Origin of the sequence: Neobacillus terrae (assembly GCF_011393025.1) — a bacterium.
Taxonomy (GTDB): Bacteria; Bacillota; Bacilli; order Bacillales; family Cytobacillaceae; genus Neobacillus_A; species Neobacillus_A terrae.
In genome coordinates this window covers 1-115,343 of sequence record NZ_JAAOEO010000004.1, presented here as the reverse complement: position 1 = coordinate 115,343, position 115,343 = coordinate 1, and the positions used below count along the sequence as shown (strand labels likewise).

General features: G+C 39.4%; 127 protein-coding genes, 1 pseudogene, 2 riboswitches and 1 other annotated feature (1 of these 131 running past the window's edge). Of the genes and pseudogenes, 103 read left to right on the top strand and 25 right to left on the bottom strand.

Features of this window, described 5'->3' with window-relative positions; all coding sequences use genetic code 11:
- The 4 genes from mtnN to sigK form a co-directional block, all read left to right on the top strand.
- Positions 1-346 carry the 3' portion of a 5'-methylthioadenosine/S-adenosylhomocysteine nucleosidase gene (gene mtnN, locus G8761_RS07245; protein WP_166025119.1) on the top strand. It extends 350 nt beyond the left edge of the window, so only the last 346 of its 696 coding nucleotides appear in the window; its start codon lies off the left edge, out of view; its stop codon occupies positions 344-346.
- Positions 347-711: 365 nt separating this feature from the next.
- On the top strand, positions 712-972 hold the full coding sequence (locus G8761_RS07240; RefSeq protein WP_166025117.1) for a YrhC family protein: 261 nt from the start codon (positions 712-714) through the stop codon (positions 970-972).
- 525 nt (positions 973-1,497) lie between these two features.
- Positions 1,498-1,638, top strand: a complete 141-nt coding sequence (locus G8761_RS07235; RefSeq protein ID WP_166025116.1) for a YrzI family small protein — start codon at positions 1,498-1,500, stop codon at positions 1,636-1,638.
- Positions 1,639-2,273: 635 nt separating this feature from the next.
- Positions 2,274-2,990: an RNA polymerase sporulation sigma factor SigK gene (gene sigK, locus G8761_RS07230; protein ID WP_166025114.1), complete on the top strand. Its 717-nt coding sequence runs from the start codon at positions 2,274-2,276 to the stop codon at positions 2,988-2,990.
- A 317-nt stretch (positions 2,991-3,307) separates the two neighbouring features.
- On the opposite strand, the gene G8761_RS07225 is transcribed toward sigK, so the two are convergent.
- Together G8761_RS07225 and G8761_RS07220 are read right to left on the bottom strand one after the other, a co-directional pair.
- On the bottom strand, positions 3,308-4,294 hold the full coding sequence (locus G8761_RS07225; protein WP_166025112.1) for a F510_1955 family glycosylhydrolase: 987 nt from the start codon (positions 4,292-4,294) through the stop codon (positions 3,308-3,310).
- A 27-nt stretch (positions 4,295-4,321) separates the two neighbouring features.
- Positions 4,322-5,001 (bottom strand): annotated as a pseudogene (locus G8761_RS07220) (response regulator transcription factor).
- A 172-nt stretch (positions 5,002-5,173) separates the two neighbouring features.
- On the opposite strand from G8761_RS07220, the gene G8761_RS07215 reads away from it, so the two are divergent.
- Together G8761_RS07215 and G8761_RS07210 are read left to right on the top strand one after the other, a co-directional pair.
- The gene (locus G8761_RS07215; protein ID WP_166025110.1) at positions 5,174-5,335 is read left to right on the top strand and encodes a hypothetical protein; all 162 of its coding nucleotides are present in this window, start codon (positions 5,174-5,176) and stop codon (positions 5,333-5,335) included.
- Between the two features lie 153 nt (positions 5,336-5,488).
- Complete coding sequence (locus G8761_RS07210) at positions 5,489-7,270, top strand: M3 family oligoendopeptidase (RefSeq protein WP_166025108.1); 1,782 nt, start codon at positions 5,489-5,491, stop codon at positions 7,268-7,270.
- 77 nt (positions 7,271-7,347) lie between these two features.
- Here G8761_RS07210 and pssA read toward each other — a convergent pair whose 3' ends face one another.
- Positions 7,348-7,887, bottom strand: a complete 540-nt coding sequence (gene pssA / locus G8761_RS07205) for a CDP-diacylglycerol--serine O-phosphatidyltransferase (RefSeq protein ID WP_166025106.1) — start codon at positions 7,885-7,887, stop codon at positions 7,348-7,350.
- 327 nt (positions 7,888-8,214) lie between these two features.
- On the opposite strand from pssA, the gene G8761_RS07200 reads away from it, so the two are divergent.
- A complete protein-coding gene (locus G8761_RS07200; RefSeq protein ID WP_166025103.1) occupies positions 8,215-9,000 on the top strand; it encodes a phosphatidylserine decarboxylase in 786 nt (261 codons plus the stop codon).
- A gap of 432 nt (positions 9,001-9,432) precedes the next feature.
- Here the strand turns inward: G8761_RS07200 and sda are convergent, their stop codons facing one another.
- Positions 9,433-9,573: a sporulation histidine kinase inhibitor Sda gene (sda, locus tag G8761_RS07195; protein WP_166025101.1), complete on the bottom strand. Its 141-nt coding sequence runs from the start codon at positions 9,571-9,573 to the stop codon at positions 9,433-9,435.
- A 420-nt stretch (positions 9,574-9,993) separates the two neighbouring features.
- Here sda and G8761_RS07190 point away from each other — a divergent pair, with 420 nt between their 5' ends.
- Genes G8761_RS07190 through G8761_RS07155 form a run of 8 tightly spaced genes read left to right on the top strand, consistent with a single transcriptional unit; the run spans position 9,994 to position 15,086 of the window.
- Positions 9,994-10,509: a YqeG family HAD IIIA-type phosphatase gene (locus G8761_RS07190; protein ID WP_166025099.1), complete on the top strand. Its 516-nt coding sequence runs from the start codon at positions 9,994-9,996 to the stop codon at positions 10,507-10,509.
- A 3-nt stretch (positions 10,510-10,512) separates the two neighbouring features.
- Positions 10,513-11,619: a ribosome biogenesis GTPase YqeH gene (gene yqeH / locus G8761_RS07185; RefSeq protein WP_166025097.1), complete on the top strand. Its 1,107-nt coding sequence runs from the start codon at positions 10,513-10,515 to the stop codon at positions 11,617-11,619.
- Positions 11,620-11,673: 54 nt separating this feature from the next.
- Positions 11,674-12,513, top strand: coding sequence for a shikimate dehydrogenase (gene aroE / locus G8761_RS07180; protein ID WP_166025095.1), 840 nt, complete (start codon positions 11,674-11,676; stop codon positions 12,511-12,513).
- Positions 12,507-12,800, top strand: coding sequence for a ribosome assembly RNA-binding protein YhbY (gene yhbY, locus G8761_RS07175; RefSeq protein ID WP_166025093.1), 294 nt, complete (start codon positions 12,507-12,509; stop codon positions 12,798-12,800). The genes aroE and yhbY overlap by 7 nt, the downstream gene beginning before the upstream one ends.
- 22 nt (positions 12,801-12,822) lie before the next feature.
- Positions 12,823-13,392 (top strand): nicotinate-nucleotide adenylyltransferase, encoded by a 570-nt coding sequence (locus G8761_RS07170; RefSeq protein WP_166025091.1) that lies wholly within the window; start codon positions 12,823-12,825, stop codon positions 13,390-13,392.
- A complete protein-coding gene (yqeK, locus tag G8761_RS07165) occupies positions 13,382-13,975 on the top strand; it encodes a bis(5'-nucleosyl)-tetraphosphatase (symmetrical) YqeK (RefSeq protein WP_166025090.1) in 594 nt (197 codons plus the stop codon). The genes G8761_RS07170 and yqeK overlap by 11 nt, the downstream gene beginning before the upstream one ends.
- An 11-nt stretch (positions 13,976-13,986) precedes the next feature.
- On the top strand, positions 13,987-14,343 hold the full coding sequence (gene rsfS, locus G8761_RS07160) for a ribosome silencing factor (protein WP_166025088.1): 357 nt from the start codon (positions 13,987-13,989) through the stop codon (positions 14,341-14,343).
- Complete coding sequence (locus G8761_RS07155; protein ID WP_166025086.1) at positions 14,340-15,086, top strand: class I SAM-dependent DNA methyltransferase; 747 nt, start codon at positions 14,340-14,342, stop codon at positions 15,084-15,086. The genes rsfS and G8761_RS07155 overlap by 4 nt, the downstream gene beginning before the upstream one ends.
- Positions 15,087-15,295: 209 nt before the next feature.
- Here G8761_RS07155 and comER read toward each other — a convergent pair whose 3' ends face one another.
- On the bottom strand, positions 15,296-16,120 hold the full coding sequence (gene comER, locus G8761_RS07150) for a late competence protein ComER (protein ID WP_166025084.1): 825 nt from the start codon (positions 16,118-16,120) through the stop codon (positions 15,296-15,298).
- 86 nt (positions 16,121-16,206) lie between these two features.
- Between comER and G8761_RS07145 the strand changes: the two genes are divergently transcribed.
- The 3 genes from G8761_RS07145 (at position 16,207) to G8761_RS07135 (ending at position 19,835) form a co-directional block, all read left to right on the top strand.
- On the top strand, positions 16,207-16,872 hold the full coding sequence (locus tag G8761_RS07145) for a helix-hairpin-helix domain-containing protein (protein ID WP_166025082.1): 666 nt from the start codon (positions 16,207-16,209) through the stop codon (positions 16,870-16,872).
- A gap of 88 nt (positions 16,873-16,960) precedes the next feature.
- Positions 16,961-17,422 (top strand): ComE operon protein 2, encoded by a 462-nt coding sequence (locus G8761_RS07140; protein ID WP_166025080.1) that lies wholly within the window; start codon positions 16,961-16,963, stop codon positions 17,420-17,422.
- An 85-nt stretch (positions 17,423-17,507) separates the two neighbouring features.
- Entirely contained in the window at positions 17,508-19,835 is a 2,328-nt protein-coding gene (locus G8761_RS07135; RefSeq protein ID WP_166025078.1) for a DNA internalization-related competence protein ComEC/Rec2, read from the top strand.
- Positions 19,836-19,920: 85 nt separating this feature from the next.
- On the opposite strand, the gene G8761_RS07130 is transcribed toward G8761_RS07135, so the two are convergent.
- Positions 19,921-20,055 (bottom strand): YqzM family protein, encoded by a 135-nt coding sequence (locus tag G8761_RS07130; protein WP_027319982.1) that lies wholly within the window; start codon positions 20,053-20,055, stop codon positions 19,921-19,923.
- Between the two features lie 367 nt (positions 20,056-20,422).
- Here G8761_RS07130 and holA point away from each other — a divergent pair, with 367 nt between their 5' ends.
- Positions 20,423-21,439, top strand: a complete 1,017-nt coding sequence (gene holA / locus G8761_RS07125) for a DNA polymerase III subunit delta (protein ID WP_166025076.1) — start codon at positions 20,423-20,425, stop codon at positions 21,437-21,439.
- A 421-nt stretch (positions 21,440-21,860) separates the two neighbouring features.
- On the opposite strand, the gene rpsT is transcribed toward holA, so the two are convergent.
- The gene (gene rpsT, locus G8761_RS07120) at positions 21,861-22,121 is read right to left on the bottom strand and encodes a 30S ribosomal protein S20 (protein ID WP_166025074.1); all 261 of its coding nucleotides are present in this window, start codon (positions 22,119-22,121) and stop codon (positions 21,861-21,863) included.
- A gap of 231 nt (positions 22,122-22,352) precedes the next feature.
- On the opposite strand from rpsT, the gene gpr reads away from it, so the two are divergent.
- The 15 genes from gpr to deoC all read left to right on the top strand — a co-directional run bounded on the left by gpr (position 22,353) and on the right by deoC (position 38,572).
- Positions 22,353-23,477, top strand: coding sequence for a GPR endopeptidase (gene gpr, locus G8761_RS07115; protein WP_166025072.1), 1,125 nt, complete (start codon positions 22,353-22,355; stop codon positions 23,475-23,477).
- Between the two features lie 194 nt (positions 23,478-23,671).
- Positions 23,672-23,800, top strand: coding sequence for a hypothetical protein (locus G8761_RS27615; protein ID WP_275940686.1), 129 nt, complete (start codon positions 23,672-23,674; stop codon positions 23,798-23,800).
- Positions 23,801-23,923: 123 nt separating this feature from the next.
- Positions 23,924-25,132, top strand: coding sequence for a stage II sporulation protein P (spoIIP, locus tag G8761_RS07110; protein ID WP_166025070.1), 1,209 nt, complete (start codon positions 23,924-23,926; stop codon positions 25,130-25,132).
- A 15-nt stretch (positions 25,133-25,147) separates the two neighbouring features.
- Positions 25,148-25,480 carry a DUF3679 domain-containing protein gene (locus tag G8761_RS07105; RefSeq protein WP_166025068.1) on the top strand — a complete coding sequence of 111 codons (333 nt, stop codon included), beginning with the start codon at positions 25,148-25,150 and terminating at the stop codon, positions 25,478-25,480.
- A 187-nt stretch (positions 25,481-25,667) separates the two neighbouring features.
- Positions 25,668-27,503, top strand: a complete 1,836-nt coding sequence (lepA, locus tag G8761_RS07100; protein ID WP_166025066.1) for a translation elongation factor 4 — start codon at positions 25,668-25,670, stop codon at positions 27,501-27,503.
- A 262-nt stretch (positions 27,504-27,765) separates the two neighbouring features.
- Positions 27,766-28,908, top strand: coding sequence for a radical SAM family heme chaperone HemW (gene hemW / locus G8761_RS07095; RefSeq protein WP_166025064.1), 1,143 nt, complete (start codon positions 27,766-27,768; stop codon positions 28,906-28,908).
- A 240-nt stretch (positions 28,909-29,148) separates the two neighbouring features.
- Positions 29,149-30,183: a heat-inducible transcriptional repressor HrcA gene (gene hrcA, locus G8761_RS07090; protein ID WP_166025519.1), complete on the top strand. Its 1,035-nt coding sequence runs from the start codon at positions 29,149-29,151 to the stop codon at positions 30,181-30,183.
- A gap of 155 nt (positions 30,184-30,338) precedes the next feature.
- A complete protein-coding gene (gene grpE / locus G8761_RS07085) occupies positions 30,339-30,941 on the top strand; it encodes a nucleotide exchange factor GrpE (RefSeq protein WP_243449931.1) in 603 nt (200 codons plus the stop codon).
- 34 nt (positions 30,942-30,975) lie between these two features.
- Entirely contained in the window at positions 30,976-32,811 is a 1,836-nt protein-coding gene (gene dnaK / locus G8761_RS07080; RefSeq protein WP_166025060.1) for a molecular chaperone DnaK, read from the top strand.
- A gap of 207 nt (positions 32,812-33,018) precedes the next feature.
- Positions 33,019-34,155: a molecular chaperone DnaJ gene (dnaJ, locus tag G8761_RS07075; RefSeq protein WP_166025058.1), complete on the top strand. Its 1,137-nt coding sequence runs from the start codon at positions 33,019-33,021 to the stop codon at positions 34,153-34,155.
- Between the two features lie 21 nt (positions 34,156-34,176).
- Positions 34,177-35,118 carry a 50S ribosomal protein L11 methyltransferase gene (prmA, locus tag G8761_RS07070; protein WP_166025055.1) on the top strand — a complete coding sequence of 314 codons (942 nt, stop codon included), beginning with the start codon at positions 34,177-34,179 and terminating at the stop codon, positions 35,116-35,118.
- Between the two features lie 135 nt (positions 35,119-35,253).
- Positions 35,254-36,003: a 16S rRNA (uracil(1498)-N(3))-methyltransferase gene (locus G8761_RS07065; protein WP_166025053.1), complete on the top strand. Its 750-nt coding sequence runs from the start codon at positions 35,254-35,256 to the stop codon at positions 36,001-36,003.
- A gap of 6 nt (positions 36,004-36,009) precedes the next feature.
- Positions 36,010-37,362, top strand: coding sequence for a tRNA (N(6)-L-threonylcarbamoyladenosine(37)-C(2))-methylthiotransferase MtaB (mtaB, locus tag G8761_RS07060; RefSeq protein ID WP_166025052.1), 1,353 nt, complete (start codon positions 36,010-36,012; stop codon positions 37,360-37,362).
- A 342-nt stretch (positions 37,363-37,704) separates the two neighbouring features.
- Positions 37,705-37,851, top strand: coding sequence for a hypothetical protein (locus tag G8761_RS07055; RefSeq protein ID WP_166025051.1), 147 nt, complete (start codon positions 37,705-37,707; stop codon positions 37,849-37,851).
- Positions 37,852-37,900: 49 nt separating this feature from the next.
- Entirely contained in the window at positions 37,901-38,572 is a 672-nt protein-coding gene (gene deoC, locus G8761_RS07050; protein WP_166025050.1) for a deoxyribose-phosphate aldolase, read from the top strand.
- A 261-nt stretch (positions 38,573-38,833) separates the two neighbouring features.
- On the opposite strand, the gene G8761_RS07045 is transcribed toward deoC, so the two are convergent.
- Positions 38,834-39,751, bottom strand: a complete 918-nt coding sequence (locus G8761_RS07045; protein ID WP_166025049.1) for a Na/Pi symporter — start codon at positions 39,749-39,751, stop codon at positions 38,834-38,836.
- 222 nt (positions 39,752-39,973) lie between these two features.
- Between G8761_RS07045 and rpsU the strand changes: the two genes are divergently transcribed.
- The 26 genes from rpsU to G8761_RS06915 all read left to right on the top strand — a co-directional run bounded on the left by rpsU (position 39,974) and on the right by G8761_RS06915 (position 63,382).
- Positions 39,974-40,147, top strand: coding sequence for a 30S ribosomal protein S21 (rpsU, locus tag G8761_RS07040; RefSeq protein WP_007087607.1), 174 nt, complete (start codon positions 39,974-39,976; stop codon positions 40,145-40,147).
- Between the two features lie 16 nt (positions 40,148-40,163).
- Positions 40,164-40,607, top strand: a complete 444-nt coding sequence (locus tag G8761_RS07035) for a GatB/YqeY domain-containing protein (protein WP_166025048.1) — start codon at positions 40,164-40,166, stop codon at positions 40,605-40,607.
- Between the two features lie 179 nt (positions 40,608-40,786).
- Complete coding sequence (locus G8761_RS07030) at positions 40,787-41,440, top strand: NfeD family protein (RefSeq protein ID WP_166025046.1); 654 nt, start codon at positions 40,787-40,789, stop codon at positions 41,438-41,440.
- An 11-nt stretch (positions 41,441-41,451) separates the two neighbouring features.
- Positions 41,452-42,438, top strand: coding sequence for a flotillin-like protein FloA (gene floA / locus G8761_RS07025; RefSeq protein WP_166025044.1), 987 nt, complete (start codon positions 41,452-41,454; stop codon positions 42,436-42,438).
- Between the two features lie 98 nt (positions 42,439-42,536).
- Positions 42,537-42,911, top strand: coding sequence for a hypothetical protein (locus G8761_RS07020; RefSeq protein ID WP_166025042.1), 375 nt, complete (start codon positions 42,537-42,539; stop codon positions 42,909-42,911).
- A gap of 84 nt (positions 42,912-42,995) precedes the next feature.
- The gene (yqfC, locus tag G8761_RS07015) at positions 42,996-43,295 is read left to right on the top strand and encodes a sporulation protein YqfC (protein ID WP_166025040.1); all 300 of its coding nucleotides are present in this window, start codon (positions 42,996-42,998) and stop codon (positions 43,293-43,295) included.
- Positions 43,292-44,494 carry a sporulation protein YqfD gene (yqfD, locus tag G8761_RS07010; RefSeq protein WP_166025038.1) on the top strand — a complete coding sequence of 401 codons (1,203 nt, stop codon included), beginning with the start codon at positions 43,292-43,294 and terminating at the stop codon, positions 44,492-44,494. Before yqfC ends, yqfD begins: the two co-directional genes overlap by 4 nt.
- Positions 44,487-45,446, top strand: coding sequence for a PhoH family protein (locus G8761_RS07005; RefSeq protein ID WP_166025036.1), 960 nt, complete (start codon positions 44,487-44,489; stop codon positions 45,444-45,446). Before yqfD ends, G8761_RS07005 begins: the two co-directional genes overlap by 8 nt.
- Positions 45,447-45,603: 157 nt before the next feature.
- Positions 45,604-47,778, top strand: a complete 2,175-nt coding sequence (locus G8761_RS07000; protein ID WP_166025034.1) for an HDIG domain-containing metalloprotein — start codon at positions 45,604-45,606, stop codon at positions 47,776-47,778.
- Complete coding sequence (gene ybeY / locus G8761_RS06995; protein WP_166025032.1) at positions 47,775-48,245, top strand: rRNA maturation RNase YbeY; 471 nt, start codon at positions 47,775-47,777, stop codon at positions 48,243-48,245. Before G8761_RS07000 ends, ybeY begins: the two co-directional genes overlap by 4 nt.
- Positions 48,229-48,618 (top strand): diacylglycerol kinase family protein, encoded by a 390-nt coding sequence (locus G8761_RS06990; RefSeq protein WP_166025030.1) that lies wholly within the window; start codon positions 48,229-48,231, stop codon positions 48,616-48,618. Before ybeY ends, G8761_RS06990 begins: the two co-directional genes overlap by 17 nt.
- A 196-nt stretch (positions 48,619-48,814) precedes the next feature.
- A complete protein-coding gene (locus tag G8761_RS06985; protein WP_166025028.1) occupies positions 48,815-49,216 on the top strand; it encodes a cytidine deaminase in 402 nt (133 codons plus the stop codon).
- Positions 49,206-50,129, top strand: a complete 924-nt coding sequence (era, locus tag G8761_RS06980) for a GTPase Era (protein WP_420800232.1) — start codon at positions 49,206-49,208, stop codon at positions 50,127-50,129. The genes G8761_RS06985 and era overlap by 11 nt, the downstream gene beginning before the upstream one ends.
- Before the next feature lie 157 nt (positions 50,130-50,286).
- Positions 50,287-50,430: a YqzL family protein gene (locus G8761_RS06975; RefSeq protein WP_081679945.1), complete on the top strand. Its 144-nt coding sequence runs from the start codon at positions 50,287-50,289 to the stop codon at positions 50,428-50,430.
- A gap of 32 nt (positions 50,431-50,462) precedes the next feature.
- Entirely contained in the window at positions 50,463-51,215 is a 753-nt protein-coding gene (recO, locus tag G8761_RS06970; protein WP_166025026.1) for a DNA repair protein RecO, read from the top strand.
- Between the two features lie 82 nt (positions 51,216-51,297).
- Positions 51,298-51,467: a binding site (T-box leader), on the top strand.
- Between the two features lie 65 nt (positions 51,468-51,532).
- Positions 51,533-52,915 carry a glycine--tRNA ligase gene (locus G8761_RS06965; protein ID WP_166025024.1) on the top strand — a complete coding sequence of 461 codons (1,383 nt, stop codon included), beginning with the start codon at positions 51,533-51,535 and terminating at the stop codon, positions 52,913-52,915.
- 217 nt (positions 52,916-53,132) lie between these two features.
- A complete protein-coding gene (gene ccpN / locus G8761_RS06960; protein ID WP_338000920.1) occupies positions 53,133-53,768 on the top strand; it encodes a transcriptional regulator CcpN in 636 nt (211 codons plus the stop codon).
- Positions 53,769-53,799: 31 nt separating this feature from the next.
- Complete coding sequence (locus tag G8761_RS06955; RefSeq protein WP_207789141.1) at positions 53,800-54,603, top strand: pyruvate, water dikinase regulatory protein; 804 nt, start codon at positions 53,800-53,802, stop codon at positions 54,601-54,603.
- 351 nt (positions 54,604-54,954) lie between these two features.
- Complete coding sequence (locus G8761_RS06950) at positions 54,955-55,404, top strand: YaiI/YqxD family protein (protein ID WP_420800231.1); 450 nt, start codon at positions 54,955-54,957, stop codon at positions 55,402-55,404.
- A gap of 36 nt (positions 55,405-55,440) precedes the next feature.
- Positions 55,441-57,246 carry a DNA primase gene (gene dnaG / locus G8761_RS06945; protein ID WP_166025023.1) on the top strand — a complete coding sequence of 602 codons (1,806 nt, stop codon included), beginning with the start codon at positions 55,441-55,443 and terminating at the stop codon, positions 57,244-57,246.
- A 41-nt stretch (positions 57,247-57,287) separates the two neighbouring features.
- On the top strand, positions 57,288-58,418 hold the full coding sequence (gene rpoD, locus G8761_RS06940; RefSeq protein WP_166025021.1) for an RNA polymerase sigma factor RpoD: 1,131 nt from the start codon (positions 57,288-57,290) through the stop codon (positions 58,416-58,418).
- A 474-nt stretch (positions 58,419-58,892) separates the two neighbouring features.
- Complete coding sequence (locus G8761_RS06935) at positions 58,893-59,411, top strand: hypothetical protein (protein ID WP_166025019.1); 519 nt, start codon at positions 58,893-58,895, stop codon at positions 59,409-59,411.
- 101 nt (positions 59,412-59,512) lie between these two features.
- A complete protein-coding gene (locus tag G8761_RS06930) occupies positions 59,513-60,652 on the top strand; it encodes an acyl-CoA dehydrogenase family protein (RefSeq protein ID WP_166025017.1) in 1,140 nt (379 codons plus the stop codon).
- Positions 60,653-60,873: 221 nt separating this feature from the next.
- Positions 60,874-61,233 (top strand): cytochrome c550, encoded by a 360-nt coding sequence (gene cccA / locus G8761_RS06925; protein WP_166025015.1) that lies wholly within the window; start codon positions 60,874-60,876, stop codon positions 61,231-61,233.
- A gap of 325 nt (positions 61,234-61,558) precedes the next feature.
- Positions 61,559-62,263 (top strand): tRNA (adenine(22)-N(1))-methyltransferase, encoded by a 705-nt coding sequence (locus G8761_RS06920; protein ID WP_166025013.1) that lies wholly within the window; start codon positions 61,559-61,561, stop codon positions 62,261-62,263.
- 3 nt (positions 62,264-62,266) lie between these two features.
- Positions 62,267-63,382, top strand: a complete 1,116-nt coding sequence (locus G8761_RS06915) for a Nif3-like dinuclear metal center hexameric protein (RefSeq protein WP_166025011.1) — start codon at positions 62,267-62,269, stop codon at positions 63,380-63,382.
- A gap of 88 nt (positions 63,383-63,470) precedes the next feature.
- On the opposite strand, the gene G8761_RS06910 is transcribed toward G8761_RS06915, so the two are convergent.
- Positions 63,471-64,424 carry a 4-hydroxy-3-methylbut-2-enyl diphosphate reductase gene (locus tag G8761_RS06910; RefSeq protein ID WP_166025008.1) on the bottom strand — a complete coding sequence of 318 codons (954 nt, stop codon included), beginning with the start codon at positions 64,422-64,424 and terminating at the stop codon, positions 63,471-63,473.
- 163 nt (positions 64,425-64,587) lie between these two features.
- Positions 64,588-65,280 (bottom strand): VrrA/YqfQ family protein, encoded by a 693-nt coding sequence (vrrA, locus tag G8761_RS06905; protein WP_243449930.1) that lies wholly within the window; start codon positions 65,278-65,280, stop codon positions 64,588-64,590.
- Between the two features lie 301 nt (positions 65,281-65,581).
- Between vrrA and G8761_RS06900 the strand changes: the two genes are divergently transcribed.
- Both G8761_RS06900 and G8761_RS06895 read left to right on the top strand, forming a co-directional pair.
- Positions 65,582-66,898: a DEAD/DEAH box helicase gene (locus G8761_RS06900; RefSeq protein ID WP_166025006.1), complete on the top strand. Its 1,317-nt coding sequence runs from the start codon at positions 65,582-65,584 to the stop codon at positions 66,896-66,898.
- Between the two features lie 26 nt (positions 66,899-66,924).
- Positions 66,925-67,818: a deoxyribonuclease IV gene (locus tag G8761_RS06895; RefSeq protein WP_166025004.1), complete on the top strand. Its 894-nt coding sequence runs from the start codon at positions 66,925-66,927 to the stop codon at positions 67,816-67,818.
- Between the two features lie 49 nt (positions 67,819-67,867).
- Here the strand turns inward: G8761_RS06895 and G8761_RS06890 are convergent, their stop codons facing one another.
- Positions 67,868-68,122 carry a DUF2624 domain-containing protein gene (locus G8761_RS06890; protein ID WP_166025002.1) on the bottom strand — a complete coding sequence of 85 codons (255 nt, stop codon included), beginning with the start codon at positions 68,120-68,122 and terminating at the stop codon, positions 67,868-67,870.
- A 171-nt stretch (positions 68,123-68,293) separates the two neighbouring features.
- Here G8761_RS06890 and G8761_RS06885 point away from each other — a divergent pair, with 171 nt between their 5' ends.
- Genes G8761_RS06885 through zur form a run of 3 tightly spaced genes read left to right on the top strand, consistent with a single transcriptional unit; the run spans position 68,294 to position 70,347 of the window.
- Positions 68,294-69,079 carry a metal ABC transporter ATP-binding protein gene (locus G8761_RS06885; RefSeq protein WP_166025000.1) on the top strand — a complete coding sequence of 262 codons (786 nt, stop codon included), beginning with the start codon at positions 68,294-68,296 and terminating at the stop codon, positions 69,077-69,079.
- Complete coding sequence (locus G8761_RS06880) at positions 69,076-69,918, top strand: metal ABC transporter permease (protein WP_166024998.1); 843 nt, start codon at positions 69,076-69,078, stop codon at positions 69,916-69,918. The genes G8761_RS06885 and G8761_RS06880 overlap by 4 nt, the downstream gene beginning before the upstream one ends.
- A gap of 15 nt (positions 69,919-69,933) precedes the next feature.
- Positions 69,934-70,347, top strand: a complete 414-nt coding sequence (gene zur / locus G8761_RS06875; RefSeq protein WP_166024996.1) for a zinc uptake transcriptional repressor Zur — start codon at positions 69,934-69,936, stop codon at positions 70,345-70,347.
- 521 nt (positions 70,348-70,868) lie between these two features.
- Here the strand turns inward: zur and G8761_RS06870 are convergent.
- On the bottom strand, positions 70,869-71,453 hold the full coding sequence (locus tag G8761_RS06870) for a hypothetical protein (RefSeq protein ID WP_166024994.1): 585 nt from the start codon (positions 71,451-71,453) through the stop codon (positions 70,869-70,871).
- 183 nt (positions 71,454-71,636) lie between these two features.
- Here G8761_RS06870 and G8761_RS06865 point away from each other — a divergent pair, with 183 nt between their 5' ends.
- The gene (locus G8761_RS06865) at positions 71,637-72,002 is read left to right on the top strand and encodes a hypothetical protein (protein WP_166024993.1); all 366 of its coding nucleotides are present in this window, start codon (positions 71,637-71,639) and stop codon (positions 72,000-72,002) included.
- Positions 72,003-72,061: 59 nt separating this feature from the next.
- Here the strand turns inward: G8761_RS06865 and ispG are convergent, their stop codons facing one another.
- From ispG to G8761_RS06850, 3 genes are all read right to left on the bottom strand, one after another.
- Positions 72,062-73,171 (bottom strand): flavodoxin-dependent (E)-4-hydroxy-3-methylbut-2-enyl-diphosphate synthase, encoded by a 1,110-nt coding sequence (ispG, locus tag G8761_RS06860; protein ID WP_338000924.1) that lies wholly within the window; start codon positions 73,169-73,171, stop codon positions 72,062-72,064.
- A 124-nt stretch (positions 73,172-73,295) separates the two neighbouring features.
- On the bottom strand, positions 73,296-73,634 hold the full coding sequence (locus G8761_RS06855; protein WP_166024989.1) for a hypothetical protein: 339 nt from the start codon (positions 73,632-73,634) through the stop codon (positions 73,296-73,298).
- An 87-nt stretch (positions 73,635-73,721) separates the two neighbouring features.
- Positions 73,722-74,495: a DUF1189 domain-containing protein gene (locus G8761_RS06850; RefSeq protein WP_166024987.1), complete on the bottom strand. Its 774-nt coding sequence runs from the start codon at positions 74,493-74,495 to the stop codon at positions 73,722-73,724.
- 155 nt (positions 74,496-74,650) lie between these two features.
- On the opposite strand from G8761_RS06850, the gene G8761_RS06845 reads away from it, so the two are divergent.
- Positions 74,651-75,133, top strand: coding sequence for a DUF456 domain-containing protein (locus G8761_RS06845; RefSeq protein ID WP_166024985.1), 483 nt, complete (start codon positions 74,651-74,653; stop codon positions 75,131-75,133).
- Positions 75,134-75,392: 259 nt separating this feature from the next.
- Here the strand turns inward: G8761_RS06845 and G8761_RS06840 are convergent, their stop codons facing one another.
- Complete coding sequence (locus G8761_RS06840; protein WP_166024984.1) at positions 75,393-76,085, bottom strand: Crp/Fnr family transcriptional regulator; 693 nt, start codon at positions 76,083-76,085, stop codon at positions 75,393-75,395.
- A gap of 357 nt (positions 76,086-76,442) precedes the next feature.
- Here G8761_RS06840 and G8761_RS06835 point away from each other — a divergent pair, with 357 nt between their 5' ends.
- The 9 genes from G8761_RS06835 (at position 76,443) to phoU (ending at position 85,981) form a co-directional block, all read left to right on the top strand.
- Positions 76,443-77,051, top strand: coding sequence for a superoxide dismutase (locus tag G8761_RS06835; RefSeq protein WP_166024982.1), 609 nt, complete (start codon positions 76,443-76,445; stop codon positions 77,049-77,051).
- 141 nt (positions 77,052-77,192) lie between these two features.
- Positions 77,193-78,410: an MFS transporter gene (locus G8761_RS06830; protein ID WP_166024980.1), complete on the top strand. Its 1,218-nt coding sequence runs from the start codon at positions 77,193-77,195 to the stop codon at positions 78,408-78,410.
- Between the two features lie 102 nt (positions 78,411-78,512).
- The gene (locus G8761_RS06825; RefSeq protein WP_166024978.1) at positions 78,513-80,678 is read left to right on the top strand and encodes a peptidoglycan D,D-transpeptidase FtsI family protein; all 2,166 of its coding nucleotides are present in this window, start codon (positions 78,513-78,515) and stop codon (positions 80,676-80,678) included.
- Between the two features lie 227 nt (positions 80,679-80,905).
- Entirely contained in the window at positions 80,906-81,814 is a 909-nt protein-coding gene (locus G8761_RS06820) for a phosphate ABC transporter substrate-binding protein (protein ID WP_166024976.1), read from the top strand.
- A 76-nt stretch (positions 81,815-81,890) separates the two neighbouring features.
- Positions 81,891-82,811 (top strand): phosphate ABC transporter permease subunit PstC, encoded by a 921-nt coding sequence (gene pstC, locus G8761_RS06815; RefSeq protein ID WP_166024973.1) that lies wholly within the window; start codon positions 81,891-81,893, stop codon positions 82,809-82,811.
- Positions 82,811-83,698: a phosphate ABC transporter permease PstA gene (pstA, locus tag G8761_RS06810; protein ID WP_166024971.1), complete on the top strand. Its 888-nt coding sequence runs from the start codon at positions 82,811-82,813 to the stop codon at positions 83,696-83,698. The genes pstC and pstA overlap by 1 nt, the downstream gene beginning before the upstream one ends.
- A gap of 16 nt (positions 83,699-83,714) precedes the next feature.
- A complete protein-coding gene (gene pstB, locus G8761_RS06805; protein WP_166024969.1) occupies positions 83,715-84,518 on the top strand; it encodes a phosphate ABC transporter ATP-binding protein PstB in 804 nt (267 codons plus the stop codon).
- Between the two features lie 12 nt (positions 84,519-84,530).
- Positions 84,531-85,304 carry a phosphate ABC transporter ATP-binding protein PstB gene (gene pstB / locus G8761_RS06800; protein ID WP_166024967.1) on the top strand — a complete coding sequence of 258 codons (774 nt, stop codon included), beginning with the start codon at positions 84,531-84,533 and terminating at the stop codon, positions 85,302-85,304.
- A 17-nt stretch (positions 85,305-85,321) separates the two neighbouring features.
- On the top strand, positions 85,322-85,981 hold the full coding sequence (gene phoU / locus G8761_RS06795; RefSeq protein WP_166024965.1) for a phosphate signaling complex protein PhoU: 660 nt from the start codon (positions 85,322-85,324) through the stop codon (positions 85,979-85,981).
- Positions 85,982-86,116: 135 nt separating this feature from the next.
- Here the strand turns inward: phoU and G8761_RS06790 are convergent, their stop codons facing one another.
- Both G8761_RS06790 and G8761_RS06785 read right to left on the bottom strand, forming a co-directional pair.
- Positions 86,117-86,593 carry an endolytic transglycosylase MltG gene (locus G8761_RS06790; RefSeq protein WP_166024962.1) on the bottom strand — a complete coding sequence of 159 codons (477 nt, stop codon included), beginning with the start codon at positions 86,591-86,593 and terminating at the stop codon, positions 86,117-86,119.
- Entirely contained in the window at positions 86,586-86,981 is a 396-nt protein-coding gene (locus tag G8761_RS06785) for a hypothetical protein (protein WP_166024960.1), read from the bottom strand. Before G8761_RS06785 ends, G8761_RS06790 begins: the two co-directional genes overlap by 8 nt.
- Before the next feature lie 326 nt (positions 86,982-87,307).
- Between G8761_RS06785 and G8761_RS06780 the strand changes: the two genes are divergently transcribed.
- The 7 genes from G8761_RS06780 to G8761_RS06750 all read left to right on the top strand — a co-directional run bounded on the left by G8761_RS06780 (position 87,308) and on the right by G8761_RS06750 (position 92,722).
- Positions 87,308-87,943, top strand: a complete 636-nt coding sequence (locus tag G8761_RS06780) for a hypothetical protein (protein WP_166024958.1) — start codon at positions 87,308-87,310, stop codon at positions 87,941-87,943.
- Between the two features lie 55 nt (positions 87,944-87,998).
- On the top strand, positions 87,999-88,148 hold the full coding sequence (gene rpmG / locus G8761_RS06775; RefSeq protein ID WP_081679947.1) for a 50S ribosomal protein L33: 150 nt from the start codon (positions 87,999-88,001) through the stop codon (positions 88,146-88,148).
- Between the two features lie 58 nt (positions 88,149-88,206).
- Entirely contained in the window at positions 88,207-88,773 is a 567-nt protein-coding gene (locus tag G8761_RS06770; protein WP_166024957.1) for a 5-formyltetrahydrofolate cyclo-ligase, read from the top strand.
- Positions 88,770-89,552 (top strand): DUF92 domain-containing protein, encoded by a 783-nt coding sequence (locus tag G8761_RS06765; RefSeq protein ID WP_166024955.1) that lies wholly within the window; start codon positions 88,770-88,772, stop codon positions 89,550-89,552. Before G8761_RS06770 ends, G8761_RS06765 begins: the two co-directional genes overlap by 4 nt.
- Before the next feature lie 25 nt (positions 89,553-89,577).
- Positions 89,578-90,528, top strand: coding sequence for an L-lactate dehydrogenase (locus G8761_RS06760; protein ID WP_166024952.1), 951 nt, complete (start codon positions 89,578-89,580; stop codon positions 90,526-90,528).
- Positions 90,529-90,623: 95 nt separating this feature from the next.
- Positions 90,624-90,821, top strand: coding sequence for a hypothetical protein (locus tag G8761_RS06755; RefSeq protein WP_166024950.1), 198 nt, complete (start codon positions 90,624-90,626; stop codon positions 90,819-90,821).
- A gap of 338 nt (positions 90,822-91,159) precedes the next feature.
- A complete protein-coding gene (locus G8761_RS06750) occupies positions 91,160-92,722 on the top strand; it encodes a rhomboid family protein (protein WP_166024948.1) in 1,563 nt (520 codons plus the stop codon).
- On the opposite strand, the gene G8761_RS06745 is transcribed toward G8761_RS06750, so the two are convergent.
- Positions 92,685-93,551, bottom strand: a complete 867-nt coding sequence (locus G8761_RS06745) for a hypothetical protein (protein WP_166024946.1) — start codon at positions 93,549-93,551, stop codon at positions 92,685-92,687. The genes G8761_RS06750 and G8761_RS06745 overlap by 38 nt on opposite strands.
- A gap of 192 nt (positions 93,552-93,743) precedes the next feature.
- On the opposite strand from G8761_RS06745, the gene G8761_RS06740 reads away from it, so the two are divergent.
- From G8761_RS06740 to G8761_RS06720, 5 genes are all read left to right on the top strand, one after another.
- Positions 93,744-93,947, top strand: a complete 204-nt coding sequence (locus G8761_RS06740) for a YqgQ family protein (RefSeq protein ID WP_166024944.1) — start codon at positions 93,744-93,746, stop codon at positions 93,945-93,947.
- Positions 93,948-93,967: 20 nt separating this feature from the next.
- Entirely contained in the window at positions 93,968-94,948 is a 981-nt protein-coding gene (locus G8761_RS06735) for an ROK family glucokinase (RefSeq protein ID WP_166024942.1), read from the top strand.
- Between the two features lie 566 nt (positions 94,949-95,514).
- Positions 95,515-96,723 (top strand): M14 family zinc carboxypeptidase, encoded by a 1,209-nt coding sequence (locus G8761_RS06730; RefSeq protein ID WP_166024940.1) that lies wholly within the window; start codon positions 95,515-95,517, stop codon positions 96,721-96,723.
- A gap of 220 nt (positions 96,724-96,943) precedes the next feature.
- Entirely contained in the window at positions 96,944-98,083 is a 1,140-nt protein-coding gene (locus G8761_RS06725) for a YqgU-like beta propeller domain-containing protein (protein ID WP_166024938.1), read from the top strand.
- Positions 98,084-98,300: 217 nt separating this feature from the next.
- Positions 98,301-98,615, top strand: coding sequence for an MTH1187 family thiamine-binding protein (locus tag G8761_RS06720; RefSeq protein ID WP_166024936.1), 315 nt, complete (start codon positions 98,301-98,303; stop codon positions 98,613-98,615).
- 45 nt (positions 98,616-98,660) lie between these two features.
- Here the strand turns inward: G8761_RS06720 and G8761_RS06715 are convergent, their stop codons facing one another.
- Complete coding sequence (locus G8761_RS06715) at positions 98,661-98,837, bottom strand: DUF2759 domain-containing protein (protein WP_166024934.1); 177 nt, start codon at positions 98,835-98,837, stop codon at positions 98,661-98,663.
- Positions 98,838-98,947: 110 nt separating this feature from the next.
- The gene (locus G8761_RS06710) at positions 98,948-99,427 is read right to left on the bottom strand and encodes a hypothetical protein (protein WP_166024932.1); all 480 of its coding nucleotides are present in this window, start codon (positions 99,425-99,427) and stop codon (positions 98,948-98,950) included.
- An 81-nt stretch (positions 99,428-99,508) separates the two neighbouring features.
- Between G8761_RS06710 and G8761_RS06705 the strand changes: the two genes are divergently transcribed.
- A complete protein-coding gene (locus G8761_RS06705) occupies positions 99,509-100,144 on the top strand; it encodes an MBL fold metallo-hydrolase (protein ID WP_166024930.1) in 636 nt (211 codons plus the stop codon).
- A gap of 84 nt (positions 100,145-100,228) precedes the next feature.
- Entirely contained in the window at positions 100,229-101,338 is a 1,110-nt protein-coding gene (locus G8761_RS06700) for a class I SAM-dependent methyltransferase (protein ID WP_166024929.1), read from the top strand.
- A gap of 24 nt (positions 101,339-101,362) precedes the next feature.
- On the opposite strand, the gene G8761_RS06695 is transcribed toward G8761_RS06700, so the two are convergent.
- The gene (locus G8761_RS06695) at positions 101,363-101,617 is read right to left on the bottom strand and encodes a DUF2626 domain-containing protein (protein WP_027320059.1); all 255 of its coding nucleotides are present in this window, start codon (positions 101,615-101,617) and stop codon (positions 101,363-101,365) included.
- Positions 101,618-101,700: 83 nt separating this feature from the next.
- A complete protein-coding gene (locus G8761_RS06690; RefSeq protein WP_166024927.1) occupies positions 101,701-102,405 on the bottom strand; it encodes a helix-turn-helix transcriptional regulator in 705 nt (234 codons plus the stop codon).
- Positions 102,406-102,620: 215 nt separating this feature from the next.
- Here G8761_RS06690 and G8761_RS06685 point away from each other — a divergent pair, with 215 nt between their 5' ends.
- The 10 genes from G8761_RS06685 to G8761_RS06640 all read left to right on the top strand — a co-directional run bounded on the left by G8761_RS06685 (position 102,621) and on the right by G8761_RS06640 (position 108,067).
- Positions 102,621-102,974 (top strand): Spx/MgsR family RNA polymerase-binding regulatory protein, encoded by a 354-nt coding sequence (locus G8761_RS06685; protein WP_166024925.1) that lies wholly within the window; start codon positions 102,621-102,623, stop codon positions 102,972-102,974.
- Positions 102,975-103,139: 165 nt separating this feature from the next.
- Positions 103,140-103,610: a CBS domain-containing protein gene (locus G8761_RS06680; RefSeq protein ID WP_166024923.1), complete on the top strand. Its 471-nt coding sequence runs from the start codon at positions 103,140-103,142 to the stop codon at positions 103,608-103,610.
- Between the two features lie 248 nt (positions 103,611-103,858).
- Positions 103,859-104,914 carry a competence type IV pilus ATPase ComGA gene (gene comGA, locus G8761_RS06675; RefSeq protein ID WP_166024921.1) on the top strand — a complete coding sequence of 352 codons (1,056 nt, stop codon included), beginning with the start codon at positions 103,859-103,861 and terminating at the stop codon, positions 104,912-104,914.
- Positions 104,895-105,932: a competence type IV pilus assembly protein ComGB gene (gene comGB / locus G8761_RS06670; protein WP_243449929.1), complete on the top strand. Its 1,038-nt coding sequence runs from the start codon at positions 104,895-104,897 to the stop codon at positions 105,930-105,932. The genes comGA and comGB overlap by 20 nt, the downstream gene beginning before the upstream one ends.
- Positions 105,933-105,948: 16 nt before the next feature.
- On the top strand, positions 105,949-106,254 hold the full coding sequence (comGC, locus tag G8761_RS06665) for a competence type IV pilus major pilin ComGC (RefSeq protein ID WP_166024917.1): 306 nt from the start codon (positions 105,949-105,951) through the stop codon (positions 106,252-106,254).
- Positions 106,238-106,702, top strand: coding sequence for a competence type IV pilus minor pilin ComGD (comGD, locus tag G8761_RS06660; protein WP_166024915.1), 465 nt, complete (start codon positions 106,238-106,240; stop codon positions 106,700-106,702). The genes comGC and comGD overlap by 17 nt, the downstream gene beginning before the upstream one ends.
- A gap of 10 nt (positions 106,703-106,712) precedes the next feature.
- Complete coding sequence (locus G8761_RS06655) at positions 106,713-107,009, top strand: hypothetical protein (RefSeq protein ID WP_166024913.1); 297 nt, start codon at positions 106,713-106,715, stop codon at positions 107,007-107,009.
- Entirely contained in the window at positions 106,966-107,427 is a 462-nt protein-coding gene (comGF, locus tag G8761_RS06650; protein WP_243449928.1) for a competence type IV pilus minor pilin ComGF, read from the top strand. Before G8761_RS06655 ends, comGF begins: the two co-directional genes overlap by 44 nt.
- 1 nt (position 107,428) lies before the next feature.
- A complete protein-coding gene (gene comGG / locus G8761_RS06645) occupies positions 107,429-107,809 on the top strand; it encodes a competence type IV pilus minor pilin ComGG (protein WP_166024911.1) in 381 nt (126 codons plus the stop codon).
- Positions 107,810-107,881: 72 nt separating this feature from the next.
- Positions 107,882-108,067 carry a YqzE family protein gene (locus G8761_RS06640; protein ID WP_166024909.1) on the top strand — a complete coding sequence of 62 codons (186 nt, stop codon included), beginning with the start codon at positions 107,882-107,884 and terminating at the stop codon, positions 108,065-108,067.
- Positions 108,068-108,274: 207 nt separating this feature from the next.
- On the opposite strand, the gene G8761_RS06635 is transcribed toward G8761_RS06640, so the two are convergent.
- A complete protein-coding gene (locus tag G8761_RS06635; RefSeq protein WP_166024907.1) occupies positions 108,275-109,063 on the bottom strand; it encodes a YqhG family protein in 789 nt (262 codons plus the stop codon).
- Positions 109,041-110,729, bottom strand: a complete 1,689-nt coding sequence (locus G8761_RS06630) for a DEAD/DEAH box helicase (protein ID WP_166024905.1) — start codon at positions 110,727-110,729, stop codon at positions 109,041-109,043. Before G8761_RS06630 ends, G8761_RS06635 begins: the two co-directional genes overlap by 23 nt.
- A gap of 159 nt (positions 110,730-110,888) precedes the next feature.
- Positions 110,889-110,976: riboswitch (glycine riboswitch) on the top strand.
- Between the two features lie 3 nt (positions 110,977-110,979).
- Positions 110,980-111,060, top strand: a riboswitch (glycine riboswitch).
- Positions 111,061-111,222: 162 nt separating this feature from the next.
- On the opposite strand from G8761_RS06630, the gene gcvT reads away from it, so the two are divergent.
- From gcvT to gcvPB, 3 genes are read left to right on the top strand one after another with little or no spacing between them, the layout of a single operon-like run.
- On the top strand, positions 111,223-112,329 hold the full coding sequence (gene gcvT / locus G8761_RS06625) for a glycine cleavage system aminomethyltransferase GcvT (RefSeq protein WP_166024903.1): 1,107 nt from the start codon (positions 111,223-111,225) through the stop codon (positions 112,327-112,329).
- 18 nt (positions 112,330-112,347) lie between these two features.
- Positions 112,348-113,694: an aminomethyl-transferring glycine dehydrogenase subunit GcvPA gene (gene gcvPA, locus G8761_RS06620; protein ID WP_166024901.1), complete on the top strand. Its 1,347-nt coding sequence runs from the start codon at positions 112,348-112,350 to the stop codon at positions 113,692-113,694.
- Positions 113,687-115,147, top strand: coding sequence for an aminomethyl-transferring glycine dehydrogenase subunit GcvPB (gene gcvPB, locus G8761_RS06615; protein ID WP_166024899.1), 1,461 nt, complete (start codon positions 113,687-113,689; stop codon positions 115,145-115,147). Before gcvPA ends, gcvPB begins: the two co-directional genes overlap by 8 nt.
- Positions 115,148-115,343 lie beyond the last annotated feature (196 nt).

Here is a 115,343-nt window from a genome sequence, read left to right as displayed (position 1 = left end):
TGCATTTTTGGCAGACAGCAGACTTGTAGGGATTGCAGAAGATGCAGCAAAGGAAATTGAGGATATTCAGATTGTAAAAGGCCTTATTGCTACAGGAGATTCTTTTATGCAGGATCCTGTAAGAGTTGACTTTGTAAGAACCAAGTTTGAAGACCTTCAGGCTGTTGAGATGGAAGCTGCAGCAATAGCTCAGGTTGCCCATCAATTCCAGGTGCCGTTTGTTATCATTCGTTCATTGTCTGATATAGCCGGTAAGGAATCCAATGTATCTTTTGATCAATACCTAGAAAAAGCAGCAGTTAATTCTGCGACCCTTGTAATGAAGATGGTATCTAAGCTGGTTTAATTACTGGAAATAAATGAGAAATTTTGAAAGCCCGCCTTTTAAGGTGGGCTTATTCTTTTGGTCACAAGTAAAGTATCAGGCTGATTTCCTTGAAAGAGTCAATTGCTACAGCTGTCATCCAGTTATTGGGCAAGATCCCTCACTCTTATAGGCTATTTACCATATCAAATGGTTAAAGTTTTCTTTGTTACTTCGTTCAGCTATTTTGATTGAAGCGAGCGCTTGAAGCGCAAATCATACGCAGATAAGCCTCTTTTTGGTGCAGATTCTAATGGCTAAACAATTTACTAATATTTACATTCACGAAAAACACCTATTTTATGTTAAAGTTGATTAGTAGATTTAAAGAAAAGTAGGTGATTTGAGTGAAAAACCAGGCAAAAGCCCTTTTTGATAAAATGACCGATTTTAAACGATTTGCGACTACTTTGTTAGCTATTGGCTCGTTTCTTTATCTCGGCCTAATTATTCCTTCGGCTGTTAAATCCGATAGAAGTTTAAATATAATCATACTCTCTTCATTAGTATTTTTAACTCTTTCTGTTTTCTTTTTTATTCAATCCAGTATTTGCCGAGAGAGGCTTCTGGAGATGGAAGAAGCAGACGAATATTTGACACGCAAATAACGTCTTTCAGCGAGGCGTTATTTTTTTATGGAAATAAATTAGAAAAAAGGTTTACAATCATCAGGTAAGTGGATATAATTACCATAGTTAGTGAAAAATTCCGCTTAGGAGGTCGCAATGATGAAAAAGTCAGTCGTCTGGTTATATAAAACAACAACAACTGAATATTTCTTTTACAAGCATTCGACCCAAAAGGAATGGATCGCATAACAGTCAATGACTAAAACGAATCTATCCATGCCGCAGGGAGAATTGCGCCCTGTGGTGTTTTTATGCCTAAAAACAAGATTCCGCAGGGGGATAATTCCCTGCGGTTTTTTGGCTAGGCAGAATTTATATATTTAAATTCTGAACCCACGACGGACAGGACAAGGAAGGCTTCGTGAGCTGCATCTGAAGGAAAGCAACACTTTTTCCGAGGATGTGCCGATTTGAGCGTGTTAAGAGCAGCTACGGCTCTTCCTTCACCAAAGCCCTCCGGCAGTGCCAAGTTTTCTAATGGATTAAAAAAGGAGGTGGAAAACCATGACATTAAACATTTTATTTCTGACAATCACCATTAAAAAAAGGGTGATGAACCTTGAAGAAATTCAAAAAGAAGAATTTATCGAAAAGCTTTGCGATGAACTTCGTGACCGCAGATTTTCTATGCACCGTCCTCTATAAGCTAGGGGGAAAATTCTAATTGAAAGGTGGTTTTTACAATGATTTTTCATATTCAAAATCGCAGAGCAAGCTTATGGGTGATGAAGGACACCACCTAACGGAAAATAATAATTGGAGGGTGACCTATGTATTTGCAGATCTTATTTTTAACCCTTTTTCTCACTAAAAAGAAAAGGAATTAGGTTTAACAAAATGTTCACATTCTATTCTGATAGGTACCGTGATAATATGATAAATTCATTATAGGTACAGAACTATCTAAAGGGGTGTGTAACATGTTTTTGATAGTAATGGCTTTTGTAATTACTGGTACTATTGGCTGTGTGATTTCTGCAGAAGTAACTGCAGCGGATGAAATATAGTATATAATTTTTATAAAAAGCATTAGCTTGAAGAGTGTATTTTTCCCCAAAGGTTAGATTTAACCTTTAACTTTTGGGAGTCACCTCCGAGCTGGTGCTTTTTTATGATTATAGCGGCCATTCAAGCCCAAGAAATTGCTGCAAGACTTGATTTATGATTCTTTTGGAATTTTTTACATAAAAATATCGCAACTCGGACAGACACATTCCATTGTCACTTTTCATAGGAATTAGTTATAGGCTATAGTCCATATGAAGTCGGGGGTGAAGTTCATGTCCGGAATTTTGGCGGCACTTGGTTATTTAGTTAAAGAGTTTTTATTCCTTGTTTCATATGTTAAAAACAATGCCTTTCCCCAGCCGTTGTCAGCAGCAGAAGAGCGGAAATACTTACGTTTAATGGCTGAAGGTGATCCGCATGCACGTAATATGCTGATTGAGCATAACTTGCGCCTGGTGGCTCACATTGTTAAAAAATTTGAAAATACCGGGGAGGATTCCGAGGACTTAATTTCGATTGGTACAATCGGATTAATCAAAGCCATTGAAAGTTATTCGGAAGGAAAGGGCACTAAGCTTGCAACGTATGCTGCACGCTGTATCGAAAATGAAATCCTTATGCACTTAAGAGCTCTCAAGAAGACTAAGAAAGATGTTTCCCTCCATGACCCTATTGGCCAGGATAAAGAAGGTAATGAAATTTCACTTATTGATGTCTTAAAGTCAGAGTCAGAGGATGTCATTGATACAATTCAGCTTAATATGGAGCTAGAAAAAATTAAACAGTATATAGACGTACTAGATGACCGGGAGAAGGAAGTAATAATAGGAAGATTTGGTCTTGACCTTCAAAAAGAAAAAACACAGAGGGAAATAGCTAAAGAATTGGGGATTTCAAGGAGTTATGTATCAAGAATTGAAAAAAGGGCTCTGATGAAAATGTTTCATGAATTCTATCGGGCAGAAAAAGAAAAACGTAAAAACCGCTAAGAATGAGAAAAAAGGCAGCTTACACGGCTGCCTTTTTACATATATTATCTGGCTCCAGCTCACAGCGAGTCTTCATCCTTGGAAACGCCTCCTGGGTATCTTGTATCAGTATGGCCTTTAGGTGATACCTGGTGCTAAACTCACCCGAAATCTCTGCATCCTGAAGCTTTCCGGCGGTCTGAACAGATGGTTTTTAGAGCTAGAGTTCATCCCACTTCCCCTGCGTGAAGTTAACTTCGAAATGTTCTGCTACAAGAGAAGATTATTAACATGAAGTTTCTCGGGCAATTGCTTCGCTGAATGGTGCCTGAGCTTTTCTATGGGGAAACAGTGTTTTGTCCATTTTGGAGGAGAGCGGTCCAGTTCATTCCACCATCTCGTGTTTCATAGACATCATTATTATAAGTAGAGAAAGCCATCCTTTGTGGATTCTTTAAATCTGCTGCAAGATAAGTTATAGGGTTATTATAATCAAGGAAAGGAATTTTAACTTCCGTTTCTTTTGCCGTCTTTGTATCCAGCTGCTTTAACTGGACTGTATTATTTCCTACACTGCAATAGTAGAGCCTGTCACCTGAAAATGTTAGTGCAGTTACCATTTCGGGACTTGTTATTGCCTTCATGGTGTTTCCGCTATCCGCAGTATAAAAAATACCGTTTCTGGTTGCCATCGCCATTGTATCACCCTTTTCTGGATGAACGGCAATCATTCCAAACGAATCGGCAGTAAATCCGGTAAGCTTGCTTTTTTCCCAGGACTTCCCCAGATCCTTAGAGTAATATATACCGGCATCGATTTTACTGTTTGGCTGTTCATTTATTATATAGACTTCATTTCCGGAATAACTGGCTGATAAAAAGTGAAAGTCACTTTCACCATAAAACGCCAGTTTTTTTAATGTTTTCCCCTTATCAGTACTTTGAATAAGTCCTAAAGGATTTTTAAGGCCTGAACCTTTTTGCGGATGGCCAGATGCGAGAAAACCATCCTTTACAGCTTGAAATCCCATATAATCGTTATTGTTACTGCTTGTTTCAAACCACTCTGTTCCATTGAACATTTTTAAACCATTATGGGTTGCTATATAAAGAGAGTCGTCGTTTCCCGGATACCCCAGCCCATGAAGGTGGCTTAGATTTAACTTTTTGCTTTTTATAATGGAGAATTCCTGTTTGTTTTGTTCTATGTTTTCTTGTTGGTTTGTCTTTTGCTTAGGCCCTGTCATTTTTTTGTCGGCACATCCGGAACCGAAAATCATCATTCCTGCTATGCCTGCCAGCAAAAGTTTCTTTCCTGATTTCACTTTTCTTCCTCCTGTAGATTGGGATTCTTAAGTTTCTATGTCCATCCACTTATACCCCACGCCCCACACAGTTGTCAAATAATCATCAATGGGGAACCCCGTCTTCCGCAGCTTCTCCCTTAAATTTCTAACATGGGAGTCTACCGTTCTGTCTTCTGTTGAAACCGAATATCCCCATATAGAAGAAAGTAAATGTTCACGGCTAAAAACTTTATTCCGGTTTTGCAGAAATAGTCCTAAAAGGGAAAATTCCTTGGGAGTAGCGGAATTGTATTAGTGTGGAAGGTTAATTCGAAGGAATCTGGTTTTAGCGTTAGTCCGTTAAAATGGACCTCCTGCTCGTTTTTGCTGTTCCTTCTTAAAACAGCCTCTATTCGGGCTATTAGTTCTTCTTCATCAAAGGGTTTTACAATATAATCATCCGCACCTATTTTTAATCCATTTATTACGTCGCTTTTTTCGTTGCGGGCTGTCAGCATGATGATAGGAATATCCCAATTTTTCCGAATCTCTTTACAGGCTTCCCATCCTCCCATTTCAGGCATCATAACATCCAATAAAATTAAATCAGCATGATTGGTCTCTAAATAACCGATTGCATTAGCTGCTGAATTCATTTTTATACAATGGTAGCCCCTTGGCGTTAAATAAAGGGACAATAAATTAAGCATTCTATTTTCGTCATCAATGAGTAAAAGTCTCTTCAATCCACTTCCTCCCAGCAGGTTTATTGTTGTAATTATACAATACGATGATATTGTTTTTTCCTTTAACAATGTCAATTCTGCGAAAACATTAGCAGGATTTCATTTTTTAAGGCCCATACATTCCTAGACAGGGATACATATCATAAAGAAAAGGATAAAAGGAGGGAGAAACATGCCATACGGTTATCCTTATCCATTCGGCTTCCCAGCCCCTTATCCTGCATATCCGTGTTATTCGGGCGGAGCCGGTGCATGGTATGCATTATTTATCGTTTTATTAATTCTTGTATTAATTTTTGGTGGCTGGTGGTATTTTAGCTCTAGGGCCTGTTAAGCCTCTTATGCCTGGGCAATCTCGCCTCAGGCTATTTTTATTGTAAAGAATTAAGCGAAATTATGGACTTTTCTTTTTAAAAAATTGAATTAATAGAAATTTCAAACACTTACTCTTATAATGGAAAGAGACGTACATATAAGGGGGATAAAAATGACAACATCAACATATTCAAATGTTTGGAACCTGGATGTTTTTTTTCCAGGAGGAAGTAATTCAACAGAGTTTACTGAATTTCTAACTAGCACACAAGCGGCTATCATAGCGTTTCACAGCGAAGTGGAGAAATGGGAGCCTTCACAAAAAAATAATAATGAACAAAGTCTGTCTAACATAATTGGCGGTTTTGAACAAACAGCAAAAAAAATACGCCAGGCAGGAGCTTTTGTAAGCTGTCTTCAGGCTCAGAATACAGAAGATAAGAATGCCAGCAGTCTTCAGGCAAAGGTAACTTCACTAAGTGCAGCCTTTCAAAATGCCTTAACTATCTTTGACAGTAAATTAACACTAATTGATGACGAGGAATGGGAAAAATTAATTACTTTCCGATCCTTATCTGAACTTTCTTTTGTATTATCCGAGCGAAGGGAAAGGGCCAGCGAGAAATTATCCAAAGAGGAAGAAGCATTAATCAACTCTTTAGGCGTCGATGGATATCATGCCTGGAGCCAATTGTATGACCTGATTGTAAGCAGCATAAAAGTTTCATATAAGGGTGAGTCACTTTCAGTTGGCCAGGCTTCCAATAAATTTTCACAGTCTGATAGGGAAGGACGTAAGGAAGTTTTTAAAGAATGGGAAAAAGCATGGGGGGAAAAGTCTGAGCTCCTTTCTCAAACGCTTAACCATTTGGCCGGCTTTAGGCTTAATGTCTATAAAGCAAGGGGCTGGGAGGACTTTTTAAAGGAACCTCTTCAGGTGAATCGTATGAAGAAAGAAACACTTGATACGATGTGGACTGTTATATCGGAAAACAAGCAGCCGCTTGTTAAATATTTGGAACGAAAAGCTAAATTGCTAAATATTGATAAACTTAGCTGGTATGATCTTGATGCTCCATATGGAAACGCAGATACCAAGGTATCTTATCAGGAAGGCGCAGACTTTATTCTTGATAACTTCGCTGCGTTTGGAGAAAAGATGGCTGCATTTGGGAAAAAGGCATTTGAAGAAAGCTGGATTGAAGCAGAAGATAGGCCTGGTAAAGCTCCTGGAGGCTTTCATACCTATTTTCCTGAGAGTGCACAATCTAGAATTTTTATGACATATTCAGGGACACCATCCAATGTATCCACATTAGCTCATGAACTGGGGCATGGTTTTCATACTTATGCCATGAAGGAGCAGCATTTCCTTAACAGAAATTATGCTATGAACGTGGCGGAAACAGCTTCTACTTTTGCTGAAATGATTGTGTCTGATGCTTCAGTGAAACAAGCTAAATCAAAAGAGGAAAAATTAGCCCTTCTTGATGATAAAATTCAAAGGTCTGTGGCACTTCTGATGAATATTCACGCCCGATTCCTCTTTGAAACCCGTTTTTACGAAGAAAGAAAGGGAGGGCCGGTAAGTACCCCCCGTTTAAGTGAACTAATGCAGGAGGCCCAGAAAGAGGCATACGGCGGGGCACTGGAAGAGTACCACCCATTATTTTGGGCTTCAAAGCTTCATTTCTTTATTACAGGGGTTCCTTTTTATAATTTCCCTTATACATTTGGCTTCTTATTTTCTCTTGGCATCTACGCCCGTGCTCTGGAAGAAGGGGCTCAATATGAGGAGAAATATATTGCTTTATTGAAAGATACTGCCTCCATGACGGTGGAAGACTTAGCCTTAAAACATTTGCAGGCAGACCTTACCAAACGTGATTTCTGGGAAAAGGCAGTAAAAGTTTGCGTCGATGATATAGAAGAGTTTCTGGTACTTACTGAATAGCTTAGATCTCTAACAATATATAAATAACAATAAAGCAACCCGGCATTTTTAGCGGGTTGCTTTATTGTCGTTTACTATTAAACCTTTTTAAGTTTAAAGGTACTTACCATAAGGAAAGATAAAAGCATTATTATAAAAAAGAATATTTGTGGAGGCCAAAAAGGAATAGCCAGAAAGCTTAACGTAGCAAGGCAGCCTGCTGCAGTGATGGGAAGGCCAGTATAGTAACTGTTGCTCTCGGAAATATTGAAACGCGCGAGCCTGAAGGCACCGCATACAACGTAGAGAACGGTAAAAAATGTGCCTGGTATACCAAAGTCAAATAAAATCCCCTGATATAACAATAGTGCAGGTGCCACTCCAAATGATATAATATCACTCATGGAATCCAGTTGTTTTCCGAGTTCGGATTCAATGTGAAATTTACGTGCTGCCATTCCATCAAAACGATCACAAAGTGCAGCAATGAATATCAGTAGAAGGCTTAGGCGCAAATTTCCGCGGATCCCGTAAATAATGGCAAAACCGCCTAATGACAAATTGGCAAGCGTGATTACATTGGCGGTCTGGGACTTAATTTTTTTAATTGTTTGGTCCAGCACATTTGACAAGAACATTCCATCACTCCTTAAATATGAAGCCTGGCCACGAGACCTATTTATCTGCGCCATATCCGCACTGCCCTATCGTAGCGGAATAGTCCTTCCGGATACATTCGCTAAACCGATTTTATTAATTCTGAACGCTGGACTGGGAGCATGAGGAAAGAGCCGTCAGCTTTGTCTCGTACGATGGAAAAGCGCCAGATTTTGTGCGACTTCAGTTGAGCGTGATAAACGCATTACAGTTCTGCATTCGCCTAGTTAACTTAATAATATTTAATTTTAAGACTTTTATGAATGTTAGTAAAGAGTATTTTTACACTTTTTTGGGGGTAGTTACATTTGATCCAGCCTTTATATCGTTTGTTTATAGAACTTACAAATGGAAGAGTTACATCGTGGATTTTAAGAAAGTTTTCCCGTTCCCGCTTCAGTAAGGCAGTGGTTCCTTCATTCGCAAGGATTTATAATATCAACAAGGAAGAAATGCAGGAAACTCTTGAATCTTTTCCCACTCTCCACCACTTGTTTGTACGCCAATTAAAACCTGGTACTAGAAAAATAGATCCAGCAATAGATGCAGTTGTCAGCCCTGTTGATGCTGTAATAGAAGACGTGGGTAATATTAGAGAAACAAGTGAGATAGAAGTAAAAGGGAAGGTTTATTCCATTGATGAAATGCTTGGTGATAAGGAGGCATTAGAAAAATACCTAAATGGTACATATATGATACTTTATTTAAGTCCTACCCATTATCACCGCATCCACAGTCCGGTGGATGGAACTGTAATCAGGCAGTGGTCATTAGGAAGGAAATCTTATCCTGTTAATAAATTAGGGTTAAAATATGGGGTCAGGACACTTGCAAAAAACTACCGAATGATTACTGAGGTTAAAACAAACTATGGCCATGTTTCCGTTGTAAAGGTTGGAGCGATGTTTGTTAATTCAATAGAAACTACTCATCAGGGAACAGAACTGGAAAAAGGAAAAGAAATGGCTTTCTTCAGCTTTGGATCCACGGTCGTATTGCTGTTTGAAAAAGATATATTCAAATTGGAAAAGACCATTAAAACCCCGGCAAATGTAAAGGTCGGCGAAAGAATAGGAACATTTAAGTTGAAATAAAAAGCAGCAGAGGATGTCTCCTGGATAAAGAGCATCCTCGTTTTTATCCATTAAAGTTAAAAAAGAAATCAAATGTGGTAAAAAGATTATATAAACTTACAACGATTTAATAGTACTAGTAAGAAGGCTAATTTTAGCATTTCATCCTTTTCACAGGGGGTTGCGCTTTTTTTATATGCTGTGTTAACAATTAATGTTGATTTTTACCTATGTTGATTGGAGCCGAAGGCGCGGACTCCAGCGGGAAAAGAGGGCCATAGGAGACCCCGCAGTTGCTAGGCGCCGAGGAGGCTTCCGGATCGCTCGCGGAAAGCGAGCGCCGTGAGCGAAAATCAACAGTCAAGTTTAACTAGAGAGTTTTTTAGAGAAAAACCAACTATAAAAATTCTCATAGCCAATATAAAAGAAAAAGCCCTACCAAGAGGGCAATGATTAAGAGGAAATTCTGATTCTATTAGTAAGGGACCGGCGGTGTATTTCTGTTTCAATCAAGCGTATAAAATCGGGACTAAGATTAAGTTCTCTCGCTTTAAAATACGATTCAATTAATAATTCATCAGACAGTTTACGCAAAACTAAAAGCCACCTCCTATTTAAGTTCTACTTCATCTTTCTTACTCATATGATAGTAAGTTCATTTGTTGTACCCTTAATCTACCAGAAAGTAGAAGGTAGAACAATCGTTCTGATTATCCACAGGTTTAGGTGGATAACCTGTGACTAACTTGTTTATAAACCATGAAAAAGTAATTGAATCAAAGGGTATAATGTTAATAACTTTATCCACATGGGTGAAAGAGAAGAGAATTTGTCGAAAAATATTTTTAAAAAGTCGAAAAAAGATTTAAGGAAAGGTTTCTTTTTTTAAAAGAAAGACGTAAACTTAAAATTTTCCAATGTGTTTTATGTCTTATTCCATTTAAACTTTGAATCAACGGGTAAAATTGGTTATGATGATAACGATAATAAGGACATATATAAGAGGTGTAAGTTGTGCTAAAGCATTTTTTACCAGATGAACATGTAAAGAGTATTCTGGATATATCCCCTGAAGATTTGCAAAAAAGAGGAATCAAAGGGATTATTACGGATTTGGATAATACCCTTGTGGAATGGGACAGGCCTACTGCCACTCCGCAGTTGATAAAATGGTTTGATGAGGTTAGAAAACATAATATACTTGTTACTATTGTTTCTAATAATAATGAGCAAAGAGTAAAGTCTTTTTCTGACCCTCTTGGCATCCCTTTTATTTTTCAGGCAAGAAAACCTATGGGGAGAGCCTTTCGCCGTGCAATAGCTGCGATGGGGATTAAAAGAAACGAAGCTGTCGTTATTGGCGACCAGCTTTTGACGGATGTACTTGGAGGGAATCGCAGCGGTTTCCATACCATACTAGTTGTTCCGGTTGCTCAGACAGATGGATTTGTAACTAAATTTAACCGGCTTGTTGAACGCAGAATATTAAATTGGTTCCGCAGGCGCGGCATGATTCAATGGGAGGATTAATGTGTGAGTGAAAATCAGCATGTATGTATAGGCTGTGGAGTAAAAATACAAACTGCAGACCCAGGCGGATTGGGGTATGCTCCTGCCTCTGCTCTGGAAAAAGAAATGATCATTTGTCAGCGCTGTTTCAGGCTGAAGCATTATAATGAAATTCAGGATGTAAGTTTGACTGATGATGATTTCTTAAAAATACTAAATGGGATAGGAGAAACAGATGCCCTGATTGTCAAAGTTGTGGATATCTTTGATTTTAACGGCAGCTGGCTCCCAGGAATTCAACGTTTTGCAGGCAGCAATAAAGTGGTCCTTGTTGGCAATAAAGTGGATCTTCTTCCAAAGTCAGTTAAGCACAACAAGCTAATCCACTGGATGAAGGAACAGTCCCGGGAACTTGGCTTAAATCCGGAAGAAATCTTCCTGGTTAGTGCGGTTAAAGGTAATTTTGTCAGAGAAACAGCTGAGGCTATTGACGAACTAAGGAATGGAAAAGATGTCTATGTTGTTGGCTGTACGAATGTTGGGAAATCAACTTTTATTAACAGGATTATTAAAGAGGTTGCCGGCGGGCAGGATGTAATTACTACTTCCCATTTCCCTGGTACCACTTTGGATATTATTGAAATTCCTTTGGATGATGGAAAGGCAATTATTGATACTCCAGGGATAATTAATCATCACCAAATGGCTCATTTTGTTGATAAAAAAGACTTGAAAATTATTACCCCTAAAAAGGAAATCAAACCAGCCGTTTTTCAATTAAACGAGGAACAAACGCTGTTTCTTGGTGGATTAGCAAGATTTGATTATATAAGCGGCGGAAGAAGATCATTTGTGTGCCATTTCTCTAATGAATTAAAAATTCATCGGACCAAAATGGAGAATGCTTCGGAATTATATGAAAAGCATGCAGGTGAAATGCTGACACCTCCTAATAAGGAGGATATGGATCACTTTCCAGAATTAATCAGGCAGGAATTTATGATAAGAGAACCAAAAACGGACATCGTTTTTTCTGGACTTGGATGGATTACGGTTAATGAACCGGGGGCAAAGGTTGCGGCCTATGTTCCTAAGGGCGTACAGACGATGCTAAGAAAGTCATTAATTTAACGATACCGAAAATTGGATAAACTTAAAAAGCAGGATGGTAAGGGGAGAAGTGGATTGAAAAAGCTTTATGCTGTTCTGGGTGATCCAATCAGTCAATCAATGTCGCCCCAAATGCATAATGATCTATTTGCTTTTTATGGAGTTGACGCGGCATACCATGCATTTCAGGTAAAAACAGAGGAACTCAGCGACGCCATAAAAGGGTTAAAGGCAATTGGTGCATCAGGATTTAATGTGACAATTCCTCATAAGAGTGCAATCATCCCTTTGCTCGATGCGGTGGATCCTCTGGCTCTTGAAATTGGAGCAGTTAATACCGTCGTTAATCAGGATGGCAGACTTATTGGGTTTAATACCGACGGACCGGGTTTTCTAACTGGTATTCAAAGTGAGATGCCTGACATTTTTGGGAAAAGGATATTATTAATTGGTGCCGGTGGTGCAGCTCGTGCCATTTATTTTACCCTTGCAAAAGCAGGGGCTGCCAGAGTTGATATATATAATAGGACCCAAGAAAGAGCAAAAGCCTTAATTGATAGCTCGCCTTATAGCCATCTGTCAAATGCAGTAAGCTTGCAGCAGGTCCAAGAAGAATTGCCCATCTATGATTTAATTGTTCAAACTACATCTGTAGGAATGTATCCAAGGGAAAACGAAAAGCCACTTACTCTTGAAAACCTTTCTGAAACAAGTGTAGTAACTGATATTATTTATAATCCTCTTGAAACTCAATTTTTGGCTGCTGCGAAAAAAAAAGGCGCACGCATTCAAAACGGAGTAGAAATGTTTATATATCAAGGGGCTATTGCTTTTGAAAAGTGGACAGGAGTGTTTCCTGACACAAACCGAATGAGAAAGAATGTTTTACAGCAGCTGGGAGGAACAATATGTTAACTGGTAAACAAAAAAGATTTTTACGATCAAAAGCTCACCACCTAAACCCTATTTTTCAAGTAGGTAAAGGCGGGGTAAATGAAAATATGGTAAAGCAAATTGCTGAAGCCCTGGAAGTAAGGGAGTTAATAAAAGTAAGTGTTTTGCAAAATTGTGATCAGGATCGGGACGAAGTGGCAGAGGTCTTATCTTCAGGTACAAATGCCGAGCTTGTCCAGGTGATAGGAAATACGATCGTTCTATATAAGGAATCAAAGGAAAATAAACAGCTGGAATTACCAAGATAAATTAGGCAGGAGGAGGTTAGGTGTGAAAAAAGTCGGGATTCTCGGGGGCACTTTTAGTCCGCCCCACAATGGCCATTTAATTATAGCCAATGAGGTCATGTCAGCCCTTGAGCTTGATGAAATTTGGTTCATGCCCAATCAAGTTCCTCCGCATAAAGAAAGGCCTGATACGGCAAGCAATGAAAACCGGCTGGAAATGCTAAGGCTTGCCCTCGAAGGAAATGAAAAGTTTAAAATCGAAACAATAGAATGGCAAAGGTCTGGAGCCTCATATACCATAGATACCATGAAAATATTGACAGATTTGTATCCTGGACAGCATTTTTATTTTATCATCGGTGCAGATATGATCGAGTATTTGCCGAAATGGCACAAAATTGATGAACTGGCTGAATTGGTCAATTTTGTTGGGGTTGACAGGCCGTCCTACAGTCATGAAACAAAATATCCTATTACCCTGGTTAATATTCCTGTTATTGATATATCCTCGAGCCTGATTCGGGAGAGGCTGGGCAATGGGAAGACAGTCAGATATCTGCTCCCTGATTCAGTTAGACAATATATTAAGGAGAATCATTTATATGGAACGTGAAAGAGCTTTAAAACTGGTAAAGGAACAATTGACTGAACACCGATATATTCATACAATCGGAGTCATGGAAACGGCGATTATATTGGCACAGCGGTTCTGCGGAAACGAAAAAAAAGCAGAATTGGCTGCTATATTCCATGACTACGCAAAATTTCGGCCTAAAGAAGAAATGAAGGAAATCATTTTAACACAGGGATTTCCTGAGGATTTAATCGAATTTAATGCAGAACTCTGGCATGCGCCTGCGGGAGCTTATTTAGCAAAAAACGAGGCAGGAATAGACGATCCCGAGGTTTTGGATGCTATTCGCTATCATACTTCCGGAAGAGCGGGAATGTCACTCCTGGAAAAAATCATTTATCTTGCCGATTATATCGAACCCGGCCGCCACTTTCCAGGAGTAGAGGAAGTTAGGGAAGTGGCAGAGAGAGATCTTGATGAGGCCCTCCTGCAGGCAGTACAAAATACAATTCTTTTTTTAATGAAAAAAAAGCAATCCGTATATCCAGAGACTTTTAATACTTACAATGATTTAGTTAAAAATATAAAAGAACAAGCAAAGAACGCTGAAAAAGAAAAATAGGGGGTTACTGGATGAACAACCAGGAATTATTGCAAATCGCAGTCAAAGCTGCAGATGATAAAAGAGCAGAGGATATCGTTGCATTAAATATGAAGGGGATCTCTTTAATTGCTGATTACTTTATTATCTGCCATGGAAACTCTGATAAGCAGGTACAGGCAATTGCCAGAGAGATAAAGGAAAAAGCAGAAGAAAACCAATTTAATGTTGGTAGAATGGAAGGCTTCGATGAAGCAAAATGGGTCCTTATCGACCTCGGGGATATAGTAGTACATGTATTCCACAGAGACGAAAGAATTTATTATAATCTTGAAAGATTATGGGGAGATGCCCCGGCTGAAGACATCCAGAGCGTGCTTAATATATGAGTTATGAGAGGTTTGCCTATTTATATGACGAGCTGATGGAAGAGGCTCCTTATGAAGAATGGGTAAGGTTTGTCCTTAAAAAAGTTGAGAAGCATGGTGTTATGAAACGAGACATGCTTGATTTGGCCTGTGGTACGGGTGAGCTTTCCATTCGCTTTGCTAAAGAAGGCTTTAGCATAACAGGCGTTGATTTGTCTGAAGATATGCTAACAGTAGCAAATGCAAAGGCAGAAGGTGCCGGGTTTCATATTCCATTTTTCCAGCAGGACATGTCTGCGCTAGAAGGATTGGGAAGCTTTGATGTTATCGGCATTTTTTGCGATTCATTAAACTATTTACGATCCGAAGAGGAAGTTGTCAATACTTTTTCACATGTTTTTAAACACTTAAAAGAAGATGGTATATTCATATTTGATGTCCATTCTATTTATAAGATTACACAAGGCTTTATTAATCAGACATTTACACTAAATGATGATCAGCTTGCGTATATTTGGAATAGTTTTCCCGATGAACATCCAAACAGTGTGGAACATGAACTGACTTTTTTTGTTTTAGACGAGAAATCAGGCAAATATGACAGGTTTGATGAACTTCATTATCAGCGTACGTATTCTATTGAACAATACAAGCACTGGCTTGAAGAGACGGGATTTAATTTGGTTGAGGTATGCGCCGATTTTGAAGAGGCCGGACCACAGTCTGATTCCGAAAGACTATTCTTCATTGCTAAAAAGGCTTAATTAAATGAAACAAAGTAATTTTTTATTTTCAGAAAAAAATGAGCCTACTCCCTTTATTCGGAGACGGCTCATTTTTTTTGCTAATCAGAGATTAATCTGAACTCATAAGAAAAGCTAAGGCATCCGCCAAAAAAAATGATATGGCGAATTCCAATTTTATCTAATAATTTTAAAGAAAATTAAAGGAAATGCCCTTATAGATAGCGAAATTATATAGCTGAGAATTGGTTGTTTACTTTTTGAATATCCTCTTTGAATTTTTCCTGGGTTACTCTGAACACATGTTCAAACATTTCTCCAATATCGTTCTCCATTGATTTAATGCCTTCTCCTGTTATGCCGCCTTTCACACATACTTTTTCCTGTAGTGTTGGGAGGGTAAAATGCCCCTGCCTTAATAACTCCCCTAATCCAATAATCATTTCTCCCGCCAATACAGTGGCCATATTATTATCAATTTCCGTTTCTTTAACTGCCGCGTCGATAAAACGCTGGATCAAAAAACTGAAAAAAGCGGGACCGCAGCTTACAATGTCGGAAGCAACTCTTGTCACCTTTTCTTCAATTTTCACCGGAACGGAAAACTTACTCAGTAAATTTTGAATTTCTCTTTTCCATCCTTCACTGCAATTTTCAGCAAAGGTAATAAGTGAGACACCGGACAATGCCCTATTCGTTATGCTGGGAATAACTCTCGCGGCAGAACAAATAACCGCTTTTTCCAGATGCTCTGTACTTATAGGGCTGGTTATTGACACTACACACTTTTCCTGAGTCAAGTAAGGTGAGATCCCCTGTAAAACAGGAAGAACATCCAGTGGTTTTACACAGACAAAAATCAAATCTGAGTTAGCAGCCACTTCCTGTGCATCATCATAAATTTGAAGTTTATTGTATTTATTTTTAAGCATGTATGCTTTGGCTTTTGTCCGATTTGTGACCACTATCGAAGAAGGGGGAACGGCTTTGCTTTCGATCAGCGCTTCCGCCAAAACTCTCCCCATATTGCCTGTACCTATTATGCCAATTCTCAAATTTTATCCCTCCTTCACATGCATTCTTCTCATCTAACAATATGAATTGGTTAAGAAAATTATACCATTTGAAAGGATGACTGACTTTGAAAGAATGGATACTCGAACATAAACTTAGCCTTTTTGCCGGGTTGGCTTTAGCGGCTGGAGGAATCTTTTATTATTCAGATTTACCAGATTCAGATGTTATTGAACAAAGCAGCATTCAGAATATTGATAAATCTGGGGAAAATAAAACACCTGTGAAGGCTCAAGACCAGAAGCAAAGCATAGATGCACAGAAACCGAATACCCCATTAATGGTTGATATTAAAGGTGAAGTAAACCATCCTGGAGTTTATCAGTCCCTGGATGGAGAAAGAGTAATTGATTTGATTAATAAGGCTGGAGGGATGACAGATAAAGCAGATAAAAACCAGGTAAATCTCGCACAGCATATTGCTGATGAGATGGTTATCTTTATTCCTGCAATAGGACAAGAACCTGTATTATTATCACCGGTGGCAGGGAGTGGAAGTACCGGACACACTCCAGCCAATGGAAAGCCAGCAGATAAATCGCTCGTTAATATAAACACCGCAGGTGAAACAGAATTGCAGACACTCCCTGGAATAGGTCCTTCCAAGGCAACGGCTATTATGGAATACAGGGAAACAAACGGGCCTTTTCAAAAAGTGGAGGATTTAAAGCAAATAAGCGGGATTGGTGATAAAACTTATGAAAAACTGCAGGAATATATTTCCGTACACTGAAGGAAAACAGGGTTTGACCCATTTGGCCTAAGAGCATTAAACTAAAGATATAAAATCATTTAGCTGGCAAAAACAAGGGGGAAGAGAATTGGACAGAATTTCATGGGACCAGTATTTTATGGCCCAAAGCCATTTACTAGCAATGAGAAGCACCTGTACTCGCCTGACTGTCGGAGCGACCATTGTCAGAGATAAGAGGATTATTGCCGGCGGATACAACGGTTCTATTGCTGGCAGTCCCCATTGCATTGATGAGGGCTGTTATGTGATTGATAACCATTGTATAAGGACCATTCATGCGGAAATGAACGCTTTGCTTCAATGTGCCAAATTTGGAGTTCCGACTGCGGATGCGGAGATCTATGTAACCCATTTCCCATGTCTTCAATGCTGCAAGGCATTAATCCAGGCTGGAATTAAAGCCGTTTATTATGCACAGGATTATAAAAACCATCCATACGCTATTGAATTATTCAAGAATGCAGGCGTCAAAGTCGAGCATGTAGAGTTACACGAAAAAGTAATCGACCTTAGCAAAATCAGCCAGTAATCAGCACAGGCATCAGGCTTACCCTGATGTTTGTGTCTTTTTGTATACTTTTTCATGGCGGATACTTTAGAAAGGAATTAAACCTATGAGCGGTAAGTTAATTTACTTATCCATTGCATCCTTATTTGGGATTTTGGCCTCCATGGAATCATTCTTAATCCTCACTTTTTTCTTCCTCATGTATCTTTTCTTTCTTTACTACTTTAAATCATTTCCCTTTTTTCGTATTATCGCAGTTTCTATTGTATTTGTTCTCTTTTTATTTAGCTCACACTGGATTTTAAAAGAAAACCATTCCAGAATAGAAAGCCAACAAACAGAGTTTTCATTAGTATTCAATTCGGAAAATAGTATCAGGGGGGATCAATATGAGACTCAGGCTATGGATTCAAAAACGGAGGAAAAGATTTTAGTCCGTTTTAAGATTTCTTCTGAGGAAGAGAAGAACTCTCTTGAACATTTTAAAATTCCGAATCAGCTATGTACTGTTTCAGGAGAACTTCAAAAGCCCTTAATAGTTAAAAATCCAAATGCATTTAATTATGAAAAATATTTAAATCGTAAAAACATATTCTGGATTTTAAGGCTGCAGAAATACCCTTATCAAAACTGTATACCTATAAAAAGGACACCATCTTCTATCTTAAAGGAGATCAGGATGAAGGGAGTAAATTATTTGGAAGATTATTTTCCAGAAGAAACCGCGGCTATGGCAGCAGCGCTTATTTTTGGAGAAAGGGCTGCTTTCGAACCTGACCTTCTTGCAGCATACCAAAAAATAGGGATAATCCATCTCCTCGCGATTTCCGGTCTTCATGTCTCGCTCTCAATCGGTTTACTATACCTAACTGGGTTAAGAGCAGGAGTATCAAAAGAAAAAATGATCTTATTTATACTGGTATTTCTTCCAGCTTACGCCATTCTTACTGGCGGTTCCCCCTCAGTTATCCGTTCCGTACTTATGATATTTAACGTTACGGCGGCGGCAGCCTCAAAAAGAAGATTTAGTCTTCAGCCGGCAGATGCGATTAGTTTGGCTCTGATGGTTTATATTTTTGTGAATCCCTTCGCTGTTTACGATGCAGGCTTTCAGCTTTCTTTTTCTGTCAGCTTTTCCTTGATTCTCTCCTCAGCTTTTATCCTTGCCCAGCCCTCTAGCTTATTCGAAAGCATTCTTAAAGCCTCTTATATTTCTCAGCTGTCGGCTCTCCCTTTTTTGCTTTTTCATTTTTATGAAGTATCCTTCCTTGGTATATTTGTGAACCTCTTTTATATTCCTCTTTATTCATTTTTCTTTTTGCCAGGTGTTTATTTGTTATTTTTCTGGCATTTATTAATGGGAACAATACCTGATTTCCTAAACTATTTCTTCTCTGCGGTAGTCACCTTTTCTGATACCCTTGCCAAGCGTATTGCCTTAATTCCTTGGGGATCTATTTTAATTGGACGGCCTTCAGGTCCGGGACTTCTCTTATTCGCAGTAATAGGGCCTATTATGTTGGTTTATTGGGAAAAGTCACTCAAAAAGAAAAAAAGCTGGGTATATTTCGTCCTTCCGCTTCTTCTATTATTTATAGTGGATGCAGCCAGTAAGATTGACCCAAGAGGGGAAATTACAATGATTGATGTAGGGCAGGGTGACAGTATTTTGATTAAACTTCCCTTTGATCAGGGGAATTATTTAATAGACACCGGAGGATCTCCTGCCTTTGAACAAGACAAGTGGAGAAAGCCTCCGAATTCATTTGAAACAGGAAGAAATATTGTAGTTCCGTTCTTAAAATCTAAAGGCATTAAAGAAATTGACAAACTTATTTTGACACATGGAGATATGGACCACATTGGAGGGAGCTTTGCAGTTCTAAAGAGTATAAAAGTTAAGCAAATTATTATGCCTGCTGTATCGAACCAAAATAACGCAGTTAGGGATGTGATTCAAATAGCATCCTTACAAAAAATCCCCGTTTGTATGGCGTCAGCAGGAGATCAATGGAAAAGTCGAAGCTCTTTTTTTAAGATTTTGTCTCCTGAAAAAAACTTTGAAGGTGACACTAATACAGGTTCCTTGGTGCTTTATGCAGAGGTAGGGGACCTGAAATGGCTATTTACGGGGGATTTAGATATCGAAGGTGAGCAGAGTCTCCTAAAAAGATATCCTAATTTAAAAACAGATGTTTTAAAAGCTGGGCACCATGGAAGCAGGACCTCAACTTCAACTGAATTCCTTGAAACGTTACAGCCTAAAACAGCTCTTATTTCTGCAGGAGAAAAGAATCACTTTGGTCATCCACATGCTGAGGTGCTTGATAAATTAAAGAAGAGAGGGATTATGATATTTCGAACTGATAAGCAGGGAGCAATAACGTATTCTTTTTTTCGGGGGAAAGGAACCTTCTCAGTCTTCCGGCCATAGTATATAGCAGAACAGGTTAGTGGCGAAAAGTAAAGAGACCACATCTAATATGCAGTCTCCGCAATTTTCATTATGTAGCTTGATATCAGGATCCGATAAGTTTGATTACTGTTGCGATGATAAACATTAGAGCAAAGAAGCCGAATGAAACGCCAAAGCCTACACCTGAATCAATAGCGTCATTACGCTTGCTCTGAACGTTTTTTTCAAATTCGTTCATAATCTACCCCTCCTATTTCCATTATAGTATAAGACATTCGAAAAAAAAAATCTAGCATCCCCTTGCGGTTTTCCTTTACTGACAAGAGTTAACACAAATACTTATTAGTCTGTTGGCTAAAAATAAAAGTACATCAGGAATCCCGCCGCCAGAGTAAGTTCCCGGGACTCATTTTGCCGGCGTTCACTATAGATCGGGAATTGGCTTCCGTGAGGGAGGTCAGTTCCCTCTTGGTTTGATTCCAACGGAAGTTCTTGGTAAAGCTGAATTTACCCTGATTTTTGAAGAATTAACCCTTGTCAAAATGTCCAAGCTTCTTTACCATTAGTATGTGTTATTCGGAGAAACAGGGGGAGCTTATTGACATATGGTAATAGATGTTTGGAAACAAATAAGGCAAAAACAAATTGCTCCCATATATTTAGTATATGGACCGGAAGCGTTCCTGATAAATGAAACAAAGCAGCTGCTAATTAATCAGGTTTTAGAGGAAGATGAAAAAGATTTTAATCTGTCGGTATATGATCTTGAAGAGACACCCATAGAAATTGCTTTGGAAGATGCTGAAACTTTTCCTTTCCTGGGTGAAAAAAAACTAATCTTTTTACATAATCCTGCTTTTTTAACGTCTGAAAAAGTAAAGGAAAAAACAGAACACCAGTTATCTCGGCTTGAGCGTTATCTTGAAGAGCCTGCACCTTATTCTGTTATTGTAATCTCGGCACCTTATGAAAAACTAGATGAGCGGAAAAAGATTACAAAGGAGCTGAAGAGAAAAGCTGTTACAGTAGAAGCGAAAAAGCTTAATGAGCATGAACTGAAGAAATGGATTCAAGAAAGAGCACACTCAAATGGAGTGGAAATAGAGCCTGAAGCCGTTGAACTAATGATCTCTTTATCAGGTACCAATATGTTCATGCTTGCCAGTGAAGTCGATAAGCTTGCCTTGTATCCGAAAGAGGAGCCAATAATTGATGCGGAACTTGTTGAAAAGCTTGTTGCAAGGTCACTTGAACAGAATATTTTTACTCTAATTGAAAAAGTTGTTCAGCGTAAAATGGATGAGGCCCTAAGAATTTATTACGATCTTTTGAAACAGAACGAAGAGCCAATAAAAATATTAGCTCTTCTTTCCGGACAGTTTCGGTTAATTTACCAGGTAAAAGAGCTTTCGAGAAGAGGGTATGGCCAACAGCAGATGGCAGGGTATCTGAAAGTACACCCCTTCAGGGTCAAACTGGCCGCAGGACAGGCTGCAAAGTTTACGGATGAAGAACTAGCAGCCATAATGGAAACCTTGGCTGAGGCTGATTATCAAATGAAAACCGGCGGTATGAATAAATCGCTTCTTGTAGAGCTGTTTTTGTTCAAGTTAAAAAGATAAATTGCGAACCCGGCGGCAGCCGGGTTTTTTGAATTGATACAAAAGTATTAAGTTTTACCCTTTTAAATTGTCTAGCTCCAGCGCCCAGCGAGTTTTCATCTCTGTAAATCTTCCTTGAGTATCTTGCATCAAATATGACCGTAGGTGATACTTGGTGCAGCTAGTGTCCAACCCGCTTCTCCCTACGATAAGTCAACATCGAACTCAAGTGCTCCTGCGCCACAGCTTTTTCAAGGAAGCTTATGTTCAGCTCGTCGCAAAGCTGCATGTCGTCTATTCAGAGAAGCCATTACAGGAAGTTTACTCAGGTAGTTGCTTCGCTGAACGGGCGCTTGCGCTTTTCTTAAGTTTGAACCTTTATTCAATCAATAATAAAAAAAACGATTCCGAAGGGAATCGTTTTTTTTTAACGAACGCTATATTATAGAGCGTTGATTTTTTTAGCAAGACGAGATTTTTTACGAGCAGCAGCATTCTTATGGATTAGACCTTTTGCTGCAGCTTTGTCTAATTTTCTAGCAGCTTCTGCAAATACTTCTTTAGCAACCGCGCTGTCATTGTTTACAACAGCAGCATCAGCTTTTTTAACAGCAGTACGCATTGCAGATTTAGCAGTTGTATTTTGAGCGTTACGATCTTCGCTTGTTTTAACACGCTTAATAGCAGATTTAATGTTTGGCATTCCATTCACCTCCTACAAAGAATCGAGACTATATGAACTCGACTTTAAACATTCACAATTATTATCAGAACAAATGATATTTTATCAAACAGCCGCACATATTGCAATACCATAGGGCTAATTTGCTTGAAAACATAAGTGGAATCCCTGAATGTTTTTTTGGAAAAAGGCAATGATAGGAAATAGTTTCTGGATTTTTTCTAAAAGAATGGAATGGAGGGAATGTAATACATGAAAGACTCTCTGGATTTAAGTAAGTATTCAGTCAGGACCGACCTTGCCATTGAGGCAAATGAAATGGCGTTAGCACAAAGATTTTCCACTGTACAGGAACAGGATAATCTTTCACAGATAAATGGGGTAATTATTAAAGAGAAAGATATAGATGATATAAAAGTTTCAATGGTTGAAATTACGCCAGAGGGAGTTCAGGAGATCGGGAAAAAAGCCGGGCGTTACCTGACAATAGAAGTAACTGGCATTAGAGACCAGAATAGTGAGCTTCAGCAAAAGGTAGAAAAAATTTTCGCTGAGGAATTTGCAAAATTCTTAGCTGGTATTGGCATTAGTAAAGATGCTTCGTGCCTAGTCGTAGGTCTGGGAAACTGGAATGTAACGCCTGATGCCCTCGGTCCGATCGTTTGTGAAAATCTCCTTGTTACCCGCCATTTATTTGAACTGCAGCCGCAAAGCGTTGAAGAAGGCTATCGGCCTGTAAGCGCCTTGGCACCTGGAGTTATGGGTTTGACTGGAATTGAGACTAGTGACATCATCTTTGGTGTCGTCGAAAAAACAAAGCCAGATTTTGTTATTGCAATTGATGCACTTGCTTCACGTTCAATTGAAAGGGTTAATTCCACAATACAAATATCGGATACCGGAATTCATCCTGGCTCAGGTGTAGGTAATAAGCGGAAAGAACTTAGTAAGGAGACTCTAGGGATACCTGTAATAGCCATTGGTGTTCCAACAGTAGTCGATGCAGTTTCAATCACCAGTGATACAATCGATTTTATTTTAAAACATTTTGGCAAGGAGCTAAAAGAAGGGGACCGTCCTTCCCGAGCCTTGGCACCAGCTGGGATGAACTTTGGAAAACGAAAAAAGCTTACCGAGGAAGACATGCCTGAAGAGCACCATAGGAAAACTTTCCTAGGGATCATTGGGACATTGGAGGAAGAAGAGAAACGCAGACTAATTTACGAGGTTCTTTCACCTCTTGGCCACAACTTAATGGTTACACCTAAAGAGGTTGATGTCTTTATTGAAGATATGGCTAATTTAATTGCATCAGGACTTAATTCATCTCTTCATCATGCTATTGATCAGGATAACACTGGGTTTATGACCAGATAGCTTATTGAACTGTCATCCTATTGCTGATAGATGAGGGTATAGTGACCCCAGGCACAAAAGAGGAAAAAGGGGTAACTAAAAAGGCGTTTAATGACCCCAAATGGCACAAAAGAGGAAAAAGGGGTAACTAAAGAGGCGTTTAATGACCCCAAATGGCACAAAAGAGGAAAAAGGGGTAACTAAAAAGGCATTTAGTGACCCCAAATGGCACAAAAGAGGAAAAAGGGGTAACTAAAGAGGGGTTAATGACCCCAAATGGCACAAAAGAGGAAAAAGGGGTAACAAAGGAAACACTGGTTACCCCAATGGTTATAAAAAAATAAAAGAGCTTACATATTGTTTTCCAATGGATTCTGCCAGAGATATTTCCGAATCTCTTAATAAATGGTTCTGCCAAATCTAGTAACGTCATATGATTTACTAGAATTGTTTTGAGAGGTGGAATCATGAAACAGACTAGGATATCCGGCACTTTTGTAGCAATACAAGGGACAACCATTCTAAAATTAGTAGGGCTTCTGTTGTTGTTTATGTTTTTTATTTTTTCAATCAGCGGGCTTTTGACTTCTATAAAGCCCCAATACAGACCTGCGTCATCCTCTGTAAACGAAGCGGCCAATAGTGTTAATGGTGAATTGCTCTATCAATTAATGGGCTGGGAAAACCACCATTTTCTGAAATTAGAAAGAGACATAACCGCAGGGCCAAAAATGGCCAACCTTATTTTTAAACTATCATCAAATATTAATTTAAATGATCCGCGCAGCCTTCTGGGCCGTGAACTTCCCGGCTTCGACCAATTTGACGGGCAAATTCTTGTTGCTGGCGAAGGGGCCAACTATACTAACATGCCAATGGAATCAGCACCGCCTGTTGAAATTATGGAGGCTGAACGTGAAGCTTCCCTGCAAAATTTGGACAGCCTAAATAAACCTAATGATAGCACCTCATCTCCAGCCCCTTCACAAACAACTGGAGGAAGAAAAGTAGTTTATCTTTATTTCACCCATAACCGGGAATCCTATTTGCCGTATCTAAAAGGAGTAACTAATCCTAACCTGGCTTACCACTCCAAAATCAATGTAACCATGGTAGGAGATAAACTTAAGGAAAGCCTTGAATCAAGGGGAATTGGAACTGCTGAAGATAAAACTGATGTAATGGGTAACTTTGTGAAAAAAGGATTGAAGATGCCAGTAGCCTATCAGGAATCAAGACCTTTGGTCCAAGCCGCGATGACCTCCAACAGGGATTTACAGTATATTATAGACATTCACAGGGATTCGAGGCGAAAAGATCAAACAACAGTTATGATAAATGGCAAAGCATATGCCAAACTTTCCTTTGTTATCGGGGGAAAAAACCCCAATTATGAACAAAATCAAAAAATTGCTACAGACCTTCATCGTCTTCTTGAAAAAAAATACAAGGGTCTTAGCTGGGGAGTTATCCTTAAAAAGGATCCGGGGTCAAACGGAAAATACAATCAAGATTTAAATGGGAAATCACTTTTAATTGAATTTGGCGGTGTGGATAATACATTTGAAGAATTAAATCGATCAGCCGAGGCTCTTGCCGACGTTTTTGCCGAGTATTATTGGCAGGCAGAAAAGGTAAATGGCACTGGCGGAACTGAAAATAAAACAAAACAGTAAAGAGAGGCGCTTGTTGTGAAAAAGTTTATGTTAAAAAGTCTTTTGACTGCTGCTCTCATGTTTATTTCAGTTTTGGCTGGGATGCAGATAGCCAATGACGGAATCCATGAAATGAAAGGCTATAAGGCTGAGGGATTCTCAAAAGCCGCTGGCCTGGAGAATGGTGAGAACGGTGAAAAAAATGCCTCCCTTTTGGGAAACGAAATTACAGCACATGACCTTAAGGAGAAAAAACAGCAGCTTGAAGAAATACAGGGCTCGAATCTTTTCTCTGTTACGGGTAAAAAAATTACAAAGGGAATATCCTCAGCTTCGAAAAAACTAATAAACTCCATAACAGGAGAATAAATAAGAATTCAAAATTCAAAAGTGGTGCAGCTGATGCACCACTTTTTTAATAATGACGAAAAAAGTGCTTCCTTAAAAAGTGGTAGGTGGAAAAAGAGGGAATTTGGGTTTTCGTTGAATCTTCACAACCGTGCTGATATAATCAAAAATAGTGTACATTGTGCGAGTATAGTAGGAGTGAACTACCATGAATAGAGAAGATAAACTTAAAAGACAATCCAAAATAAGAAATTTTTCCATAATAGCCCATATTGATCACGGCAAATCTACTCTTGCCGACCGAATCCTCGAGAAAACAAATGCCTTATCATCGAGAGAAATGAAAGCTCAGCTTCTGGATTCCATGGATTTGGAACGGGAACGGGGCATTACAATTAAATTAAATGCTGTTCAGCTAAAATATACAGCTAAGGATGGAGAAGAATATATCCTTCATCTGATTGATACCCCGGGGCACGTCGACTTTACCTATGAGGTATCCCGCAGCCTTGCGGCATGTGAAGGAGCAGTCCTTGTTGTAGATGCTGCACAGGGAATTGAGGCACAGACACTTGCTAATGTATATTTGGCATTGGATAACGACCTGGAAATCTTACCGGTCATCAATAAAATTGACCTCCCTAGTGCCGACCCGGAAAGAGTTCGAAATGAAATTGAAGAAGTAATTGGACTAGATGCTTCAGAAGCAGTATTAGCTTCCGCAAAAGAGGGAATTGGTATTGAGGATATTTTGGAACAGGTTGTTGCAAATGTGCCTGCCCCAACTGGAGATCCTGAGGGACCTTTGAAAGCACTGATTTTTGATTCTCTATACGATGCTTATCGTGGAGTAGTTGCCTATATCCGAGTAGTGGAAGGGTCAGTAAAAGCCGGTGACAAAATTAAGATGATGGCAACCGGAAAAGAATTTGAAGTAATTGAAGTTGGAGTATTCACGCCAAAAACTACTTTATGCGATGAATTGACGGTTGGTGATGTTGGGTTCCTTACAGCAGCAATAAAAAATGTAGGGGACACAAGAGTCGGTGATACGATTACAAATGCTAAAAATGGTGCAACTGAGGCATTACCTGGCTACCGTAAATTGAATCCGATGGTTTATTGCGGACTATATCCAATCGATACTGCAAAGTTTAATGACTTGCGTGATGCTCTTGAAAAGCTTCAGTTGAATGATGCAGCTTTACAGTTTGAGCCTGAAACCTCCCAGGCATTGGGATTTGGATTCCGATGCGGATTTTTAGGTTTGCTGCACATGGAAATTATACAGGAGCGTATTGAACGCGAATTTAAGATTGATTTAATTACAACAGCCCCAAGCGTTATCTATCACGTTATAATGACTAACGGCACTGAAATTAGTGTGGATAATCCTTCTAATTTACCTGATCCTCAGAAAATTGACCGGGTTGAAGAGCCATACGTAAAAGCAACGATGATGGCACCTAATGATTATGTAGGAGCGATTATGGAACTCTGTCAGCAAAAACGGGGAATCTTTGGTGATATGCAGTATCTTGATCAGAATCGTGTCAGCATTGTTTATGAATTGCCGCTGGCGGAAATAGTCTACGATTTCTTCGATCAATTAAAATCAAGCACAAAAGGCTATGCTTCATTTGATTATGAGTTAATAGGGTACAAGCCTTCCAAGCTTGTCAAAATGGACATTCTGCTTAATTCGGAGAAAGTAGATGCCTTGAGTTTTATTGTTCACAACGATTTTGCCTACGAGCGTGGAAAGGTTATCGTAGAAAAGCTGAAAGAATTAATTCCAAGACAGCAGTTTGAGGTACCTATCCAAGCAGCGGTTGGCCAAAAAATCATTGCTCGATCAACCATTAAATCGATGGGCAAAAACGTTCTGGCTAAATGTTACGGCGGAGATATATCCCGTAAACGTAAACTATTAGAAAAACAAAAAGAAGGTAAAAAACGGATGAAACAGGTTGGATCCGTAGAAGTGCCTCAGGAAGCCTTTATGGCCGTATTGAAAATGGATGATACCAATCCAAAGAAATAAAGTCTATAGAGAGAGGTTAGACTTACCTGCTTCAGGGATTCTAGCCTCTTTTTTTATTAAAGACTCTGTTAAGCAGTGGGGCTGGTTGTAAAAGGCATGTGTAAAAGGCATTTGTCCGGTGCTAATTTAGAGGATGCCAGCTTAGTGTCCCTGCGGAAAAACGTGCTCCCAGGGGCCCGCAGTGAGGCCTAGTAAGAAATCCGACGGTTAAGCCAGTCGAAGAATAAGGTTGAAAAAGTGAAGAATATAGGGAAGTGAAAGCATGATACAGGCAGCATATATCCATATACCGTTTTGTGAGCATATTTGTCATTATTGTGATTTTAACAAGGTATTCCTCAAGGGACAGCCTGTTGATGAATATTTAAAGACGATGGACAGGGAGATGGAGCTTACACTGCAAAAATACGGTTCAGGACCGCTTCAAACCATTTTTGTAGGCGGAGGAACGCCAACCTCCTTAAATGAAAGGCAATTGGAACAGCTATGCAACAGTATCCACAAGAATTTAAAATTGGCTGCCGGAGCAGAGTTTACCTTTGAGGCTAATCCTGGTGATCTTTCATTTGAAAAACTAAAAGTCCTAAAGGATGCAGGAGTAAATCGGCTCAGTCTCGGAGTTCAAACTTTTAATGATGAATTACTAAAATCAATTGGACGCGTTCACAGAGCTAAGGATGTATTTAACACGATAGAAAAGGCGAAAAATGCAGGCTTTGAAAATATAAGTATTGATTTAATATACAGTCTCCCGGGCCAGACGTATGATGATTTTAAAGAATCATTAAAAACAGCCTTCAGTCTTGGTATACAGCACTATTCTGGCTATTCTCTCATCATTGAGCCGAAAACCGTTTTTTATAATCTAATGCGAAAGGGCAAACTTCCTCTTCCTGGTGAAGATATCGAAGCAGCCATGTATGAATTATTAATGGGAGAAATGGCTAAACACGGCTTTAAACAATATGAAATCAGTAATTTTTCCCTTCCTGGATACGAAAGCCGGCATAATCTTACTTATTGGAACAATGAGGAATACTTTGGATTTGGGGCCGGAGCACATAGCTATACGGATGGCTGGAGAAATTCCAATATAGGTCCGTTGAAGAAATATATGGACCAAATTAGCAGTGGAAATTTGCCTGTATTAGATGAACATCGGGTGACCCTCCCTGAAAAAATGGAGGAAGAAATGTTCCTTGGCCTCAGGAAAACAGAAGGCGTTTCCATTCAAGGGTTTACAGATAAATTTAATCGGGATCTCATGATGACCTATGGCAAAGAAATTAAACAACTACTTGAAAGACGCTTGATTGAAATAGAGGATGGAAGGGTCTTTTTAAGTCATAAAGGACGAATGCTTGGCAATGAAGTCTTCCAAATGTTTTTAGGAGTGTCAAATTAGAGTTTGAAGCAAGCTTATAAATTAAAGAACAATATTCTGTTACGCTTTTCCTTTAGCTTTCATCACTTCTAGAATCTAGAAAGCTGTTGATAAAATGAGGCTTAGCGGGACCGGGAATATTTTCCGAATTTCCATCTGTATTTCTTGATATGAAATCATTGACACCTTCCCACCTTTTTTGATAATTTATTATTAGATTTAGCACTCGGTTCATAGGAGTGCTAACAGAGGTGATGAATGTTGTTAACAGATCGTCAATTGTTGATTCTCCAGGTAATTGTTGATGACTTTATTCGATCTGCACAACCTGTCGGCTCAAGGTCTTTGTCGAAAAAAGAAGAGATTTCTTTTAGTTCGGCAACAATCCGAAATGAAATGGCTGATCTTGAAGGATTGGGCTTTATTGAAAAGACCCATTCTTCCTCAGGGCGGGTTCCGTCGGAAAAGGGTTATCGCTATTATGTCGACCATTTGCTGTCGCCAAAAAGGCTGAACCAACAGGATATTACGACAATAAAGTCCATTTTTGCAGAGCGAATCTATGAATTTGAAAAGATTATTCAAAGGTCGGCAAAAATTCTGTCAGAATTAACCAACTATACTTCCATTGTGCTCGGCCCTGCCGCTAGCATTAATAAACTTAAAAGGATTCAGATAATCCCTTTAAATAAAGAAACGGCTATTGCGATCATAGTTACGGATACAGGACATGTCGAAAACAGGACATTCCATTTGCCTCCTGCAATTGACCCTTCAGATCTGGAAAAGACGGTTAATATTCTAAATGAACGTTTGACCAATGTGCCGCTCGAAGTACTTAATGATAAGATTTTTAAAGAAGTGGCCATGCTGTTAAAGCAGCATATCCACAACTACGATTTTCTGCTATATGGTATCGCTGAGGCTTTCAAAATGCCTGTAAGTGAAAAATTATTCTTTGGCGGAAAAACCAATATGCTGAGCCAGCCTGAATTTCATAATGATATCTCTAAAATAAGAAGTCTTCTAAACATGATCGAGGAAGAAGACCGGGTCTTTGATTTAATACGAAAAAATCCAATCGGGATTAATGTTAAGATTGGCAGGGAAAATGATATTAGTGCGATGGAAAATTGCAGTCTGATAACTGCCACATATTCTGCTGGCAAAGAAAATCTTGGCACCATCGCGATCCTGGGTCCAACCAGGATGGAGTATTCTCGTGTTATTGGCCTGCTTGAATTCTTAAGCAAGGATTTATCATCACTTTTATCAAAATTGTATCAAACCAGATAACGCTGGAAATATTGTTTAAGGGTGGAATACCTTATTCCACCCATTTACATGACTATTAGCTTTTACCCGTAAAATTTTAAATGCCTGGATCTTTTGGTACCAGGTATCTTTTAAAGATTTTAGTGAAAAGTTTTGCTTTAAGGGAGGTGAGTAAGTTGACAGAAGAAAAAAACACTCTAAATGAAGAATTAAATAATGAAGATGCTGAACTTACCGAAGAGGTTGAAGCTGAATCCATTTTTGGAGAAGCGGAAGAATCTGCGGATTTAGATAAGACTGAAGGGCTGGAAGAGCAGCTTCGCCAGGCCGAAGAAAAGAACAATCAATTGGCAACAAAGCTTGAGGAAGCGGAAAACCGTTTGCTAAGACTTCAGGCTGATTTCGATAATTTCCGCCGCCGCACACGGCTGGATGCGGAAGCAAGCGAGAAATACAGAGCTCAATCCCTGATCTCCGATCTTCTGCCCGCTCTTGATAATTTTGAAAGAGCGCTTAATGTTGAAACAGAAGATGAACAGACAAAGTCATTGCTTCAGGGAATGGAAATGGTTTATAAAGGTCTTCTGGATGCATTGAAAAAAGAAGGCGTGGAACCTATTGAATCTGTGGGAAAAGAGTTTGATCCTCATCTTCATCAGGCTGTTATGCAGGCTGATGATGAAAACTACGGGCCGAATACAGTTATTGATGAATTCCAAAAGGGTTATATTTTGAAGGACAGAGTAATCCGTCCATCCATGGTAAAAGTAACCCAATAAACGAACTTACATATTTTGTCGGGAGGAAAACAATATGAGCAAAATCATTGGTATCGACCTTGGTACAACCAACTCATGCGTAGCCGTACTTGAAGGCGGAGAACCAAAAGTTATTCCAAATCCAGAAGGAAACCGTACAACTCCATCTGTTGTAGCTTTCAAAAATGGAGAGCGTCAGGTTGGTGAGGTGGCAAAACGTCAGGCCATTACTAACCCTAATACTATTATTTCAATTAAACGCCATATGGGTACAGCTCATAAGGAAGACATTGAAGGTAAAGGATATACTCCACAGGAAATATCTGCTATTATCCTTCAATATTTGAAGTCTTATGCTGAAGATTATCTTGGAGAGCCTGTAACAAAGGCTGTAATTACAGTACCAGCCTACTTCAATGATGCAGAACGTCAGGCAACAAAGGATGCCGGCAGAATTGCAGGACTGGAAGTAGAACGTATTATTAACGAGCCTACAGCAGCAGCTCTGGCATATGGTTTGGACAAAATGGAAGAAGATCAGACCATTCTTGTTTATGACCTTGGCGGTGGTACTTTTGACGTATCCATTCTTGAACTGGGAGATGGCGTTTTCGAGGTTAAGGCAACTGCAGGTGACAACCGTCTTGGCGGTGACGACTTTGACCAAAAAATCATTGATTATTTGGTAGACCAGTTTAAAAAAGAAAATGGTATTGACCTTTCACAGGATAAAATGGCGCTTCAACGCCTGAAGGATGCTGCAGAAAAGGCAAAGAAAGACCTTTCTGGTGTTTCTTCTACACAGATTTCCTTGCCATTTATTACTGCAGGTGCAAGCGGTCCGCTTCACCTTGACGTGTCTATGACAAGAGCTAAGTTTGATGAACTTACTGCAGACCTTGTTGAACGTACAATGGGACCAGCTCGTCAGGCTATGTCTGATGCTGGATTAACTTCCGCAGATATCGATAAAGTCATTCTTGTTGGCGGATCAACTCGTATTCCTGCTGTTCAGGAAGCAATTAAAAAAGCGACTGGTAAAGAGCCTCATAGAGGTGTAAATCCTGATGAGGTTGTTGCAATGGGTGCAGCTATCCAGGGCGGCGTTCTTACAGGTGATGTTAAGGATGTTGTATTGCTAGACGTAACTCCGCTATCACTTGGTATTGAAACAATGGGCGGAGTGTTTACAAGATTGATTGACAGAAATACAACCATCCCAACTTCTAAATCACAAATTTTCTCAACTGCTGCAGATAGCCAAACAGCTGTTGATATTCACGTATTGCAGGGCGAACGTCAAATGGCTGCGGACAATAAAACACTTGGCCGCTTCCAGTTAAGCGATATTCCACCAGCACCACGTGGTGTACCACAAATCGAAGTAACATTCGATATCGATAAAAACGGAATTGTAAACGTACGTGCGAAAGATCTTGGCACTAATAAAGAGCAGCAAATTACTATTAAATCTTCTACGGGATTATCAGATGATGAAATTCAAAAAATGGTAAGAGAAGCTGAGGAAAATGCTGAAGCTGACAAGAATCGCAAGGAAGAAGCTGAGCTTCGTAATGAAGCAGATCAGCTGGTGTTTACAACCGAAAAAACATTGAAGGACCTTGAAGGCAAAGTAGATGCAGCCGAAGTTGCAAAAGCAAACGAAGCAAAGGATGCTCTTAAGGCAGCGATTGAAACGAACGATCTTGCCGAAATGCGTACCAAAAAAGACGCATTGCAGGAAATTGTTCAAAATCTATCTGTTAAGCTGTACGAAGAGGCAGCTAAGCAAGCCCAGGCACAGCAGGGAGCACAAGATCAGGGAGCTGCTGGCAGCAAGTCTGATGACATTATTGATGCAGATTTTGAAGAAGTAAAAGACGACAAATAATCATTTAGCAGATAAGGAAAAGTCAAAGTCAGCACTAATGACTTTGACTTTTTCTATGATATAGGGGCAGTGTAAGTATTTAAAAAGAATGATCGCAGCAAAGGGCAGTCAATAGGTTAGACAAGAAAATTCCTTTGTTCTTTTGTTGCCTTATTTATGCGTACAGTGTTACAATAATCTTTATGTGAAGATTTGGGAGTGGTAATCATGAGTAAGAGGGATTACTATGAAGTGCTGGGAATAGAAAAGAGTGCTTCTAAGGATGAAATCAAGAAAGCATATCGCAAGCTTTCAAAGAAATACCATCCAGACATTAATAAAGAGCCGGATGCAGCCGAGAAATTTAAAGAAGTAAAAGAGGCCTACGAAACATTAAGTGATGACCAAAGCCGCGCTCACTATGACCAATTTGGACATACAGATCCGAACCAGGGATTTGGCGGTTTCGGCGGTGGCGGAGATTTTGGCGGTTTCGGAGGTTTTGAAGATATTTTCAATACCTTCTTTGGCGGTGGGGGCGGAGGCAGACGCCGCGATCCGAATGCTCCAAGACAGGGAGCAGACCTTCAATATGATATGACTATTTCCTTTGAAGAGGCTGCCTTTGGAAAAGAGACTGATATTGAAATACCTCGCGAAGAGAATTGCGAGACGTGCGGCGGTACTGGAGCAAAGCCTGGAACTAAGCCGGAAACATGTCAGCATTGCCATGGTACAGGCCAGCTGAATATTGAACAAAATACTCCATTTGGACGGATTGTTAATCGCAGAGTCTGCCACCATTGTAATGGTACAGGCAAAGAGATAAAACATAAATGCTCCACTTGCGGAGGCGCAGGTAAAGTAAGAAAACGGAGAACTGTACGCGTCAAAGTTCCGGCTGGAATTGATGACGGTCAGCAGCTAAGGATGACTGGCCAGGGTGAACCGGGTATAAACGGTGGCCCGGCAGGAGACCTTTATATTGTGTTCCATGTAAAACACCACGAGTTTTTTGAAAGACACGGCGATGACATTGCATGTGAAATGCCTATTACCTTTGTTCAGGCGTCGCTTGGTGATGAGATTGAAGTTCCAACGTTGCATGGAAAGGTTAAGCTCAAGATTCCTGCAGGTACCCAAACAGGAAAAATTTTCCGTTTGGCTGGGAAAGGAATTCCGAATGTACGCGGCTACGGAACAGGCGATCAGCATGTAAAAGTAAGGGTTTTAACACCTACTAAATTGTCCGATAAACAAAAGCAGCTCTTAAAGGAATTTGCAGAGATTAGCGGTACTGTACCACTAGGGGACCATGAGAAAAGTTTTTTTTCAAAGGTGAAAAGAGCATTTAAAGTTGATTGATAAGGATTGGAGTTGGCAGAGATGAAATGGTCCGAATTTAGTATTCATACCACAAATGAAGCGGTTGAGCCGATTTCTCATATTTTGCATGATGCTGGCGCAAGTGGAGTCGTTATTGAAGATCCATTTGAACTTATTAAGGAGCGGGAAGATCAATTCGGCGAAATCTACCAACTCGATCCAAACGATTATCCTGAAGAAGGCGTTATCGTGAAGGCTTATTTGCCAGTTAATAGCTTTCTTGGGGAAACAGTTGAAGAGATAAAAGATTCGATTAATAATCTAATCATTCACAATATAGATATAGGTTTAAATAAAGTAACAATAAGCGAAGTCAATGAAGAGGAATGGGCTACAGCCTGGAAGAAATATTACCACCCGGTAAAAATATCTGAGAAATTCACGATTGTTCCTACATGGGAGGAATACAGCCCGGTAAACAGTGACGAATTGATTATCGAGCTGGATCCCGGAATGGCTTTTGGAACAGGAACCCATCCTACAACAGTAATGTGCATCCAGGCACTTGAAAGAACGGTGAATATGGGTGATTATGTAATTGATGTAGGAACTGGCTCTGGCGTTTTGAGTATTGCAGCTGCTATGCTCGGCGCAAAAGAAGTCCGCGCATTTGACCTTGATGAAGTTGCAGTTACGAGTGCAAGACTGAATTTGAAGCTTAATAAGGTTCATCAGGTTGCTTCCGTTTCACAGAATAACCTGCTCGATGGAGTTATAGGGGATTCTGCAGATGTAGTAGTAGCAAACATTCTTGCCGAGGTTATCCTGCGTTTTACTGATGATGTAGCCAAGGTTGTAAAACAAAATGGTTACTTCATTGCTTCGGGAATCATTAACCAGAAAAAGGATCAAGTAAAAGATGCTCTGGTAGAATCAGGATTTGAGATTACAGAAACGATTTTAATGGAAGACTGGGTAGCTCTTATTGCAAGAAGAAAATAAGGTTGCTGTGAGGGGTAGTGTATTACCCCTCTTTGTTTCTGTTTTGGACTTGTGTTTTCATGGTTTGGCTTTTATTTCTATTTTTTAGTAAAATAAATTTACTTTAGGTTTTTAGATTGAAGTGGGGTGCAGCGTATGCAGCGATACTTTGTAAAACAATCGGTTAGCAATCAGCGGTTTGTCCTTGGTGACGAGGACCGGCATCATATTCTGAAAGTGATGAGGATGGGGCCAGGAGATAAAATTATTTGTGTTGATCCAAACGGGAAAAGTGCTGTTTGCGAGATTGCAGAAATTACCGATGAACAAGTAGCAGCAAACGTAGTACAATGGATTGATGAAACATCCGAACTTCCTGTAAATGTTACAATTGTTAGCGGTCTGCCTAAAGGGGACAAGCTGGAGTGGATTATCCAAAAAGGAACAGAACTGGGAGCTTATGAATTTGTCCCTTTTGCTGCTGTCCGCTCCGTTGTAAAATGGGAAGAGAAGAAGGCGGCAAAAAAAGTTGAACGCTGGCAAAAAATTGCAAAGGAAGCCGCAGAACAGTCTCATCGAAATCATATTCCTGAGGTTCTTTATCCATTAAGCTTCAAAGAGATGCTTCAAAAAAGCAAAGCCTATGATCTTAAATTGGCTGCATTTGAGGATGAAAGCAGAAACGGCGAAGTTTCTGTATTCTCTTCCAGTCTTTCCAGTATGAAAAAAGGCGAATCTCTTATGATCGTTTTTGGCCCTGAAGGCGGCTTAACGGACCAGGAAATTTTGATGCTAAAAGAATATGGTTTTCAAACATGCGGATTGGGTCCCAGGATCCTTCGTACGGAAACTGCCCCGCTATATACGCTTGGAGCAATTTCCTATCATTTTGAATTAATGGGGTGAGTTTACATGCCAACAGTTGCGTTTCATACTCTCGGATGCAAGGTGAACCACTATGAAACTGAAGCCATCTGGCAATTGTTTAAGCAAGAAGGTTACGAGAGGGTAGATTTCGAATCATCCTCTGATGTATATATAATCAACACATGTACTGTTACTAATACAGGTGATAAAAAAAGCCGTCAGGTTATCAGGAGAGCAGTAAGAAAAAACCCTGATGCCGTTATTTGTGTAACTGGCTGCTATGCTCAAACCTCTCCTGCAGAAATAATGGCTATACCTGGTGTAGACATTGTCGTCGGTACACAGGACCGTGTAAAAATGCTGGGATATATTGAGCAATATAAGCAGGAACGCCAGCCAATCAATGGCGTGCGTAATATTATGAAAAACCGTGTCTATGAAGAATTGGATGTGCCAGCTTTTACAGACCGTACCCGTGCCTCTTTGAAAATTCAGGAAGGCTGTAATAATTTCTGTACTTTCTGCATAATCCCATGGGCGCGCGGCTTAATGAGATCCCGTGATCCACAAGAGGTTATCCGCCAGGCGCAACAGCTGGTTGATGCCGGCTATAAAGAGATTGTCCTGACTGGTATTCATACAGGCGGTTATGGCGAAGACATGAAGGATTACAATCTGGCTAAGCTCCTTAAAGAGCTAGAAGCAGAAGTTAAAGGCCTTAAACGCCTTCGAATTTCTTCAATTGAAGCCAGCCAAATTACAGACGAAGTCATTGAAGTGATTAATGATTCGAAAATCATTGTCCGCCACCTGCATATACCAATTCAATCCGGTTCTAATACTGTTTTAAAGAGAATGCGCCGCAAATATACAATGGAGTTTTTCGGAGAAAGACTGGAGCGCTTGAAGGAAGCTCTTCCTGGTCTTGCCGTTACTTCTGATGTTATCGTTGGATTCCCTGGTGAAACAGAAGAAGAATTTATGGAAACATATAATTTTATAAAAGAACATAAATTCTCGGAACTTCACGTTTTCCCTTATTCCAAGCGAACCGGAACTCCAGCAGCAAGAATGGACGACCAAGTAGATGAAGAAGTGAAAAACGAGAGGGTACACCGCCTCATTTCACTCTCCGATCAGCTTGCCAAGGAATATGCTTCACATTTTGAAAATGAAGTACTTGAAGTAATTCCGGAAGAGGAATATAAAGAAGAGGCCAATTCAGGGTTGTATGTTGGTTACACTGACAACTATCTGAAGGTTGTTTTTCCTGCTACAGAGGAAATGGTCGGCCAAATTGTTAAAGTTAAAATCACCAAAGCGGGTTATCCATATAACAAAGGGCAATTTGTCCGTGTTATGGATGACTCATTTGAAAAAGCAGAAGCTGTTATTTAAAGAACATGCCGTTCCTTTTGGGGAGCGGTATTTTTGTTTTATAGGCAGGTTCTCTTCGGACAGTGAAAAGTCACAAGCAAGTCTGAATGCAGCTCTTATTCTGACAGGGGAAGGTAAAAACCTTATAAGCGAGCCTGGATGCGGGGAGTTATTTTGACAGGGGAAGGTAAAAACCTTATAAGCGAGCCTGGATGCGGGGAGTTATTTTGACAGGGGAAGGTAAAAAAACTTGTAAGCGAGTCTGAATGATTTCTTGCGAAAAAACAGGATCACAAGAATCCATAGGGAGGCAACAGCGAGGAGGCTGGCATTTCATCCGAGGAAAAGGAGACCCAAAAGGAAGTGGGTCAGAACGGCATTGCCACAGGAAGTGGTGACTTTAGCCTTTCATCTCTTTTAACAGACGTTGCGTACCTCCAAAAAACTCATCAGGACACAGTTAACAAGGTCATTAAAAGAGAACAAAAAGTTTATATTTCTGCCGTTTAGTTTTGGGTATAGTAAATAAGAAAAACTATATCGCCAAGGAGGATGACAAATGAACAATAATATCGCCGGAATGATTGACCATACACTTTTGAAAGCCGATGCAACTAAAAACCAGATTGAAAAGCTTTGTGAGGAAGCCAGAGAGTATCAGTTTGCGTCTGTATGTGTAAATCCCACATGGGTTGCAGCCGCTTATAAACTGCTCCAGAACAGCAACGTAAAGGTGTGCACTGTTATTGGCTTCCCTTTAGGAGCGACAACCACAGAGACGAAGGAATTTGAAGCTAGGGATGCCATTGAAAAGGGAGCTCAAGAGGTAGACATGGTAATAAATATCGGTGCCCTTAAGGATGGAAATGATGAATTGGTTGAAAAAGATATACGCGCTGTTGTAGATGCGGCGAGAGGAAGGGCATTATCGAAGGTTATAATTGAAACATCTCTGCTTAATGAAGAAGAAAAGGTCAAAGCTTGCCAGCTAGCTGTTAAAGCAGGGGCCGACTATGTCAAAACATCCACTGGTTTTTCGACAGGTGGGGCTACCATAGAAGATATAGCTTTAATGAGAAAAACTGTAGGTCCCAATATTGGCGTTAAAGCTTCAGGGGGAGTGAGAAACACTGAGGATACAGAAAAAATGATTGAAGCAGGTGCAACGAGGATTGGGGCAAGTGCCGGTGTTGCAATCGTCAAAGGAATGCAGGGGGATACGGACTACTGATGTTAGCAATAGATATTCAAAAAAGACGGCGTATCGGCCGTCTTTATAATTGTCCAGCTCCAGCTCCCAGCGAGTTTTCAACCTTGAAAAGCAACTTTGAGTATCTTGCATCAAGTATGACCGTAGGTGATACTTGGTGCAGCTAATGTTCTCCCTACGATAAGTCAACATCGGACTTTGGAAGTGCTCCTGCGCCATAGCTGATTCAAAGGTAGCTAATGTTCATCTCGTCGCAAAGCTGCATGTCGTCTATTCAGTTTCTTATTTATGAAGCCTCATGATAAAGTATCCAAACTTATTTGCAAAAGGAAGCATGATTATTGAAGTTGCTACATTAAAGATAACACTTATATGAGCCAGCTGAACATCCTTACTGGATGCGAGCGCAGGAGCGATATTGGCAAGCCAAGTGATCAGAGGGATGAAAGCTAGAACACCAAATACATTCAGCCAGACGTGTGCAAAAGCAGCCAGTTTTGCTTCTTCTCCGCTTCCAATTGCTGCGGCCAGGGCTGTAATGCAAGTTCCTATATTTGCACCGAGCATAACAGCTATTCCTGCTTCCAAATTCAGAATTCCTCCCGTTAAAAAGCCCATAGCAATTCCCGTCATTGCTGTACTTGATTGAATAATGGAGGTTAAAATCGCCCCGGCGGCGACACTGAAAAAAATGCTGCCATTTAAGGACAACAGACTTTTATGGATAAAAGGGACATTCGTTAATGGCCCGGATAATGACTCAAACCCCTTCATGGCTGTGAATACGGAGGCAATTCCAAATATCAGCATTCCTATACTTCTAGCGGTTCTATTTTTCAATAAAATTAAAACGGCACCTGTGACTGCAAGTGGAATTAGCGCGTGATCAAGATTAAAAGTAATTAGTTCCGTTTTAAATGTTGTTCCAATATTGGTTCCGAGAATAATCCCAATTGACTGCGGAAAGGTCATAATCTTTGCAGAGATTAAACCAATGGTGAGTACCATGACAGTCGAACTGCTTTGGACAAGAGCTGTAATAAAGGTACCTGTTAACATGCCCTTTAATGGCGTGCTGGTAAGTTTCCTCAGCCAAGTCTTTAGTTTATCTGCAGATAAATTGAACATGCCAATCCTGACAATGGTCATTCCAAATATAAATAAACCGATACATAAAATGAATAATAAAAGATAAAGCATAAATGTCCAGCCCCTCCCTGTTTAAAGCTTATTTCAGGACAAGCCGGGACATGCCATTAAAAAAATTAAGTACTAAATATAGTTGTTAAAAAAATATGTATAAAGAGGCATCTATTATGCTTTTTCAGTTGACCTTGCCACGCGGTTATATTATAATTGCAAAGTACATGGAAAACCATGTCTCTGATGTGAGTGTGTTGTGTTCGGAGGGAGGGAAAGAGAATGTCTAAAACCGTCGTTCGTAAAAACGAATCGCTTGAAGATGCTCTTCGTCGCTTCAAACGTACAGTTTCTAAAACTGGTACTTTGCAAGAAGCTAGAAAGCGCGAATTCTACGAAAAGCCTAGTGTAAAACGTAAAAAGAAGTCAGAAGCAGCCAGAAAACGTAAGTTCTAAGAGAGGGTGTAATTAATTGAGTCTTCTCGAGCGTTTAAATAATGAAATGAAGCAAGCGATGAAAAACAAAGACAAAGACAAACTCTCCGTTATTCGGATGATTAAAACCTCGATGCAGAATGAAGCGATCAAGCTTGGCAGAGATTTATCCGAAGAAGAGGAATTGACTGTCCTTTCTCGCGAAATGAAACAACGCAAAGACTCCCTCAACGAATTTGATAAAGCCGGTCGTCCTGACCTGGTTGAAAAATTGCAGACTGAAATTGCAATTGTAGAACTTTACATGCCAGAACAGCTTTCTGAAAAAGAGGTTTCAGGAATTGTAAAAGAAACGATTGAAGAAACAGGTGCAAAATCAAAAGCAGATATAGGGAAAGTGATGGCTGCTATAATGCCTAAAGTTAAAGGCAAAGCAGATGGATCACTTGTAAATAAACTTGTACAACAACACCTATCATAAAAACCGACAACAACAAAGCCGCAAGCATATGCTTGCGGTTTTTCACTTTTTACATACTATTAAATAATTTATTTATTGCTTTGTTTCCTCTTTAATGGAAAAATAAATTTAATTTTTGCGAAACTTTCCGAACCTTTTTACGTAAATATTATTGTCAGGATAAGGAAGGAGGCCGGTTTATGGCTGGCTGGATAACGGATCCCATAACAATTACGGTTTTATTGACTATTGCTGGGATGGCTATGGTACTTGAGATTTTTTCTCCCCGTATCGGATTGCCTGGTTTAGTAGGGATGGCAGCACTTATTTTATTTTTTTACGGGCATTTTGCCGCAGGCCTTGCCGGAACAGGAACACTTTTATTGTTTATCGCTGGAATTGTTCTTATATTTCTAGAGTTTTTTCTTCCTGGAGCAGTTGCCGGAACAGCCGGCATAGCTGCATTAGTAGGAAGCCTGTTTTGGGCGGGAGAAAACACATTCCAAATGGCCATATCTATTATTATTGCTTTATTTTTTTCCATTGTGCTTTTCATTTTATTAATAAAGGTATTTCACCGAAAAATGGTTCTTTTTAACCGTATGGTTCTAATGGATGCGGCAAGAAAGGAAGATGGATACGTTTCTAACGTTAACCGGACTGAACTTCTGGGCCAGGAAGGAAGAGCCCTGACCGTTCTCAGACCCTCAGGAACGGGTGTTTTTAATAAAGAAAGAATCACAGTTGTGACTGAGGGCAGCTATATTCCCCAGGACTGTCCCATAAAAGTGATAAAGGTAGAGGGTGCAAGGATTGTGGTTAGAGAAATAGAAGATAAGCTTTCCAAAAAATAGGGGGTAATTAAATGGGTACTGAAACTGTATTTTTAATTGCTATTATTATTGTCGGTATCATACTGCTTGGGGTTCTTTTGTCTTTTGTACCTGTCATGCTATGGATTTCAGCATTGGCTGCCGGAGTGCGAATCAGCATTTTTACTCTGATTGGAATGAGGCTTCGCCGTGTAACGCCGAGCCGTGTTATTAATCCACTCATTAAGGCTCATAAAGCGGGGCTGAATGTAACCACAAACCAGCTTGAAAGCCACTATTTAGCAGGCGGTAACGTAGACAGGGTTGTCAACGCACTTATTGCTGCACATCGAGCCAATATAGAATTATCGTTTGAACGTTGTGCAGCTATCGACCTTGCAGGCAGGGATGTTCTTGAGGCCGTACAAATGAGTGTAAACCCGAAGGTTATTGAAACTCCTTTTATTGCTGGCGTTGCAATGAACGGAATTGAAGTCAAGGCTAAAGCAAGAATAACTGTCCGCGCCAATATTGAGCGTTTAGTAGGCGGGGCAGGTGAAGAAACGGTAGTTGCACGTGTTGGTGAAGGGGTGGTTTCCACTATTGGCTCCTCCGATAGCCATAGTAAAGTTCTTGAAAATCCAGACTTGATTTCTCAAACAGTTTTGTCAAAAGGGCTTGACGCAGGAACAGCCTTTGAAATCCTATCTATTGATATAGCGGATGTGGATATCGGCAAAAATATTGGAGCTGAACTTCAGACAGAGCAGGCCGAAGCAGATAAAAAGATAGCACAGGCAAAGGCAGAAGAACGCAGGGCTATGGCTGTTGCAACAGAGCAGGAAATGAAGGCGAAAGTCCAGGAAATGAGAGCAAAAGTGGTAGAAGCCGAAGCCGAGGTGCCACTTGCCATGGCGGAAGCGCTAAAATCTGGAAATATGGGCGTCATGGATTATATGAATTATAAAAATATATCTGCTGATACCGATATGAGAGGTTCCATCGGAAAAATGACTGGTGATAAAAAGGATGGGCAATAATTGCTTACTACTTAATCATGTTCTGCCTCAGAAGGGAGGAGAGCTTCCTGGAAGGTTTAGTAATCTTAGTTATAATTGTAATTTCAGCTATTTTCAGCATGAAAAAAGATAATGCAGCACGTAAGAAAAAGGGGACCCGATCATTTTTTTCGGAAATAAAGGAAATAATTGACCCTTTACCCTCAAAGAAACCTCAGCAGCAAAAACGTCATGCTCCTGCAGCTTCATCCCAAACATGGCAGGATAGGGAGCTGCAAAACAGTCTTGAAAAAGAATACAACGAGAAAAAAAGGGAAACAGAACGAAAACCATCTATCAGTAAAAATGAAATTACTTCCAAAGGGGCAGAGGAAAAAGGGGCTGACAATCCTTCCCTGCATGTTGATAAACAGAGCCTTGTAAATGCAATTATATGGTCTGAAATTTTGGGCCCAGCCCGGTCCAAACAGTCCTTTTTTCAGAAACGCCATTGAATACCCCACTATTTTTCCATAGAAAAATGGTGCTAGAACCTTCTTTCATTTCATACATATGAGATGAAAGGGGGTTCTTTTTTTATGGCAAAAAAATGGGGCCAACGTATTCGCAATTGGATGGCAGATAAAATGGATCTTCCTCAAGATGTCATGATGGATTTACCCCGGATCACGATGATCGGACAAATACACGTATATATTGAAAACCACAGAGGTTTATTGGGGTTTACTGACAGTGAAGTAAGGCTGCTTTTAAAGCAGGGGCAGCTTTTAATAAAGGGAAAGGCCTTAGTAATAAGGACCATTTTACCTGAAGAAATTTTATTGGAAGGAAAAATAGATCAAGTCATTTATTTAAATGAAATAGGGGGACAAAAATGAAGAACCAGTGGCTTGAATTTTTTTATGGGAGTGTAACTGTAAGGGTTGAAGGAAAGGGAATAGAGAGATTCTTAAATGTACTTATTCGTAACGGATTGCATGTATGGAATGTTAAAAGACATGGAAGCGGCACTGCTACATTTACAATGAGGCTGCAGGATGCTCTGCAAATAAGAAGGTATGCCAGACACAGTGATTGCTCTATTGGCTTTTTAAGACGAAATGGAGCCCCATTTCTTGTTAAAAGAATCTTTAAAAACAGCGGCTTTTTTCTGGGCGCTGTTGCCTTTTTCCTCATAATTATTATTCTATCCAACAGTATATGGGGGATTGAAATAAAGGGGGCCAAGCCTGCAACCGAATATAAAATACGCAAGGAATTGGACCAAATGGGAATAAAAGTTGGAAAGTTTCAATTTTCAATAGATAGTGTAGAAAGTATACAACGTAAGCTTACCAATAATATTGGCGCTATCACATGGGTAGGTGTGGAATTAAAGGGGACAACCTATCATTTTCAGGTTGTAGAAAAAAAACAGCCCAAGGACCCGAAAGTTTTGGCACCTCAGAATCTTATTGCTAAAAAGAAAGCAATTATTGTAAAGAGGTTTGTTGAAAGAGGGAAACCGGTAGTTGATATAAATGATCATGTTGAGGCAGGGCAGCTTCTTGTTTCGGGTTTAATCGGCAAAGAAGACGGTCCTATGCAGGCTGTTGCAGCCAAGGGTGAAATACTTGGAGAAACCTGGTATAAAAGTTATGTTGAATTGCCGCTGCAAACCCGCTTTAAAGTTTATAACGGGAAAGAGCAGCAAAAACATTCACTTTTAATTGGAAAATTCGAAGTGCCTATATGGGGTTTTCAAAAGGTGAAGTTTAAGGAATATGAGACAGAAAAGAATGAACATGCTATACACTTTTTTAAATGGAGCTTGCCAATTTCCTATGTAAATAGGACTTTTCGCGAGAAAGAGGACATTATCCGAACGTATTCAAACGAGGAAGGCATTAAAGTAGCAATGGAAATTGCAAAAAAAGATATAAAAAAGCGACTTGATGAAGATGCTACGATTAAGGACGCAAAAATTTTACATGAGGCATTTCAGAATGGTAAAGTAACATTATCAATTCACTTTCAGATTTACGAAAATATTGCAAAAGGACAACCCATAACCCAAGGAGACCTAATGAATGACTGAAAAGTTAGAAACCATCAATGTGCAGCTTGAAAATCCAAATGAGGCAATGACACTCTTTGGAACTTCCGATTCAAACCTTAAAATCATTGAAGAAAACCTTAAAGTTACAATCGTTACCCGTGGAGAATCCCTCAGCCTGTCTGGAGAAACTGAAGATGTGGAACTCGCAAGCCGGGTGCTTGACAGATTACTTTTTGTTATACGAAAAGGAGTCAGCATTAGCCAGAGAGATGTTACTTACGCTGTTCAGATGGCGCAAAAAGGAACACTTGAATATTTTGAAAATCTTTATGAAGAAGAAATTGCAAAAACAGTAAAAGGAAAGTCCATTAGGATTAAAACGCTTGGACAGCGCCTTTATATATCTGCACTCAAAGAAAATGACCTGGTTTTTAGCATAGGGCCTGCCGGTACCGGTAAAACCTATTTAGCTGTTATTATGGCAGTGAATGCCCTGCGAAATGGACATGTCAACAAGATTATCCTTACACGCCCAGCTGTCGAGGCGGGTGAAAGTCTTGGTTTTCTTCCGGGAGACCTAAAGGAGAAGGTGGATCCTTATTTAAGACCGCTCTACGACGCTCTTCATGACGTTTTAGGCATGGAGCATACCCAAAGGCTTATTGAGAGGGGAACGATTGAAATCGCTCCGTTAGCTTATATGAGAGGACGGACACTGGACGAAGCATTTGTTATTCTGGATGAGGCCCAAAATACGACTCACGCACAAATGAAAATGTTCCTGACCCGTCTTGGTTTCAGTTCACGAATGGTCATTACAGGTGACCGTTCTCAGGTAGACCTTCCAAAAGGTGTTAAATCCGGACTGATTGTAGCGGAGGAAATCTTAAAGGATGTAAAGGGAATTTCTTTTATTTATCTTGATAAAAGTGATGTTGTTCGCCATCCGCTGGTTGCCAGAATTATTGACGCTTACGAGAAAAATTTATAGAAATTACACCCTGGGCTGTTCAGTATTCGAGCGGCCTTTTCTTTTTGCTCAAAATATGTGTGGCAATGCTTGATTTCTTTTTTAAGGTGAAAGTTGGAAGAAAAACTGTTATGATTTTACATAAAGAATGGCGCAAAGACGTTGGAGGGATACCCTGGTGGATAAAATACGGCAGAATTTCATAAAAATAAGAAAGCTGCTTGATTTCACTTTTTTTCGTGTTTTATTTTTTCTAACTTTGGGTGTACTACTCTATATAGCAATGTTCAGCAATGTCAGACCAGAGAAGCTTGACCTTAGCCTGTTTAAAGTGGCTGAAAAAACGATTCGGTCACCAGGAACAGTTGAGGATAAGCTTAGCACCGAGAAAAAAAGAAAGGAAGCACTCGACCAAGTACAGGATGTTCTAATTCTAAAAAAAGAATACACTCAGAACAGAGTAGATTTAATTACATCCATTTTCGAATCAGCGAGTGAAGTAAATGAAGATATTAAAGATGAGATGCAAAAGAAAGCTGCGGAGGGTGGAGATGCTTCTTCCAGGCCAATAGAACCTGTTCCCTCTGAAAAGGCTGCCCGACTTAAAGAGAAGCTTACTGAAGGTGTAACCAAGGATATTCCAGATGAGGTATTCCTGAGTTTAATGCAGGCAAACAAGGAAGACTTAGCAATTGCGAAGGATTTAACAGTAACAGCCATCAACAATATTATGAGTAAAAGAATTTCAGCTGACGATGTGGAAAATGCTAAAAAGAGAGTAGAGGAAGAATTAAAATATACAACACTTGATGGACCTCTAAAAAACTCTGCTATTGAGCTTGGCCGATATGCTATTGTTCAAAATGAATTTTATGATCCGGAAGCAACGGAGGAACTGCGAAAGCAGGCCGCTGAAAATGTGGAACCTGTAAAGATCCTTCAGGGACAGATTATTGTTGAAGAAGGTGAATTGATTACCAGGGATAAATATCGCCAATTAAAGCTTGCAGGATTTCTTAATATTGATAAATCGCTAAAACCATATATTGGTCTTGCTTTTTTAATAGGGCTAATTCTTTCCATTATTTATTATTATTTTAATCAGCTGAAGACGGACCCTGATAAAAGACAGACATTTTTACTCCTTTTTGGATTGATATTTACGCTTTCCATTTTCTTAATGAAAATGGTCAGTCTGCTTCATGAGCTTAATTACACCGAAATTAGCTATATCTTTCCCGCCGCTATGTGCGGAATGCTTATCAAAATTCTGATTGATGAGAAGCTGGCTGTTTTTATTTCCATCATTATGGCCGTATGCGGAAGTATCATTTTTAATGAAGGGATTTCTGGGGCTTTAAATATTTCTGCAGGGATTTATATCCTCTTCAGTTCACTTGCCGGAGTTTTGTTTCTCAGTACTCAAAACCAGAGATCAAAAATTTTGCAAGCGGGATTTTTTGCGTCAGCAGTCAATCTTATCACTTTATTGTCGCTTATGTTTTTGCGGAATGGACAGTATTCCGGCATGGAATATGGTTTTTTCATTATCGCTTCACTTGTTTCCGGAGTAGTGTCTGCTGTTTTATGTATAGGATTTCTGCCTTTTTTTGAAGCTAGCTTTGGAATTTTATCAACAATGAAGCTGATTGAACTTTCAAACCCGAATCATCCTTTACTTAGAAAAATACTGACAGAGGCTCCTGGAACCTATCATCACAGTGTCATGGTTGCCAATTTGGCTGAATCAGCCTGTGAAGCTATCGGAGCCAATGGATTGCTTGCACGTGTCGGCTGCTATTATCACGATGTAGGAAAAACAAAAAGGCCCCTCTTTTTTATAGAAAACCAGCTGAACAGAGATAATCCCCATGATCGGCTGCCACCGGAGAAAAGTGCGCAAATTATTATAGCGCATGCAGCTGATGGAGGGGCAATCCTAAGAAAGTACCATATGCCTAAAGAAATTGTCGAAATTGCAGAACAGCATCATGGAACTTCTCTGCTGAAATTTTTTTATCACAAAGCAGCTCAGGTTAATCCGGATATTAAAGAAAAAGAATATCGGTATGCCGGGCCTAAAGCGCAAACTAAAGAGATTGCCATTATTGGGATAGCAGACAGTGTGGAAGCAGCTGTACGCTCAATGACTCAGCCAACCCCAGGGCAAATAGAATCGCTTGTTAGGTCTATTACAGCTGATAAACTGCAGGATGGGCAATTTAATGAATGTGAACTTACACTTAAAGAACTTGAAGTGGTCGCCCATACTCTATGTGAAACATTAAAAGGAATATTCCACTCCAGGATTGAATATCCGGAAATAACAAAACAGAAGGTGAAAGAAGCATGAATTTAAATATTGACTTTATGGATGAAACAAATCAGGTAGCAGATGACTATATTAGCGAGATTGAAAAGCTCCTGAATTTTGCAGCGGAAAAACAAAAGGTTGAAGCTGGCACAGAACTTTCAGTTACCTTTGTAACAAATGATAAGATACAGGAAATTAACCGGGAATACCGTGAAAAGGACAGGCCTACAGATGTTATTTCGTTTGCAATGGAGGAAATGGGAGATGGTGAAATAGAATTAATTGGCGCTGATTTGCCTCGTGTACTTGGGGATATTATAATCTCCACTGAGAGAGCTAAAGATCAGGCTGAAGAATATGGCCACTCTTTTGAGCGTGAGCTCGGATTTCTGGCTGTTCATGGTTTCCTTCATCTCCTGGGGTATGACCACGAAAATGAGGAAGATGAAAAAGAAATGTTTTCACTCCAAAAGGATATATTGGACGAGTATGGGCTTAGACGGTAGGAAAACCACTAAGCCTATCCCTCTTTGGAAGTCTTTTTCATATGCCATAGCAGGTCTTGTTTCAGCCTTAAGGACAGAAAGGAATATTCGCATTCATTTATTTGCGGCATTTATTGCTATCCTTCTGTCTTTCTTATTTTCTATTTCATCAATGGAATGGGTCTGTATCATAATAGCTATTGGCGGAACAATCTCATTGGAATTAATAAATACGGCAATAGAAAGGGTGGTAGACCTTGTTACACAGGATTTTCACCCTCTGGCAAAACAGGCAAAGGATATTGCAGCAGCTGCAGTTTTTGTATTTTCCATTGTTTCAGCTATAATCGGGATGTTTATTTTTCTTCCTAAGATTATTAACGCCTTTTTATAGGCTTTTTTTCTTGTCCATTTGAAAACGATATTATGTTCCGTTAAAATGACAAGGCAGGCTGTTTAAATAACAGCTTAATGTTATGAGAAAATTCTAAATTTTTATTACGGTTTTGCTACAAATAATGAAAAGCCGCTGGTTTTGAGGTAAAATAAAAATATATCCCAGCTTTTTCCGCAGGAAAGGAAGTATCATTTTGAATATCAATGAACTGATTGAAGAAGCAAAAAAAGCAAGGGAAATGGCTTACGTTCCTTATTCGAAATTCCCTGTCGGAGCAGCTTTATTATTTAGTGACGGCAAGGTATATCGGGGTTGCAATATAGAAAATGCTGCATATACGATGTGCAATTGTGCAGAGCGCACAGCCCTCTTTAAAGCCTTTTCAGAAGGTGATAAGAAATATTCTATGCTTGCCGTCGTGGCTGATACAGACCGTCCATGCTCGCCCTGCGGTGCCTGCAGGCAGGTTATTGCAGAGCTATGCGACAAAGAGATGAAAGTGGTTTTAACGAACCTTCAAGGGGATATACAAGAGTTAACTGTAAGGGAACTTCTGCCAGGGGCTTTTTCACCGGAGGATCTATATGGAAACTAATATGAACAACAATCAAGGATATAAATCAGGCTTTATTTCTATTATCGGCAGGCCAAATGTTGGAAAATCGACTTTTTTGAATCGCGTTATTGGGCAAAAGATCGCAATTATGAGTGATAAACCGCAAACTACGAGAAATAAAGTCCAGGGTGTCCTTACACTTGAGGATTCACAGCTGATTTTTATTGATACACCAGGAATTCACAAACCAAAACATAAACTTGGCGACTTTATGATGAAAGTAGCTCAAAATACGCTTAAGGAGGTGGATCTTGTTCTTTTTATGGTTAATGCTGAGGAAGGTTTTGGCCGGGGAGAGGAATTTATCCTTGAAAAGTTTGAATCAATAAAAACCCCAGTGTTCCTTGTTATTAACAAAATTGATCAGGTTCATCCCGACGAACTGCTTCCAATCATGGAATCTTATAAAGAAAAGTATTCTTTTAAAGAAATTATTCCTATTTCTGCCCTTGAAGGCAATAATGTTGATCGATTGTTGGATCAAATTAAAGGTTATCTGCCAGAAGGGCCGCAATTTTACCCGGCGGATCAGGTTACAGACCATCCTGAGCGTTTTATCGTTTCAGAATTAATCAGGGAAAAGGCGCTTCATCTGACACGTGAAGAAATTCCTCACTCCTTGGCAGTATTAATCGATAAAATGGAACGGCGTCAGGATAAGGATGTTATCAATGTTATGGCAACCATTATTGTGGAAAGAGATTCACAAAAAGGTATTGTTATCGGAAAACAGGGATCCATGCTGAAAGAGATTGGAAAACGTGCAAGAATTGATATCGAAAATCTTCTCGGTTCAAAGGTCTTTCTGGAGCTTTGGGTAAAGGTTCAGAAGGATTGGAGAAATAAAGCCTCCCAGCTTCGGGATTTTGGATTCAGGGAAGACGACTATTAATTTCAGCCCTAATTAGACTATTAGTAGTCAAGGGAAATTATGCATGCTATGGATTAACAGTTTTTAGTACTCATGATTTTAGGATGGCAGGCTATGATAAATGTAAGGTATTGAATTTGTAAATGCTAGTCTAAATATTGAAAGGTGGGGTTTTGAAATGTTGGATTTTACCTGGAAGGTTTTCAGTGAAACAGGTAACATTGACACATATCTTCTCTTTAAAGAGCTGGAGAAGGAAAGACAAGACAGACCCGGGACTCTGGATGATGAACTAGCAACAATGGATTCTCCTGTTTCATAAGTTTGACCTTCCATAAATGGATGGTGACTTGAATGCTCGAAAAATGTGAAGGCATCGTCATAAGAAATACGGATTATAGTGAAACCAATAAAATAGTTACTCTTTATACACGTGAGTGGGGGAAAATTGGGGCGATGGCAAGAGGGGCCAAAAAAACAAACAGCCGCCTTGCTGCCATCTCCCAGCTCTTTACACATGGATACTTCCTAATTCAAAAAGGATCAGGACTCGGAACCCTTCAGCAGGGCGAAATGATTTCATCTATGCGATCTATCAGGGAAGATATTTTTTTAACTGCCTACGCGAGTTATATTGTGGAGCTGACCGATAAGAGCACAGATGATAGAAAGCCAGACCCTTTTTTGTATGAGCTGCTTTTTCAAACGCTTCATTACTTAGATGAGGGCTATGATCCAGAGGTGCTCAAGAATATTTATGAATTGAAGATTTTGAATGTACTTGGGCTCCATCCTATATTGAATCAATGTGCAGTTTGCGGCAGTATGGAGGGCCAATTCTCTTTTTCAGTAAGAGAGGGAGGGTTTATCTGCCACCGCTGTCTTGAAAAAGACCCGTACCACTTTAAAATATCAGCTGCAGCTGTAAAGCTTTTAAGAGTATTTTATTATTTTGACCTTTCAAGGCTTGGAAATATATCAGTTAAAGAGGAAACAAAAGCTGAGCTGAAAAAGGTAATCTCAGCATACTACGAGGAATATTCGGGACTTCATCTAAAGTCAAAGAAATTCCTTGATTCCATGGATAATTTAAAGGGACTTATATAAAATTTTTTTATATACAATTAGAACAATTCACCATTCATATTGACAATGCTTGCTGTTTTGGTTAATATCTCTATAAAGTTAAATAATTGCAGTGACGGAAAGGAGTACTTTGGCTCCTCTGTATCAAGCGATCCCGGGACAGTGGAAGCCGGGTTATAGAGACCGGAGGAAGGCGTTCCTGAGCAATTTTATTTTAAAGAGGCCGCTTTTGCGGCAATTAGGGTGGAACCGCGGGTAACTCTCGTCCCTATGCGATGTGCATAGAGGATGAGAGTTTTTTTATTTTCCATTTTATTAACATTAAAGGAGAGAAAATGATGAGTGTAAGTATGGAGCAGATTGTGTCACATGCGAAACACAGGGGATTTGTTTTTCCTGGATCTGAAATATATGGAGGTTTGGCAAATACGTGGGACTATGGTCCTCTTGGAGTGGAATTGAAGAACAATATTAAACAGGCATGGTGGAAAAAGTTTGTTCAACAGTCCCCTTATAATGTTGGTATTGATGCAGCTATTCTGATGAATCCAAGGACTTGGGAGGCATCGGGCCATATTGGCAACTTTAATGACCCTATGATTGATTGTAAAAATTGTAAAGCTCGCCACCGTGCAGATAAGCTAATTGAAAATGCTCTTGAAGAAAAAGGAATTGAGCTAGTGGTTGATGGCCTCCCATTTGAAAAAATGGAAGAATTAATCAAGGAGCATAATATTGCTTGTCCTGAGTGTGGCAGCCACGATTTCACGGGTATCCGTCAATTTAATCTAATGTTTAAAACATTTCAGGGTGTTACCGAAACTAGTACAAATGAAATTTTTCTTCGTCCTGAAACAGCCCAAGGCATTTTTGTAAACTTCAAAAATGTTCAGCGTACGATGAGAAAAAAATTGCCTTTTGGTATTGCCCAAATTGGCAAAAGCTTTAGAAACGAGATAACCCCAGGTAACTTTACTTTCCGTACTCGCGAGTTTGAGCAAATGGAATTAGAGTTTTTCTGTAAGCCGGGGGAGGAATTAAAGTGGTTTGATTTCTGGAAACAGTATGCCGAGCAATGGTTAATATCTCTTGGTTTAAAAAGAGAAAATTTAAGATTACGTGATCATTCAGAAGATGAATTGTCTCATTATAGTAATGCTACTACTGACTTTGAATACAAATTCCCATTTGGCTGGGGCGAGCTATGGGGCATTGCCTCCAGAACAGACTACGACTTAAAACAGCATATGCAATTTTCAGGTGAGGACTTTCATTATAATGATCCCGAAACCAATGAAAAGTATGTTCCGTATTGTATAGAGCCATCCCTGGGTGCTGACAGGGTAACCCTTGCTTATTTAATCGATGCTTACGATGAAGAGCAGCTCGAAGATGGTACATCAAGATCGGTTATGCATTTTCATCCTGCACTAGCGCCATTTAAAGCAGCTGTACTTCCATTGTCCAAAAAGCTTTCTGAAGATGCAAGAGGTGTATATGAAGAACTTTCAAAGCATTTCCTTGTGGATTATGATGAAGCTGGCTCAATTGGAAAACGCTACCGCCGACATGATGAAATCGGAACACCATATTGCATTACTTTCGATTTCGATTCTGTTGAAGACAAAATGGTAACTGTCAGAGACAGGGATACAATGGAACAGACAAGACTTCCTATTACTGAGTTAGTAAACTTTTTACAAGAGAAAATTAGTTTCTAATTTAAAGCACTGACCGAAATGTTCTAATGGAAGGAAAAGGTAAAAAAGAAAGTGCGGCTGATCGAAGCTGCACTTTCTTTTATTTTTTCAAATACTAAGGTTCTATCTGCCTTTTCATTTATTTGGATTGGTATATAATGTTTTTATATAAGTATAACTCTTTTGCTGTTTCAAGGAGGAAAAGTATATCAGTTTTGTGTTAAATGATACTTAAAAGGTGGTGAGGACAATAGAACTTAACAAACGGCAGGAGCAAATCCTTCAAATTGTAAAGGATAATGGACCGATTACCGGTGAACATATTGCAGATCAGTTAAATTTAACGAGAGCAACATTAAGGCCTGATTTGGCAATACTAACTATGGCTGGTTTTTTGGATGCCCGGCCGCGAGTGGGGTATTTTTATACAGGAAAGTCAGGTACTCAGCTTCTGACCGAAAATCTGCAAAAGATATTTGTGAGAGAATATCAGTCGATTCCCGTAGTGGTAAATGAAAATGTTTCCGTATATGATGCCATCGTTTCTATGTTTTTGGAGGATGTAGGAACTCTATTCGTAGTCGACCAAAATTCATTGCTTGTGGGCGTTCTGTCTCGAAAGGATCTTTTGCGTGCCAGCATTGGCAAACAGGAGCTGGCAAGTCTTCCAGTCAACATTATTATGACGAGGATGCCGAATATTACTATATGTGAAAGAGATGATCTTCTTATTGAAGTTGCAAAAAAATTGATTGATAAACAAATTGATGCACTTCCTGTAGTCAAGAAGACAGAAAGAGGCTTTGAAGTAATCGGCCGTGTGACAAAAACTAATATAGCCAAGGCTTTTGTTGCTCTAGGAGAGGATATGTAAAAAATTTCAAAAGAGGAGATGGTTGGGAATAATGAGTATGCCAGTTATTTATGTCGTCTCTGATTCTGTCGGGGAAACGGCTGAATTAGTTACAAAGGCGGCAATAACCCAGTTTAACGGTTCAGGAATGGTTCTTAAAAGATTTCCTTATGTAGAGGACATAGAACATATTGACGAGGTAATTTCCCTTGTAAAGATGGACAAAGGGATGATTGCCTTTACACTTGTGAAGCCTGAGATGAGGGAATATATCCAAAAAGCAGCAAAAATAGAAGGAATTTATGCTTGTGACTTAATTGGTCCATTAATGGATCAGATTCAAGAGTTAACAGGAAAAGTACCTCTTTGTGAACCTGGCCTAGTTCGTAAGCTTGATGAGGATTACTTTAAAAAGGTTGAGGCTATTGAGTTTGCTGTTAAGTATGACGATGGCCGTGATCCACGTGGTATTATGAAAGCTGATATTGTTTTGATTGGGGTATCAAGAACATCCAAAACCCCCCTTTCACAATACCTTGCTCTTAAGCGCTTAAAGGTAGCTAATGTACCTCTCGTTCCAGAGGTTGAGCCACCTGAAGAGCTTTATAAGGTTCCGCCTGAAAAATGCTTTGGATTAAAAATCAGCCCCGAAAAACTAAATAACATCCGGCGTGAAAGATTAATATCATTGGGTCTTAACGATCAGGCAAGCTACGCTAATATTGAACGGATAAAAGAAGAGCTTGTATTTTTTGAAAAAGTGGTTTCCCGAATTAACTGTCCGATCATAGATGTAACCAATAAAGCGGTCGAAGAAACAGCAAATGAAATTTTAAATTATATACATAAAAAATGAACTTCCTGCACATAATCAAAACGGTTATGTGCATTTTTCTATAATTTGGTACATTGCTTTAAAGAATTAAAAAAGTAAAATTCTAAAGTGAAAATTAATGGAAAAATATAAAACAATGTACTATAATAAAAAATTGTGATAAAAATGTATGTTATTAGGTTTAGAGTTGGGTTTGAACGAATAAACTATTTATTGTGAGATGTCAAGGGAGGCTCTTTAAAAATATTCGACATAATCTGTATTGAATCAAATAAGTCTATCTTGCTTTAAAAATGGCCGTTGGCAAAGAAAAGTTCTTGAGGCAAGAAGGATTATGCGGAGTGATGTAGAATTAGTACTAATGAAATTAGCGTGCCCACTATATTTGTAGATGCAGATTCCTGCCCGGTAAAAGAAGAAATTGTCGAAATTGCCTCTGATTTTTCAATAAAAGTCCTTTTTGTTGCTTCATATAACCACGTAAAAAATGATTTTACATACGCGGAGTGGAAATATGTGGACATCGGAAAGGAAGCGGCTGATCTTTTTATTATGAATCATGCTGCCAAAGGAGATATTGCAGTAACCCAGGATATTGGCCTCGCTTCTACCCTGCTTCCAAAAGGGGTTTATGTTCTATCTCCAAGGGGAACTTTATTTGAAGAAAAAGGAATTTTGACAGCTCTTGATTTGCGTTTTTTAAGTGCAAAGGCACGCCGCAGAGGAGAGTATGGAAAAGGGCCAAAACCCTTTATATCTTCCGACCGGGAACGGTTTGTGAAGGAACTGACAAACATTTTGTCGAATCTTGTAGAGGGATAACTGCTATACTTTTTTTAGAAAAATGGAGTTGTTTTCATGGCAGAGCGCATTGCCGAAGAAAAAATCAACCAAATTCGTCAGGGTGTAGATATTGTTGAAGTAATAAGTGATTATGTTCAACTTACAAAGCACGGGCGAAATTACTTCGGATTATGTCCTTTCCATGGAGAAAATACACCGTCTTTTTCTGTCGCACCAGATAAACAAATTTTTCATTGTTTTGGCTGTGGTGCCGGTGGAAATGTTTTTTCATTTTTAATGGATCTTGAAGGGCTATCCTTTCAGGAGGCAGCCGTAAAGCTGGCCGGACGGGCTAATATTGAACTTGATATTAGCTTACAAACCTCCGGGAATGAAAAAGGAATATCACCTGAACTCCAGGCGATGCTCGATGCACACGACCTATTAAAGAAATTTTACCATCACTTGCTGGTAAATACAAAAGAGGGTCAAGACGCACTGGAATACCTGCTTAACAGGGGTTTTACGAGAGAATCCATTGATAAATTCGAAATTGGCTATTCGCTTAATTCATGGGATTTTGTTGTTAAATTTTTAATGAAGCGGGATTTAAAGCCTGAATGGATGGAAAAAGCGGGATTGATTATCAAAAGGGAAAAGGACGGAACCTATTTTGACCGTTTCAGGGATCGGATAATGTTTCCGGTACTTGACCGACATGGCAGAACGATTGCGTTTTCCGGGAGATCTTTGGGGGCGGAAGAGCCCAAGTATTTGAATAGCCCCGAAACGCCAATCTTTAATAAAAGTAAAGTTTTATATAACTTTCATTTAGCAAAACCAAATATAAGAAGAACCCAGCAAATTGTCCTTTTTGAGGGTTTTGCTGATGTCATTGCTGCTGACCGTTCCGGTGTGGAAAATGGAGTAGCCACAATGGGAACTTCTCTTACGGCGGAGCATATCTCATTAATCCGTCAGAATACAGGCAGTGTTACAATTTGTTATGACTCCGATAAAGCGGGGATTGGAGCCGCTTTCCGTGCCGGAAACATGCTAAACGAGGCAGGGCTCCAGATTAAGGTTGCTCTAATGCCAGATGGCATGGATCCAGATGATTATATTAAAAAAATGGGTTCCGAGAAATTTAGGAATGAAGTAATAGGTTCCAGCCTTACCTGGATGTCCTTTAAATTTCTTTATTATAGAAGAGGAAAAAATCTTAAGGATGAAGGAGATAGGCTGGCTTATATCGAACAAGTATTAAAGGAAATATCCCAATTGACTAAAGCGGTTGAAAGGGACCTTTATCTTAGGCAGATTGCAAGTGAATTTTCATTATCGCTTGAAGCATTAAATCAGCAGCTTCAGACCTATGCTGCCCCGGGAAGAAATAAGCAAAACCGGGGATCACCACCTCCCGTTAAAAAACCATTAATCAGGCAGGCGGCAGGATTAAAGCCTGCTCATCACAATGCTGAGCGAAGCTTGATCGCACATATGTTAAAAAACAGAGAGTTTGCCTTCAAGGTTCAGGACCTATTAACTGGCAGCACCTTCAACATAGATGAACATCAGGCAATTATCACTTATTTATTTGGCTTCTACGAAGATACTGCTGATCCTGATTCCAACGCGTTTTTAAACTATATTAAAGATGATAAACTTAGAAGAATTGTGGCAGACATTGAAATGATGCCAATAAATGAAGACGTGACGGATAAGGAATTAACTGATTATATCAAACAGGTGTTGAATTATCAAAAACTGCTAAAAATAAAGGAAATGCAAGCTGAACAAAATGAAGCTGAGCGCCAAAAAGATTTTAGCAAGGCAGCATCGATAGCAATGCAAATCATTCAATTACGCAAATCCTTATAGATCCCATTTGGAAGTTGTGATTTTTAGAAGGAGGGGGACAAATGGCTGAAAAATCAGCACGTTCAAAAGAGGTCGAAAATGAGTTGACCGTTGAACAAGTAAAAGACCAGTTAACGGTACTGGGTAAGAAAACCGGCGTCCTTGCCTATGATGATATAGCGGAAAGATTATCAGTTTTTGAATTGGACTCGCATCAAATGGATGAATTTTATGAATTTCTGGGCGACCAAGGCATTGAATTGATAGGAGACAGTGATGAGGATGAAGACCCAGACGCCAAGCAGTTATCCAAGGGTGGTGAGGAGGAATTTGATCTAAATGATTTAAGCGTTCCTCCAGGCGTTAAAATTAATGATCCAGTCCGTATGTACCTTAAAGAAATTGGCCGTGTAGATCTTCTCTCAGCTGAAGAGGAAATTAGCCTTGCTAAAAGGATTGAAGAAGGAGACGAAGAAGCAAAACGTCGCCTTGCTGAAGCAAACCTGCGCCTGGTTGTAAGTATTGCAAAGCGTTATGTAGGCCGCGGTATGCTTTTCCTTGATCTTATTCAGGAAGGTAATATGGGTCTTATAAAAGCTGTTGAAAAGTTTGATTACCGTAAAGGGTACAAATTCAGTACGTATGCGACATGGTGGATTCGGCAAGCTATTACCCGTGCTATTGCTGACCAAGCCAGAACCATTCGTATTCCGGTTCATATGGTGGAAACCATTAATAAGCTAATTAGGGTCCAGCGGCAGTTGCTTCAGGATCTTGGCCGCGAACCAACACCGGAGGAAATTGCAGAAGATATGGATTTAACACCTGATAAGGTAAGGGAAATTCTGAAAATTGCTCAGGAACCTGTATCACTTGAGACTCCGATCGGGGAAGAGGATGATTCTCATCTTGGCGATTTCATTGAAGACCAGGATGCAACTTCACCTTCAGAACATGCAGCTTATGAACTTTTGAAGGAGCAGCTGGAAGACGTCCTTGATACTCTTACCGACAGGGAAGAAAACGTTCTTCGCCTTCGTTTTGGCCTTGATGACGGACGTACGCGTACACTTGAAGAAGTGGGCAAAGTCTTCGGCGTAACTCGTGAGCGTATACGCCAAATTGAAGCAAAAGCTCTCCGGAAATTGAGACATCCAAGCCGAAGCAAAAGGCTTAAGGATTTCCTGGAATAAATTTTATATAAAGCGATTGTTGAAAAATAGTTTACTTCTTACAATAGGGGTAAGCTATTTTTTTATTTCTTAGGCTATGTTAAAGCACAATTGTGATTTTTTACATAATGAATGGAGCAGAAGGGCTATATACTCGAAATCAATTATGCTTTCCATTCAAACGTCCTGCGGGGAAAGGCAGACCATGATCCTACAGGCGCACTGCTCTGAAAAGGCTCCCTTTGTGCTCCTGCGTTATAGAGTAGTATAAGGAGAAGCCCGTGGCCTTCAGCTCGTCACAAGGCCGCTTGTAGCTGTTCTCAGATGTTTCTCATTAAGTTCTTACAGGCAATAGCTTGACCGTCCGCGGAAAGCGAGCGACTGGAGAGGAAATCAACACGCAATGTTAACAGATACCTATGGCAAAAAAGTTGGCACACGAGTGAATGAAATAACAGTTATCATGAGTTATTTATAAAGCAGAAAGGTACCCCCATGGATGAGAATAGAAAGAAAATCATATTAAATGAAATTCAATATTGGAAACAGAATAAAATGCTCCCGGAGCAGTATTGTGATTATTTATTAACACTCTATTCCGGAGGAAATCCCGCCGTCGAAAAACAGAAAACTAAAGGATGGATTCTTCAGCCTCTTTTATTTTTGGCTGCGGTTTCAATAACAGTATTTGTCACTTATTTTACTGAATTGTCACTTATTTTGCAAATAGCCATTTTGCTTTTGTTGGGAATCGCTGCGGGAATATCTTTCTTTTATTTTTTTAAAAAAGGAATAGTCAGCCATTTATCTTTAATACTTACTGCTTTGATCCTGTTGATTGGATCCGTAGAAATTACTTCGGATGTTTTTACGGGGAAACATATACCGCTTGCTATATTGGTAGCCGTTAATTGTTTAGCCTGGCTTATAGTGGGCAGGAAACTTAGGATATTATACTTTTTTATTTCTGGAATTGCTGGCCTAGTTATTTTAGTATATTTTATTTTTGTATAATAAAATATATTTAAAAGTTTTAAAATGTTGAGAAAATTATTTCATTCCTATTATAATATAAAAGTAAACGCATACAAAGCTACTTTGGAGGGGGGATGGAAATGAATTTTGATTTAACCGCGGAACAGGAAATGATCCGCAAAATGATGAAGGAATTTGCGGATGAAGAGGTAGCACCAGGAGCACTCGAAAGGGATAGAACAAAAAAGTTTCCCGTTGAAGTCTTTAAAAAGCTTGGCGATATGGGAATTATGGGACTTCCGTTTCCAGAACAATATGGCGGTGGCGGGGCGGATACTATAAGTTTTGCTATTGTAACGGAAGAGCTTAGCAGAGCGTGCGGTTCCACTGGTATCACTTATTCTGCACATATATCACTTGGGGGAGCCCCAATTAATTTATTTGGAACAGAGGAACAAAAACAAAGGTATTTAACACCTATCTGTTCAGGTGAATCTTTTGGAGCCTTCGGTCTTACAGAACCCAATGCAGGATCTGATGCAGGCGGTACAAGAACCTCAGCAAGCGAAGAAAATGGGGAATTTTTAATTAACGGAAATAAATGCTTCATAACAAATGCAAGTTTTGCAAAGCATTTGGCTTTGACAGCAGTCACAAGCGAACAGGACGGCAAAAAGGAAATCACTGCTATTATAGTTCCTACTGATGCAAAAGGATTTTCAGTGATTGATAACTATGAAAAGATGGGCCTTAATTCATCCAATACTACTGAACTGGTTCTTGAGGACGTCCGAGTACCGGTTGAGAATCTTCTTGGTAAAAGAGGAGAAGGCTTTAAACAATTTTTAATTACTCTTGATGGCGGCAGAATAGGAATTGGTGCTATGGCTGTTGGCATTGCGCAGGGAGCATATGAAAAGGCACTTAAGTATGCAAAAGAAAGAAAGCAGTTTGGAAAATCACTTTCTTCTTTTCAGGCTATTCAGTTTAAACTTGCAGACATGGCAATGAAGATTGAACTTGCAAGGAATATGGTTTATAAAGCAGCCTGGCTAAAAGACCAGGGCAGGTCTTTCTCCAAGGAAGCGTCAATGTGCAAGCTGTACGCCTCTGAAATTTGTATGGAGGTTACTGACCAGGCAGTCCAGATACATGGTGGTTACGGATACATGAAAGAGTACCATGTCGAAAGATATATGCGAGATGCCAAGCTTTTGGAAATTGGTGAGGGAACATCAGAAATCCAGCGTACCGTTATTGCAAGGCAAATTGGCTGTTAGGAGTGAGACTGCAAAAGCAGTCTCCTTTTCTACTTTAATATAATGTTAACCCGAAATTTTTAGTTGTTTAAGAGGCATAATACCTCCTAATTCAGGTAATTAAAAACTTTATAGTGAATATTCGACATTAGGACTTTTCCTTCTGTCATTTTTCAAGTAAAATAAAGTTGTTTGTAATGCATTTATTGTTAACAGATGTTCTTACATAAGGAGGTAACAAGATGAATCGTAATCCAGTAGTTCCTTTTATTTTGATTATGGTCCTGGGTATTGGACTAATCTTTGCTCTGTCATTCAAAGGACTTGGAGATTCTAAAGAGTTAGCTGATGAGAAAAATGGCGGCGGCAAGAAAACTGAAGCTGTAGCAGCTAATCCAGAAGATATTTACAAGACCACATGTATTTCTTGCCATGGTGACCAGTATCAGGGCGTTGTTGGTCCAACATTAAAGGGAGTAGGCAAGAAATATTCCCACGCTCAGCTTAAAAACATTGTAATGCATGGTAGGGGTGCAATGCCTTCAGGACTTGTTCCAGAAGAAAATGCAGACAAAATGGCTGACTGGCTGGCAAAATTATAAGAAAAGCGTAAGCGCCCGTTTAGCGACGTAGTCAATTGATGAAAGGCTAAAATTGCCACATCCTCGAAAAAGCGATTCGTTGTTGTCTTATCGTAGGTAGGAGTAGGATGGCGATAGCTGCCCAAGTATCACCTAAAGGTCATACTTGTTGCAAGATACTCAAAGAAGCATTCCATAGTTGAAAACTCGCTGGGCGCTTTAAGCTAGACACTAGTGCTTTTCTAGAGTAGAATATTTGTATTTCCTAAAAAGAGGTCCTTTGCATATGTAAAGGACTTTTTTTATACTTGTAAGAGAATTGATACTAGAGATGTGGTGTGAATACATGAATGCTGACAAATTATCGAAAAGACTGGAGAGGGTGGCTGATTTTGTTCCTAAAGGCTCTAAAACAGCTGATATAGGATCCGATCATGCCTATCTTCCATGCTACCTAGTTAAAAAAGATGTAATCCCTTTCGCTATTGCAGGAGAAGTGGCAGAGGGGCCTTTTCAATCCGCTGCTGGGCAGGTACTAGCTGAGGGCCTTGTGGAACAAGTATCAGTAAGGAAAGGTGACGGGCTTGATGTACTGAATCCAGGAGAAGCAGAGTGCATTACCATTGCCGGAATGGGCGGTGCATTAATTGCCAGTATTTTGGAGCGAGGGAAAGACAAACTTGATAATGTGAAAAGGCTGATTCTCCAGCCAAACGTTAGTGCCATTTCAATAAGGGAATGGTTCATGGAAAATGGCTGGGAGCTTGTGGAAGAAGATATCCTTGAGGAAGACGGGAAAATATATGAAGTCCTGGTTGGAGAAAAAGGAGACCCTAGCCTTCCATATAAAGATATGCAGAATAAAGGTTTATTGTTTGGTCCATTTTTAATGAAAAAAGTTAATGAGGCATTTAAAAAGAAATGGGCACTTGAGAAGGATAATTGGGAAAAGATTCTGAGTCAGCTGGAGAAGGCAGCTCAAACAGAAGAAACCTTAAGGAAAAAGCAGGAACTTCAGCAGAAAATTAAATGGGCTGAGGAGGTTTTATAAAAGATGAAACAGGTTAATGGACACGAAATTATCCAGCTTTTTGAAAGGTTTTCCCCTAAGGGATATGCAATGGAAGGGGATAAAGTGGGCCTTCAGGTTGGACGCCTTAATCGAAAAGTAGAGAGAGTCATGATTGCTCTTGATGTTCTTGAGGAAGTAGTAGATGAAGCAATTGAAAAAAATGTCCAGCTTATTATTGCCCACCATCCTATCATATACAGGCCTCTTCAAAAGATCTCAACTGATACCTTACCAGGGAGAATCTTTGAGAAATTGATAAAGAATGATATTTCTGTTTATGCTGCCCATACCAATCTGGATATAGCAAAGGGCGGGGTAAACGATATGCTTGCTTCTGCGCTTGGCTTGGAGAATGCAGAGGTCCTTGCTCCTACAGTAGAAGAAAAGCTTAAAAAGATCGTTGTATATGTACCGGAAGAAAATGCAGAAGAAGTCCGAAAAGCCCTTGGAAAAGCAGGAGCAGGTGCAATAGGGAATTATAGTGACTGTTCTTTTTCTTCAGCAGGTGAAGGAAGATTTCTTCCCGGTGATAACACAGATCCTTATATCGGAGAGCAGGGCGTTCTTGAAACTGTTAATGAAGTCAGGATAGAAACAATTGTTCCTGAAGCTTTAATAAAAAAGGCAGTTTCGGCAATGCTGAAGGTCCACCCTTATGAGGAAGCTGTCTTTGATATCTATCCCGTTGAAAATCAGGGGGAAGTCCTTGGTTTGGGAAGAATTGGCCAAGTTCAGGAGATGACCCTTGCAGAATTCACTGAAAAGGTTAAAACAGCCCTTAATGTTGATAAGGTGCGTGTAGTAGGAGATTTGAACGCAAAAGTTAGAAAAGTAGCGGTTTTAGGTGGAGATGGCAACAAGTATTGGAGCCAGGCAAAATTTAAAGGCGCCGATGTATATGTAACGGGTGATATTTATTATCACACTGCACATGATGCAATGATGCAGGGACTTAACATGATTGATCCGGGTCATAATGTTGAAAAAGTAATGAAAAAGGGCGTAGCAGAGATTTTAACAAAAAATTGTGTAGAGGCTGGCTATCAAGTCACCATTTTCCCTTCTGAAGCAGATACAAATCCCTTTAAATATTTATAGATGGTCAAGTTTTGTCTTTGATAGCTCGGCTGAAAAATAATTTATAAAAGAAGAACCAGTCCAAGAGGGACCGGTTCTTTTTGTGTTTTTAATTTATTGCCTCAGGCTTTTTTACCTTTGGCAAGATACGGTTTAGGGGAACTTTCTTTTCCCTAGTCCAGGTACTTTCATCTTCGGGATTAAACTGATCAAGGAAAGTAATAACTTCCTTTGTTATCGGTGTTGGAGTCGAAGCACCAGCGGTAACCGCCACTGTCGAAGCATCCTTCAGCCAGTTGATATCCAGTTCAGAAATGTCAGCAATACGATAGGCTTTTGTGCTGGCAATTTCTTCCGAAACCTGAGCCAGACGGTTTGAGTTATTGCTTTTTGGATCTCCTACCACAATAAGGACATCTGCTTTCCCAGCCTGTTCCGCAACTGCCTCTTGGCGCACCTGGGTCGCAAGGCAAATTTCTTTATGGACTTCCACATGTGGATACTTTTCCTGAACCAATTTCATAATTTCAGCAACATCCCATTGGCTCATCGTAGTTTGGTTGGTAACAATGATTTTATCGCTGTTTATGTTTAATGCCATAACATCGGCTGGCGTTTCTACAAGATGGACGATGCCAGGAGCAACACCAACTGCGCCCTCCGGTTCAGGATGGCCTTTTTTACCGATATAAATAACTTGAAAGCCTTCCTTTTCTTTTAGAAGGATTAAGTCGTGTGTTTTGGTTACATCTGGACATGTGGCATCAATAGTCACTAGGCCTTTCTCTTTGGCTAGCTTTCTGACTTCTGGAGAAATACCATGTGCTGTAAAAATAACAGTGCCCTTATCTACTTTTTCAAGAATAGCCATTCGGTTTGGACCATCTAGTGTAATAATGCCTTCTTCCTCAAAGGCATCGGTAACGTGTTTATTATGAACTATCATCCCAAGAATGTAGATTGGGCGTGGCAGTGATTTATCAAGAGCTGCGTTTCTGGCAATTACCATGGCATCAACCACTCCATAGCAGTAGCCGCGCGGAGAAATTTTAATAACATCCAATTCAATCGTCCTCCTATTAAGAACATGGACTTAAAGTCTATGTAATTATTATATAGAAAATATTAATATAATACAAAGTGAGTATAAGTACACCAGAAGGAAAGTAAACCACTCTTTCCAGTACAAAATAAAGATGCCGTTGCCAGCATCCCATTACTCCTTCTTATACATAAAGCCTTGGTGTGGAGCTTCCTTTAGTTTTAGTTATATTTGTTCCAGCAGTTTCCTTTTTCTTTTTAGTGTAGTTTTTTTTACTAGGTGAGCTTGAGGATATTTGAACGGAACTTGATTCAACGGAGGATTCTGCTTGAACTGTGGAGGACTCTTTAACAGATTCTTTCTTTGTTTCAGATTTTCCACTGTCTGCCATCGCTGTCTTTAACCCTCTGTATAGTTTCCACATAGATGGAAGATTTTTTACCAGTGGTCCATATTGTTGTACCATAGGACCGATGGATTGAGCTGTTTTTAAGATTTGCTGAGTATTATTAAGAAAGCCATTGATGGCTCCGGGATTTGAAAGCGTTTGGAGGATTCCACCCCCGCCAGCCCCAGCCTGTCTGCCAGCTGCAGCTATTCCTCCCATTGTACGAGCCTGATTTCCTTTGCCTAAAATTTTTGAAAGAAGCCCTCCGCCCTGGCGGCTCATTTGGCCCATCCCGCTCATCATTTGGCGTGATTGTCCCATCTGCCCCATTTGTCCCATCATAGGAGACGTGTTAAAAGCCTGCATTCCGGGTGAAGGTCCCATTCGTCCAGCAGGGCTGCCTCCCATCATTCTAGGTCTCATCCCTCCTGGCCCCATCATACCTGGTCCCATTCCCTGATAATTTGGAAATCCCTGTCTTGGTGGCATAAATATTCCTCCTTTCTAGTACTGAAGTATTTCTGCTCTAGACTTATTGAGAATTTTCCTCTGAGTTTATAATAATCCCGTTCAGTTCTTGCACCTTTTGTTTTTGCTTCTTCTCTACTGTATGCATTTATCCCTATTTTGTTTAGGCCGTTTCTTCAGGTTTCTTGTTAAATTTTATGATTAGAGAAATCATGAAAGGTAAATGATGATAATATAGGTGGAGATTTCCGGGAAACTTTACTATAATTACAGGATGGATGAAAACGAGTTATCTAAATGTAAATTAAGGAGCAATTAATAAATGACGGTAAACCAGTTTGAACGTTATCAGTTTCAGCCTTTCATCATAGAAGCAATAAAAAAAATGGGTTTCCAAGAGCCTACTGAAATTCAGGAAAGAATGATTCCAATTGTATCGAAAGGCGAAAGTGCAATTGGCCAGTCACAGACAGGTACAGGTAAAACCTTGTCATATGTACTCCCGATACTTGAAAAAGTAGACCCATCCCGCGCAGAAGTCCAGGCTGTTATAACAGCTCCAACAAGGGAGCTGGCCAACCAAATCTATCATCAAATTTTAAAAATCACTGAGCATACAGAAGAGGATAGGAAAATTACAGCCCGCTGTTATATTGGGGGCACAGATAAACAAAGGACAATTGAAAAGTTAAAGGTTCAGCCACAGGTGGTTGTCGGCACACCGGGAAGAATTAGTGACTTAATGAAGGAACAGGCTTTATTTGTTCATACAGCCAAAACATTGGTAGTGGATGAAGCTGATATGATGCTCGATATGGGCTTTATCGAAGATGTAGATAAAATCGCTGCTAAATTGCCTGTGAATTTACAAATGCTTGTATTCTCTGCCACCATTCCCGAAAAGCTTAAGCCATTTTTAAAAAAGTATATGGAAAACCCAAAGTTTATTAAAATTGAATCAAAAAATATAGCAGCGGAAAACTTACTGCATTACCTATTACCTTCACGCCATAAAGATAAAAAAGCCATTGTTCATGATGCGTTGGTAGCATTCAATCCCTATTTGGCAATTGTTTTTACAAACACAAAAAAAATGGCAGATGAAGTTGCTGATTATCTAATTGGAAGAGGTCTGAAGGTTGGCCGTGTCCATGGTGATTTAAACCCGCGCGAACGCAAAAAGATGATGAAACAAATCCAGGATCTTGAATACCAATACATAGTGGCCACTGACTTGGCAGCTAGAGGGATTGATATTGAAGGGATCAGCCATGTTATTAATTACGAGCTGCCTACAGATCTTGATTTCTACATTCACCGAGTAGGCCGTACTGCACGTGCCGGTAATTCTGGCATCGCACTAACCGTGTATGAAATATCAGATGAGGATGCTCTGAACCGTCTCGAGAAAATGGGAATTAAATTCAAAAATGTTGCTCTCAAGAAAGAAGAAGGCTTTGTTGAAACAGAGGATCGCAACAGGCGCAAGACCAGGAAAAAGCAGGAAGACGATACAGATAAAATGGCCAAGTCTTTGGTTAAAAAACCTCAAAAGGTTAAGCCAGGATACAAAAAGAAAATGCAGGCTGAAATGGATAAAATCAAAAAAAGGCAAAGAAGATTGGGCCGTAATAAGTAACAAACGATTTAGGGAGTGGAAAGAAAATGCTTAAAATTGGGTCTCACGTTTCTATGAGTGGAAAAAAGATGCTTCTGGCTGCCAGTGAGGAAGCCGTTTCGTATGGCGCAAGCACTTTTATGGTATATACAGGTGCACCACAAAACACGCGTAGAAAGAAAATTGAGGATTTAAATATTGAAGCCGGCAGAAAGCATATGGAGGCTCATGGGATTACAGAAATAGTTGTCCATGCTCCTTATATTATTAATATCGGAAACACTTCAAATCCCGATACGTTTGAATTAGGTGTGAACTTCCTGCGTTCTGAAATCGAGAGGACGGAAGCGATTGGTGCTGGCCAAATCGTTCTGCATCCTGGAGCCCATGTTGGTGCCGGAACAGAAGTCGGGATTAAAAGAATCATCGAAGGGTTAAATGAAGTTTTAACCGGAAAAGAAAATGTCCAGATTGCCCTGGAAACAATGGCAGGGAAAGGATCGGAATGCGGTAAATCCTTTGAAGAGCTTGCCATGATAATGGATGGTGTTAATTTCAATGACAGGCTCTCAGTTTGTTTTGATACCTGCCATACTCATGATGCGGGTTACAAGGTTGTTGAGGACTTTGACGGGGTTTTAAACGAATTTGATAAAATAGTTGGTTTGGACAGGCTGAAGGTACTTCATATTAATGACAGTAAAAATGAAATAGGCATGAGAAAAGACCGGCATGAAAATATTGGTTTCGGCCATATTGGTTTTGACGCTTTAAGCTATATTGTTCATCACCCACAGTTAACCGAGATTCCAAAAATACTTGAAACACCATTTGTAGGCGAAGATAAAAACAATAAAAAACCGCCTTATAGGTTTGAAATTGAAATGCTGCTGAAAAAAGAGTTTAATGATAATCTCCTCGATTTAATAATAGGTCAGTAAATAATTTTCAGGCCAAAGAAAAAAGCTGTGCAGCATTGCACAGCTTTCTTTATTTTGTAAACTGAACAAATAATTTGTTAACCTCACGCGCAGTTTCTACATTTGTAACCTTCGCGATTTCCTTTACGAGGGAAGCACGTTGAGCACTGTCAAAAATATTTACTTGTCTTCCTCTTAAGTATTCGGCAATTTTCTGAGCCTGGGGCCGGGTCACATTAATATTGAATTGATTAGCGTATTTTAATAGCTCATCACCAGTAATGGTATTAATCTTATGATTAATTATGTTTTCGAAAATCTTCATTGTTATCACTCCTCCATCCCTAATGTATGACAGAGAGAAGGCAATAGTGACACTAACTAGTTTGGAAACACTTAAAAAAGGAGAAGCACCCATTTGCTTTACTTTGATAAGAAGATATTGTATACTACGAAAGTTAAATCGGAATGATTCTTAAAATGACAGGTGATAATTATGGCAGGCAAACCAGTTATAGAGATAAAAGGGCTGTCCTATCGGTACGAAAGAGAAACAGTCCTTGATAATATTACACTTACTGTTCCGGAAAATGCCTTTCTCGGTGTGGTCGGGCCAAATGGGTCCGGAAAATCAACTTTAATGAAGCTGATACTAGGGCTTTTAAAACCACAGCACGGAGAAATTTATTTATTTGGGCAGGAGATACGCCGTTTTAAAAATTGGGAAAAAGTTGGATATGTTTCACAAAAAGCTAATTCCTTTAATACTGGATTCCCTGCAACTGTTTTTGAAGTTGTATCAAGCGGTCTTACTAAAAAAATGGGTTTATTTAAATTTCTTAAAAAAGAAGATAAAAACAAAGTATCAAAAGCGCTGGAATCTGTTGGTATGCTTGAATTTTCATTTAAAAATATAGGCGAGCTTTCAGGCGGCCAACAGCAAAGGGTTTTCATTGCAAGAGCGCTAGTAAGTGACCCTGAACTTCTCATTCTAGATGAACCAACGGTGGGAGTGGATGCGCATAATGTGAATTCCTTTTACCAAATGCTTGGGGATTTGAATAAGAATAGAGGAATTACACTTTTAATGGTCACTCACGATATAGGAACAGTTTCGGATAAAGTAACGCATGTGGCCTGCTTGAATAAGACCTTGCACTTCCACGGAAATACGGAAGAATTTGAACAGTTGGAGCGGAATGGCCTTTCAGAAATCTACGGGCATGAGGTGCATTTGCTCGACCATCATCATGAACATGAACACGGAGGAGTCACAAGATGATCGAGGCGATTTTAAGATATGAATTTTTGCAAAATGCCTTCATGACAGGAATATTGATTGGTTTAGTTGCTCCTCTGCTGGGAGTTTTTATTGTAGTCAGGAGGCTTTCTTTGATAGCCGATGCCCTAAGCCATGTTACACTGGCTGGAATTGCAGCAAGCCTTTTACTTGAGAAGAAGTTTCTAATGTTTTCCGGGCTGAATCCATTATATATGGGAATGGTCTTTTCTGTAGGAGGTTCCCTCTTTATAGAAAAACTTAGGGGAGTTTACAAGCATTATCAGGAGCTGGCAATTCCCATAATTCTTTCGGGTGGTATTGGACTTGGAGTAATCTTTATTTCCCTTGCTGACGGGTTTAATACAGATTTGTTCAGTTATTTATTTGGGAGTGTTACTGCGGTCAGCAGGGCTGATTTATGGACCATATTAGCCATCACTATTACGGTTGCAATCGTTATTTTCCTATTATATAAGGAACTTTTCCTTTTATCCTTTGATGAGGAATACGCAAAAGCTTCAGGTCTTGCAGCCAAAAGCATCCATTTTATTTTTATCATTATGGTTGCTTTAGTCATTGCAGCTTCTATGAGGGTGGTAGGAATACTTCTCGTTTCCTCGTTAATGACACTGCCAGTTGCGGCAAGCATACGAATTGCCAAAGGCTTTAAACAAACCATTTTTCTATCCGTGATTTTCGGGGAAATATCTGTACTCAGTGGATTATCGCTGGCCTATTATATGGATTTGGCTCCAGGCGGTACAATCGTAATCATTTCTGTTTTTATTCTTATTTTGGCTATTCTTATAAAAAAATCCGGTTTTCGGAAAATTGCTTGATAGGGGGCAGCTTCCATGGAAGTTAATGAAGCTCTTCAATTATTAAAGGATAGAGGATATAAATATACCGGTAAGAGGGAGGAAATGCTTCAGCTTTTCTCGGATACCGATAAATATTTAACTGCCAAGGATGTGCTGGAGGAAATGAAGGAACTGTACCCTGGCTTGAGCTTTGATACCATTTATCGGAATCTCTCACTGTTTGCTGAACTGGGAATTTTAGAAATGACAGAATTAAGCGGGGAAAAGCATTTTAGGTTTACCTGTTCCCAGCATCATCACCATCATCATTTTATTTGTCTCGATTGCGGAAAGTCCAAGGAAATAGATATTTGCCCAATGGCTGGAATACAGGCTGACCTAAGTGGATATGACATTTCAGGACATAAATTTGAAATATATGGACGCTGTCCGGATTGTCTGGCTTAAAAAATTAAAGCGGCTGGTTTCAGCCGCTTTTTTAATTTGATAACAAAGTATAAAGTTTTACCTTTAAATTGTCTAGCTCCAGCACCCAGCGAGTTTTTATCCTTGATAAGCTTCCGGGTTTATCTTGCATCAGGTATGACCGTTAGGGGATACTTGGTGCAGCTAGTGTCCATCCCGCTTCTCCCTGCGATAAATCAACATAGATCTCAAGTGCTCTTGCGCCACAGCTTTTTCAAAGAAGCTTATGTTCAGCTCGTCGCAAAGCTGCATGTTGTCTATTCAGAGAAGCCGTTACAGGAAGTTTACTCAGGTAGTTGCTACGCTGAACGGGCGCTTGCGCTTTTCTTATCGGTTAGGAAATTATAGATTTTCACCTTGTTGAAAACTCCGAAATAGGTTATTGTAATCCAGCTCCAGCGCCCAGCCCCTCGGGGTCATAAGTCAAATCACTTCAGAAATCAGGATTTCCTACGTGATTCGTCTTATGCCTGTTGGGGCTAACCAGGGCTCTTGCGCTTTTCTTATTTACATAAAACTTCCTTATTCTGAAGCCATCTTTGAATCCATTCATCAGCCTCATACCAGTCATTTACTCTAATAACCCCTTGAGGTATGGGATCCTGGTTGTACGGTGTATTAAATAAAATAACAGGTATTTTACACTCTTCGTGAATCATGACTGCGTTATCGTGCTTGTCCTCAAAAAAAACATCCACACAATGCCTTTTAGCAGCTTCTATTTTATGGTGTGTACCAATTAATTCAATATGATCAAAAGAGAGTCCATTTTTTAAAAACCATTGGTTTGTTACATCCAGTAAATTTTCCCCTCGGGCGCTAATAAAAAATAATTCTTGATCTTCTTTCCATTTAGTTAAAATGGAAAGGGCACCAGGAGCTATTGGCGATTTGGAGTATATCATCGGTTCATTCTCAATAAACCATTTAGCAAATTCCTCTTCAGAAACATTAACCAGCGGGTTTAAATCATATTGTTTTATATCATCAAGAGTTATATTAAGCCCAAAAGCTTCATTGATGAAAGGGACCATTGAAGATGGGCTCGTTACCGTTCCATCAATATCAATACCAAAACGTTTTTTCATTTAAAACTCCCTCATTTATCTCTAAATTATCTCTCTTCCTTTATTTTACCAAAAAAACTCCACACATAAGAAAAAACTTTCGCCCCTAACAACTTAAAGGATATTAGACAAACTTTAACATCATTATTTACAGCTTGAAACGTGAACAATATAAATGCTCCTAAAAGAAAGCGAGGGATTTGGATGGCAGACGAGGATAAAGGATTTATAGTGCGTGATCTAAGGAGAAATAGCCCTGATAACACAGATCACAGGGAAGAAACAGCTGCGGAAATTGCCGCTCCGGTGGGTATAAATCGAAATGCCGGCCGCGGATTAAATGCAGCCGAAGGCGGAAGGGAAACAGCCGCAGGAGGCACCGGGCTAGGTACAGTTGCTTTGGCACTATCTATTTTATCGCTGTTTGTAATGCCTATTCTTTTTGGTGCAGCAGGAATCGTTTTAGGATTTATTGCACGCCGAAGGGGAGCAGAATCGCTTGGTTCATGGGCCATTGGATTAGGGGCAGTTTCGATTATAATCGGAATCTTCATTCTTCCGTTCTTTTAATGGTTTCAATAGGAGCAAAAAAGGGCTGGCAATATGCCGGCCCTTTTTGATACAAAAAATTATAAATTGGGTAGAGCTGCTGCTTCTTCTTTCGCTTTCTTTTGGAAGTATTCTTCAGCAATCTGGTCGATTTCTTTTTTCAGTTCGGCAACCAGTTCTTTTTCGGGAACTTTACGAACGATTTCCCCTTTGCGGAATAATAAGCCTTCTCCACGTGCACCGGCTATACCAATGTCTGCTTCTCTTGCTTCTCCAGGGCCGTTAACAGCACAGCCAAGTACCGCGACCTTAATAGGGGCTTTAATTGTAGATATATAATCCTCTACTTCGTTTGCAATACTGATCAAATCGATTTCAATTCTTCCGCAGGTAGGGCATGAAATCAATGTAGCAGCATTAGAGGAAAGCCCGAAGACCTTTAGCAATTCCCGCGCTACTTTAACCTCTTCTACAGGGTCGGCACTAAGCGAAATACGAAGTGTATTGCCTATTCCTTTACTAATAATAGCACCTAATCCAGCGGCACTTTTAATGGTGCCGGCATAAAGAGTTCCAGATTCTGTAATACCCAGGTGTAAAGGATAATCAAAAGCTCTGGCTGCTTTTTCATAAGCCTCAATCGCTAGGTTTACATCGGAAGCCTTCATGGAAACAATAATATCGTGGAAATCGAGGTCTTCCAAAATTTTAATATGGTGAAGAGCGCTTTCCACCATTCCATCTGCAGTAGGATAGCCGTATTTATCAAGGATTCTTTTTTCAAGTGAACCTGCATTGACACCAATCCTGATTGGAATTCCGCGTTCTTTAGCTGCCTTTACGACTGCTTCTACCTTTTCACGCTTCCCGATATTACCAGGGTTGATACGGATTTTATCAGCTCCGCCCTCGATTGCTTTAAGGGCTAATTTATAGTCAAAATGAATATCAACAACTAGAGGAATGTTGATTCTTTTTTTGATTTCAGCAATCGCATTGGCTGCACGCTCATCTGGGCAGGCAACTCGGACAATTTGGCATCCGGCTTCTTCTAAACGCTTAATTTGAGCTACTGTAGCTTCAACATCATGAGTTTTAGTAGTAGTCATGCTTTGTATAATTAACTCGTTGTTTCCGCCGATTGTTAAATTTCCTACTTTAATCGGACGGGTTTTAGTACGATGAGTAATTTCATTCAACGGTAATTCGCTCCTTTAAGAGATGGATTCGAATAAATGCAATACGATACTATTTTAGCAGTATCGAACACATCAGACAAGGAGATTGACTGAAAAGAGTATGGAGCTCTACTTCTTATTGTGTCAATTTCCCGGTGTAATCAGGAAATCGATAACTTTTACCTATTTGAATTTTCTCCGGAGATAGTCCGCCATTAAGAGACTTAAAATCCGTAATAACCTTTTCTATAGATACAGGGAGATTATGATTGAGCTGGTGTTCAACCACAGAAAGCACTGTTTCTCCAGGCCCTACTTTTACGGTGAAATAATTTGCTGATCTGGCAATTGCAGGTTTTTTAGCTATTACTTCGACACTGGCATTTTCTGAAATGGGCATAGTGCCTTCCGTTAGGTCGAAATAAATAATATAAATAACTAATAAAGCAATAAGAATTCCAATCAGCTTTTTCATTTGAAAGCACTCCATTGCAGGGTTTTTCTACATGAATATGCTTGTCTTGCTTTTCTTAGAACAAAAAAACGTGCACAAGAGGCACGTTTACTTTATTTTCGGCTTAGGTTTGGGTATTTCGTTAATTGCCAGGTATAAAACGATGATGGCAACAAACCAGTTGATTAAAAATGAATTAGGTACAGTTGTTTTAATTGCTGCCATAATAGTAAAAAAGATTGTTGGCAAAGTTTCACTGTATGCAGCCATTCTCCAAAGCTGGCCGTAATTCAGTCTTCTTCCAGCCATATTTTTAAGAGCAAGGCCAATAAGAGCAAGAATGGAGATCTCAATAAAACTTGAAGCGCTGGTAAGAATTAAAATGAGCACTGCAGCTATTCCGATAATAATGTAGCGGGAACTTTCGATAGAATCAATAAAACCAGCAAGTTCCTTATTACTCAGTTTTAAGGAGTCGAGCATCGAATACTCATATGTTTGTATTCTTCCCCCTCCAGAGAAAGCAAATTGATTCTTTAAAAGAGCTACCGTATTATCATCTTTAATATCGTTTAGCTTTACAGTTCCGGTAGAGTCGAAAATAACGGTAAAGTCCCCCTTTTCAACTGTTATCGGCACTTTGCTAGAGGATTTCAATTGTCCATCTTTAATAGTAAAAGAAGGGAGCTCATCTTCTATAACCGTTTTCCCCGTCTGGATAGCAGCATTAATTTCTGTGCTGATGGAAATAAGAGGGGGAATGAGAGAAATAAGGGTTAGAAGAAATACATACAAAATAGTTTTCCCGATTCCCTGGAAACGAAAAATAGCAATATCTTTTGGAGAATAAATGCTTTTAAATAGCTGTTTGAAAATATTCATTGTTACACACCCTTAAACAGATTCACCACTTTATTTTAGCTTTAAGGAGGGTGATATACAAGAAGGAATGATAATACCCCTTGCGGCACTTGAAAAGTGTCACTTTTAGAATATAGGGGTAAAAGGGAACAAATATAGAAAAGGATGGAATTTTAATGAATATACTATTTTGGATAATTATATGGATTCTATTCGCTGTAGCTTTTTTAGGATTGATTTATCCTATTATTCCAAGTGTCCTATTCTTATTAGGCGGCATTTTAATGTATGGAGTTTTATTTACCTTTAAGCATTTCACCTGGTATTTTTGGCTGATAGAGGGATTATTTGTTGTCCTGCTTTTTGGGGCGGATTATATAGCAAATATGATTGGAGTTAAGAAATATGGTGGTTCAAAGGCTGGAGTATGGGGGAGCACGATCGGCTTAATTGCTGGCCCGTTTATTATTCCTTTTTTCGGAATCCTGATTGGCCCGTTTATTGGGGCTATTGCTGCAGAAACTCTTGTAAACAGAAGGCCTTTTTCAGAGAGTGTTAAAATAGGTATAGGCTCTGTAATTGGATTTATTAGCAGTGTTATAACGAAAACGGTGATTATGGCTATAATGATCCTGTATTTTTTCTATCAAACATCTTAATTAAAAATAATCCTCGCCAATTGGCAGGGATTATTTTTTAGATCATCAGATTTATATCCATAAATTTTGAAAGCATAAGCAAAATTGGAGCTTCCGCCAAAAAGGGCTTGGCGAATGCGAGGGTTTGGTACTTTATAGGCAAGGTTTCAGGGACATCATGAACGTTCCTCAAAAGAATTTTGTCCAATAAAGCTGTTGTGACCCGTGAAGCCTTTTCAAAGGGATCTTATGTGTATTCATAGAAAGCGGCCTTTTGCCTTTAGTTTAAGCCACAGATTTCCATGGAACAGTTCTGGCAATCTACTTCCCCTTTGAGGAAATTTAATTTTTTAATCGTGATTTTTTGATTATCATACGAGATTATATCTTGTTCACGTAATTCTTTTAATGCCCGCTGAATTACCTCTCTTGTTCCATAAGTCAAATTGGCCAGCTCCTGGTGGGTGAGAGGCAGGTCAATAAGTATCCCATCCTCAGTCACTACACCATAAGAATTAGATAAACGAATCAAAATAGAGTACAATCCACCTTTTTTGCCGTTCATAATTAAATCCTGGCATTTCATCTGGGCTTTTAAATATCTGGTGCTCATCCACGCTACCAGCGAATTCATAACAGCTGGGTTTTTTAAGACAAAATCTTCAAATTGATCCTTCTTAATCATAAAAAATTCACAATCAGTAAGAGCCTTTGCATAAAAGTGATAATATGGTTTCTCTTTAAAGAGCTGATACTCTATTAAAATTTCACGGCCATTTAAGATTTTTATAATAAATTCTTTGCCTTTGACATGAACCCTTCCGATTGCAGCACTTCCTTTAAGAAGAATAAAAATATGCTGAACTGGATCTTTTTCATGAAATAAAACGCTCCCGGCCTTTACCTTTTGAACGGATTCTTTTTTACCGAAAAATTGAAGAAGTACATTGTATAATGAAATGCTGCTCTGCATTTTCCCCACTCCTTTAAATGCCTTACAACTTGATTTAAAGAAATTATTAACAACATGTCAATATGATTTTTACATGATTTGGAAGCGATTTTTTTCGCTGATATCACTCAAGGCTGCTGCTAAGCGTTTTTATGAAAAATGACAATTTTGCGAAACTAAAGTTGTAGGAACTTTTGAAATAAGAGTAATGAATAAAAGGCTATGAATTGGGAATTGTATCTATGTCAGAGCTAAGCATTTCATTTGAAAGAAAATCTGAATTCTGGTAATCTTAACCTGAAAAGCTTTAGAAATATTCTAAATTTAATTTAGGTCCCTAAAGCTAAAAAATTTTGATTTACATAGGAGGATATTAAAATGGCATTCGAATTACCACAATTACCTTATGCTTATGATGCTCTTGAGCCTCATATTGACAAGGAAACAATGAATATTCACCACACAAAGCACCACAACACATATGTGACTAACCTTAATAATGCGTTAGAAGGTAACGAAGAGCTTCTTTCTAAAAGTGTAGAAGAGGTTATTTCTAACCTCGATGCTGTTCCTGAATCTGCACGTACTGCAGTTCGCAATAACGGTGGCGGCCACGCTAACCACACACTTTTCTGGCAAATCCTTTCTCCAAATGGCGGCGGAGAGCCAACTGGTGAACTTGCTGATGCACTTAACTCAAAGTTTGGCAGCCTTGAAAACTTCAAGGAAGAATTCGCAAAAGCAGCAACTACTCGTTTCGGTTCAGGCTGGGCTTGGCTAGTTGTTAACAATGGCGAATTAGAAGTAACAAGCACTCCAAACCAAGACTCTCCATTAATGGAAGGTAAAACTCCAGTTCTTGGTCTTGATGTTTGGGAGCATGCTTACTATCTTAACTATCAAAACCGTCGTCCAGAATACATCACTAACTTCTGGAACGTTGTAAACTGGGACGAAGTATCCAAGCGTTACAGCTCAGCAAAATAATTTTTATAACTAAGAAAAGGCAGGCAATCTCGCTTGCCTTTTTTATTTGCCTAAAAAGTTCCCCTCTAATTCAAAATTTCCCAAAAACGAATAAGAACCCGCTGGTTGTAACAGACTACCCTTAACAAAGGGGAGTTTGCTATGATTAAAAATTTTAAATTAATGGGCGGCATCGAATTAAAAGGAGACCTGGCTCTTCTTCTTATAATTGGAGGTTTGTATTCGCTCAGTGTCGCGCTTTCCAACACTTTTGTGAATATTTATCTTTGGAAGCAATCAGGACAATTTGCCGATCTTGGATTATATAATCTTTCCATAGTTGTTATGCAGCCTTTAACCTTTATACTGGCTGGCAGGTGGGCAAAAAAAGTCGATAGGGTAATTGTATTTCGTATTGGCATCATTTTTTTGGCTGTTTTTTACTTAACCGTACTGCTTGCCGGAACGCATGCATCTAAATTTTTATTCCTACTTGGCGGTCTTTTAGGCATTGGATATGGCTTCTATTGGCTTGCTTTTAATGTACTGACATTTGAAATAACCGAACCTGAAACAAGGGACTTTTTTAATGGATTTCTTGGGATATTGGGATCAACCGGAGGCATGATTGGCCCAATGGCCTCAGGATATATTATCTCACGGCTTGAAAAATTCACTGGGTACAGCGTAGTTTTTGGGATTTCTCTAGCATTATTTGCACTTGCTGTTCTTTTAAGCTTTTTCCTAAAGAGGAGACCAGCGAGCGGCAAGTATTGTTTTATTAGGATTTTGCAGGAAAGAAGACAAAATCAAAATTGGCGTCTCATAACCCATGCCCATTTTTTCCAAGGCTTGAGAGAAGGGACGTTTTTGTTTGTCATTTCGGTTTTTGTATTTATATCAACCGGAAGCGAATTAGCTTTGGGGACTTACGGTCTCGTTAACTCCGGTATTTCATTTATTGCTTATTTTACAGTATCCCGAATGATTAAAAAAAATCATCGAAAAAAAGCGATACTGATTGGCGGAATTATTCTCTACGTGGCTATTTTCTTTATTGTTTGGGATGTTACTTTTTATAAGCTGCTGATTTATGCAGCGTTAATAGCAACAGCCTATCCTATTTTACTCGTACCATATGTGTCAATGACCTATGATGTCATTGGCCAAAGCTGGAAGGCAGCTGAAATGAGAATAGAATACGTGGTGGTCAGGGAGATTTTTATTAATGCAGGCCGAATTGTCTCCATTCTAATTTTTCTTGGGGCCATCACCTTGTTTAATGAGGAAAAAAGCATTCCTGTCATCTTGCTGGTGTTGGGAGCAGGACATACCTGTATTTATTGGTTTATTAGAAAGGTCAAATTATCCACTGCCTGATTTAGCGATTTTAAAAAATGGTAAGGTTTACTCTTGGAAAAAAGTTTGAGTTTCTTTTAAAATGGAGAAAGTGGAATCCATTAAAGAAAGTGTGATAAACAATTGGTAACAAATAAGAAGAAGAAAAAGACACATGTCCCTTTAAGGTTAAATATTTTATTCTTCGTTGTATTCGTTCTCTTTTCAGCCCTAATCCTAAGGCTTGGTGTTGTTCAGATTGTATATGGAAATGATTTTAAACGGGAAATTGAAAGAACATCAGACATAACAACCAATAATCCTGTACCGAGAGGGAAGATGTTTGACAGAAACGGAAAAGTCATCGTCGATAATACTCCCCTCAATGCAATCACTTATACAAAATCACAAAATACAAGCCCGAAAGAAATGCTCCAGGTTGCAGAAAGGCTTTCAAAGCTTATTAATATGGATATAAAAAAAATCCAGGAGCGAGACATGAAGGATTTTTGGCTCCTGAAGCATCCTAATGAAGCAAAAGCAAAGATTACTGATAAAGAATGGGAAGAATTTAAGCAAAAGAAGCTGGACGATAAAGATTTGTACAAGCTTCAGCTAAAAAGTGTATCCGCCAAAGACCTGGCTCAAATCACGGATCACGATAAAGAAGTATTGGCTATTTTCAGGCAATTTAATAGTGGATATGCATTGACTCCGCAAATGGTAAAGAATAAGGATGTAACTCCACAGGAATTTGCTGTAGTCAGTGAAAATCTTGAAAATCTGCCAGGGGTAAATACAACAACCGACTGGAATAGAAATTATGTATTTGGCAGTACGCTTCGAACAGTACTTGGCGGTGTAACCACCTCTGACGAGGGTATTCCAAAAGAACAGCTTGATTATTATCTGGCAAGGGGTTACAGCCGTAATGAGCGTGTCGGAAAGAGTTATATTGAAAAGCAATATGAAGACGTTCTTCATGGTGAAAAAGGAAAGGTCAAAAATAAAACAGATAAAGCCGGAAATGTTATTTCCACCGAAGTAGTATCAGAAGGAGAGCGAGGCAAAGACCTTGTGCTTACCATTGATATGGATCTTCAGTCTCAAGTAGAAAAGATTTTAGAAGAGGAATTAAAAGCAGCGAAAAAGGAGAAAGGTGCTCAACTTCTTGATCGTGCTTTTGTTGTCATGATGGATCCCCATACAGGGGAAATTTTGTCCATGGCGGGGAAACAAATTGGCAAGGATGGAAAAATGAATGATTTCGCGCTAGGTAATATTTCAACATCGTATAACGTTGGATCAGCGGTTAAAGGTGCGACAGTCCTAACTGGTTATAAAACAGGTGCCATACATCCGGGATCTACTCAATATGATTCACCTCTTAAGATTGCACATACACCTGTAAAAAAATCATGGAAGAACTTTGGAACAATCAATGATTTAAGGGCGCTTCAGGTTTCTTCTAACGTATATATGTGGAAAACAGCTATTGCTATAGCAAAAGGCCATTATGAACTAAATCAACCGCTGCCAATAGATACAAAGGCTTTTAGTACTATCAGACAATCTTTTAGCCAATTTGGACTTGGGGTTAGAACAGGAATTGATCTTCCAAATGAGGCAACAGGTTTCCCTGGTCCTGATAAAACACCAGGTTTGCTGCTGGACCTTGTTATTGGACAATATGATACGTACACTCCAATGCAGCTGGCTCAATATGTCTCAACCATTGCAAATGGAGGATACAGGGTTCAGCCTCACCTTGTTAAAGAGATTAGAGAGCCAGGTGCAGATAATAAAGAATTAGGTCCTGTCATGCAGGAAATCGAGCCAAAAGTCCTTAACCGGATAGATGCCAAACCTGAATGGATAGACAGGGTGAAAAAAGGTTTTTATATGGTTGGAAATGTAGGCGATGGAACCGCGGTGAGATATTTCCATGGGGCCAAATACGTTTTTGCTGGTAAAACCGGAACAGCCCAGGCTTTTTATGATGGTCCCGACCGAAAGAAATATGGAAAAGAGGCTCCCGAGGTGATGAACCTAAGTCTAGTGGGCTATGCACCTTATGATAATCCGGAAGTGTCTATTGCTGTATTAGTTCCTTGGGCGTATCAGGGAGCCAATGGCCGTAGTACTAGTAACTATATCGGCCGAAGAGCTTTAGATGCCTATTTTGATTTAAAGAAGCAAAGAATGTCTCAGCCTGGGGCAGTGCCAGGCGCAGATCAGAACGCAGCAGTTCCAGTAACTCCTGCCGCAGGCCAAAATACTGCTGATACTCAAACATTAACAGGACAATAAATAAAAAAAATCGCTTCCTAAAGTGGAGGCGATTTTTTTATGAGTTTTTTTAGAGTATGCGGGAAAAATAAGCCTATTAATTATTGAAAGGAAGGATTCAGAAATTTACATTAACTAAACAAACATTTACAAAACATTTACAAAGTATTAAAACGGGGTTAACACTTAAGCTTTATTCTAATACCTGTAGGACAAAACAACCATATCTCTTAGGGGGAATAAAAGAAATGAAAAATTTCAAGAAGTTAGGCCTACTGATGATGCTAGCAGCATTAATGGTATTTGCAGCTGCTTGCGGTGGAGCTGCTGATAAAAAAGACGGCAACAAAGCAGACAATAAAACAGCAGGAAATAAAGAACTATCTGGGTCATTAGTACTTTCCGGTTCAACTGCATTGCAGCCATTAGCTTCTGCTGCAGCTGAAGAATTTATGAATAAAAATACTAAAGTCAGCATTCAAGTAAACGGCGGTGGATCTGGTACAGGTTTATCACAAGTTTCACAAGGTGCCGTTCAAATTGGTAACTCCGATGTTTTTGCTGAAGAAAAGAAAATTGAAGGACTTAAAGACAACAAAGTTGCTGTAGTTGGTATGACAGCTGCAGTTAACCCTAAAGCAAAAATTAAAGATATTAAAAAAGCTGATTTAATTAAAGTGTTTACAGGCAAAATCACTAACTGGAAAGAGCTTGGCGGAGCTGACCAAAAAATCACACTTGTAAACCGTCCTGAATCTTCCGGTACACGCGCAGTATTTAATAAGTTCGCATTAGATGGTGCAACACCTGCGCAAGGAATTACTGAAGATGCTTCAAATACAGTTAAGAAAATCATTGCTGAAACACCTGGAGCAATCGGTTATCTTGCACTTTCATACTTCACTGATGATACTGTAACGAAATTGTCTATCGATAGCGTTGAAGCAAGCAATGAAAATATTCAATCAGGAAAATTCCCTGTATGGGCTTATGAACATATGTATACAAAAGGTGAGGCTAACGAAGTAGCGAAAGCTTTCCTTGATTATATGACTAGTGATGAAGTTCAAACAACTTTATTACCAAAACAAGGCTATATTCCTGTAACAAAAATGAAGGTAGAACGTGACGCTGCTGGAAAAACTACAAATAAATAAGCATTTTGACTGACAGGGTAAATGCTGTTTAAGCTTTACCCTGTTTATCACGTAATTTTAGGGGTGTTTTATTTTTATGGAAAAAGTGGTTCCTGCAAAAGACAGATTATTAAAATCTAAAAAAAGCTGGATGGATGGGGAAGTCAGAGGCAGGATTCTTGTTTTTTTGTCTGCCATTATTATGATCGCTGCAACAATTTCGATTACTATTTTCATTGGCCAAAAAGGTTTACAGGCATTTATCAATAACGGTGTAAGTCTTATTGAGTTCTTAACCAGTAAAATTTGGGATCCAACTAATCAGAAGAATCCGGTATATGGAGCCCTTCCTTTTATTTTCGGTTCATTTGCTGTTACTTTTTTAGCAGCGCTGGTTGCGGCACCTCTTGGGATAGGTGCTGCAATATTTATGACAGAAATTGCTCCTTCCTGGGGAAGGAAAGTTTTACAGCCTGTTATCGAACTTCTAGTTGGAATTCCATCTGTTGTTTATGGATTCATCGGGCTTACAGTGTTGGTCCCTTTTATTAGAGATCATGTCGGAGGATTAGGTTTTAGTCTTCTTTCAGGTATGATTGTTCTTTCTGTAATGATTCTCCCAACGATAACCACTATCGCTACTGACGCTATGGCCACAATTCCTAAAGCTCTTCGGGAAGGTTCATATGCTCTTGGTGCAACACGATGGCAAACGATTCGAAAAGTGTTAATACCTGCAGCTATGCCATCCCTTTTAACTGCAATTGTTCTTGGTATGGCCAGAGCATTTGGTGAGGCGCTCGCTGTTCAGATGGTAATCGGGAATGTAAGCAAATTTCCGCATAGCATTTTAGATGCATCGGGAACACTTACAACAATCATTACCCTGAACATGGGTAATACTACATTTGGAAGCGTAGATAACAATGTTCTTTGGTCAATGGGATTAATTTTGTTAGTTATTTCATTTGTCTTTATTTTAATTATTCGATATCTTTCAGCAAGGAGGAAAATCTAATGAGCAGTAAAACATCAGATCGAATAGCAACCGGAATTTTTGTTACAATTGCCGTTATTATCATTTCCTTGCTGATTGGGTTATTTTATTTCATTTTAGTTAATGGTGTTAAACAAATTTCAATTGATTTTTTAACTAAGCCATCCAGCAATTTATTAGCCGGAGGCGGAATTCGGGATCAAATATTTAATTCATTTTATGTGCTAATTATTACAATGATTATTACTGTTCCGCTTGGTCTTGGCGGCGGAATTTATATGGCTGAATATGCAAAACCAGGAAAAGTTACTGATTTTATTCGAGTTTGTGTTGAAGTGCTTGCATCTTTCCCTTCCATTGTTATTGGGATGTTTGGATTATTAATGTTTGTTACATTAACGGGATGGGGATACACCATTTTAGGCGGAGCCTTGGCTCTTACTGTTTTTAACTTACCTGTAATGGTGCGTGTAAGCGAGGATGCCATTCGATCCGTACCACGGGATATTAAAGAAGCAAGCCTTGGTTTGGGTATTACCCACTGGCATACTATTAAGACGATTTTATTACCAAGTGCATTTCCTTCTATTCTGACTGGTGCCATTCTTGCAGCAGGGCGTGTTTTTGGCGAAGCGGCTGCTTTATTATTTACAGCAGGTTTGTCTACACCTCGGCTTGATTATTCTGACTGGAATCCATTCTCGTCAACATCACCATTAAATATTTTTCGTCCGGCTGAAACACTTGCTGTCCATATTTGGTCAGTCAATACTCAGGGATTAATTCCAGATGTAAAAGAAGTAGCGAATGGTTCTGCGGCTGTGCTAGTTATTTCTGTTTTGATTTTTAACTTATTAGCTCGGGGGATTGGCAGTCTTGTTCATAAAAAAATGACTGCATCGAAATAAGGAGAGGTGTTTGGTAATGGCAGTATCAACGAAAGATAAACCGGTTTCCGTACAACCAATCCAAAAAGAACAGATTTTGAAAGTCAATAATCTAGAAATATTTTACGGTGAAAAACGAGCCGTAAACGGAATTAGTATGGATATAGATAAAAAGGGAATTACTGCTTTGATTGGTCCTTCGGGGTGTGGTAAATCGACCTTTTTACGGAGCATCAATCGAATGAATGATTTAATTCCCGGAGCAAGAGCAGAGGGAGAAATCCTTTATGAAGATGTTAATCTTTTATCTAAAGATGTTAATGTGGTTGCTTTAAGAAAAGAAATTGGAATGGTATTTCAGAAGCCAAATCCCTTTCCAAAATCCATTTACAATAATATAACTCACGCATTGAAATTTTCAGGCATCCGCAAAAAAAGCAAATTGGATGAAATTGTGGAAGAAAGCTTGAGGAAAGCTGCACTTTGGGATGAAGTAAAAGACAGACTTCACAAATCTGCCCTTTCTCTTTCAGGGGGACAGCAGCAGCGATTATGTATAGCTCGCACCATTGCAATGAAGCCGGCCGTGATGCTGCTTGACGAACCATCATCAGCTCTTGACCCAATTTCAAATGCAAAAGTGGAAGAATTGATTTTGGAATTAAAAAAGGATTATTCCATTATTATCGTCACCCATAACATGCAGCAAGCTTCAAGGATTTCGGATAAAACAGCCTTCTTCCTAAGCGGGGATTTAATTGAATATGATATTACTGAAAATGTCTTCACAAATCCTTCCGAAAAAAAGACAGAAGAATATATTTCCGGGCGGTTTGGATAAGGGGGAAATAAAATGTCAGTTTTTACAATCACCGATAAAGCATTTGATGTAAAGGATTTTAATCTTTGGTATGGAGACCACCATGCTTTAAAGAACATTAATTTTCCCATCCGCAAAAAAGAAGTGACAGCTATTATTGGTCCGTCTGGCTGCGGTAAATCTACTTTTATCAAAACATTAAATTTAATGATCAATTCTATCCCAGGGGTTAAAATGTCTGGTGAGATTAACTATAACGGACAAAATATCCTCAATGAAAAACTCGATCTTGTAGATCTTAGGAAAAATGTAGGGATGGTGTTCCAAAAAGGGAATCCATTTCCCCAATCTATTTTCGATAATATTGCATATGGCCCGAGGATTCACGGGAAAAAACGAAAAAGAGATCTCGAAGAAATCGTAATAAAATCCTTAATGGATGTTGCACTGTGGGATGAAGTTAAGGACCGGCTAAATGCTCCTGCGCTGGGTCTATCAGGAGGACAGCAGCAGAGGCTTTGCATCGCTAGAGCACTCGCCACAAAACCTAATGTGCTCTTAATGGATGAACCTACATCAGCTCTTGACCCTATCTCTACCCTGAAAATTGAAGAAATGATATTAGAATTGAAAGAAAAATACACAATCGTTATTGTTACCCATAATATGCAGCAGGCTGCCCGTGTTTCGGATAAAACGGCTTTCTTTTTAATGGGTGAGCTAATCGAACTGGATGAAACTTCAAAGATTTTCTCCCAGCCGTCCGACGAAAGAACAGAAGGCTATATCACAGGAAGATTCGGATAATATGAGGTGAATGAAGGATGAATACTAGATCAAATTTTGACAGCAGCTTAAAACAATTAAAAGATATGTCTTTGGAAATGGCAAGACTTTCAGAAATTGCAGTAAAAGAAGCAATGGATGCTCTAATCAGGCAGGACCTTGAAAAGGCAAAACAGGTAATTGAAGCTGACAATGTTATCGATGAACTTGAATTCAAAATCGATGATAAAGCAACTCTTATGATCGCAACCCAATCACCAGTTGCGAAGGACTTGAGGAAAATCCTTGTTGGACTTAAGATTTCCTCTGAAGTTGAGCGTATTGCCGATCAGGCTGTCAATATAGCTAAATCAGCCCTTCATATCGGAAAAGAAAAACATATTAAAGAAATTGTTGATATACCCAAAATGATGGATATGGCTCTAGAAATGCTTAACGAAGCATTAAAAGCGTTTTATACCGAAGATGCAGCACTTGCTCGAAAATGTGCTGAAAAAGATGATGCAGTAGATGAGATGTACGGCAGACTTGTGCAAGAGCTTTTGGGCTATATTCCAGAAAAACCTTCTTCGACCAATCAGATTACCCAATTGTCATTTGTCTGCCGTTACATTGAAAGAATTGCAGACCATACTACAAACATTGCAGAAAATGTTATCTTCCTTGTGACAGGGAAACGATACGATTTAAACACATAATTAAAGGCAGCCCATACACATGAAGGGTCTTTAAAAATGTTACCTAGATGATGAAAGATATCATGACTCATTTAGCCTTCCTATAGTACAAAAAGGGACTTCATTTAAGAAGTCCCTTTTTGTACTATTAAACACTTATTGTTTAGTGATAATCCTTGCAATTTGCTCATAATCCATGCTGCTTGTGACTTCAAAGTTTCCAAGCTGTACCTTTGACTCGTAGTGATGCTGGGTCAGGAAAAAGGTAAATTCCTTTTCATTTTCAATAATTTTTTGAACTGCAAGTTCGTGTACGATATCCTCAGTAGTCATTCCTGACTTTATTTCCAGGCGGTAGGAATATTCTTTTTTAGCAGGCTCCTCGGTTTTTGTTTCAGCTGTACCTTTTTTGCCAGTTACCGATGGGCTTTTATTTAATGAGGCCTTATTTTTTAATGCTGTATATTCATTTTTTTTCATTACAACATAGCCACTTTTTTCTACTTGAACCTTTGCTGCCTGTTTACTGAAAGAAGTTGTTTCATGGGGAAGAAAAGAATAATAAAAAGTTCCCATTATACCTAAAGCAAAAATTATACCAGTGGCGAAAGCCCTCAGACTGCGTTTATCCATTGTTTTTTCCCCACTCGGAAAGTTCTTTTAAAATGGCATATACTTCATTAATCGAAAGAGAGGATTGCTGTGCAATCTGTTCAATTGGTTTCCCCTGCTGTGCGAGAGCCAATACCTGATTTTTAATAATATCATGAATTTCTCTCTTCTGGTTTCGGCTGCCTTCTTCCTTGAACCTTAACGGAACGGAAGGAGCCTCAATGTCATTGACTAATAATTCTTCTTCCAAAACCTTTAGCTTCTTTTTTAGTAAATAATTCTCTTGGACCTGCTGCATCGTAAATTGGTCAAACTCATCCTTTAAGGATTTATATGTATCTCTTTGAAAAAAAGAGATGATGAATAGAATAATAGAAAAGCCAAGCAATCCAAGCATGATTGCTGCCATAAAAAACACCTCATTCCTATATACAAAAAATATTCTATCATTATTTAAGTGGATTTTCGATATTTTCCAAAAAAAATGGCGCTGAAGGTCGAAGGGGAGATTAAATATTTTACTTGTTTCTGTCGAACAGAAACAAAGTTGTTGAACCAGAAAAAAATATTTTACTTCAAAACAAGTCCCCTCAATAGAAAGCAGAATCCGACAATTTGCGTTTATTGTACCGTGCCTGTAGCGATGTTACGATAAGAGTAATAAAAAGGAAATGTGAGCATATACTATCTGGTTAAAGAAAAATACAGTAGTTATACATAGAAGAGGGGCAGACCATGACAAATTTAAAAATGGAGATTAGAGATGCTGAAACGCCCTTGAAATCGGCTGAGGGGGAACATTTACACTTTATACCGGGAATATGGGTCGACGGCAAAGCATGCTGGATTACGAATGCAGGGGAAAAGATTTTTTATGAAGAACAGGTTTTAATAAAAACTCACATGGAACAAATCCATTCCAAGATTCACTTTTATAATATTTATGTAAGCAGCCAAAGCACAAAGCCCCTTAATATTAAAGTTTTAATGATGAACCATCATCCTCATCCAGGAAAGGGGCATTTTGCCTTCATTTCCCCGACTGATTCGGTAACCTATCATCTCGCGGATCAAAAACTTAACTTAGTTAATGCATACAGCAAAGGGGCTTTTAAAAAACAATGTACTATTTTGCCATACTGGAATGTGTACACCGATCAAATATGGGCTAATCTTGAAAGAGGGAGCTTAAAGTATCAGCCAATGGTAAAGGGAGATGCTGCCAGCATTATCACTTACGAGAAAATTTTTGCTCCAAAAGAAACCGTGAAAATCCACTGCTGGTCCATTATGGGGGATAGTAAGACAGAATTATTTTCATTAGATCGCTCACTTTTAAAAAACAGACTAGCATTTCCTTTTGAAAAGTGATATTATAGAAAAGTCGTATGAACGAACTAGCTGCAAATGGTTTGGAGGGAAAAACATGCGTGTAAATATTACGTTAGCTTGCACAGAGTGTGGAGATCGTAACTATATTTCAACAAAAAATAAACGAAATAATCCTGATCGTCTTGAGCTTAAGAAATATTGCCCAAGAGAAAAGCGATCTACAACTCATCGCGAAACAAAATAAACAGCAGGTGTATTCCTGCTGTTTTTTTTATGCGTAAATATATGAGGAGGGTCTTCTAATGAAAGAAAAATCCGAGCTGAGGCAAGAGATAAAGGACAAATTATCAGCACTGTCTAAACCCCTCTATGAACATTGGTCCCTGGCCATTGCGCGGGCTTTATATGAAACAAAAGAGTGGAATGAAGCAGCCGTCATCGGGCTGACAATTTCCAAGGCACCTGAAGTAGATACATACCAGATTATCCGTAAAGCCTGGGAGCTTGGAAAGACAGTTGTCATTCCTAAATGCAACCCTAAGGATAAAAGCATGACATTTAGAACATTAACATCCTTTACACAGCTTGAATCAGTTTATTTTGGATTGTATGAACCAATTGAAAAGGAAACAAAAAAAATAGTCTCTTCAGAGATTGATTTATTAATTGTTCCTGGTGTAGCCTATGACCAAAAAGGATACAGAGTTGGATTTGGCGGAGGATATTATGACCGTTATTTATCTGCATATACTGGTAAAACAGCTTCTCTCGCTTTTACACCCCAAATTATTGAAAACCTTCCTTTTGAACAGCATGATCTTCCAGTTTCAAAAATCATTACGGAAAAGGGGATTATTGAATCAGGATGATGGAAAATTTAATTATGGTATCAGTAATAGTCATTATTGCATTGACAGGATATTCTTTACGATCTTTAACTGTATCGGGGACTGCCGCAGCAATAATTACGGGAATTGCCATTTATGCTGGTTTTGGAGTAAGCGGACTTATCCTCCTCGGTGTCTTTTTTGCCTCCTCCAGCCTATGGTCCAAATACAAGAGTTCACAAAAAATAAGGATTGAGGAAAAATTGGCTAAGGGGTCCAGAAGGGATTGGCGCCAGGTGGCCGCCAATGGTGGCTTGGCTGCAGTACTTGGGATAATAAATTCGTTTTATGAGCTTCCTGTAACATTAATATGCTTTCTTACCGCTTTGGCAAGTGCAAACTCGGACACCTGGGCTTCGGAAATCGGATCCCTCAGTAAAGGGATGCCTATTAGTCTAAAAACGTTAAAACCGGTTGATAAAGGAACTTCGGGGGCTGTCAGTTTGCTTGGCACAATCGCAGCTTTGGCGGGTGCCTTTCTTATAGCGGTGACAGGAGCCCTGCTATTTAAGATTTCTGCATCCCTGGCATTTCTAGTGTTTCTCTTAGGTTTTATGGGGAATCTGATTGACACTTTTTTAGGCGCATATTTCCAGAAAGTATATAAATGTCCCTCTTGCGGGCTGGAAACCGAAAAAGCTATTCATTGCGGACGAGCTGCCGAAAGAATACGTGGCCTTGCGTTGTTGGATAATGATTTTGTTAACTTTATTTCAGGAGCCTTAGCTGTTATATTGGCTGTGGCTGTATACGGAATTTAAGTCTAATAGGGACGGAGGAGAGAATATGTTAAATAGAGTAAACCGGGTAGCTCTTATTGGAACAGGCTTTGTTGGTTCAAGTTATGCTTTTGCCCTTTTAAACCAGGGGATAACAGAAGAATTGGTTCTGATTGATTTAAATAAGGAAAAGGCCGAGGGGGATGCAATGGATTTGAATCACGGACTTCCTTTTGCCCCCTCAAGAACGAAGATTTGGTACGGAGATTATTCCGACTGTAAAGATGCTGACCTTGTAGTAATTACAGCTGGGGCCAACCAAAAACCGGGAGAGACAAGACTTGACCTGGTTGAGAAAAATGCGCGAATTTTTAAAGGGATTGTAGATGAAATAATGGCAAGCGGGTTTGATGGCATTTTCCTTGTTGCTACCAATCCAGTTGATATTTTGACCTATGCAGTGTGGAAATACTCCGGATTGCCAAAGGAGCGTGTTATAGGCTCTGGAACGATTCTTGATACAGCCCGATTTCGTTTTCTTCTTGGCCAGTATTTTGATGTTGATACTAGAAATGTCCATGCCTACATTATCGGAGAACATGGTGATACTGAGCTGCCAGTATGGAGCAATGCTTATATTGCTGGAACAGCTATATCAGAATGGACAAAAAATAAACAAGATTTTAAACAGGAAAATCTTGATAATATTTTTACAAATGTAAGAGATGCTGCCTATCATATCATCGAAAGAAAAGGAGCTACCTATTATGGAATTGCTATGGGCCTTGTAAGGCTTACGAGAGCGATTCTCAGAGATGAGAACTCGGTGCTGACCGTCTCAGCTTATCTAAACGGTGAATATGGGGAAAAGGATATTTATGTGGGTGTTCCTGCAGTTGTAAATCGTAATGGGATAAGAGAAGTAGTAGAACTTGAATTAACGGAAGATGAGATACAAAAATTCAGCCATTCTGTAAGTGTGCTCAAGAAGACAATGGAACCGGTATTCAATAGGTAGATTTTTTAGGGCTTACTTTGGCAGCATATTTCTCCAGCTTTTTCCTATGGATAAAAACAGAGTAAATATACAAACTATGACTGGGAGGGATATAAATGCCACGTATGCTCAAATCGATACTTATGATCGGAACAGTCGGATATTTTGGCTACCGCTACCGCTACCGGTTGATGAATGTGCTTCTTGGAACCGGATGGATTCGGAGGATGGCTGTGGGGTCTGTTATGAATATTCCGGGCATAAGAAATAAGATGATGCAATCAATGTTTGGAGGAGGACCATCTGAGTGGTGAAAACCGCAGATGGTCTTTTCTTTTGGCTGATCTGATTTTATCTCCATAAATTCTGAAGGCACAGCGGACAGGACAAGCAAGGCTTCGTCCGCTATAACATCACACGGAGGGAAAGCCACCTGCGTTTTCGAGGATGTGCCCTTTTGAGCGTGATAACTGCTACTACGGCTCTGCTCTCACCTAAAGGCCTTGGCAATCGCCTAGTTTTCTTGATTTGTAATAATGTATTCATATAATAATGGTTTATAATGAAGTTTAAGAGGAAAAAATGAATTAATATTGTTATGAGCACTATACAAAAAAGCTCACTGGCTAACAGGGAGAAGGTAGGGGAAACTTTGAGCTATCAAGAAGAGTTTGTTTTCTGGAGACTGGCCTATTCTTTTATTCATGACCATGGATATAGAGTGATCCAGCTTTTTCAAAATCAGAAGGAATTATGGCTTGAAAAACTGAATCAAAAAGGTGCGCCCATAATTCGACTGCTATGCCAGGATCTCAATTGGGGCAGCACGATGCAAAGGGATATTGAATTAGTCGCGGCAAATGGGGAAAGGATACGCAAGCAAGTATCTAAAGGAAATATTCATATTGTCAATATATATTCGAGCACTTATCCACCAGTAGACGATTATGAATTTCGAATAAATAAACCATTCATTTTTCCGGAGAGTAGCCGGACCTCTGTCAGCACGGTTATCATGGCACGCCAGGAATATGAGGGGGCTTTTGATAAACTTTCTGATTTAATGGGAGCCAAAGTCTCATTTCCCATCCAGGGAGAATATGTTCCGGAAGAGATTGAGAAAGTTAAGAATGCAGCTCTTCAATTATCTGTTAAAAGAGTTGAGCAGGAAAGAGCCATTTACAATCAGGCGAAACCATTCCTTACATATTTGCTGATGGCTATCCAGATCGCTGTTTTTATTTTTTTAGAATTTCATGGCGGCAGTAAAAGTACTTCCACTCTAATAAAATATGGTGCAAAATATAATCCCTTAATTCTTCAGGGAGAATGGTGGCGGTTTATTACTCCTATTTTCCTCCATATAGGGATTCTTCACCTGGCCATGAATACATTAGCTTTATATTATCTTGGCACGGAAGTGGAAAGGCTTTTCGGAAGAGCACGCTTTTTATTTATTTATCTAATTGCAGGATTTACTGCTTCTATAGCAAGCTTTTTATTCAGCCCACAAGTTTCTGCTGGTGCGAGTGGAGCTATTTTCGGCTGTTTCGGTGCACTACTCTATTTGACAGTCATTTATCCCAAGCAGTTTTTTAGGACCATTGGTATGAATGTTATCGTTCTTTTGGTTATAAATTTGGTATTTGGTTTTACGGCTCCTGGGATTGATAACGCTGGCCATCTAGGAGGGCTGGCAGGAGGATTTTTGACAACCGGGATTGTACATTTTCCAAAAAGAAAAAAGCCGCTGCTGCAATTATTATTTCTGGCTGCAACAGCAGCTGTAATTTGGTTTTCCCTATCCTATGGTTTTAGCGGAAAGGCAGCAGCACGTGATGAGAACTCTGTTTTTATGCTCGCACAGGATTATGTGAAAAAAGGAGATTACCAAAAAGCATATAAGGAACTTTATAAGCTTGAGAAAGAATCGCATCATCCTTCTGCCAAGGTTTACTTCCTTTTATCCTATACTGAGATAAAACAAGGGATGCTTGCAGAAGCTAATCAACATTTAGAAAAAACTGTCCGCCTGGATCCGGGCTTCCATGAAGCCTATTACAATCTTGCTCTCATTTCCCTCGATGAAATGGACTGGAATAGAGCACTTGATTATGCGAAAAAGGCTGCCAAACTAAAACCTAGTAATAAGGATTATACCAGCCTGGTCAAACAGATTAACGATCACCTTCAATCAACTGGCGGAGGTATATAGGTTCTCCGTCAGCATCTACAAATAAAACAAGCAAATGAGAATGGTCTTCTGCAATCATAATAATCGGAATGGTACTGCCAACTGGGTCGGCAGTGGCACCATTCCGTTTTTTTATTCCCAGAAAATAATTTTTATAGATTCCTTCCCACAAATTTCCGAGTATTCTGCTGGTGGATGCCTGAGAAAAGCCAGGTATACTTTCGTTCCTTCCAAAAACAAATTTGGTAAGAGGGTAACTGTCATAGCGGTCAGAAGGGATTGAAAACCTCCTTACACCCTTTGCGAAAGCATGGGCGAGTACATTTTTCTCATTGGCGTCAAGCTGTGTTTTCCATTTCTGTTCTTCCTGTGTTTTAGTTTTTGAAAAAAAATGTGTCAGCTGTTTAGAAGACTCGAAAAAATAAAGAATATCCGAGGTCATTGTTTGAGCACTGAAAATTCGCCCGCCTTTTGGATGGAGTTCAGAATAATGAAATGTAACACTATCAAGTATGCCATTTTGCTTTATAGGCACCGTTTTTTTCTGAAAAAGCTTTTGTGTATCGGTTCGCCACTCTCCCATTTTGTTAATCAATCTCCCATTTGAAAAAAGCAGTGAGACATCCTGGCGCAGGTATGCCTTTCTGTTCAGGACTGAACTGGTATTCCACTCAACATCATATTTTGGCGTCTCTATTAGAGTAGTATCCGCTGATAGATAATGGGCATTGGGGTCTATGGGAAAATAGGTGATTGTTTCCTGAACAGGTTCTTTATTTTGAGAAAAAAATTGCTTTGATGCTGATACTATTAGGGCTATACCAAGAATAATGAGGAGTAGCTTCTTCATTGGGCAACCATCCTTTTTTAACTTTCTATCTTATTTAAATATATGGGACAAGTTTGGAAGTAATGTATAAAAATAGCGTCATAGAATGTTAAGGGGCTTGCCCATAATTCCCTTGAGAGCGAAGAATGTTTCGATTATACTTATTTTGTTGTAAACTATATGTTCTCTATATCATGAACGAAGGGACATCTCATGAGATCAATTTATGAAATCCAGCAATTTTTAAAAACGTATGGAACCATTATTTATATTGGAGACAGGGTCGCGGACCTCGAATTAATGGAAGCCGAAATAACTGAGCTGTACAATTCACAGCTGATCGAACAAAAGGACTTCGATAGTGCCCTATTATTATTGAGACGGGAAATACAAAAAGAAATAGATAAGAAAAAATAAAAAGAAGCAGGTGCTAAGAGATGGCAGAGAAATGGATTGTAGGAGTAGATTTAGGTGGAACAACAACTAAACTTGCTTTTATTAATTTATACGGTGAGATTATCCATAAATGGGAAATTCCCACTGATAATTCCGACGTGGGGAAAAATATTACAATCAATATAGCCAAAGCCATTGACCATAAGCTTGAGGAGCTCGGACAGGAAAAGACGAAGCTAGCAGGTATTGGAATGGGTGTGCCTGGTCCTGTTAACTACGCAACTGGGATCGTTTATAATGCAGTCAATTTAGGATGGGAAGATAATTATCCAATAAAAGACCTTCTTGAGGTGGAAACTTCGCTTCCTTCTGTAATCGATAATGATGCCAATTGTGCAGCACTAGGTGAAATGTGGAAGGGTGCCGGAAACGGTGCCAAGGATTTGGTATGTGTAACGCTTGGTACAGGTGTAGGCGGCGGGGTTATTGCAAACGGAAATATTGTTCAGGGCACAACGGGTGCCGGGGGAGAAATCGGACATATTACCTCTATTCCTGAAGGCGGGGCACCTTGTAACTGCGGAAAAACAGGATGTCTTGAGACCGTTGCCTCTGCAACAGGAATTGTAAGACTTGCTGTAGAAGAGCTAAGCAAAGGAAGCTCTAGCGGTACATTACAGGAGCTCTACTCTCAAACAGGACAATTTACCGCTAAGGATGTGTTTGATGCAGCACGTAATGGCGATGAAACTGCTGGCAGGGTAATTGATAAGGTAGCGTTCCATCTTGGACTTGCTCTTGCTAATATTGGAAACACGTTAAATCCTGAAAAAATTGTAATTGGCGGTGGAGTTTCAAAAGCAGGAGATGTCCTTCTTGATAAAATAAGAGTCAAATTTGAACAATTTGCTTTTTCAAGAGTAAAGGCGTCCACTGAACTTGCACTAGCCACTTTGGGTAATGATGCAGGTGTAATAGGGGCTGCATGGCTTATCAAAAATAATCCGGCCTTTATTCAATAATAATAATCACAGCGAAGCTCCTTTCGCTAAACTTTTGGACAAAAAATATTGGAACAGGTTTTGATATAATCGTTTTGCGCGTGAATTGCATTTGAATTCACGCTTTATTTTCGTTTAGAATTATAGATTTTTACCTTGTACTCTAGCTCCTGCGCCCAGCCAGTTTTCCGCGAGAATATGCTTCTTTGAATATCTTGTTCGGATCATGACCGATAGGTGATGATTCGAACAGCTCGGGGTCATAAGCCAAATCACTTCAGAAATCAGGACAAGGAAAGCTTCGGAAGCATAATCATAGCACGAAGAAAAGCGCAGCTTTTCGAGGATGTGGCGAATTTAGCCTATCATCATCTGATCAGTGCGCTTGCGCCTTTTGTTCTTGGAGGAATGTTTTTCTTGGGAATTATGAAAGACAAAATCTCACTTTGGACGTGAGATTTTGTCCTTGGAAAGCTAAATGAAAAAGACAAATTTTCGAGTTTTGTTCCTCGTTTTCATTTTTAATTGGGACACTCATCTTTCCACTTTTGTATCATATGTATTTTATGACAGAGAGGTGGGAGAGAGTGAAGATACAAGCACATAAACACGATACGTTTTGGCAATTAAGCCAATTATTTAAAGTGCCTGAAAGGCTGTTAGCTGATTCCAATCCAGGTATCGAACCTGAAAATATCAAGGGTGGTGAAACCATTCATATTCCGGGATATGATCGGATTCAATTGAAAATAAAGGAAGGGGATTCTTTCTGGAGGATTTCCGCCTTAACAGGTGTACCAGTTGGGCTGCTGTCCCTTTTGAATGGAAAGGGGGAGAAGGAAGGATTAAGGAAGGGCGAAACGATTATAGTCCCACACAGGGTTTCTGTTCCACAAGTTCCTTTGACAAAGGCATATGATTCCCAAAATCTTTACAGGGATTTGGAACGTTTGCAATCTATCTATCCTTTTCTTTCAGTCAGGACAATAGGAAAGAGTGTACTTGGCAAGCCTATTCAGGAATTAAGGATTGGGAAGGGCAGGAGAAAGGTTCATATAAATGCCTCCTTTCATGCAAATGAATGGATTACCTCGCTGGTGTTAATGAATTTGATTGAAACGTATTTGCTTTCTCTGACAAACAGTTTTCAAATGAGAGGGATCGATCCGTTTTCATTTTACAATACGATTGAATTATCAGTGGTACCAATGGTTAACCCGGATGGGGTAGATTTAGTAGTTAAAGGACCTCCTATGGAATTGGCTGATGAGCTGCTAAAAATGAATGAAGGCAGTACTGAGTTTGTTCACTGGAAGGCTAATATCAGAGGCATAGATTTAAATAATCAATTCCCTGCAAAATGGGAAATTGAGAAGGAAAGAAAGCTGCCGAAAGCTCCCGCGCCTAGAGATTATCCAGGTGAAGCTCCTTTGACTGAGCCTGAGGCAATGGTGCTTGCTCAACTGGCTAAGGAAAATGATTTTGATAGTGTAATTGCGTTCCATACACAGGGAAAGGAATTCTACTGGGGATATGAGGGATATGAGCCTGAGTATTCCGAAATAATAGCCAAAGAGCTTGAAAAAGCCAGTGGTTATAAGGCAATAAGGAATGTAGACAGCCATGCGGGATATAAAGACTGGTTTATTCAGGAATTTCGCCGTCCAGGCTTTACAATTGAACTAGGCAAGGGAATTAATCCACTGCCACTTTCTCAAATTAATCATATTATCCAGGATGTAAGCGGCCTATTTATAGCACTTTTAAATAATCATTCAATAAATGACTACACCTGAAAAATAAGGGTAAATAAAAATAGTGCCAAAAATAGCATGTCATTCTTGAAAGGGGAAAGCTGTTCTTGCGGCTTTTCCTATCTGTTTAAACAGAAGAAACAGAGTTAAAATTAATTAAGGTAATTACGATCATTTTTTTTATCACCACAAAAAGTTGAAACATTCTAAAGCTCTCAATCGTCTTATTCTATAATCATAAAAGTGTAAAGGAGTGGACCAATTGTTAGGAATTAACTGCTGCAGGGCAGTAGTTTTTTGTATAGTTCCTTTTTTCCTGTTGGCTGGCTGCACTGGAACAGACGAAGGTACTATTAATACTGTTATGGAAAAAAACAAGGTCCATTCTGAAAAACGTGCCGAACAACCCTCTGCCAGGCAGTGGAAGCTCCCAATAAAGGCTCCGGAAGGGGAGATTTTTAAAATAAGCGGCTGGGCTGCGAATGACAGTTTTATCTATATTGCCAATACTGCATCAGGGTCAAACGTGTATGAGTACTATTTACCCACAGGAAAAAGCAGTCTTTTGTACAAAAGTGAGTTTCCCGTTGCTGCCGTTCAAGTCAGCCCGGATAAAAATTATTTTTTGATTCAATCCTCACCTTCCTCCTTTGAGGGCAAATTAGCCATTATCGACAAAACTGGCCACGAGATTTGGAGTAAATCCATACCTTCTTTCGAACTTCAATTTGAATGGAATCCTTATAATACTTCAGAAATTATCATTTCAGCATTTAAGGAGGACTGGAGCTTTAACACATATCTTTTAAATTTTGAGAAGCAGGAATTCCAGGAAGTATCCTTACCACAGCCCTTTGTTAAATGGAATCATCGGAATAGTTTAGTATTTTTAAATTGGTATAATAATAGTCAGCAATTATTTGCTCCCCTAATATCACAACAGTTAGGTTCAATGGAAGCTGCCACTTTATTTCCGAAGGTATTCCATTTTTCCGCTTTTAAAGACAGGCTGCTGACCATTTCCCTAAAGGATAACGATACAATGAATGCCGTTTACTCTTTTTATGATAGCAATTTAACCGAAATACTTACTTTTTCAATGCCCCAACTCGCAAAATTCTCAGGCTGGCTTGTCCCCTTTTATGATTATAATGAGAAAACGAATCAGTTTATAACGTTAAAACCTTTAAAAAGTGGTGAAGCTGACACGTATAACGAAGGTTTTCAACTAGTTTCCTATCAATTGGAAAAGCCAGACACAAATGGAAAGGTAATTATTGATAGGCTTGAAAATGCCCCTATTAATTGCAGTCCCGGAGGAAATTACTGTTTATATGGAAATAGATTTGAAAAAGTAATTGATTTAACTTCTAAAAAAATATACAGTATCATATCAGAATAACGGGAAGCCGTTATTCTTTTTTAGCTAATCAGAATTTATATCCATAAATTCTGAACGCATAAGAAAAACTAGGGCATCCGCCAAAAAGGACTTGGCGAATGCCCTAGTTTTTCTAATCGTTTGTAAAAGAGAAAAAGAAAAGGACTAAAATTCCTTTGTTTTTTGGGTTATGATAAAATTTTCGGGTAAAATAAAATTTCAAAAGGTGGAGTTTATAATGGCAATCGTTGATGTAACGGTCATTCCAATTGGGACAGAATCCCCAAGTGTCAGCAAATATGTTGCAGAAATCCAGAAGGTTTTGAAAAAGTATGAAAACGAAGGGAAAATCCGATACCAGCTGACACCAATGAACACAATTATTGAAGGAGAGCTTCCTGTTCTTTTTGAAGTCATTCAGGCGATGCACGAGGTTCCATTTCAGCATGGGCTTCAGCGGGTAGCAACTAATCTTCGTATAGACGACAGGCGAGATGTAAAACGGAAAATGGAAGATAAAGTAGAGAGAGTTAACAGTCTGCTAAGGGAATAGTAAAAAAATAGAGACTGCCAATGCAGTCTCTACTTTTGCTTTTTATTAGTGTGCTTCTGTTGGGAATCCGTGGTGCAGTAAAGTCATAATGACAAAAAAGCCAAAAACAAGGAATGCTCCTCCGCCAAAAATAATTCCCAACACGTTTTTATTTTTCAGTGCAGAAAGTGCGGCGTAACCAGCCAGTAGACAAACTAATGCAAAAATGACGACAAGTCCCATTATAAAGCCCCCTTTATCAGTTAATCTGCAGGAAAAAACCCTGGTCGTTATCAGGTAACCCTATGTATCAATAGCGTTTACATTCGCTTCTTATTTTATATTTTTTTATATCATTTGTCGAGAATTAAAAAGTTGATTTCTGTTTTATAGGCTTTAGCAGTCCTGATCATCAGCTCTTGGTTATGAGATTCTGTGAAGTATACAACCTTATCGGGACCAATGCTTGTAAAAACAAGATGTTCCTCCATTTGGTATTCTGCCATTTTTCTATCTGTTTCCAATCCAGCCTTAAATGAAAAAGCTGCTAAGTTCTCCGTAAAAAGAAAAATATCTCCATTTTTCATTGTCCACTCAAAATCATGAAAAAGCGGTCCCTTTTTTCCAGGCGACACTATTGTTAAGGGATGTATTTCCTCAAATATGCCCCCAATAACGAGAAGTTCCTTTGCAAAAGAAGCATCTTCTAATGAATGATAAAGGAAGAAGTTCCTCTGTGCCCCTATAATATTTGTTTCCTCATACAGCAGATTTTTAAACTCATTATTTTCATTAATTTCATCTGAGGCTTCAACAGCAAATATGGTATACATAAACGGCCAGCGCGCTCCTTTATTATAGAAGTAAGAATAGTGTAAAATAAAACTAAGTTTCTATCAAACGGAGGTACAAGAATGAAGTGGTATAGAATGCCCTTGGGGGCCATACAGACTAATTGCTATATTTTAACGGAGAACGACGGGTCATGCCTGATTGTGGATCCGGGAGATGAAGCAAAGAAAATAATAGAGTGGGTGAACAGTAGAAAATTAAAGCCTGCAGCTATTCTGTTAACACATGCTCACTTTGACCATATTGGTGCGGTTGACAAAGTGAGAGAGACATATAATATTCCTGTCTATCTGCATGAGAAAGAGAAGAAATGGCTGGGTGACCCTTCATTGAATGGTTCGCAATTTTTTCCGTTAGGAGAGCTTATCCATGTAAAAGATGCTGACATTCTTATTCAAAAAGAAGAAGAAATGCTCCTGGGAAGTTTTAAATTTTCAATTCTGGAAACGCCTGGCCATTCACCTGGAAGTATTTCATTTTATTTTGAGAAGGAAGGATTTGTTTTTTCAGGTGATGCACTTTTTCAGAGAAGTATTGGTCGAACTGACCTTCCGGGAGGAAATGAAACTCAGCTATTAAAAAGCATCCATGATAAACTTTTAAGTTTGCCGGAGGATACTTGGGTACTGTCTGGCCATGGCCCCGAAACCACCATTGGGGAAGAAATGGATGGTAATCCTTATTTGAACGGTTTTTAATTTTTTTCAAAAACCCCTTCTTCAAATAGAAGGGGTTTTTGCAGGATTAATATGTTACCGAATGCATACTCCAAAGGAGCTATTATGATTCCAAAATTAAAAGATATGATTGAAAAATCACCTGCAGGAATGATTACTTATGCAGATTACATACAGTTTTCACTTTATGACCCTGAGTATGGTTATTACATGAAAGAAAAAGTAAAGATTGGGAAGAAAGGGGACTTCTACACTTCAAGCAATGTATCCAGCATTTATGGAAAAACAGTTGCCCGCTGGTTTTCGCTGTTAGCTGAAAAAGGTGTAGCAGCACCAGCTGTTTGTGAAATAGGAGGTGGGAATGGGAGGTTTGCGAGGGCCTTCTTAGAAGAATGGGAAGAGGCTTCTAATGGACCAATTACCTATTATATTGTTGAAACTAGCCCGTTTCACAGAAAGCTTCAAAATGAATTGCTAAGTCCTGAATTTGAGATTATACAATTGGAAAGTGTGAAGGAATTAAATAATTTTGAGGGTCTAATCTTTTCGAATGAGCTTTTTGATGCTTTACCGGTCCATTTGATAGAAAAGGAAAAGGGGGAGCTTTTCGAAATAATGATTGCGGTATCTGGAGATCAGTTAACGGAACGAAAAGTCCCTCTTACTAATCCAGAAATACTTGCATTTTTGCAGGAAAGTGGATTAAAGCTTTCAAACAGCCAAAGGATTGAGATACCGCTTCAGATGGAAAAACTGATAGAAGAAATAGCCGAGAGACTAAAAAAAGGGGTTGCAGTAACGGTCGACTATGGCTATACAAAAGAAGACTGGGGTCATCCTTCAAGAAGGAAGGGCAGTTTGAGAGGGTATTATAAGCATCAGATGGAGAACAATGTCTTAAACCATACAGGAGAGATGGATATTACCTCTCATATTCATTTCGATTGGCTGATTAACAGGGGAGAAAAATATAGCCTTCAGTTTGTTGAAAAATTCAGGCAGGATGAATTCCTTTTAAAGTCGGGGATTTTGAAGGATCTGGAAGAAAATTATGATCCTAATCCCTTTTCAGAAACAAGCAAAAGGAATAGGGCCATACGAAGCCTGATCATGCCTTCCGGAATAAGTGAAAGCTTTCATATTGTTATCCAGCAAAAGGGACAGGATTATCTATTAGACGATTACTTTAGTAATAATGAAAAAACGCCGGAATAATTTCCGGCGTTTTTTTGAGGACTTTTATTGTCCTCCTCCAAGTGGAGTACCTAGTGGCATCATAAAAGTCGTCCAATAAGTGAAACCTGCAAAGAAGACTGTTAAATATGCCCCAAAAACATACATATACATACGTTCGGAAAGCTTTAGATAGCTTAGCAAAATGAAGAAACCGGTTTGTGCCAGGAATAGCATAGCTGTTTTATTCATGTCTCCAAGATAAAACATTACTGTAAAGATCCCGGTCCAGAACCCTAGTACTCTGAACATGCGCTCCATATGTATCCCTCCTTTTACCCTGCAATACCATCAATACAATATTATAAAGTAAAAGTATTGGAAATGTAAACAATGGTTTCCTTTTAGGTTGTCACCATTGCCTGGTAGGAGCATGTCTCGCAGCAGCCAGAGATCATATTTTCTTTTTCAACTAATTCCACTGAGTCAAATAAAGCTTCAAACATACCTTTCAGGAATTCATGATGCATATTGCAAACGATTTCTGTATGCGCCTGAGCAACTTCTCTGAATGGGCAATTGAAGATTTGAAAATAGATTTTTGTTTCATCACCATTTACTTCAAATTCCGGATAAAACCCGGCTAAAGTAGCTGCACTTTTTAGGATGTTAATCTTCTGTTCAAAATCTAGATCTGTTCCCGACTGCGATTTTTTGGCAAGCTCCATTTCAATAATTTCAGCACCAAAACGCTTTCCGGTTATATAGAGAGCTTTTTTTCCTTCCTCACCCAGAGAAATCATAGTCTGAATTGCTACTTTGGCAAGTAGCATATAATCCCTGAATGGGAAATGAAGCTGAATCACATCATCGGAAAGCCGGTACAATCTGCTTGGTCTGCCGCCTTTTCCTGTTTTCTTTGTTTCTGAGGCCAGCATGTTGACATCTTCAAGTTTGGATAAATGGAGCCTTGCTACGTTTGGATGAATATTAAAATTATCTGCTACTTCCTGAACAGTTACTTCCTGATGTCGTTTAGTGATGTATTGATAGATGTAGTATCTAGTTGGATCTGATAAAACATTTGTGATTTTTAAGGTTTGTTCCATCTCGTTTCACCTCGGACCCCCGTAATTTATTTCATTATAATACAGGGCTTTTAGCATGGGAATGTGGTTAACAATATTAACACCATATGTTTAGAAATTGTTCACAAATAAGCAATTGAACAAGACTTCAAACTATACAAACATTAAACAAATGTTATACAATATAATTGTCAAATAATTCTTTTTTAAATAATTTTTGGCTGGGAGGGATTTATTTGCAACAAAGTTTAACATTTTTCACATATCCGAGCTGCACATCCTGCCGAAAAACGAAGAAGTGGCTGGCAGCTCATTCAGTTTCCTATCAGGAAAGGCATTTGTTTAGAGAGACACCCACATTCGATGAACTAGTAAAGATTTTAGCCCTGACAACCGAAGGAATCGATGAAATTCTCGCGACCAGAAGCCAGAAATTTAAAGATATGAATATTGATCTTAACGAAATTTCTCTGTCACAGATGGTAAATATACTAATTGAAGACCCTGTCCTTCTTAGAAGGCCCATCCTAACTGATGGGAAAAAACTGATAGTAGGTCATAATCCAGACGCACTTAACAGTCTTATTTAAAATTAAATAGTATTTATGGAAAGGATATAAAATGGTTCCTTTCCTTTTTTTAGACACCTCACCAGACATTTAATGAATTTATACCGTTTGACTTTGTACATGCTCAGTGAAATACTTATATCATACAATGTTACAAATATTTCAATTAGAAAGGTCGCCGGTATTATGCAAGTAAAGGACTTTATGATTAAGGATGTTATTAGTGTCGGACCGGATGCCAGTATTAAGGATATTATAAAAGTATTTGTGGAGAAAAAAATAGGCGGACTGCCTATCTGCAGTGAAGATGGCAAATTGCTTGGAATGGTAACAGATGGCGATATTTTAAGAGCGGTAAAGCCGATTGATGACCATGTTATTGACTTCTTTATGTATATGACCCATATTGCAGGCCAGGATGTATTAACCCGTCTTAAAGACATGGCAAGTGTGAAATGTTTGAAAATAGCTACAACTAAAGGGATTGTCACCGTATCACCGGAAGACAATATGAACAAAGTTGTTTCCCTTCTTTCCAAACACCATTTTAAGAAGTTACCAGTTATTGACCGTCATAATAATGTATTAGGAGTAATCAGCAGGGGAGATGTTGTCCGTCTTATCCAGGCTAAAATTTTAGAAGAACTAGGTTCATAATTTCAAATCCCCTTTGCTTATTTTGAGAAAGGGGATTTTTGAGTCGTTTAGGAAACTTTAGATTTTTACTTTGGATAACTCCAAACTAGCCAAGTTTTTCTATAGTTGGGACTAGCCATTTAACAAATATGGACATTTTATGACAAATGCGTATTTTCGCAAGAAGAGGGAAGGAGGAAGAGGGAAATTGTCGAATACCTTACTGACAAAAAAGAAAGGTGGTGTTTCCCATTGTAAGTGCAACTGAAATGCTCGCAGACAGAATTGTGGCAGATGCTTTCCGAAATCAGGCCACAGACATCCACATTATCCCCCGCAAAAAAGATACTCTCGTACAGTTTAGATTAACAAGCAAACTTATTCCCAGGCTTTGTCTTCCCCGAGAAGATTGCGACAGACTAATTTCCCATTTTAAGTTTTCGGCCAATATGGATATCGGAGAGAAGCGGCGCCCTCAAAGCGGAGCATTAATATGTGAACTGGATGGCAAAAGGCTCGGACTTCGTTTATCCACTCTTCCTTCAAATCAAACTGAAAGCCTTGTGATTCGCCTTTTGCCGCAAAATGAACAGATACCCTTCCATCAGCTTTCCTTGTTCCCTTCTATTACAAGAAAATTACTTGCCCTCCTGAAACATGCCCATGGTCTAATCATATTCACGGGACCAACTGGTTCGGGCAAAACGACTACTTTATATTCCCTTTTAAATGAAACCGCTCATATGTTTCAGCGCAGTGTGATTACCCTGGAAGATCCAATCGAAAAAAGCTATGATTCTGTTCTCCAGGTACAGGTTAATGAAAAGGCAGGTGTTACCTATGCTGCAGGTCTTAAAGCCATTCTCAGGCACGATCCGGATATTATTATGGTTGGGGAAATCCGTGACTCTGAGACTGCCAAAATTGCTGTCAGAGCAGCGCTTACAGGCCATCTGGTTCTTTCAACCATGCATACGAGGGATTCGAGGGGAGCTGTTTATCGTCTTCACGAATTTGGGGTAAACAGTCTGGAGGTCGAACAAACTTTGATTGCTGTCACAGCGCAGCGCCTTGTTGAATTAACGTGTCCGTATTGCGGAAAGGACTGCTCGCCCTATTGTTATACTTATGGGCGATGGAAAAGAGCCAGTGTATTTGAACTGTTAACTGGACGCAATTTAAATGGGGTAATGAGAGAGGTTAGGGGGGAATCCGCTCTAATTAACTATCCCACTATAAAAGATACAATCAGGAAAGGGATTGCGCTGGGATACATTAAAGAAACAGAATACGAGCGGCTGGTATATGAAGATGAGAAGACGTAAGTGGCCGGTTTCTGAACAAGCATTGTTTTTAAAGAAAATGGCAGAGCTCCTTACAAGGGGTTATCCGCTGACAGAAGCAGTGGAATCATTAGCATTTCAGCTTCCCGCCTACCGAAAAGAGGAATTAAATCTTTGTCTTGATATGCTGAAGAAAGGGCATCCCTTTCATTATGTGCTTGAGAATCTCCATTTTAACAGGGAATTGACAGGCTATGTATTCTTTGCTGAGCAGCACGGGAGCTTTGCTCCTTCTCTGCTTGAGGGCAGCGAGATTGCCATCAAGCGTGAAAAAGACAGGGAAAAACTTATTAAGATTCTCCAGTATCCTATATTGCTGATTATAATTACAGGATTTTTATTTGCCTTTGTGGAGAAAACATTATTACCTAAATTCACAGCATTATTTAAAACTATGAATCTTGAAAATAATATGTTTTCATCTATTGTTTATTCTTTTTCACAATATACCCCTATTTGCCTTGCAGTACTACTTCTTATCGCAGGTATCTCCTTGATATATTACTTCCTCATTTTTCGAAAGCAGCCAGCTTTATCTAGGAATAAAAGTTTAGTACGAATACCGTTTGCGGGGAAATTTATTCAGCTATGGAATACACAGTATTTTGCGGTCCAGTTAAGCTTTTTGTTAAGCGGGGGACTTTCTATAACAGAAGCACTCCGTCTTTTTGAAAATAATAGTTCTCACCCCTTTTTTTCAGAGCTGGGGAAAGTAATGAAACAAAAGCTTTTAACTGGAGAAGCGCTTGAGGACATACTCAGCGAGTTTCCTTTCTTTGATAAAGAGTTTTCTAGAATCATTAGGCATGGCCAAAATAACGGAAAGCTAGAACAGGAATTATTTTTATATAGCAGATACTGCATTAGCCGATTGGAAGAGAAGATTGACAAATATTCAAAAATTGCTATGCCCGCTATTTACTTATTCATAGGTTTTATGGTGGTTTCAATGTACTTATCCATCTTGCTGCCCATGTTTCATTTGATGGACGGATTTTAAAAAGGAGATATGTTAAATGAAAAGACAAGCAGGTTTCACTTTAATAGAAATGATGATAGTTATGCTGATAATTTCGGTCCTGTTAATAATCACAATCCCCAATATTACACAGCACAACGCAAATATAAATAAAAAAGGATGTGAAGCCTTTGTCGATATGGTCCAGGCACAGGTTCAGGCATTTGAAATGGATAAAGACCATTTTCCTGCAGACATAAATGAATTAATTACAGAAGGCTACCTAAAAACGGGTACAAAAGGATGTCCGGATGGAAAAACAAAAGTGGTGATAGGAACTGACGGCAGTGTCACGGCCCAATAACAAAGATACTTTTTGCATGGAAGGTGGATTTACCCTTCTAGAGATGCTCATTGTCATGACAGTAATGATGGTTTTGGCTTCTGTTACAGCGGTTAATATTGGGCCGATCAAGCAAAACATTGAAGCCGAAGAGATTATCCTTAAACTGGAGACAGATTTGCTGTATGCACAGCAATATGCCATTTCTCACCAGCATGAAGTATATGTGAATATTATGGCCGAAAAAAATTATTACTACATCCATGAACGTGATTCATATCCACTACTGGCAGAGCGGACGTATCCAGAGGATATTATTATTACGGGCGCTCCTTCACTTCTTTATTTCAAATATACACCGGATGGAAACATCAGTAAGTTTGGCAGCTTTTATATAACCGTTGGAAAAGAAAGATACCGTTTTACAATTTCAATAGGAAAGGGCCGTTTTTATGTTTCGAAAGAGTGAGGGCTTCTTTATGGCGGACCTTCTACTATCACTTACTGCACTGTTCCTAATTGGATTAATATTAACACCTGAACTAATCTTTATCAGGGAACAAACAGAGAAAATGCTAAAGGAAAAAGAAACCTGGCGGATTATTTACCAGGAATTAGAAATGGCAGCAGAAGGATTGCCTCCCGAGGATCATGTTGTGAATATAGGTAAGAAAAATTTTTATGTTACGTGGAGGAACAATCCTGAAATAGGAAAACAGGAGGTGTGTGTATATGGGCAAAATACGAAGGAACAATTGTGCGACGTACTTGAATGAAAGAGGATTTACGCTAATTGAAGCCCTGACAGCCTTATCCTTTTTTCTCTTACTCCTTTTTTTTCTGTCACCAGTTTTTCGTATTGTTCTTAATAAGCAGGATATCTCTAATCAAATACAGCAAATGGAATGGACTGTGTTTTGCAGTCAGGTCCAAAAAGAAATTATGGCCTGCACCAAGGGGGAGGTTATAGGGAGTAAACTAATGCTGACCAAGGATACCGATAGCATCCTATACGAAAAATACGGTACATCGTTAAGAAGGCGCGTTAATCTAACCGGTCATGAAATCCTTCTTCAAAATGTTCAGGAAGTATCGTTTGTCAGACTCAAAAATGGAATAATGCTGACAGTTACAGACTTAAAGGGAAAAGTCTTTAGTGCAACCTTTCCTTCCGTAATAAATTGGGACAGCTGACATGAAAAGTAATGAGAAAGGATTTACCTATCCACTGACATTATGTCTCTTGATTATCTTCCTTTTGTTTGTTACATCCCGCATTGAACTGCTAGTAAGAGAAAGGCAAATTAGTAATGAAATGAAAATGTTCCTCAAGAAAGAATATTACCTTTTAGCTGCGGTTAAAAAGTCGGAAAAAGCTCTTCAATCCGGTGAAAGTTTTCTGAACTCAGGAATCTATCAATATCAAAACGGAAAAGTGAGCTGGATGCAGGAGACACAAACAGGGGGAGGTTTTAAAATCACCTTTAATCTTTGGATGGATAGCGGGGAAACATCAGTAGGGGTTGCCACCTATGATTCTGTGTCAAAGAAAATGATAAAATGGGTCGAAAAGTAGTGATATACCTATATAAGGTTAAAAGTGATTGAATAAGGACATACTTTTTGATAAAAAAAGGAAGGTGTGTCCATGAAAACAAATGATTATGTAAAATACATGACCCAAACCTTTGTAAAATATATGGACCAGCCAAAAAGCGAACGGAAGAAGTTAAAGCTTGAACGAAAAGAAGCAAGGGCGGCTTTTTGGTACCGGTGGTTTGGTATCGTTCCCTACGTACTCTATACAGAAGTTAAGAAAAGAAAGAAGCAGTAAAGAAAACTGCTTCTTTCTTTTTGTATTTTTTAATGAATAAGAAAATATAAAGTTTTACCTTTTAAAATTGTCTAGCTCCTGCGCCACAGCTTTTTCAAAGAAGCTTATATTCAGCTCGTCGCAAAGCTGCATGTTGTCTATTCAGAGAAGCCGTTACATGAAGTTTACTCAGGTAGTTGCTTCGCTAAACGGGCGCTTGAGCTTTTCTTATATAGCCTGCTCGGACAAATAAAAGAGTCCGCCGTTAATAATGGAAATATTAATCCTTGGTTCATATTGCTCCTTAAGAGCTAGCTTTTCTGTCTCGTAGCTATCGTTCTGCTCCTCTTCATCCTCATAAAAATGATTCAGCAAACTTAAATCCTTGTCCCATCTTTCCCTCGCTTCATCAGCCCAAGAGTGGTCTTCCGCCTCAATCTCGCTTTTAAGGTAGTTCTCAATTCTTAAGAGTCCGCTCGCTGGTTTAATTAATGAGGACATCGTAAACGAATAGTCCGGTATTTTAGGAGTGAGAGGAACTTGTAAAAGGCGATCATGAAAATCCTTCACCATTTTTCCATTTATTAAATGAAGCCCGATTGAAACAAATAGATCTCTTTTCCGGTCACACTCATAGGAAATCTTTAAATTCAATCCCAGCCATGGGTAAAGAGGTGTTTGTTTGTTATTTAACTTATTCTCATAAAGACGAATATAGCCCGCAAGCCGTTTAGAGGATTCGAAAATCTGATGCAGTCTTGGGGAGCCAAAATGAACTGTCTCTCCTTTTAAATCCTCAGGGGCAAGCTGGTTATTAGTAATAAAAGTGAGGCTCATGGGTTTTGGTATACCGCCAACCTTTTCAAGGTAATGCCAATAAAAAGGACGATTCATCAGCTCCTTGTCCAATTCCACCGTAAGCTGCACGGTCATGTATCCAGGCGTATTTTCTACTAGCTCGCAATCATTAGCCTCAAAATAACGCCTCAGAAAATTATGGATTTCCTGCTGCTGCATGGCTGTCTTCCTCCTTAACGCCTTTTGCAAACTCAATCATGGATGCCAGATTATCCATTTTGATTCTCATTTCTCCCTCCGAAATGGATTGTCCGAAAATCTCAATTAGATGATCTTCAATATTTCCAAACTCAAGTTTTGTAAGAATATCATCCAATTCCCCAACTACTTTTTCAAATAATTGGATCTTTTCATACAAGAGCTTTAAGACATGCTCCTCAACCGTATTCTTTATTGCGAAATTGTAAATCATGACGTCCTTTTCCTGGCCAAGGCGGTGAATCCTTCCGATTCGTTGTTCAAGTCTCATTGGATTCCAGGGAAGATCAAAATTAATAATATGGTTGCAAAACTGAAGGTTAATTCCCTCTCCTCCCGCCTCAGTGGCAATAAGAACCTGGGCATGCTTTTGGAAAAGTTCACGCATCCAGTCCTTTTTCCCGCGTTTAAATCCGCCCCTGAATGGAACCGATGAAATCCCGTGCTGCTTTAAATACCATTGTAAATAAAGCTGTGTGGCACGGTATTCTGTAAAGATAATGACTTTATCATTAATTTTTTTTATCAATTCAAGAGCTTTTTCAGCTTTGGAATTTTTTTTGACTGCTTCCACTTTTGAAATTAAAGAAAGAATCTGATCCTGATAAGCCTGTGACGGATTTTCTTTTCTTTGCAGCATATTCCTTAAAGTATAATATACTGCTTCCCGGCTGCTGCAGGCTTCCCGTTGAAGTGTCATCATAGAAAAGGCGCTGGTTTGAACCCAATTATCTTCATCGCGTAAGTTGTTAATTGCCTCATAAAGCACTTTTTCGGTTGGTGAAAATTCAATTGGAATCGTTTCAACATGCCGCTTTGTCCATTCTATCCCGGTATCAGCCCTGCGGTTCCGAATCATAACTTTGTTTACTAATTCTTTTAAATGTTCATCGTCCTGTACAGAGCGACCAGCTTTTTTATATTTCTCGTAAAAATCACTCTCACTGCCAAGGTGGCCTGGTTTTAATAAAGAAACAAGGTTGAATATTTCTTCAATCCTATTTTGAATAGGAGTTGCAGTTAAAAGCAGGCAAAATTTCTTCTTAAGGTTTTGAACAAATTCATAGTTTTTCGTTTTATTATTTTTAAGTTTGTGTGCTTCATCAATAATGATTAAGTCATAGTTTTGTGCATAAATGATATCTCTGTGTGGGTTCCGTTTTGCTGTATCAATGGAAGAAACAATGACATCGCATTGGTCCCAGACATAACTTTTACGCTGCGTAACAGCCGGAATAAAAAACTTGCTGTTTAGCTCCGAAGCCCATTGAGTAACAAGGGAAGCAGGAACAAGTATTAATACCTTTTTAACCAGTCCTCTAATCATATATTCTTTTAATATAAGTCCTGCCTCAATTGTTTTACCTAATCCAACTTCATCAGCAAGAATGGCTTTCCCATGCATATTTTCAATGACCTGTTTTGCTGTTTCAAGCTGATGTGGAAGCGGTGTAAGCTCAGAGAGATGGCTGGGTGCCTGCAGTCCCTCAAATTCAGGAATAACTAAATGCTTTTCTACTTCAATTGCCAGCTTGAAAAGCTCCCAATTTCCCCAGGGACCATCGTTCTCCATTCGATGCATCAATTCATCCTTCCAGGAGGAATCAAAGTTAATTTGGACAGGCATATGTTCAACTCCTATTTATAAAAAATTAATGTATTCCCAAAAGTGCGGTTTAATGGTAGGATGTAAGTAGTTTTTAAAGTTTTAAGTATTCAAAAAAATGGACTTTAAATGCCTATTCAACTTTTAGTATGACCCATTTGGAAAATATTATAAATGCGGATGATGATAAGGGGAGAGACTACATTAAGTAGCGCCGAAGGAGCAAGCATTCCGTGAATCTCTCAGGCAAAAGTACTCTTGTTGGACGCAGCTCTGGAGAGAGTTTCTTTTAAAAAGAAACCACCAAAGGGGAAAGCCGTACCAAGGTAAACTTTCAGGTGCAAGGACAGAGACCTTCTTTTAATTTAAGGGGAGGGCTCTGTCCTTTTTTACTGCCCGGTTTTTTAAATTCGGACAGAGCATCTTCTTTCTGCCCTTTATTTTTGGCAGAGAGCAGGCCTATATATGCATTTTTCAAACAGCAGTCATTAAGAGATGTGAAAGGGGACAAACAATGACAGAATTAAAGCGAACTCCATTATTTGACACCTACAAGGAGTATGGAGCAAAAACCATTGATTTTGGTGGCTGGGAATTGCCAGTTCAGTTCTCAAGCATAAAGGAAGAGCATGAAGCTGTTCGCACCAGGGCTGGTTTGTTTGATGTTTCACATATGGGAGAAATTGATGTTAAAGGGACAGGCAGCTTACCATATCTGCAAAAAATGATGACAAATGATATATCCAAATTATCTGACGGCGGTGCCCAGTATACAGCTATGTGCTATGACAATGGCGGCACAGTGGATGATTTGCTTGTTTATAAATTAAAGGATAATCATTATCTTCTTGTAGTAAATGCTTCGAATATTGAAAAGGACTATGCATGGCTTGATGAACATACTGAGGGAGATGTGCAGCTAGAGAATCTTTCAGATAAAACAGCACAGCTAGCGCTTCAGGGCCCACTTGCTCAGAAGGTTCTCCAAAGGCTTACATCAGAAACTGACCTTGCAAGTATTGGTTTTTTTAAATTTAAACAGGAAGTCGACTTAAACGGCAAAAAAGCCCTAGTTTCAAGAACAGGATATACCGGTGAAGACGGCTTTGAAATATATTGTGACTCCAATGATGCTGTAGCACTTTGGAAGGCAATTCTTGAAGCTGGACAAGAAGAGGGAGTCGTTCCATGCGGCCTGGGTTCACGCGATACACTCCGCTTTGAAGCAAACCTGGCTTTATACGGGCAGGAGCTTTCGCCTGAAATTTCACCTTTGGAAGCAGGAATCGGCTTCGCCGTCAAGCTAAATAAAGAGACGGATTTTATTGGTAAAGAGGCTCTTAAGCAGCAAAAGGAAAGTGGGCTGCCAAGAAAGCTAGTCGGTATTGAAATGATTGACAGAGGAATTCCCCGCCATGGATATCCTGTTTTTAAAGGTGATGAACTGATTGGAGAAGTAACAACCGGTACACAATCTCCAACTTTAAAGAAAAATATCGGATTGGCCCTGCTCCAATCTGATGAAGCATCATTGGAAAATGAGGTAGAGATTGAAATCAGAAGCAAACGCCTTAAAGCTCGAATCGTGCCCATTCCTTTTTATAAAAGAGAAAAGAAATAACAGAGGGGAGATAAGATAATGAAACATCGCTACTTACCGATGACAGAAGAAGATAAAAATTTAATGCTGAAAACAATCGGTGTAACCTCTATTGATGAACTTTTCAGCGATATTCCCGAAAGTGTAAGGTTCAGAGGAGAATACAATATTAAACCAGCAAAATCTGAAACAGCTTTAATGAGAGAACTGACCCAGCTTGCTGGCAGGAATGCTGATTTGAGAAGCAATGTATCTTTCCTTGGAGCTGGGGTTTATGACCACTATATTCCGGTGATTGTAGATCATGTTATTTCCCGTTCCGAATTCTATACAGCCTATACTCCTTACCAGCCTGAGATTTCCCAGGGTGAGCTGCAGGCAATCTTTGAATTTCAAACAATGATTTGTGAACTTACTGGAATGGAAACAGCCAATTCCTCTATGTATGACGGCGGTACTGCTCTTGCCGAGGCAGCAATGCTTAGCGCAGCCCATACAAAGCGACAAAAAGTTCTAATTTCTGGTGCCGTCCATCCGGAGGCAAGGGAAGTTGTGAAAGCCTATGCCAAAGGACAGAGAATCGACATTGTTGAGATACCTGTTAAAGATGGTGTTACGGATCTGGATGCTTTAAAAAAACTTTCCGGGGACGGCGTGGCAGCCGTTATTGTACAGTATCCTAACTTTTTTGGCCGGATTGAGCCATTAAAAGAGGTAGAAGAAATCGTACATGCCAATAAATCATTATTTGTTGTTTCCAGCAATCCTTTATCTCTTGGAGTACTTACTCCTCCTGGCAAGTTCGGTGCGGATATTGTAGTAGGAGACGCACAGCCATTCGGCATTCCGACTCAATTTGGAGGCCCACACTGCGGATATTTCGCTGTTACCAATAAATTAATGCGCAAAGTCCCAGGACGGCTAGTCGGTCAAACAACGGATGACCAGGGGCGCCGCGGATTTGTTTTAACTCTCCAGGCACGTGAACAGCATATCCGCCGCGATAAAGCGACATCCAATATCTGTTCAAACCAGGCTCTAAATGCTCTTGCCGCTTCTGTGGCAATGACTGCTCTTGGTAAAAAGGGAGTACGGAGCATGGCTGCATCAAATGTCCAAAAAGCCCACTACGCTAAAACAGTTTTTAAAGAACAAGGCATTGAATTAGCCTATGAAGGCCCTGCCTTTAATGAATTTGTAGTTAAATTAAACAAACCAGTTAAAGAAGTGAACCAGGAGCTTTTGAAAAAAGGAATCATTGGCGGATATGATCTTGGACGCGACTATCCGGATTTGGCCAATCACATGCTGATTGCTGTTACTGAAGTCAGAACAAAAGAAGAGATTGATACTCTAGTCAAAGAATTGGGGGATATTCATGCATAATCAAGACCAGCCGCTTATTTTTGAACAAGGCAGACCTGGCAGGGTTGGCTTCAGCCTACCGGATCTTGATGTTCCGGAAATGGATCTGTCCCAATTATTGCCGGAAGGCTATATTCGTGAGGAAGAGCCTGAACTTCCTGAAGTTTCTGAGCTTGATATCATGCGCCATTATACAGCTCTTTCAAAAAGGAACCATGGCCTTGATTCAGGATTCTATCCTCTTGGCTCTTGTACAATGAAATATAATCCAAAAATTAATGAAAATGTAGCCCGCTTTAACGGGTTTGCACATATTCACCCTCTTCAGGATGAAAGTTCTGTTCAGGGGGCAATGGAACTGCTGTATGACCTTCAGCAGCATTTAATAGAAATTACAGGGATGGATGAGGTAACATTGCAGCCGGCTGCTGGTGCACACGGAGAGTGGACTGGGCTAATGCTTATCCGTGCCTACCATGAAGCAAACGGTGATTTTAACAGAACAAAAGTAATCGTTCCGGATTCCGCTCATGGAACAAACCCTGCTTCTGCTTCAGTTGCAGGACTTGATACTGTTACTGTTAAATCCAATGAACATGGACTGGTAGACCTGGAAGACCTGAAAAGAGTCGTTGGAGAAGATACAGCTGCACTGATGCTGACTAATCCAAATACCCTTGGCTTATTTGAAGAAAATATTCTAGAAATGGCTGAAATCGTTCATGGAGCTGGAGGAAAGCTTTATTATGATGGAGCCAATTTAAATGCCGTTCTGTCAAAAGCCCGCCCTGGAGATATGGGATTTGATGTTGTCCATTTAAATCTTCACAAAACCTTTACAGGCCCGCATGGCGGTGGTGGACCGGGTTCAGGCCCTGTAGGTGTTAAAGCTGACTTGATTCCGTTCCTGCCAAAACCAGTGATTACAAAACGTGGAGAAGAATATGTGTTTGATTACGATCGTCCGCAATCTATTGGACGCGTTAAACCGTATTATGGCAATTTTGGAATCAATGTCCGTGCCTATACTTATATCCGCTCCATGGGACCTGACGGGCTCAAGGCTGTTACTGAATATGCGGTATTAAACGCAAACTATATGATGAGACGCCTTGCTCCATACTACGACCTGCCGTTTGACAGGCATTGTAAGCATGAATTCGTACTAAGCGGCAGACGACAGAAAAAGTTGGGGGTTCGTACACTGGATATTGCCAAGCGACTGCTTGACTTCGGCTATCACCCGCCAACCATTTACTTCCCGCTTAACGTGGAAGAGTGTATTATGATCGAACCAACTGAAACTGAATCAAAAGAAACACTGGATTCATTTGTTGATACTATGATTCAAATTGCTAAGGAAGCTGAAGAAAATCCCGAAATCGTTCAGGAAGCGCCTCACACAACAGTTGTTGGCCGACTGGATGAAACTACCGCAGCACGTAAGCCAATTCTAAGATATCAAAAGAATTGATATTAAAATCCCTGAGCCTTAAATGGCCAGGGATTTTTTGATGGAAATAGAACACCAGCTGGATTAAGGAAAATGGTTCTTATAAGAGTCAATGTGACCCAATATGGATGTAAAAGGGGAAAAGGGGTAACTAAAGGCAAATATAGTGACCCCAAATTGGTGAAAAAGAGGAAAAGGGGTAACTAAAGGCAAATAT

Bases quoted from the DNA above. Each gene is read 5' to 3' on its own strand.
- dnaJ (WP_166025058.1), top strand. From the start codon at position 33,019: ATGAGTAAGAGGGATTACTATGAAGTGCTGGGAATAGAAAAGAGTGCT.
- G8761_RS06930 (WP_166025017.1), top strand. From the start codon at position 59,513: ATGAATTTTGATTTAACCGCGGAACAGGAAATGATCCGCAAAATGATG.
- gcvT (WP_166024903.1), top strand. From the start codon at position 111,223: ATGACAGAATTAAAGCGAACTCCATTATTTGACACCTACAAGGAGTAT.
- G8761_RS06920 (WP_166025013.1), top strand. From the start codon at position 61,559: ATGAATGCTGACAAATTATCGAAAAGACTGGAGAGGGTGGCTGATTTT.
- G8761_RS07020 (WP_166025042.1), top strand. From the start codon at position 42,537: ATGAAAAAAGATAATGCAGCACGTAAGAAAAAGGGGACCCGATCATTT.
- pstB (WP_166024969.1), top strand. From the start codon at position 83,715: ATGGCAGTATCAACGAAAGATAAACCGGTTTCCGTACAACCAATCCAA.
- yqeK (WP_166025090.1), top strand. From the start codon at position 13,382: ATGGAACGTGAAAGAGCTTTAAAACTGGTAAAGGAACAATTGACTGAA.
- G8761_RS06785 (WP_166024960.1), bottom strand. From the start codon at position 86,981: ATGGCAGCAATCATGCTTGGATTGCTTGGCTTTTCTATTATTCTATTC.
- G8761_RS06915 (WP_166025011.1), top strand. From the start codon at position 62,267: ATGAAACAGGTTAATGGACACGAAATTATCCAGCTTTTTGAAAGGTTT.
- G8761_RS06640 (WP_166024909.1), top strand. From the start codon at position 107,882: ATGAAAACAAATGATTATGTAAAATACATGACCCAAACCTTTGTAAAA.
- G8761_RS06990 (WP_166025030.1), top strand. From the start codon at position 48,229: ATGGGCTTAGACGGTAGGAAAACCACTAAGCCTATCCCTCTTTGGAAG.
- G8761_RS07235 (WP_166025116.1), top strand. From the start codon at position 1,498: ATGACATTAAACATTTTATTTCTGACAATCACCATTAAAAAAAGGGTG.
- G8761_RS06765 (WP_166024955.1), top strand. From the start codon at position 88,770: ATGATGGAAAATTTAATTATGGTATCAGTAATAGTCATTATTGCATTG.
- G8761_RS06840 (WP_166024984.1), bottom strand. From the start codon at position 76,085: ATGCAGAGCAGCATTTCATTATACAATGTACTTCTTCAATTTTTCGGT.
- G8761_RS06690 (WP_166024927.1), bottom strand. From the start codon at position 102,405: ATGGAACAAACCTTAAAAATCACAAATGTTTTATCAGATCCAACTAGA.
- deoC (WP_166025050.1), top strand. From the start codon at position 37,901: ATGAACAATAATATCGCCGGAATGATTGACCATACACTTTTGAAAGCC.
- G8761_RS07030 (WP_166025046.1), top strand. From the start codon at position 40,787: ATGGCTGGCTGGATAACGGATCCCATAACAATTACGGTTTTATTGACT.
- G8761_RS06830 (WP_166024980.1), top strand. From the start codon at position 77,193: ATGATTAAAAATTTTAAATTAATGGGCGGCATCGAATTAAAAGGAGAC.
- gpr (WP_166025072.1), top strand. From the start codon at position 22,353: ATGAAAGACTCTCTGGATTTAAGTAAGTATTCAGTCAGGACCGACCTT.
- G8761_RS06705 (WP_166024930.1), top strand. From the start codon at position 99,509: ATGAAGTGGTATAGAATGCCCTTGGGGGCCATACAGACTAATTGCTAT.
- G8761_RS06655 (WP_166024913.1), top strand. From the start codon at position 106,713: ATGGCGGACCTTCTACTATCACTTACTGCACTGTTCCTAATTGGATTA.
- G8761_RS07155 (WP_166025086.1), top strand. From the start codon at position 14,340: ATGAGTTATGAGAGGTTTGCCTATTTATATGACGAGCTGATGGAAGAG.
- G8761_RS06780 (WP_166024958.1), top strand. From the start codon at position 87,308: ATGACAAATTTAAAAATGGAGATTAGAGATGCTGAAACGCCCTTGAAA.
- G8761_RS06965 (WP_166025024.1), top strand. From the start codon at position 51,533: ATGAGTGTAAGTATGGAGCAGATTGTGTCACATGCGAAACACAGGGGA.
- floA (WP_166025044.1), top strand. From the start codon at position 41,452: ATGGGTACTGAAACTGTATTTTTAATTGCTATTATTATTGTCGGTATC.
- G8761_RS07215 (WP_166025110.1), top strand. From the start codon at position 5,174: ATGCCATACGGTTATCCTTATCCATTCGGCTTCCCAGCCCCTTATCCT.
- G8761_RS06745 (WP_166024946.1), bottom strand. From the start codon at position 93,551: ATGAAGAAGCTACTCCTCATTATTCTTGGTATAGCCCTAATAGTATCA.
- G8761_RS06835 (WP_166024982.1), top strand. From the start codon at position 76,443: ATGGCATTCGAATTACCACAATTACCTTATGCTTATGATGCTCTTGAG.
- rpoD (WP_166025021.1), top strand. From the start codon at position 57,288: ATGGCTGAAAAATCAGCACGTTCAAAAGAGGTCGAAAATGAGTTGACC.
- rpsT (WP_166025074.1), bottom strand. From the start codon at position 22,121: ATGCCAAACATTAAATCTGCTATTAAGCGTGTTAAAACAAGCGAAGAT.
- gcvPA (WP_166024901.1), top strand. From the start codon at position 112,348: ATGAAACATCGCTACTTACCGATGACAGAAGAAGATAAAAATTTAATG.
- G8761_RS06700 (WP_166024929.1), top strand. From the start codon at position 100,229: ATGATTCCAAAATTAAAAGATATGATTGAAAAATCACCTGCAGGAATG.
- G8761_RS07210 (WP_166025108.1), top strand. From the start codon at position 5,489: ATGACAACATCAACATATTCAAATGTTTGGAACCTGGATGTTTTTTTT.
- G8761_RS06755 (WP_166024950.1), top strand. From the start codon at position 90,624: ATGCCACGTATGCTCAAATCGATACTTATGATCGGAACAGTCGGATAT.
- comGG (WP_166024911.1), top strand. From the start codon at position 107,429: ATGAAAAGTAATGAGAAAGGATTTACCTATCCACTGACATTATGTCTC.
- ybeY (WP_166025032.1), top strand. From the start codon at position 47,775: ATGAATTTAAATATTGACTTTATGGATGAAACAAATCAGGTAGCAGAT.
- G8761_RS06955 (WP_207789141.1), top strand. From the start codon at position 53,800: ATGAGTATGCCAGTTATTTATGTCGTCTCTGATTCTGTCGGGGAAACG.
- prmA (WP_166025055.1), top strand. From the start codon at position 34,177: ATGAAATGGTCCGAATTTAGTATTCATACCACAAATGAAGCGGTTGAG.
- G8761_RS06760 (WP_166024952.1), top strand. From the start codon at position 89,578: ATGTTAAATAGAGTAAACCGGGTAGCTCTTATTGGAACAGGCTTTGTT.
- pstA (WP_166024971.1), top strand. From the start codon at position 82,811: ATGAGCAGTAAAACATCAGATCGAATAGCAACCGGAATTTTTGTTACA.
- G8761_RS07065 (WP_166025053.1), top strand. From the start codon at position 35,254: ATGCAGCGATACTTTGTAAAACAATCGGTTAGCAATCAGCGGTTTGTC.
- yqfD (WP_166025038.1), top strand. From the start codon at position 43,292: ATGAAGAACCAGTGGCTTGAATTTTTTTATGGGAGTGTAACTGTAAGG.
- rpmG (WP_081679947.1), top strand. From the start codon at position 87,999: ATGCGTGTAAATATTACGTTAGCTTGCACAGAGTGTGGAGATCGTAAC.
- G8761_RS06975 (WP_081679945.1), top strand. From the start codon at position 50,287: ATGTTGGATTTTACCTGGAAGGTTTTCAGTGAAACAGGTAACATTGAC.
- G8761_RS06720 (WP_166024936.1), top strand. From the start codon at position 98,301: ATGGCAATCGTTGATGTAACGGTCATTCCAATTGGGACAGAATCCCCA.
- G8761_RS06770 (WP_166024957.1), top strand. From the start codon at position 88,207: ATGAAAGAAAAATCCGAGCTGAGGCAAGAGATAAAGGACAAATTATCA.
- comGC (WP_166024917.1), top strand. From the start codon at position 105,949: ATGAAAAGACAAGCAGGTTTCACTTTAATAGAAATGATGATAGTTATG.
- hemW (WP_166025064.1), top strand. From the start codon at position 27,766: ATGATACAGGCAGCATATATCCATATACCGTTTTGTGAGCATATTTGT.
- G8761_RS06895 (WP_166025004.1), top strand. From the start codon at position 66,925: ATGCTTAAAATTGGGTCTCACGTTTCTATGAGTGGAAAAAAGATGCTT.
- G8761_RS06630 (WP_166024905.1), bottom strand. From the start codon at position 110,729: ATGCCTGTCCAAATTAACTTTGATTCCTCCTGGAAGGATGAATTGATG.
- G8761_RS06880 (WP_166024998.1), top strand. From the start codon at position 69,076: ATGATCGAGGCGATTTTAAGATATGAATTTTTGCAAAATGCCTTCATG.
- G8761_RS06870 (WP_166024994.1), bottom strand. From the start codon at position 71,453: ATGAAAAAACGTTTTGGTATTGATATTGATGGAACGGTAACGAGCCCA.
- G8761_RS06865 (WP_166024993.1), top strand. From the start codon at position 71,637: ATGGCAGACGAGGATAAAGGATTTATAGTGCGTGATCTAAGGAGAAAT.
- G8761_RS06790 (WP_166024962.1), bottom strand. From the start codon at position 86,593: ATGGATAAACGCAGTCTGAGGGCTTTCGCCACTGGTATAATTTTTGCT.
- zur (WP_166024996.1), top strand. From the start codon at position 69,934: ATGGAAGTTAATGAAGCTCTTCAATTATTAAAGGATAGAGGATATAAA.
- comGA (WP_166024921.1), top strand. From the start codon at position 103,859: ATGCTCGCAGACAGAATTGTGGCAGATGCTTTCCGAAATCAGGCCACA.
- yhbY (WP_166025093.1), top strand. From the start codon at position 12,507: ATGTTAACTGGTAAACAAAAAAGATTTTTACGATCAAAAGCTCACCAC.
- rpsU (WP_007087607.1), top strand. From the start codon at position 39,974: ATGTCTAAAACCGTCGTTCGTAAAAACGAATCGCTTGAAGATGCTCTT.
- G8761_RS07130 (WP_027319982.1), bottom strand. From the start codon at position 20,055: ATGAACGAATTTGAAAAAAACGTTCAGAGCAAGCGTAATGACGCTATT.
- G8761_RS06710 (WP_166024932.1), bottom strand. From the start codon at position 99,427: ATGTATACCATATTTGCTGTTGAAGCCTCAGATGAAATTAATGAAAAT.
- pstB (WP_166024967.1), top strand. From the start codon at position 84,531: ATGTCAGTTTTTACAATCACCGATAAAGCATTTGATGTAAAGGATTTT.
- G8761_RS06935 (WP_166025019.1), top strand. From the start codon at position 58,893: ATGGATGAGAATAGAAAGAAAATCATATTAAATGAAATTCAATATTGG.
- comGB (WP_243449929.1), top strand. From the start codon at position 104,895: ATGAAGATGAGAAGACGTAAGTGGCCGGTTTCTGAACAAGCATTGTTT.
- spoIIP (WP_166025070.1), top strand. From the start codon at position 23,924: ATGAAACAGACTAGGATATCCGGCACTTTTGTAGCAATACAAGGGACA.
- dnaG (WP_166025023.1), top strand. From the start codon at position 55,441: ATGGCAGAGCGCATTGCCGAAGAAAAAATCAACCAAATTCGTCAGGGT.
- yqfC (WP_166025040.1), top strand. From the start codon at position 42,996: ATGGCAAAAAAATGGGGCCAACGTATTCGCAATTGGATGGCAGATAAA.
- G8761_RS07045 (WP_166025049.1), bottom strand. From the start codon at position 39,751: ATGCTTTATCTTTTATTATTCATTTTATGTATCGGTTTATTTATATTT.
- mtaB (WP_166025052.1), top strand. From the start codon at position 36,010: ATGCCAACAGTTGCGTTTCATACTCTCGGATGCAAGGTGAACCACTAT.
- pssA (WP_166025106.1), bottom strand. From the start codon at position 7,887: ATGTTCTTGTCAAATGTGCTGGACCAAACAATTAAAAAAATTAAGTCC.
- pstC (WP_166024973.1), top strand. From the start codon at position 81,891: ATGGAAAAAGTGGTTCCTGCAAAAGACAGATTATTAAAATCTAAAAAA.
- G8761_RS06900 (WP_166025006.1), top strand. From the start codon at position 65,582: ATGACGGTAAACCAGTTTGAACGTTATCAGTTTCAGCCTTTCATCATA.
- sigK (WP_166025114.1), top strand. From the start codon at position 2,274: ATGTCCGGAATTTTGGCGGCACTTGGTTATTTAGTTAAAGAGTTTTTA.
- vrrA (WP_243449930.1), bottom strand. From the start codon at position 65,280: ATGCCACCAAGACAGGGATTTCCAAATTATCAGGGAATGGGACCAGGT.
- cccA (WP_166025015.1), top strand. From the start codon at position 60,874: ATGAATCGTAATCCAGTAGTTCCTTTTATTTTGATTATGGTCCTGGGT.
- rsfS (WP_166025088.1), top strand. From the start codon at position 13,987: ATGAACAACCAGGAATTATTGCAAATCGCAGTCAAAGCTGCAGATGAT.
- holA (WP_166025076.1), top strand. From the start codon at position 20,423: ATGGTAATAGATGTTTGGAAACAAATAAGGCAAAAACAAATTGCTCCC.
- G8761_RS06740 (WP_166024944.1), top strand. From the start codon at position 93,744: ATGAGATCAATTTATGAAATCCAGCAATTTTTAAAAACGTATGGAACC.
- G8761_RS07005 (WP_166025036.1), top strand. From the start codon at position 44,487: ATGACTGAAAAGTTAGAAACCATCAATGTGCAGCTTGAAAATCCAAAT.
- G8761_RS06635 (WP_166024907.1), bottom strand. From the start codon at position 109,063: ATGCAGCAGCAGGAAATCCATAATTTTCTGAGGCGTTATTTTGAGGCT.
- G8761_RS06845 (WP_166024985.1), top strand. From the start codon at position 74,651: ATGAATATACTATTTTGGATAATTATATGGATTCTATTCGCTGTAGCT.
- comGF (WP_243449928.1), top strand. From the start codon at position 106,966: ATGGGCAAAATACGAAGGAACAATTGTGCGACGTACTTGAATGAAAGA.
- era (WP_420800232.1), top strand. From the start codon at position 49,206: ATGGAAACTAATATGAACAACAATCAAGGATATAAATCAGGCTTTATT.
- G8761_RS06680 (WP_166024923.1), top strand. From the start codon at position 103,140: ATGCAAGTAAAGGACTTTATGATTAAGGATGTTATTAGTGTCGGACCG.
- lepA (WP_166025066.1), top strand. From the start codon at position 25,668: ATGAATAGAGAAGATAAACTTAAAAGACAATCCAAAATAAGAAATTTT.
- gcvPB (WP_166024899.1), top strand. From the start codon at position 113,687: ATGCATAATCAAGACCAGCCGCTTATTTTTGAACAAGGCAGACCTGGC.
- G8761_RS06855 (WP_166024989.1), bottom strand. From the start codon at position 73,634: ATGAAAAAGCTGATTGGAATTCTTATTGCTTTATTAGTTATTTATATT.
- G8761_RS06850 (WP_166024987.1), bottom strand. From the start codon at position 74,495: ATGAATATTTTCAAACAGCTATTTAAAAGCATTTATTCTCCAAAAGAT.
- dnaK (WP_166025060.1), top strand. From the start codon at position 30,976: ATGAGCAAAATCATTGGTATCGACCTTGGTACAACCAACTCATGCGTA.
- G8761_RS06885 (WP_166025000.1), top strand. From the start codon at position 68,294: ATGGCAGGCAAACCAGTTATAGAGATAAAAGGGCTGTCCTATCGGTAC.
- G8761_RS06890 (WP_166025002.1), bottom strand. From the start codon at position 68,122: ATGAAGATTTTCGAAAACATAATTAATCATAAGATTAATACCATTACT.
- G8761_RS06695 (WP_027320059.1), bottom strand. From the start codon at position 101,617: ATGGAGCGCATGTTCAGAGTACTAGGGTTCTGGACCGGGATCTTTACA.
- phoU (WP_166024965.1), top strand. From the start codon at position 85,322: ATGAATACTAGATCAAATTTTGACAGCAGCTTAAAACAATTAAAAGAT.
- G8761_RS07135 (WP_166025078.1), top strand. From the start codon at position 17,508: ATGAGCGGTAAGTTAATTTACTTATCCATTGCATCCTTATTTGGGATT.
- G8761_RS06715 (WP_166024934.1), bottom strand. From the start codon at position 98,837: ATGGGACTTGTCGTCATTTTTGCATTAGTTTGTCTACTGGCTGGTTAC.
- recO (WP_166025026.1), top strand. From the start codon at position 50,463: ATGCTCGAAAAATGTGAAGGCATCGTCATAAGAAATACGGATTATAGT.
- G8761_RS06820 (WP_166024976.1), top strand. From the start codon at position 80,906: ATGAAAAATTTCAAGAAGTTAGGCCTACTGATGATGCTAGCAGCATTA.
- G8761_RS06735 (WP_166024942.1), top strand. From the start codon at position 93,968: ATGGCAGAGAAATGGATTGTAGGAGTAGATTTAGGTGGAACAACAACT.